Origin of the sequence: Micromonospora sp. WMMD708, assembly GCF_049315245.1 — a bacterium.
Lineage (GTDB): Bacteria > Actinomycetota > Actinomycetes > Mycobacteriales > Micromonosporaceae > Micromonospora > Micromonospora wenchangensis.
Map to the genome: position 1 here is coordinate 4,502,570 of NZ_CP186060.1, position 115,343 is coordinate 4,617,912.

56 protein-coding genes and 3 pseudogenes (2 of these 59 running past the window's edge) are annotated in these 115,343 nt (G+C 73.9%); 24 read left to right on the forward strand and 35 right to left on the reverse strand.

Annotated elements, in window-relative coordinates; translation table 11 throughout:
• Window positions 1–619 carry the 5' portion of a thioesterase II family protein gene (locus ACN260_RS20005; RefSeq protein WP_422752541.1) on the reverse strand. 158 nt of this gene lie to the left of the window's left edge, so 619 of the gene's 777 nt are visible here — the first part of the coding sequence; its start codon is at window positions 617–619; its stop codon lies off the left edge, out of view.
• A 276-nt stretch (window positions 620–895) separates the two neighbouring features.
• Window positions 896–2,635 carry an MFS transporter gene (locus ACN260_RS20010; RefSeq protein ID WP_422752542.1) on the reverse strand — a complete coding sequence of 580 codons (1,740 nt, stop codon included), beginning with the start codon at window positions 2,633–2,635 and terminating at the stop codon, window positions 896–898.
• A gap of 82 nt (window positions 2,636–2,717) precedes the next feature.
• Between ACN260_RS20010 and ACN260_RS20015 the strand changes: the two genes are divergently transcribed.
• On the forward strand, window positions 2,718–3,326 hold the full coding sequence (locus ACN260_RS20015) for a TetR/AcrR family transcriptional regulator (protein WP_422752543.1): 609 nt from the start codon (window positions 2,718–2,720) through the stop codon (window positions 3,324–3,326).
• 122 nt (window positions 3,327–3,448) lie between these two features.
• On the opposite strand, the gene ACN260_RS20020 is transcribed toward ACN260_RS20015, so the two are convergent.
• From ACN260_RS20020 to ACN260_RS20040, 5 genes and pseudogenes are all read right to left on the reverse strand, one after another.
• A complete protein-coding gene (locus ACN260_RS20020; RefSeq protein WP_204928161.1) occupies window positions 3,449–3,715 on the reverse strand; it encodes a PqqD family protein in 267 nt (88 codons plus the stop codon).
• 217 nt (window positions 3,716–3,932) lie between these two features.
• Window positions 3,933–5,738, reverse strand: a complete 1,806-nt coding sequence (locus ACN260_RS20025; protein WP_422756768.1) for a type I polyketide synthase — start codon at window positions 5,736–5,738, stop codon at window positions 3,933–3,935.
• Window positions 5,721–25,160, reverse strand: a pseudogene (locus ACN260_RS20030) (SDR family NAD(P)-dependent oxidoreductase); the annotation flags it as partial. The pseudogene ACN260_RS20030 and the gene ACN260_RS20025, both read right to left, overlap by 18 nt.
• A 135-nt stretch (window positions 25,161–25,295) precedes the next feature.
• On the reverse strand, window positions 25,296–25,532 hold the full coding sequence (locus ACN260_RS20035) for a ferredoxin (protein ID WP_088642118.1): 237 nt from the start codon (window positions 25,530–25,532) through the stop codon (window positions 25,296–25,298).
• Window positions 25,529–26,716, reverse strand: a complete 1,188-nt coding sequence (locus tag ACN260_RS20040; RefSeq protein WP_204928163.1) for a cytochrome P450 — start codon at window positions 26,714–26,716, stop codon at window positions 25,529–25,531. The genes ACN260_RS20035 and ACN260_RS20040 overlap by 4 nt, the downstream gene beginning before the upstream one ends.
• A 357-nt stretch (window positions 26,717–27,073) precedes the next feature.
• Here ACN260_RS20040 and ACN260_RS20045 point away from each other — a divergent pair, with 357 nt between their 5' ends.
• From ACN260_RS20045 to ACN260_RS20060, 4 genes are all read left to right on the forward strand, one after another.
• Window positions 27,074–28,420 carry a KamA family radical SAM protein gene (locus tag ACN260_RS20045; RefSeq protein WP_422752544.1) on the forward strand — a complete coding sequence of 449 codons (1,347 nt, stop codon included), beginning with the start codon at window positions 27,074–27,076 and terminating at the stop codon, window positions 28,418–28,420.
• Between the two features lie 28 nt (window positions 28,421–28,448).
• Window positions 28,449–29,705: a pyridoxal phosphate-dependent aminotransferase gene (locus ACN260_RS20050; RefSeq protein WP_422752545.1), complete on the forward strand. Its 1,257-nt coding sequence runs from the start codon at window positions 28,449–28,451 to the stop codon at window positions 29,703–29,705.
• A gap of 64 nt (window positions 29,706–29,769) precedes the next feature.
• Window positions 29,770–30,699, forward strand: coding sequence for an ACP S-malonyltransferase (locus ACN260_RS20055; RefSeq protein WP_422752546.1), 930 nt, complete (start codon window positions 29,770–29,772; stop codon window positions 30,697–30,699).
• A 25-nt stretch (window positions 30,700–30,724) separates the two neighbouring features.
• Window positions 30,725–32,269: an AMP-binding protein gene (locus ACN260_RS20060; RefSeq protein WP_422752547.1), complete on the forward strand. Its 1,545-nt coding sequence runs from the start codon at window positions 30,725–30,727 to the stop codon at window positions 32,267–32,269.
• Window positions 32,270–32,398: 129 nt separating this feature from the next.
• Here ACN260_RS20060 and ACN260_RS20065 read toward each other — a convergent pair whose 3' ends face one another.
• Window positions 32,399–33,994 (reverse strand): D-alanine--poly(phosphoribitol) ligase, encoded by a 1,596-nt coding sequence (locus tag ACN260_RS20065; protein ID WP_422752548.1) that lies wholly within the window; start codon window positions 33,992–33,994, stop codon window positions 32,399–32,401.
• Between the two features lie 159 nt (window positions 33,995–34,153).
• Here ACN260_RS20065 and ACN260_RS20070 point away from each other — a divergent pair, with 159 nt between their 5' ends.
• Window positions 34,154–34,408, forward strand: coding sequence for a phosphopantetheine-binding protein (locus ACN260_RS20070; RefSeq protein WP_422752549.1), 255 nt, complete (start codon window positions 34,154–34,156; stop codon window positions 34,406–34,408).
• Window positions 34,409–34,477: 69 nt separating this feature from the next.
• Here ACN260_RS20070 and ACN260_RS20075 read toward each other — a convergent pair whose 3' ends face one another.
• On the reverse strand, window positions 34,478–35,344 hold the full coding sequence (locus ACN260_RS20075) for an aldo/keto reductase family oxidoreductase (RefSeq protein WP_422752550.1): 867 nt from the start codon (window positions 35,342–35,344) through the stop codon (window positions 34,478–34,480).
• 123 nt (window positions 35,345–35,467) lie between these two features.
• Here ACN260_RS20075 and ACN260_RS20080 point away from each other — a divergent pair, with 123 nt between their 5' ends.
• Entirely contained in the window at window positions 35,468–35,932 is a 465-nt protein-coding gene (locus tag ACN260_RS20080) for a winged helix-turn-helix transcriptional regulator (protein ID WP_281899278.1), read from the forward strand.
• Between the two features lie 25 nt (window positions 35,933–35,957).
• Here ACN260_RS20080 and ACN260_RS20085 read toward each other — a convergent pair whose 3' ends face one another.
• From ACN260_RS20085 to ACN260_RS20105, 5 genes and pseudogenes are all read right to left on the reverse strand, one after another.
• Entirely contained in the window at window positions 35,958–36,863 is a 906-nt protein-coding gene (locus ACN260_RS20085) for a proline iminopeptidase-family hydrolase (RefSeq protein WP_422756769.1), read from the reverse strand.
• Window positions 36,864–36,874: 11 nt separating this feature from the next.
• Window positions 36,875–52,891: an SDR family NAD(P)-dependent oxidoreductase gene (locus tag ACN260_RS20090; RefSeq protein ID WP_422752551.1), complete on the reverse strand. Its 16,017-nt coding sequence runs from the start codon at window positions 52,889–52,891 to the stop codon at window positions 36,875–36,877.
• A 59-nt stretch (window positions 52,892–52,950) separates the two neighbouring features.
• Window positions 52,951–57,714: a type I polyketide synthase gene (locus ACN260_RS20095; protein WP_422756770.1), complete on the reverse strand. Its 4,764-nt coding sequence runs from the start codon at window positions 57,712–57,714 to the stop codon at window positions 52,951–52,953.
• A gap of 37 nt (window positions 57,715–57,751) precedes the next feature.
• On the reverse strand, window positions 57,752–66,784 hold the full coding sequence (locus ACN260_RS20100) for a type I polyketide synthase (RefSeq protein ID WP_422752552.1): 9,033 nt from the start codon (window positions 66,782–66,784) through the stop codon (window positions 57,752–57,754).
• A gap of 48 nt (window positions 66,785–66,832) precedes the next feature.
• Window positions 66,833–72,259 (reverse strand): annotated as a pseudogene (locus ACN260_RS20105) (SDR family NAD(P)-dependent oxidoreductase); the annotation flags it as partial.
• Window positions 72,260–72,942: 683 nt separating this feature from the next.
• On the opposite strand from ACN260_RS20105, the pseudogene ACN260_RS20110 reads away from it, so the two are divergent.
• Window positions 72,943–73,652 (forward strand): annotated as a pseudogene (locus ACN260_RS20110) (DUF5753 domain-containing protein).
• The gene (locus ACN260_RS20115) at window positions 73,643–73,825 is read left to right on the forward strand and encodes a DUF397 domain-containing protein (RefSeq protein WP_422752553.1); all 183 of its coding nucleotides are present in this window, start codon (window positions 73,643–73,645) and stop codon (window positions 73,823–73,825) included. Before ACN260_RS20110 ends, ACN260_RS20115 begins: the two are co-directional and overlap by 10 nt.
• A 133-nt stretch (window positions 73,826–73,958) precedes the next feature.
• On the opposite strand, the gene ACN260_RS20120 is transcribed toward ACN260_RS20115, so the two are convergent.
• From ACN260_RS20120 to ACN260_RS20145, 6 genes are all read right to left on the reverse strand, one after another.
• Complete coding sequence (locus tag ACN260_RS20120) at window positions 73,959–75,224, reverse strand: family 16 glycosylhydrolase (RefSeq protein WP_422752554.1); 1,266 nt, start codon at window positions 75,222–75,224, stop codon at window positions 73,959–73,961.
• 280 nt (window positions 75,225–75,504) lie between these two features.
• Entirely contained in the window at window positions 75,505–75,723 is a 219-nt protein-coding gene (locus ACN260_RS20125) for a hypothetical protein (protein ID WP_088642133.1), read from the reverse strand.
• Window positions 75,724–75,798: 75 nt separating this feature from the next.
• Window positions 75,799–76,893, reverse strand: coding sequence for an NYN domain-containing protein (locus ACN260_RS20130; protein ID WP_422752555.1), 1,095 nt, complete (start codon window positions 76,891–76,893; stop codon window positions 75,799–75,801).
• A gap of 218 nt (window positions 76,894–77,111) precedes the next feature.
• A complete protein-coding gene (locus ACN260_RS20135; protein WP_422752556.1) occupies window positions 77,112–77,657 on the reverse strand; it encodes an SRPBCC family protein in 546 nt (181 codons plus the stop codon).
• 96 nt (window positions 77,658–77,753) lie between these two features.
• On the reverse strand, window positions 77,754–78,767 hold the full coding sequence (locus ACN260_RS20140; protein WP_422752557.1) for a cupin-like domain-containing protein: 1,014 nt from the start codon (window positions 78,765–78,767) through the stop codon (window positions 77,754–77,756).
• Window positions 78,764–78,961: a hypothetical protein gene (locus ACN260_RS20145; RefSeq protein ID WP_422752558.1), complete on the reverse strand. Its 198-nt coding sequence runs from the start codon at window positions 78,959–78,961 to the stop codon at window positions 78,764–78,766. The genes ACN260_RS20140 and ACN260_RS20145 overlap by 4 nt, the downstream gene beginning before the upstream one ends.
• A gap of 116 nt (window positions 78,962–79,077) precedes the next feature.
• On the opposite strand from ACN260_RS20145, the gene ACN260_RS20150 reads away from it, so the two are divergent.
• Both ACN260_RS20150 and ACN260_RS20155 read left to right on the forward strand, forming a co-directional pair.
• Window positions 79,078–79,767, forward strand: a complete 690-nt coding sequence (locus ACN260_RS20150) for a YoaK family protein (protein WP_422752559.1) — start codon at window positions 79,078–79,080, stop codon at window positions 79,765–79,767.
• A gap of 204 nt (window positions 79,768–79,971) precedes the next feature.
• Window positions 79,972–85,437 (forward strand): carboxyl transferase domain-containing protein, encoded by a 5,466-nt coding sequence (locus ACN260_RS20155; RefSeq protein ID WP_422752560.1) that lies wholly within the window; start codon window positions 79,972–79,974, stop codon window positions 85,435–85,437.
• A 65-nt stretch (window positions 85,438–85,502) separates the two neighbouring features.
• Here the strand turns inward: ACN260_RS20155 and ACN260_RS20160 are convergent, their stop codons facing one another.
• The 4 genes from ACN260_RS20160 to ACN260_RS20175 all read right to left on the reverse strand — a co-directional run bounded on the left by ACN260_RS20160 (window position 85,503) and on the right by ACN260_RS20175 (window position 90,349).
• Window positions 85,503–87,116 carry a class I adenylate-forming enzyme family protein gene (locus tag ACN260_RS20160; RefSeq protein ID WP_422756771.1) on the reverse strand — a complete coding sequence of 538 codons (1,614 nt, stop codon included), beginning with the start codon at window positions 87,114–87,116 and terminating at the stop codon, window positions 85,503–85,505.
• 188 nt (window positions 87,117–87,304) lie between these two features.
• Window positions 87,305–88,069, reverse strand: a complete 765-nt coding sequence (locus ACN260_RS20165) for an ABC transporter permease (protein WP_422752561.1) — start codon at window positions 88,067–88,069, stop codon at window positions 87,305–87,307.
• Window positions 88,070–88,094: 25 nt separating this feature from the next.
• On the reverse strand, window positions 88,095–89,075 hold the full coding sequence (locus ACN260_RS20170) for an ATP-binding cassette domain-containing protein (RefSeq protein ID WP_422752562.1): 981 nt from the start codon (window positions 89,073–89,075) through the stop codon (window positions 88,095–88,097).
• A gap of 92 nt (window positions 89,076–89,167) precedes the next feature.
• Window positions 89,168–90,349, reverse strand: a complete 1,182-nt coding sequence (locus ACN260_RS20175) for a glycosyltransferase (RefSeq protein ID WP_422752563.1) — start codon at window positions 90,347–90,349, stop codon at window positions 89,168–89,170.
• Window positions 90,350–90,517: 168 nt separating this feature from the next.
• Between ACN260_RS20175 and ACN260_RS20180 the strand changes: the two genes are divergently transcribed.
• The 4 genes from ACN260_RS20180 to ACN260_RS20195 all read left to right on the forward strand — a co-directional run bounded on the left by ACN260_RS20180 (window position 90,518) and on the right by ACN260_RS20195 (window position 94,389).
• Window positions 90,518–91,462, forward strand: coding sequence for a 3-oxoacyl-[acyl-carrier-protein] synthase III C-terminal domain-containing protein (locus ACN260_RS20180; protein ID WP_422752564.1), 945 nt, complete (start codon window positions 90,518–90,520; stop codon window positions 91,460–91,462).
• A gap of 89 nt (window positions 91,463–91,551) precedes the next feature.
• Window positions 91,552–92,493, forward strand: coding sequence for a 2-hydroxy-acid oxidase (locus tag ACN260_RS20185; RefSeq protein WP_422752565.1), 942 nt, complete (start codon window positions 91,552–91,554; stop codon window positions 92,491–92,493).
• Between the two features lie 28 nt (window positions 92,494–92,521).
• A complete protein-coding gene (locus ACN260_RS20190; protein WP_422752566.1) occupies window positions 92,522–93,742 on the forward strand; it encodes an AAA family ATPase in 1,221 nt (406 codons plus the stop codon).
• A 26-nt stretch (window positions 93,743–93,768) separates the two neighbouring features.
• Complete coding sequence (locus ACN260_RS20195; protein WP_422752567.1) at window positions 93,769–94,389, forward strand: hypothetical protein; 621 nt, start codon at window positions 93,769–93,771, stop codon at window positions 94,387–94,389.
• Between the two features lie 37 nt (window positions 94,390–94,426).
• Here the strand turns inward: ACN260_RS20195 and ACN260_RS20200 are convergent, their stop codons facing one another.
• The 6 genes from ACN260_RS20200 to ACN260_RS20225 all read right to left on the reverse strand — a co-directional run bounded on the left by ACN260_RS20200 (window position 94,427) and on the right by ACN260_RS20225 (window position 101,730).
• Window positions 94,427–95,446, reverse strand: coding sequence for a histidinol-phosphate transaminase (locus ACN260_RS20200; RefSeq protein ID WP_422752568.1), 1,020 nt, complete (start codon window positions 95,444–95,446; stop codon window positions 94,427–94,429).
• Window positions 95,447–95,452: 6 nt separating this feature from the next.
• Window positions 95,453–96,727, reverse strand: a complete 1,275-nt coding sequence (locus ACN260_RS20205) for an FAD-dependent oxidoreductase (protein WP_422752569.1) — start codon at window positions 96,725–96,727, stop codon at window positions 95,453–95,455.
• A complete protein-coding gene (locus tag ACN260_RS20210; RefSeq protein ID WP_422752570.1) occupies window positions 96,724–98,424 on the reverse strand; it encodes a prenyltransferase/squalene oxidase repeat-containing protein in 1,701 nt (566 codons plus the stop codon). The genes ACN260_RS20205 and ACN260_RS20210 overlap by 4 nt, the downstream gene beginning before the upstream one ends.
• Window positions 98,421–99,458 carry a UbiA family prenyltransferase gene (locus ACN260_RS20215; RefSeq protein WP_422752571.1) on the reverse strand — a complete coding sequence of 346 codons (1,038 nt, stop codon included), beginning with the start codon at window positions 99,456–99,458 and terminating at the stop codon, window positions 98,421–98,423. The genes ACN260_RS20210 and ACN260_RS20215 overlap by 4 nt, the downstream gene beginning before the upstream one ends.
• Window positions 99,455–100,474 carry a polyprenyl synthetase family protein gene (locus ACN260_RS20220; RefSeq protein WP_422752572.1) on the reverse strand — a complete coding sequence of 340 codons (1,020 nt, stop codon included), beginning with the start codon at window positions 100,472–100,474 and terminating at the stop codon, window positions 99,455–99,457. Before ACN260_RS20220 ends, ACN260_RS20215 begins: the two co-directional genes overlap by 4 nt.
• A 230-nt stretch (window positions 100,475–100,704) precedes the next feature.
• The gene (locus ACN260_RS20225) at window positions 100,705–101,730 is read right to left on the reverse strand and encodes a methyltransferase (protein ID WP_422752573.1); all 1,026 of its coding nucleotides are present in this window, start codon (window positions 101,728–101,730) and stop codon (window positions 100,705–100,707) included.
• A gap of 167 nt (window positions 101,731–101,897) precedes the next feature.
• On the opposite strand from ACN260_RS20225, the gene ACN260_RS20230 reads away from it, so the two are divergent.
• Window positions 101,898–102,761 carry a TauD/TfdA dioxygenase family protein gene (locus ACN260_RS20230; RefSeq protein ID WP_422752574.1) on the forward strand — a complete coding sequence of 288 codons (864 nt, stop codon included), beginning with the start codon at window positions 101,898–101,900 and terminating at the stop codon, window positions 102,759–102,761.
• A gap of 37 nt (window positions 102,762–102,798) precedes the next feature.
• Here the strand turns inward: ACN260_RS20230 and ACN260_RS20235 are convergent, their stop codons facing one another.
• On the reverse strand, window positions 102,799–103,971 hold the full coding sequence (locus tag ACN260_RS20235; protein ID WP_422752575.1) for a cytochrome P450: 1,173 nt from the start codon (window positions 103,969–103,971) through the stop codon (window positions 102,799–102,801).
• Window positions 103,972–104,158: 187 nt separating this feature from the next.
• Here ACN260_RS20235 and ACN260_RS20240 point away from each other — a divergent pair, with 187 nt between their 5' ends.
• Window positions 104,159–105,346: a nucleotide disphospho-sugar-binding domain-containing protein gene (locus tag ACN260_RS20240; RefSeq protein ID WP_422752576.1), complete on the forward strand. Its 1,188-nt coding sequence runs from the start codon at window positions 104,159–104,161 to the stop codon at window positions 105,344–105,346.
• 30 nt (window positions 105,347–105,376) lie between these two features.
• The gene (locus tag ACN260_RS20245) at window positions 105,377–106,582 is read left to right on the forward strand and encodes a cytochrome P450 (RefSeq protein ID WP_422752577.1); all 1,206 of its coding nucleotides are present in this window, start codon (window positions 105,377–105,379) and stop codon (window positions 106,580–106,582) included.
• A gap of 76 nt (window positions 106,583–106,658) precedes the next feature.
• Here the strand turns inward: ACN260_RS20245 and ACN260_RS20250 are convergent, their stop codons facing one another.
• Complete coding sequence (locus ACN260_RS20250) at window positions 106,659–108,056, reverse strand: condensation domain-containing protein (RefSeq protein WP_422752578.1); 1,398 nt, start codon at window positions 108,054–108,056, stop codon at window positions 106,659–106,661.
• A gap of 91 nt (window positions 108,057–108,147) precedes the next feature.
• On the opposite strand from ACN260_RS20250, the gene ACN260_RS20255 reads away from it, so the two are divergent.
• The 3 genes from ACN260_RS20255 to ACN260_RS20265 all read left to right on the forward strand — a co-directional run bounded on the left by ACN260_RS20255 (window position 108,148) and on the right by ACN260_RS20265 (window position 110,569).
• A complete protein-coding gene (locus ACN260_RS20255; RefSeq protein WP_422752579.1) occupies window positions 108,148–108,858 on the forward strand; it encodes a 4'-phosphopantetheinyl transferase family protein in 711 nt (236 codons plus the stop codon).
• Between the two features lie 71 nt (window positions 108,859–108,929).
• Window positions 108,930–109,211 (forward strand): phosphopantetheine-binding protein, encoded by a 282-nt coding sequence (locus ACN260_RS20260; protein WP_302741767.1) that lies wholly within the window; start codon window positions 108,930–108,932, stop codon window positions 109,209–109,211.
• Between the two features lie 44 nt (window positions 109,212–109,255).
• Window positions 109,256–110,569: a glycosyltransferase family 2 protein gene (locus ACN260_RS20265; protein ID WP_422752580.1), complete on the forward strand. Its 1,314-nt coding sequence runs from the start codon at window positions 109,256–109,258 to the stop codon at window positions 110,567–110,569.
• A gap of 34 nt (window positions 110,570–110,603) precedes the next feature.
• On the opposite strand, the gene ACN260_RS20270 is transcribed toward ACN260_RS20265, so the two are convergent.
• From ACN260_RS20270 to ACN260_RS20280, 3 genes are all read right to left on the reverse strand, one after another.
• On the reverse strand, window positions 110,604–111,839 hold the full coding sequence (locus ACN260_RS20270; RefSeq protein WP_422752581.1) for a beta-ketoacyl-[acyl-carrier-protein] synthase family protein: 1,236 nt from the start codon (window positions 111,837–111,839) through the stop codon (window positions 110,604–110,606).
• Window positions 111,840–111,912: 73 nt separating this feature from the next.
• Window positions 111,913–112,173, reverse strand: coding sequence for an acyl carrier protein (locus ACN260_RS20275; RefSeq protein WP_204928196.1), 261 nt, complete (start codon window positions 112,171–112,173; stop codon window positions 111,913–111,915).
• A 168-nt stretch (window positions 112,174–112,341) separates the two neighbouring features.
• Window positions 112,342–113,625: a cytochrome P450 gene (locus tag ACN260_RS20280; RefSeq protein WP_422752582.1), complete on the reverse strand. Its 1,284-nt coding sequence runs from the start codon at window positions 113,623–113,625 to the stop codon at window positions 112,342–112,344.
• Between the two features lie 165 nt (window positions 113,626–113,790).
• On the opposite strand from ACN260_RS20280, the gene ACN260_RS20285 reads away from it, so the two are divergent.
• From ACN260_RS20285 to ACN260_RS20295, 3 genes are all read left to right on the forward strand, one after another.
• On the forward strand, window positions 113,791–114,336 hold the full coding sequence (locus ACN260_RS20285; RefSeq protein WP_422752583.1) for an RNA polymerase sigma factor: 546 nt from the start codon (window positions 113,791–113,793) through the stop codon (window positions 114,334–114,336).
• Window positions 114,333–115,094, forward strand: coding sequence for a hypothetical protein (locus tag ACN260_RS20290; RefSeq protein WP_422752584.1), 762 nt, complete (start codon window positions 114,333–114,335; stop codon window positions 115,092–115,094). The genes ACN260_RS20285 and ACN260_RS20290 overlap by 4 nt, the downstream gene beginning before the upstream one ends.
• A gap of 211 nt (window positions 115,095–115,305) precedes the next feature.
• Window positions 115,306–115,343: the beginning of an iron chaperone gene (locus ACN260_RS20295; protein WP_422756772.1), read on the forward strand. Its footprint extends 352 nt past the window's final position; only the first 38 of its 390 coding nucleotides appear in the window; the start codon lies at window positions 115,306–115,308; its stop codon lies beyond the right edge, outside the window.

Here is a 115,343-nt window from a genome sequence, read left to right on the forward strand (position 1 = left end):
CCGTGGTCATCGGGTCCGCATCCCCGGTCAGCACGGTGATCGGGGCGTCCAGGCGCTGGTCCGGGTCGGTCCGGTAGGTCTCCACCGCCTTGTAGTCGCCGCGTACCGCGGGCAGGATCATCGGCAGCAGCTCGGGGTCACCCAGCACCCTCGGGTCCGAACCGCTGAGCCGGGCCAACTCCCGCAGCACCCCGGCGTCGTCGCGGGTGTGCACGTAACGCTCGTCGCGGACCCTCGACGGCGCCCGGCGACCGGAGGCGAACAGGCGCACCGGCGGCTGACCCGTCCGCGTCTGCAACCGCAGCCCCACCTCGTAGGCGAGCACGGCACCCATGCTGTGTCCGAAGAGCGCCACCGGCCGGTCCAGCCACGGCCGCAGCGCCTCGAACACGCCGTCGGCCAGGTCGGCGACGGAATCCAGCACCGGCTCGTGGCGGCGGTCCTGCCGACCCGGGTACTGGATCGCCAGCACCTCCACCGTGGGCGAGAGGGCCCGGGAGACCGGGAACAGGTAGCTGGCCGAGCCACCGGCGTGTGGCAGCGCCACCAGCCGGATCGCGCTGGCCGGAGACGGATGGAACCGCCGTACCCAGAGGTCGTTCTCGAGCGTTGCCGTCATCACTGGTCCCCTACCGGATCGGCGCTGCGGGTGCGCCCCGCAGCAGGACGTTCTCCAGCGGGCCGCCCCCGTGCCGATGCCCCGGCCGGCCCGCCGGATGCGGAGTCGAGCCGGTGCCCTCGGGTGGCTCCGGTGCCCGCTGTCGATGCGAGCGTAGGAACGCGCGAAACGCCGGAACAACCCCTAAGCAGCGCGCCTGCCCCCTAGCCCGGCGTCGCCACGGACGACGGTGGCGTTCCCGCCCACCGCGGGAACGCCACCGTCGGGACCGTACGGTCAGGCCACCGGATGTGCCGGCCGGGCCGGCGGGGCGGTCGGCTCAGGCCCGATCCGGACCACCGGCGACCCGGTGTCGAGGTGTCCGCCCGTCGCGGCCTGCGCCGCGTGGGTCCCCGGGTCGCCGCCCGCGCCCGTCCCGTCCGGGTCGGCTGCGGCGTCCGGGTCGACCGGCGGGGCGTCGTCGGCACCGGCGGGTCCACCGGTCGGGCCCTGCCCGGGCACCGAGGCCCCCACGTTACGCAGCAGCACGGCGGCCAGCACCGCCGTCACCACCAGGATGCCGGCCGCGGCGACCGCGGCGGCCCGCAGCTCGTCGGCGAAGGCGGCCCGGGCCAGCGTGACCAGCGTGTCCGCCGCGGTGGCGGAGAGCGTACGGCTCTCCTCGACCGCGCCGCCCAGGGTCTCCCGGGCGGTCGCCCAGGAGTCGGCCGGGACGCCGTCGGGTGCCCCACCGGAGAGCTGCCGCCGGTAGACGTACGTGCCGATGCTGCCGAGGATCGCCACCCCGAGCGCCGCGCCGAACTGGCTACCGGTCTCGGAGAGCCCGGCAGCCGCGCCGGCCCGCTCCGGCGGCGCGGTGGAGACGATCAGCTCGGCGCTGAGCGTCAGCACCATCGCGATCCCACCCGTCATCAACGCCTGGCCCACCACCACCAGGGCCAGCCCCGAATCGTCGCCGACCTGGGCGAGCACCAGGCAGCCGGCGGCACCCACCAGCAGGCCCCCGGCGGCGACGTAGGCCCGCCGGAAGCGCTGCGCCAGCATCGGCGCGAGCACCGCCGCGCCGACGCCCGCCGCGCCGGCGGCCGGCAGCGACCACAGGCCCGCGGTGAACGGCCGCAGCCCGAGCACCAACTGGAGGTACTGGCTGATGAAGAACATGAACCCGACCAGCGCGAAGTTGGCGAGCACGTTCATCACCACGGCCGCGCTGAACGCGGGGGCGCGGAACAGCCGGACGTCGATCACCGGATCGGCGAGCCGCCGCTGGCGCAGGACGAACACGGCCAGGAACAGCAACCCGGCGAGCACACCGGCCACCGGCGGCCAGGTCATGCCGTCCTCGGCGAACTGCTTGATGCCCCAGATCATCGGCAGCACGGCAACGAACGCCAGCACCGTGCTGAGCAGGTCGAGCCGGCCGGCGGCGGGGTTACGGAACTCGGGCAGCAGCAACGGGGCCAGGATCAGCAGGAGCAGCATGATCGGCACGTTGATCTCGAAGACGGTGCCCCAGGAGAAGTACTGCAACAGCGCCCCGCCGGCCACCAGGCCGATGACGCCACCGGCGGAGAAGCCGGCCGCCCACATGCCGATCGCGGCCCGGCGCTCGTTCTCGTCGTGGAACATGTTGCGGATCAACGACATGGTCGACGGCATGAGCGTCGCACCGGCGGCGCCCATCACCGCCCGGGTCCCGATCAGCATGCCGGGACTGGTGGAGAGGGCCGTGGCCACGGATGCGGCACCGAACACCGCCGCGCCGATCATCAGCAGCCGGCGGCGCCCGATCCGGTCCCCCAGGGTCCCCATCGGAATCAGCAGGCCGGCCAGCACGAAGGCGTAGACGTCCGTGATCCAGAGGAGCTGACTGCTGGTCGGCTCAAGGTCCGCCGTGATGAACGGCAGAGCGTACGACAGCACGGTCATGTCCATGCTGATGATCAGTGTCACCATGACGAGTACCGCGAGGCCGATCCACTCGCGACGGCCGGCCTTTGCCTGCGCTGTAGCCATGGCCGAAAGCTACCACCGGATTTAGACGCTCGTATACATCCGGTGGATGAATTAGGGGGTGGTTCCGAGTAGGGTGACGCCCGTGGGTCATCGGGAACGCCTGCTGGCAGGGGCCAGGGTCTGCCTCTACGAGCGCGGCTACACACGCACCACCGCCCGCGACATCGTCGCCGCGTCGGACACGAATCTGGCGTCGATCGGGTACCACTTCGGTTCCAAGGAGGCGCTGCTGACCGCCGCCCTGGTGCAGGCGTTCGAGGAGTGGGGCGTCGAGATCGACCGGGTGCTGCGCGACGGCACCCAGCCCGACCTGATGGACCGGCTGGAGACCATGTGGACCGGCCTGGTGGAGTCGTTCGGCACGCACCGGCCGCTCTGGGTCGCCGGGATCGAGGCGTTCGCGCTGGCCGAGCACCTGCCGGTGCTGCGGGAACAGCTCGCCGAGACGTACACCCGGGCCCGCCCGGCGCTGGCCACCTTCGTGATCCGCGACGGCGGTGAGAACGTCCCCGAGCAGACCCGTAAGGCCGTCGGCTCGTTCCTGCTGGCCCTGATGACCGGCCTGACGGTGCAGCGGCTGCTCGATCCCGAGGCCGCCCCCTCCGGCAGGGAACTGGCCGAGGCGCTGCGGGTGATCGTCGGCGCGGTCAACGAGTCCGGCGACCCCGGTCGCCCGTCGGCCGACGCCTGACCGCCCCCCGCCGGGTCGCGTCCCGGCCGACCCGACAGGGGTACGACCCGCCGCGGCCCGCGCACAGGGGGGCGGGATAGGGGTCGGGGGCACACCACCGCCGGCCGGCCCCACCGGGCCGGTCACTCAACCCGGACCAGACCGGCGCGGAGCATGTCCTCCAGCCAGACGTCGAAGTCGCGCCGGGTGACCGCCGGATCGGCCGACCACTGCCGGGCCAGCACACCGGCCGCCCGCTCCAACGAGCCGCCCTGCTGCTGCAGGGCGATCCACATCGCGGCGGCGGTCGCCCCGAACCGGTATCGCAGCCCGCTCCGTTCGGAGATCAGCTCAAGCTGCCCGTTCCGGGTGACCTTGGCGACGATGCCCTGTTCGAGTCGCACCCGCATCCTCCCTGCCTCTCCCCGTGTCCACCCTGGTGGCGCCGTGCGGCGAACCGTGACGTCCACCAGGCCCGGTCACTACCGTATGAGGTCGGACGGTGACACGGTACGGCCATGGACCCACGTCGAAGGTGGACAAAAGCCCACCCGTACGCGGGAGGAAGCCCGAGGTCCGCCGATCACCCGTGAGGGTCGACGGACCTCGGGCCGCCCCGGAGGAGGGTCAGTCCGAGGACTCCAACTCGTCGTCGAGGATGTCGAACAACTCGTCCGCGGTGACCGACGTCAGGTCCCGGGCGTCCGAGGTCACCTCGGCCGCCCCGTACGCCGCGTTCCACCGGGACATCAGCGCCTGGAGCCGGACGGTGATCCGGCCCCGCTCCGCCTCGTCCGGCACGGTGCCGTCCAGCAGCGTCTCCCACCGGGCCAGCTCCGCCTCCAGCGACGGTGCGGTCGCCTGGTCGCCGGTCAGCTCGGAGCGGACGAACCGGGCCACCGCCGCCGGGCTGGGGTGGTCGTAGATGAGCGTCGCCGGCAACCGCAGCCCGGTCGCCGCACCGAGGCTGTTGCGGAACTCCACGGCCGCGAGGGAGTCGAAGCCCAGTTCCAGGAAGCCCTTGTCGACGTCCAGCAGGTGCGGGCGGTCGTGCCCCAGCACCTCGGCCGCGCGGGCCCGGACCAGCTCGGTCACGGTCCGGTCGGCGTCGTCCGGCGACAGCCCCGCCAGCCGGTCGGCCAGCGGCTTCTCCCCGGCCACCTGGCCGGCCGCACCGGCCGCCGCCCGCCGGGCGGGCGCCCGGACCAGGCCGCGCCACAGCGGCGGCACCCCGTCGGCCCGGGACCGGATCGCGGCCAGGTCCAGCCGGACCGGCAGGGCCACCGCCGGCACCGGCCCGAGGGTCGCGTCGAACAGCGCCAACGCGTCGGGCGTGGACAGCGCGCCCACCCCGGAACGGGCCATCCGGCGCAGGTCCGCCGCACCGAGGTGACCGGTCATCCCGCTGCCCGCCTCGGCCCACAGGCCCCACGCCAGCGCAGTGCCGGCGAGACCGTGCGCCCGCCGGTGCTGGGCGAGGGCGTCGAGGTAGGCGTTCGCCGCGGTGTAGCTGGCCTGGCCGGCGCCACCCAGGGTGGCCGCCGCCGAGGAGAACAGCACGAACCAGCGCAGCGGCCGGTGCAGGGTGAGTTCGTGCAGGTGCCGGGCGGCCTCAGCCTTCGGGCCGAGCACCGCCGCCGCCCGCTGCGGGGTCAACGTCGGCAGCAGGCCGTCGTCGACCACCCCGGCCGCGTGGACCACCCCGGTCAGCGGGTGCCCGGCGGGCACCCCGTCGAGCAGGGCAGCCACCGCCGCCCGGTCGGCCAGGTCGCAGGAGGCCACTGTCACCTCCGCGCCGGCCGCCGTCAGGCGGGCGGTCAGCTCGTCCACCCCCGGGGCCGCCGGGCCGCGCCGGCTGGCCAGCAGCAGCCGCCGTACGCCGTGCCGGGTCACCAGGTGCTCGGCGAGCAGCCGGCCCAGGCCACCGGTGCCGCCGGTGACCAGCACCGTGCCCGTCGGGTCGACGCCGGCCGGCAGTTCACCGTCGGGCACCGGCAGCGCCGCCAGCCGGGGCGCGAGCAGGTCACCCCGACGGACCGCCAGTTGCGGTTCGCCGCCGACGGCCAGGGCCGCCCGCACCGCCGCCGGGTCCGGCCCGTCGACGTCGACCAGGACCAGCCGGCCCGGGTTCTCCTCCTGCGCGGCCCGGACCAGCCCCCATACGGTGGCGTCCACCGGCCGGGGCACGTCCTCGCCGTCGGTGGTGGCGACCGCCCGGGTCGTCACCAGCGCCAGCCGGGCACCGGCGAACCGGTCGTCGGCGAGCCACTGCTGCACCAGGGACAGCGCCCCGGTGGCCACCGCCGAGGGCGAGTCCGACGGGGAACGCCAGGCCACCACGACGGTGTCGGGCGTGCCGTCCACCGCCGCTAGCGCCGCCAGGTCGGCGTACCGGGGCACCCCGAGGCCGAGGTCGTCGTCGCCGAGGACCACGGTCGTGCCGTCGCCGGTGCCCTGCGGCGTCTGCACCGAGGCCCAGGTGACCTGGTACAGCGACGAGCGGTGTGCGGCCCGTGCCCCGCCCAACCGGTCGGCGGCCAGCGGCCGGACCACCAGCGAGGCCACCGAGGCGACCGGCGCGCCGGTGGTGTCGGCCAGGTCGAACGCCACCTCCTGCGGGCCGGTCGGGCGCAGCCGCACCCGCAGCGCCGTCGCGCCGGTGGCGTGCAGGGTGACCCCACGCCAGGCGAACGGCAACCGGAGCCGGTCGTCGTCCGGTTCGTCCCCGGTCAGGTCGAGGGTGTGCAGCACCGCGTCGAACAGCGCCGGATGCAGGCCGAACCGGCCGGCCGTGGACGTCGCCTCGTCGGGGAGCGCCACCTCGGCGTACACCTCGTCGCCGTTGCGCCAGGCGGCCCGCAGGCCCTGGAACAGCGGGCCGTAGTGGTAGCCGGCGTCGGCCAGCCGGTCGTAGCGGCCGGCCAGGTCGACCGGGGTGGACCCGGCCGGCGGCCAGGCGTCGGCGGCCGAACCGGCCGGCGCGGTCGACGCCGTCGGGGCCAGCACGCCGGTGGCGTGCCGGGTCCACCCGTCGACGCCGTCCTCAGGCCGGGAGTGCACGGTGACCGGGCAGCGTCCCGTCGCGTCGGGCGCTGCGACCACCACCTGGAGGTCGACACCGCCCCGGGGCGGGACGACCAGCGGGGCCTCCAGCGTCAACTCCTCCACCTGGGCGCAGCCGACCTGGTCACCGGCGCGGACGGCCAGCTCGACGAACGCCGTGCCGGGCAGCAGCACCGTCCCGGCGAGTTCGTGTTCGGCGAGCCACGGGTGGGTCCGCAGTGACAACCGGCCGGTCAGCACGGTGCCGTCGGCTCCGGCCAGCCCGACGACCGCGCCGAGCAGCGGGTGGGCGGCCGGCCGCTGACCCAGCGCCGGCACGTCACCGCCGCCCGCCGGGGCGTCCAGCCAGAGCCGACGCCGCTGGAACGGGTACGTCGGCAGGTCGGTGACCCGGGCGCCGGTGGGCGCGAACCAGGCCCGCCAGTCCACCGGGACACCCCGGGTGTGCAGGGTGGCGAGGGCGGTCAGCAGGGTCGCCGCCTCGTCCCGGCCGCCGCGCAGCACCGGCACCAGGGTGACGCCGTCGGTGTCGGTGACGCACTCCCGGCCCATCGCGGTGAGCACCGCGTCCGGGCCGACCTCCAGGAACGTGGTGACGCCGGCCGCCTCCAGGGTGGCGATCCCGTCGCTGAACCGGACCGCCTCCCGCACGTGCCGCACCCAGTAGCCGGGGGTGGTGATCTCGTCGGGGTCGGCGAGCCGGCCGGTCAGGTTGGACACCACCGGCACCCGCGGCGGTGCGAAGGTCAACCCGGCGGCGACCTGGTGGAACTCGGCCAGCATCGGCTCCATGTGCGGGGAGTGGAACGCGTGGCTCACCCGCAGCCGCTTGGTGCGGCGTCCCCGGGCCCGCCAGTCGTCGGCGAGCGCGCCGACCGCGTCGTGGTCACCGGAGATCACCACGGACCGGGGGCCGTTGACGGCCGCGACACCCAGCTCGGTCTCCCGGCCGGCCAACTCCCGGCGTACCTCCTCCTCGGACGCCTCGACGGCGACCATCGCGCCGTCCTCCCGCATCGCCTGCATCAGCCGCCCACGCGCGGTGACCAGGGTCGCGGCGTCGGGCAGCGACAGCACCCCGGCGACGTGCGCGGCGCTGATCTCGCCGATGGAGTGCCCGGCGACCAGGTCGGGCCGGACACCCCACGATTCGAGCAGCCGGTACAGCGCCACCTCGATGGCGAACAGCGCGCTCTGGCTGTAGACCGTCTGGTCGAGCAACGCGGCGTCGGCGACGTCCGGTTCGGTGTAGAGCACCTCCCGCAGCGGCCGGTCGAGCTGCGCGTCCAGGTGGGCGCACACCTCGGCGAACGCCGCCGCGAAGGCCGGGTACGCCGCCGCCAGCTCGCGGCCCATGCCGAGGCGCTGTGCGCCCTGGCCGGTGAAGAGCATGGCGAGCTTGCCGGCCGACGGCGTGCCCTGCACCCACTCGGCGGGGTCGGTGCCCCCGGCGGCGGCGCGCAGGGCGCGGACCGCGTCGTCCCCGGCCGGGGCGACCACCACGGCCCGACGTTCCAGCACCGCCCGGGTGGTGGCCAGCGAGTACGCCACGTCCAGGGTGGCCCCGGTGTCGGCGACCAATCCGGCCTGGGCGCGCAGCGCCTCCGCCGAGCGGGCGGAGAGCAGCCAGGGCAGCACCGGCGGGGTGTGCGGGGCGTCCCCGTCGGCCGGCGTCGCCTCGACCGCCGGCGCCTGCTCGATGATGACGTGGGCGTTGGTGCCGCTGATGCCGAACGAGGAGACACCGGCGCGGCGGGGCCGGTCGAGCGCCGGCCACTGCTGCTCCTCGGTGAGCAGCCGGACCGCCCCGGCCGACCAGTCCACCTGCGGCGACGGCTGGTCGGCGTGCAGGGTGCGGGGCAGCAGCCCGTTGCGCATCGCCAGCACCATCTTGATCACGCCGGCGACGCCGGCCGCGCCCTGGGTGTGGCCGATGTTCGACTTGATCGAGCCGAGCCAGAGCGGCCGGTCCTGCGGCCGGTCCTGACCGTAGGTGGCGAGGACCGCCTGTGCCTCGATCGGGTCGCCGAGGGTGGTGCCGGTGCCGTGCGCCTCGACCAGGTCGACCTCGTCGGGGCGGACGTCGGCGGCGGCCAGGGCCTGCCGGATGACCCGCTGCTGGGCGGGACCGTTGGGGGCGGTGAGCCCGTTGGACGCGCCGTCCTGGTTGATCGCCGAACCCCGCACCACCGCCAGGACGTGGTGGCCGTGGCGTTCGGCGTCGGACAGCCGCTCCAGCAGCAGCATGCCCGCACCCTCGGACATGCCGGTGCCGTCGGCGTCGGCGGAGAAGGACTTGCACCGGCCGTCCGCAGCCAGCCCCCGCTGGAGGCTGAAGTCCAGGAACGTGTCCGGTTTGGACATCACGGTGACCCCGCCGGCCAGCGCCAACGAGCACTCGCCGGAGCGCAGTGCCTGCACCGCCAGGTGGATCGCCACCAGCGACGACGAGCAGGCGGTGTCGACGCTGACCGCCGGCCCCTCCAGGCCCAGGGTGTAGGAGATCCGCCCGGACGCGACGCTCGCCATGCTGCCGTTGCCCAGGTAGCCCGCCAACTCCTCGGGCACCTCGGACAGCCGGCTGCCGTAGTCGTGGTACATGACGCCGGTGAACACCCCGGTCGGGCTGCCCTTGAGCGAGGTCGGGTCGATCCCGGCCCGCTCCAGCACCTCCCACGACGTTTCCAGCAGCAGCCGCTGCTGCGGGTCCATCGCGACCGCCTCACGCGGGCCGATGCCGAAGAAGTCCGGGTCGAAGTCGGCCGCGTCGTAGAGGAAACCACCCTCCAGCGAGTACGTCCGGCCGGGCTTGCCGGGCTCCGGGTCGTAGAGGTGGTCGAGGTCCCAGCCCCGGTCGGTGGGGAACGGCGAGATGGCGTCCGCGCCGTCGACCAGGAGTTGCCACAGGTCCTCGGGGGTGCGGACCCCGCCGGGGAAGCGGCAGCTCATCGCGACGATGGCGACGGGTTCGTCGACCACCGGCCGGACCACCGTGGTCGGCTGCGCCTGCGCCGGTCCGCCGAGGATCGTGCCGTGCAGGTACCCGGCGAGCGCGGTCGGGTTCGGGTAGTCGAAGACCAGGGTCGCCGGCAGCCGCAGCCCGGTGGCGGTGTTGAGCCGGTTGCGCAGCTCGACGGCGGCCAGCGAGTCGAAGCCGAGTTCCTTGAACGCCCGCGCCGGCTCGACGGCGGTGCCGCTGTCGTGGCCGAGGACGGCCGCGACGTTGGCCCGGACCAGGTCGAGTAGCACCCGGTGCTGGTCGTCCGCGTCGAGGGTGACGAGCTGCCGGTGCAGGCCGGAGCCGGTGGCCGGGGTGGCGGGACCACCCGCCGCCCGCCGGGCCGGGAGCCGGACCAGGCCCCGGAACAGGGCCGGGAGCTGCTGGCCCTGGGCGCGCAGCGCGGCGGTGTCCAGCCGGACCGGCACCAGCAACGCCTCGTCGCCGGCCACCGCCGCATCGAGCAGGGCCAGCCCCCGGTCGGAGTCCAGCGGCAGGACGCCGGAGCGGGCCATCCGGGCCACGTCGGCCTCGCCGAGGTGCGCGGTCATCCCGCTGCGCTGCTCCCAGAAACCCCACGCCAGCGACGTGGCCGGCAGGCCCAGGGCCCGCCGGTGCGCGGCCAGGGCGTCGAGGAAGACGTTCGCGGCGGCGTAGTTGGCCTGTCCCGCCCCGTCGAGGACCCCGGCGGCGGAGGAGAACAGCACGAACGCCGACAGCTCACGGTCGCGGGTCAGCTCGTGCAGGTGCCAGGCCGGGTCGGCCTTGGCCCGCCACACGGTGTCGAGCTGTTCCGGGGTGAGGGCGGTCAGCAGGCCGTCGTCGAGGACCCCGGTGGTGTGCACGACGGCGGTCAACGCCGGGATGCCGTCCAGCAGGGTGGCGACCGCGTCCCGGTCGGCCAGGTCGGCGGCCACCACCTCGACGGTGGCCCCGAGGCCGGTCAGTTCGTCGCGCAACTCCACCGCGCCCGGCGCGGTCAGCCCACGCCGCGAGGTCAACACCAGGTCACGCACCCCGTGCACCGTCACCAGGTGCCGGGCGACGAGCGCGCCCAGCACACCGGTGCCGCCGGTGACCAGCACCGTGCCGTCGGCCCGCCACGGCTGCGCGGTGGTGGTCGCGCGGGCCAGGCGCGGCACCCGCACCTGACCGTCCCGCAGCGACAGCTCCGGCTCACCGGTGCCCACCGCCGCCAGGATCTCCTCCACCGGGGTCTCCGGGTCGGCGTCCACCAGCACGAACTGGCCGGGGTTCTCCGCCTGCGCGGCCCGGACCAGGCCCCAGATCGGGGCGTGGGCCAGGTCGGTGCCGCCGTCGACGGCACCGTTGGTGATCACCACCAGCCGGGCGGCGGCCTGGGTCGGGTCGGCCAGCCAGGACTGGAGCAGGGCGAGGGTCTCCCCCACCGCGGTCCGGGCGGCGGTGGCCGGGTCGAGGTCGACGGCGGGCGGGGTGAGCGGGGCGAGCACGACGTCGGGGACGCCGAGGCCGAGGCCCTCCAGGTAGCCCCACGATTCGGCGGCGGTGCCGGTGGGCACGGTCACCCAGTCGACGCGGTACAGGTCCCCGTCGGTCGGGGCGGCGGCGGTGAGCTGGACCGGGCGGGACACCAGCGCGCCGACCACGGCGACCGGTTCGCCGTCCGGGTCGGCCAGGTGCAGGGTGGCGGACTCCGGCCCGCTGGCGGTGACCTTCACCCGCAGGGCGGTCGCGCCCGTGGCGTGCAGCGTCACGTCCGTCCAGGCGAACGGCAGCAACGGCGGACGACCCACCGGCACCGGCTCACCGATCCCCACCACCTGCAACGCCGCATCCAACAACGCCGGATGCACCCCGAACCGCGACGCCTCCCCATGCGCCTCCTCCGGAAGCGCAACCTCAGCAAACACCACCTCACCAACCCGCCAGGCAGCCTGCACCCCCTGGAACACCGGACCGTACTCGTACCCCTGCACCACCAACTCGTCATACAACCCCGCCGTCGGCACCGGCACCGCACCCGACGGCGGCCATTCCCGCAGGTCGAAGCCGGGGTCGGTGACGTCGGCGGAGAGCACGCCGGTGGCGTGCCGGACCCAGCTGCCGGTGTGTTCCGGCCGGGAGTGCACGGTGACCGTGCGGCGGCCGGTGTCGTCGGCGGCGGCGAGCAGCAACTGCACCTGTACGGCACCCTGCTCGGGCAGGATCAGCGGGGCGTGCAGGGTCAGCTCGTCGAGGTGACCGAGGCCGACGTCGTCCCCGGCGTGCAGGACGAGTTCGACGAAACCGGTGCCGGGCAGCAGGACGGTGCCGTTGACGGCGTGGTCGGCCAGCCACGGGTGGGTGTCCAGCGAGATCCGGCCGGTGAACAGCACCTCACCGGATTCGGCCATGGTGACGGCGGCCCCCCACAGCGGGTGCCCGGCGGAGCCGAGACCGGCGGAGGTGAGGTCGGCGCTGCCACCGGTGGCGTTCAGCCAGTAGCGGCGGCGCTGGAACGGGTACGTCGGCAGCGGCACCTCGCCCCGGGGGCGGGACGGCAGCACCGGCGACCAGTCGACGGTGACGCCCCGGGTGAACGCCTCACCGAGCGAGGTGAGCCAGCGGTGCAGCCCGCCCTCGCCCCGGCGCAGCGACCCGACGGCGGCCACCTCGACCCCCGCGTCGGCGGCGGTCTCCTCGATACCCATGGTCAGCACCGGGTGCGCGCTGCACTCCAGGAACACCCGCATCCCGGCGTCGAGCAGGGCGCGGGTGGTCTCCTCGAAGCGGACGGTCTGCCGCAGGTTGGTGTACCAGTAGCCGGCGTCCAGGCCGGTGGTGTCGAGCACCCGGCCGGTGACGGTCGAGTAGAACGGGACCGTGGCGGCGCGCGGGCTGACCTCGGCGAGGTCGGCCCGCAGCCGCTGCTCGATCAGCTCCACCTGCGCCGAGTGCGACGCGTAGTCCACGTTCACCCGCTTCGCCCGCAGGCCCTCGGCGGAAAGCGTCGCGACCAGGTCGTCGACGGCGTCCGGGTCACCGGAGACGACGACCGAGGAGGTGCCGTTGACGGTGGCGATCGAGATGCGGTCGGCGTAGCCGGTCAGCCGTTCGGCCGCCGCCCGCTCGGGCAGGCCGATGGAGGCCATCGCACCCCGACCCGCCAACACCTCCGCAATCGCCAAACTCCGCAACGCCACCACCAACGCCCCATCCCGCAACGACAAACCACCCGCCACCACCGCCGCCGCAATCTCACCCTGCGAATGCCCAATCACCGCATCCGGCACCACCCCGAACGACCGCCACAACCCCGCCAACGACACCATCACCGCCCACAACACCGGCTGCACCACATCAACCCGCTCCAACGACGGAGCACCCTCCACACCCCGCAAAACCTCCACCAACCGCCAATCCACAAACTCCGACAACGCCACCCCACACTCACTGACCCGCTCCGCAAACACCGGAGACGAATCCAACAACTCCACCGCCATCCCCACCCACTGCGAACCCTGCCCCGGGAACACGAAGACCGTGCCGCCCTGGAGCACGCCGGGGGCGGTGCCGTCGGTGGCGAACGCCCGCGCCCCGGCGACGAAGTCGTTCCGGTCGCCGACGATGACCGTGCGCCGGTCGAGCAGCGCCCGCCCGGTCGCCAGCGCGTACGCGAGGTCACCGGCCTTGACGGACCCGTCGCCCGCGACGTCGGCCACCCGGGCGGCCTGCTCCCGCAGGGCCTGGTCGGTACGGGCCGACAGCACCCAGGGCAGCAGCTCCGGCTCGGGGGCGTCGACCGGCGGCTCCTCGGCCGGGGGCGCCTGTTCGAGGATGACGTGGGCGTTGGTGCCGCTGATGCCGAACGACGACACGCCCGCCCGGCGGGGCCGGTCCAGCGCCGGCCACTGCTGCTCCTCGGTGAGCAGCCGGACCGCCCCGGCCGACCAGTCCACCTGCGGGGTGGGCTCGTCCACGTGCAGGGTGCGGGGCAGGACCCCGTGCCGCATCGCCAGCACCATCTTGATCACACCGGCGACGCCGGCCGCACCCTGGGTGTGGCCGATGTTCGACTTCACCGAGCCGAGCCACAGCGGCCGGTCCCCGGGGCGTTCCTGGCCGTACGTGGCCAGCAGCGCCTGGGCCTCGATCGGGTCGCCGAGGGTGGTGCCGGTGCCGTGCGCCTCGACGGCGTCCACCTCGGTCGCCGGGATGCCACCGGCCGCCGCGAGCGCCTGCCGGATCACCCGCTGCTGCGAGGGACCGTTCGGCGCGGTGAGCCCGTTGGACGCGCCGTCCTGGTTGATCGCCGAACCCCGCACCACCGCCAGGACGTGGTGGCCGTTGCGCTCGGCGTCGGACAGCCGCTCCAGCAGCAGCATGCCGACGCCCTCGGACATCGCCGTGCCGTCCGCGCCGGCCGCGAAGGACTTGCACCGGTGGTCGGCGGCCAGGCCCCGCTGGAGGCTGAACTCGATGAACGTGTCCGGGGTGGACATCACGGTGACACCGCCGGCCAGGGCGAGCGAGCACTCGCCGGAGCGCAGTGCCTGCACCGCCAGGTGGATCGCCACCAGCGACGACGAGCAGGCGGTGTCGACGCTGACCGCCGGCCCCTCCAGGCCCAGGGTGTAGGCGATCCGCCCCGACGCGACGCTTGCCATGCTGCCGTTGCCCAGGTAACCGGCGAGTTCCTCGGGCACCTCGGGCAGCCGGCTGGCGTAGTCGTGGTACATCACACCGGCGAAGACGCCGGTGAGGCTGCCGCGCAGCGAGTTCGGGTCGATGCCGGCCCGCTCCAGGGCCTCCCACGAGGTTTCCAGCAGCAGCCGCTGCTGCGGGTCCATGGCGACCGCCTCACGCGGGCTGATCCCGAAGAAGTCCGGGTCGAAGTCGGCCGCGTCGTAGAGGAAACCACCCTCCATGGCGTACGTCTTGCCGGTCCGGCCGGGCTCCGGATCGTACATGCCGGCCAGGTCCCAGCCCCGGTCGGTGGGGAACGGGGTGATCGCGTCGGTGCCGTCGGCGAGCAGCCGCCACAGGTCCTCGGGGGTGCGGACCCCGCCGGGGAAGCGGCAGCTCATCGCGACGATGGCGACGGGTTCGTCGTCGGCGACGGGGGTGGCCACGGTCGGGGCCTGCGGGGTGGCCGCGCCGAGGATCCTGGTGTGCAGGTAGTCGGCGAGCGCGGTCGGATTGGGGTAGTCGAATACCAGGGTCGCCGGCAGCCGCAGCCCGGTGGCGGTGTTGAGCTTGTTGCGCAGCTCCACGGCGGCCAGCGAGTCGAAGCCGAGTTCCCGGAACGCCCGGGACGGCTCGACGGTGGCCGGGCTCTCGTGGCCGAGCACCCCGGCGACGTTGGCCCGGACCAGGTCGAGCAGCAGCCGCCGCTGGTCGGCGTCGGCGAGGCCGAGCAGTTGCCGGTGCAGTGCCGAGCCGACGAGCGGCGTCGCGGTCGCACCGGCGGCCCGTCGGGCCGGGAGCCGGACCAGGCCCCGGAACAGGGCCGGGAGCTGCTGGCCCTGGGCGCGCAGCGCGGCGGTGTCCAGCCGGACCGGCACCAGCAGCGCCTCGTCGGTCGCGACCGCCGCATCCAGCAGGGCGAGGCCCTGGTCGGTGCCGATGCCGAGCACACCGGAGCGGGCCATCCGGGCCACGTCGGCCTCGCCGAGGTGCGCGGTCATCCCACTGCGCTGCTCCCAGAAACCCCACGCCAGCGACGTGGCCGGCAGGCCCAGGGCCCGCCGGTGCGCGGCCAGGGCGTCGACGAAGACGTTCGCGGCGGCGTAGTTGCCCTGCCCGGAGCCGTCGACCACGCCGGCGGCCGAGGAGAACAGCACGAACGCCGACAGGTCACGGTCGCGGGTCAGCTCGTGCAGGTGCCAGGCCGGGGTGGCCTTGGCCCGCCACACGGTGTCGAGCTGCGCGTCGGTGAACGCGGCGACGGTGCCGTCGTCCAGCGCGCCGGTGGTGTGCACGACGGCGGTCAACGCCGGGATGCCGTCCAGCACCGCCGCGACCGCATCCCGGTCGGCCAGGTCAGCCGCCACCACCTCCACGGAGGCACCCAACGCCGTCAACTCGTCGCGCAACTGCTCCGCACCCGGCGCGGTCAGGCCACGCCGCGAGGTCAGCACCAGGTCCCGCACCCCGTGCACCGCCACCAGGTGCCGGGCCACCAACCCGCCCAGCACACCGGTGCCGCCGGTGACCAGCACCGCACCGTCGGCACGCCACACCGGGTCCCCGGCGGCGGCGCGGGCCAGGCGCGGCACCCGCACCTGACCGTCCCGCAGCGACAGCTCCGGCTCACCGGTGCCCACCGCCGCCAGGATCTCCTCCACCGGAGTCTCCGGATCGGCGTCCACCAGCACGAACTGACCCGGGTTCTCCACCTGGGCGGCCCGGACCAGGCCCCACACCGGGGCGTGCACCAGGTCGGTCACCTGGTCGGCCGCACCGCTGGTGAGCACCACGAGCCGGGACTCGGCCAACCGGGGGTCGGCCAGCCAGCGTTGCAGCAGCGCGAGCGCCGTACCCACCGCGGCCCGCGCGGCGACCTCGACGTCGGCGACCTGCCCGTCGTCGGTGAGCCGGGCGAGGACCAGCTCCGGCACGTCGTCGGCGAGGTCAGCCAGGTGCGCCCAGGAGGGCGTCGGGGTGGCGGGCACCGCGACGGGGGTCCAGTCGACCCGGTAGAGGTTGCCCTCGGTGGTGGCGGTGGCGAGCTGCACCGGCCGGGACACCAGGGAGCCGATCTCGGCGACCGGCGCACCGGTCGGGTCGGCCAGGTGCAGGGTGACCGCCTCCGGGCCGGTCGGGGTGACCCGCACCCGCAGGGCGGTCGCGCCCGTGGCGTGCAGCGTCACGTCCGTCCAGGCGAACGGCAGCAACGGCGGACGACCCACCGGCACCGGCTCACCGATCCCCACCACCTGCAACGCCGCATCCAACAACGCCGGATGCACCCCGAACCGCGACGCCTCCCCATGCGCCTCCTCCGGAAGCGCAACCTCAGCAAACACCACCTCACCAACCCGCCAGGCAGCCTGCACCCCCTGGAACACCGGACCGTACTCGTACCCCTGCACCACCAACTCGTCATACAACCCCGCCGTCGCCACCGGCACCGCACCCGACGGCGGCCATTCCCGCAGGTCGAAGCCGGCGGCGGCCCGGGTGTCGGTGAGCACGGCGGTGGCGTGCCGGGTCCACGGCAGGTCCGCCTCGGCGTGCTCGGCCCGGGAGTGGACGCTGACGGTCCGCCGGGTCGACTCGTCGGCGGCGGTCATCAGCAGCTGCACCTGCACGGCCGCGCGCTCGGCGAGCAGCAGCGGGGCGTGCAGGGTCAGCTCCTCCAGGTGGCCGAGGCCGACGTGGTCACCGGCGTGCAGCACCATCTCGACGAAGGCCGCACCGGGCAGCAGGACGGTGCCGTTGACGGCGTGGTCGGCCAGCCACGGGTGGGTGTCCAGCGAGATCCGGGCGGTGAACAGCACCTCACCGGACTCGGCCATCGCCACCGACGCGCCCCACAGCGGGTGGCCGGCCGCGCCGAGGCCCACCGACGCCACGTCGGTGGTGCCGCTGGTCGCGTCGATCCAGTACCGGCGACGCTGGAACGGGTACGTCGGCAGCGGTACCTCACCGCGCGGGCGCGCCGGCAACGCCGACGACCAGTCCACCGGCACCCCACGGACGAACGCCTCGCCCAGCGAGGTGAGCCAGCGACGCAGCCCGCCCTCGCCCCGGCGCAGCGACCCGACGGCGGCCACCTCGACCCCCGCGTCGGCGGCGGTCTCCTCGATACCCATGGTCAGCACCGGGTGCGCGCTGCACTCCAGGAACACCCGCATCCCCGCCCGGAGCAGCACCCGGGTGGTCTCCTCGAAGCGGACGGTCTGCCGCAGGTTCGTGTACCAGTAGCCGGCGTCCAGCCCGGCGGTGTCCAGCACCCCGGCGGTCACCGTGGAGTAGAACGGCACGGTCGACGACCGGGGCGACACCTCGGCGAGGTCGGCGCGCAGCCGCTGCTCGATCAGCTCCACCTGGGCCGAGTGCGACGCGTAGTCCACGTTCACCCGCTTGGCCCGCACCTCCTCGGCGCTGAGGGTGGCGACGAGGTCGTCGACGGCGTCCGGGTCACCGGACACCACCACCGACGACACCCCGTTGACCGTGGCGATGGACACCCGGCCGTCGTAGGCGTCGAGGCGCTCGCGGACCCGCTCGGCGGGCAGGCCGATGGAGGCCATCGCACCCCGACCCGCCAACACCTCCGCAATCGCCAAACTCCGCAACGCCACCACCAACGCCCCATCCCGCAACGACAAACCACCCGCCACCACCGCCGCCGCAATCTCACCCTGCGAATGCCCGATCACCGCATCCGGCACCACCCCGAACGACCGCCACAACCCCGCCAACGACACCATCACCGCCCACAACACCGGCTGCACCACATCAACCCGCTCCAACGACGGAGCACCCTCCACACCCCGCAAAACCTCCACCAACCGCCAATCCACAAACTCCGACAACGCCACCCCACACTCACTGACCCGCTCCGCAAACACCGGAGACGAATCCAACAACTCCACCGCCATCCCCACCCACTGCGAACCCTGCCCCGGGAACACGAACACCACCCCGGAGCCACCCTGCAACGGCGTCGGTACCGCGGCCCCGGCGACCAGGGCGTCCGCGCCGGTCAGGAAGTCGGTGACATCACCGACGACGACGGCCCGCCGGTCCAGCGCAGCCCGCCCCTTCGCCAGGGTGTACGCGAGGTCACCCGGGTCGGTGGTGGCGGCGGACACGGCGGCCCGCAGCTGGGCGGCCTGGGCGCGCAGCGCCTCCTCGGTCCTGGCCGACAGCACCCACGGCAGCACGGCCGGCGGCGCGACGATCTCGCCCTCCAGCTCGACCGGCGGGGCCTCCTCCACGATCACGTGGGCGTTGGTGCCGCTGATCCCGAACGACGACACGCCCGCCCGGCGCGGCCGGTCCAACGCCGGCCACGGCTGCGCCTCGGTGAGCAGCCGCACCTCGCCGGCCGACCAGTCGATCTGCGGGGACGGCTCGTCGGCGTGCAGGGTGCGCGGCAGCAGCCCGTTGCGCATCGCCAGCACCATCTTGATCACACCGGCGACACCTGCCGCACCCTGGGTGTGCCCGATGTTGGACTTGATCGAGCCGAGCCAGAGCGGACGCTCACCCGGCCGGCCCTGCCCGTACGTGGCCAGCAGCGCCTGCGCCTCGATCGGGTCGCCGAGGGCGGTGCCGGTGCCGTGCGCCTCGACGGCGTCCACCTCGGTCGCCGGGATGCCACCGGCGGAGGCCAACGCCTGCCGGATCACCCGCTGCTGCGAGGGACCGTTCGGCGCGGTGAGCCCGTTGGACGCGCCGTCCTGGTTGGTGGCCGAGCCCCGGATCACCGCGAGCACCTGGTGGCCGTTGGCCCGCGCGTCGGACAGCCGCTCCAGCAGCAGCATGCCGGCGCCCTCACCCCAGCCGGTGCCGTCGGCCCCGGCGGCGAACGACTTGGACCGGCCGTCCTTGGCCAGGCCCCGCTGGCGGCTGAAGTCGATGAACGTGTCCGGGGTGGACATCACGGTGACGCCACCGGCCAGGGCCAGCGAGCACTCCCCGGCCCGCAGCGCCTGCACGGCCAGGTGGATCGCCACCAGCGACGACGAGCACGCGGTGTCGATCGACACGGCCGGCCCCTCCAGGCCGAGGGTGTAGGCGACCCGCCCGGAGACGATGCTGGCCAGGCTGCCGTTGCCCAGGTAGCCGGCCAGCTCGTCGGGCACCTGGTGCAGACGCAGCGCGTAGTCGTGGTACATGACGCCGGCGAAGACACCGGTCGGGCTGCCCTTGAGCGAGGTCGGGTCGATCCCGGCCCGCTCCAGCACCTCCCACGACGTCTCCAGCAGCAGCCGCTGCTGCGGGTCCATCGCGACCGCCTCACGCGGGCTGATCCCGAAGAAGTCCGCGTCGAAGTCGGCCGCGTCGTAGAGGAAACCACCCTCCATCGAGTACGTCTTGCCGGGCTTGCCGGGCTCCGGGTCGTACATGCCGGCCAGGTCCCAGCCCCGGTCGGTGGGGAACGGGGAGACCGCGTCGACGCCGCCCTCCAGCAGCTCCCACAGCTGCTCCGGGGTGCTCACCCCGCCGGGGAAGCGGCAGCTCATCGACACGATGGCGATCGGCTCCTGGGTGAACGAGGCCGACGCCAGCTCCGGCACCGCCACGTCCACGTCGGTGCCGAGCACGGTGGAGACCACGAACTCGGCGAGCGCCACCGGCGTCGGGTAGTCGAAAACCAGGGTCGCCGGCAGCCGCAGCCCGGTGGCGGCGTTGAGCCGGTTACGCAGCTCCACCGCGGCCAGCGAGTCGAAGCCCAGCTCGTTGAAGGCACGGCGGGGCTCGATCGCCTCCGCGCCGTCGTGGCCGAGCACGGCGGCCACGTGCGCGCGGACCAGGTCGAGGGTGACCCGGTCCCGTTCGGCCGGGGTGAGGCCGGCGAACTGCCGGGCCAGCCCCTGGGCGGCGTCCGCCGGGCCGGCGGCCTGCGCGGACCGGCGGGCCGGCAGCGGCACCAGGCCGCGCAGCAGCGCCGGCACCCCGTCGGGCCGGTTGCGCAGCGCGGTCAGGTCGACCCGGATCGGAGCGAGCACCGGCTCGTCGACGCCGAGCGCCGCGTCGAGCAGGGCCAGGTTCTCGGCCGGGCTGAGGCCGGGCATGCCGGAACGCTCGATGCGCTGCAACGCGGCGGCGTCCAACTGGCCGCCCATGCCGCTGTCACCGGTCCACAGGCCCCAGGTCAACGCCACGGCGGGCCGGCCGGCGGTCCGGCGGGTGGCCGCCAGCGCGTTCAGGGTGGCGTTCGCGGCGGCGTAGTTGCCCTGCCCGGCGCAGTCGAGCAGGCTCGCCAGGGAGGAGAAGAGCACGAAGGCGGTCAGGTCGGCGTCGCGGGTCAACCGGTCGAGGTTGACCGCGCCGTCCAGCTTGGCCTTCAGCACCGCGTCGAGCCGCTGCGGGGTGAGCGAGCCGATCGTCCCGTCGTCGACGATGCCGGCGGCGTGCACCACCGCCCGCAACGGCCGGTCGGCCGGGACGGCGGCGAGCAGCGCGGCCAGGGCGTCGGCGTCGGCCGCGTCGCAGGCGGCCACCTCGACGGTCGCGCCGGCCGCTTCCAGCTCCGCGCGCAGCTGCGCCACGCCGGCCGCCGCCGGGCCACGACGGCTGGTCAACAGCAGGTGGCGTACGCCGTGCCGGCCGGCCAGGTGCCGGGCGACGTGTGCGCCGAGCCCACCGGTGCCGCCGGTGACCAGCACCGTGCCGTCGGTCGGCCAACCGGCGTCGTCGCTGCCGTCGGGGGAGGTGGCGACCCGGGCCAGCCGGGGCACACTGATCTCCCCGTCCCGTACCCGAAGCTCCGGTTCGCCGGTGGCCAGGGCGGCGGCCAGCAGCGACGTCGGGGCGTCGGCGAGCCGGACGGTGACGAACCGGTCCGGGTTTTCCGTCTGCGCGGCGCGCAGCAGACCCCAGACCGCCTCGGTGGCGAGGTCGTCGGCGCGGCTGACGAAGACCAGCCGGGTGCTCGCCAGCCGCGCGTCGGCCAGCCACTGCTGGAGCAGCGTCAACGCGTCGGCGGTGGCGGCCCGGACGTCACCGCTGCCGACCCCGACGAACGCCCACTCGGGGGCGGTGGCACCGGCGTCGATCGCGGCACCCAGCGCGGCCGGGTCGGCGTGCCGGGTGGCCGAGCCGATCCGCTCGTCGCCGAGCACCACCCAGCGGGGGGTGCCCGCCGGGGCGGGCCGGTGCCCGAGCTTCGTCCACTCCAGCCGGAACAGCCGCTCATGGTAGCCGCCCCGGGCGGCGGTGAGCTGGGCGGTGGAGACCGGCCGGGAGACGAACGAGCGCACCGTGGCCACCGGTGCGCCGGTGGCGTCGGCGAGGGTCACCGACACGCTGTCCCCGGCGGCCGGGGCGATCCGCACCCGCACCTCGGCAGCACCGGCGGCGTGCAGGGTGACGTCGTTCCAGGCGAACGGGATGCGCACCTCGTCGTCGGTGGGCTCGCCCCGGCGGGCCGCGTCGATGGCGTGCAGGGCGGCGTCCAGCACCGCCGGGTGCAGGCCGAAGCGGGCCGCCTCGGCCCGGCTGTCGGCGGGGAGCGCGACCTCGGCGTACACCTCCTGGCCGCGTCGCCAGACGGCCTTGAGGCCCTGGAAGACCGGGCCGTAGCCGTAGCCCTGGTCGGCCAGTTCGGTGTAGATGCCGGCCAGGTCGACCGGCCGGGCGTCGCGCGGCGGCCACTGGGTGAGCGGCTGACCGGCGTCGGCGGCCTCCGGGGTGAGGAAGCCGCTGACGTGCCGGGTCCAGAGCTGGTCGTCCGGGTCGGACCCGTCGGGCCGCGAGTAGACGGCCACCGGGCAGCGGCCGGCCGGGTCGGCGGCGCCGACGACCACCTGGAGGGCGACGCCGCGCTCGTCGAGCGCCAGCGGCGCCTCCAGGGTCAGTTCCTCGACGGTGGGGCAGCCGACCTGGTCGCCGGCCCGCACGGCCAGCTCGACGAAGGCGGTGCCGGGCAGCAGCGCCACCCCGGAGATGGTGTGGTCGGCCAGCCACGGGTGGCTGCGCAGCGACACCCGACCGGTGAGCACCACGCCGTCGCCGCCGGCCAGGCCGACGACCGCGCCGACCAGCGGGTGCCCGGCGGCGAGCTGACCGAAGCCGGTCGCGTCGGCGCTGCCACCGCCGGATTCCATCCAGAACCGGCGCCGCTGGAACGGGTACGTGGGCAGCGCGACCCGACGGGCTCCACGGGCGGCGAAGAACGCCGTCCAGTCCACCGGCACCCCCCGCACGTGGGCGCGGGCGACGGCGGCCACGACGTCGGTCTCCTCGTCGTGGTCGGCGCGCAGCAGGGGGGCGAAGACCGCGTCGGCGTCGTCGTCGAGGCAGGCCGGACCCATCGCGGAGAGCACACCGGCCGGACCGAGTTCGAGGAAGGTGGTGATCCCCTCGTCGGCCATGGCCCGGACGGCGTCGGCGAACCGGACGCTGTCGCGCACGTGCCGCACCCAGTATTCGGGGTCGCACAGTTCACCGGAGAGCACCGGTCGGCCGGTGACCGTGGACACGACCGGGATGGTCGGCGGACGGTAGGTCAGCACGTGCGCCAGCCGGCCGAACTCGGCGAGCATCGGCGTCATCAGCGGCGAGTGGAAGGCGTGGCTGACCTTCAGCCGCTTCGTCTTGTGCCCGGCGGCGGCGAGGGCGGCGACCACCTCCAGCACGGCGTCCTCGTCGCCGGAGACCACCACCGAGGTCGGGCCGTTGACCGCCGCGATGCCCACCTGCGCCTCGCGCCCGGCCAGCAGCGGACGGACCTGCTCCTCGGTGGCCTGCACCGAGATCATCGCGCCCTCGGCGGGGAGCTGCTGCATGAGCCGGCCCCGGGCGGCGACCAGCAGGGCGGCGTCCTCCAGGGAGAGCACCCCGGCGACGTGGGCGGCGGCGAGCTCGCCGATCGAGTGCCCGGCGAGCAGGTCCGGCCGGACCCCCCACGACTCCAGCAGCCGGAACTGGGCGACCTCCACCGCGAACAGCGCGCACTGGGTGTAGGCGGTCTGGTCGAGCAGGGCCGCCTCGGCGGTGCCGGGCGCGGCGAACAGCACGTCGGCCAGCGGCACGTCCAGTTGCAGGTCGAGCCAGCCGCAGGCGTCGTCGAACGCGGCGGCGTAGACCGGGTAGCTGCGGTGCAACTGCCGGCCGGCGTCCAGCCGCTGGCTGCCCTGCCCGGTGAACAGGAAGCCGAGCCCGCCACCGGTGACCTGCCCCAGATGCACGCCGGGCACGTCCCCACCGGCGGCGAGGGCGGCCAGGTCCCCGACCGCCGCAGCCCGGTCCCGGGCCACCAGCACCGCCCGGTGCTCCAGCGCGGTCCGGGTGGTGGCCAGCGAGTACGCGACGTCGAGCAGTTCCGGGGCGTCCCCGTCGGTGCCCACGACGGCGAGCAACGCGGCGGCCTGGTCGCGCAGCGCCGCCCCGCTGCGGGCGGAGAGCACCACCGGCAGCACCTCGCTGGGCAGCTGCGGCACGGCGGGCGCGGCCTCGTCGTCGACGGCCGGCGGCTCCTCGACGATGACGTGCGCGTTGGTGCCGCTGACCCCGAACGAGGAGACCCCGGCCCGGCGCGGGTGGCCCGCGTCGTCCCACGGGCGGGCCTCGGTGAGCAGGGCGACGGTGCCGGCGGACCAGTCGACGTTGGGGGTGGGCGCGTCGACGTGCAGGGTCTGCGGCAGCACCCGGTGCCGCATCGCCATCAGCACCTTGATCACACCGGCGACGCCGGCGGCGGCCTGCGAGTGGCCGATGTTGGACTTCAGCGATCCGAGCCACAGCGGCCGGTCGGCGGGGCGTTCCCGGCCGTAGGTGGCGATGATCGCCTGCGCCTCGATGGGGTCGCCGAGCCGGGTGCCGGTGCCGTGCGCCTCGACCAGGTCGACGTCGGCGGGGGACAGACCGGCCGCGGCCAGCGCAGACATGATCACCCGCTGCTGGGACGGCCCGTTCGGGGCGGTCAACCCGTTGGACGCGCCGTCCTGGTTGATCGCCGAGCCGCGGATCACCCCGAGCACCCGGTGGCCGTTGCGGCGGGCGTCGGAGAGCCGCTCCAGCACCAGGATGCCGACCCCCTCGGCCCAGCCGGTGCCGTCGGCCGCCGCCGCGAACGGCTTGCACAGCCCGTCCGGGGCGAGACCCCGCTGCCGGCTGAACGCGGTGAACGCGCCCGGGTGCACCATCACCGCGACGCCACCGGCCAACGCGGTGGTGCACTCGCCACGCTGTACCGCCTGGCAGGCCAGGTGCAGGGCGACAAGCGAACCCGAGCAGGCGGTGTCCACGGTCAGCGTCGGGCCCTCGAAACCGAAGGTGTAGGCGAGCCGGCCGGACACCACGCTCGGCGCGTTGCCGGTGAGCAGGTAGCCGTCCAGGCCCTCCGGGGCCTCGTGCAGCCGAGGGCCGTACTCCTGCGGTTCGGCGCCGATGAAGACACCGGTCTGGCTGCCGCGCAGCGACGCCGAGTCGATGCCGGCGTCCTCCAGCGCCTCCCAGGCGGTCTCCAGCACCAGTCGCTGCTGCGGGTCCATCGTCATCGCCTCGCGCGGGCTGATGCCGAAGAAGTCCGCGTCGAACTCGGCCGCGCCCTCCAGGAAACCACCCTGGCGCACGTAGGTCTTGCCCGGCTTGCCCGGGTCCGGGTCGTAGAGCCCGTCGGTGTCCCAGCCCCGGTCGGTCGGGAAGTCGCTGATCACGTGCCGGCCCTCGGCGACCAGCCGCCACAGGTCGTCGGCGGAGGTGCTGTGCCCCGGGTAGCGGCAGCCGATGCCGACCACGGCGATCGGCTCGTCGTCGGCTGCGGGCCGGCGCAGCGGCGCGGCGACCGGCGCGGGCGCGGCGTCCCCACCGAGCAGGGTCCGCAGCAGCCGCCCGACCGCCTGCGGCGTCGGGTGGTCGAAGACCAGGGTGACCGGCAGGTCCAGGCCGGTCGCGGCGGTGAGCCGGCGGTGCAGCTCGACCGCGGCGAGCGAGTCGAAGCCCAGGTCGCGGAAGGGCCGGCCGGGCTCGACGGCGTCCGGGCCGTCCGGCAGTACGGTCCGCAGCACGTCGCGGGCCTGCTCCCGGACCAGCGCGGTCAGCGCCCGGTCCTGCTCGTCGGCCGTGCGGCCCTCCAGCCGCCGCCGCAGTGCCGACAGGGCGTCGGGCTCGGCACCGGTGGGGTTCACGGACTCGCTCATGGCACGCTCCACTAGGTCTCCGGGTTCGACGCCCGGCTCGGTGTGTCGGCTTTCGGCGCCCGATCACGGCAAGGCCGCCGCGACCGGTAGGGGGGACCGGTCGCGGCGGCCTCGCGGCGACCGGTGGGTTCACCGGTCGGGGCGGTGTTACTCCTCGGGCGCGAGCAGCGCGCCGGAGGCGGCGTCGCGGACCGTGATCGCGGACATCGGGCACATGTCGGCGGCGTCGATGACCGCCTCGTCGGGTGCCGTCTCCGGGGCCAGGGCGGACGCCTTGCCGGCCCGGATCTCGATCTGGCGGGGCGCCGCTCCGGCGCAGACCCCGGTACCGATGCAGGCGTCCCGGTCGACGGTCACCGTCCACCGGGTGTCCACAGCGGTCACCAGGCCACCAGCAGCTTGTTCGGGCCCCGGACCAGCAGGCCGGACTTCCACGACACGCCCGCGTCGCCGTCGGCCAGGCTCAGCTCGGGGAACCGGTCCAGGATGGTGTGCAGGGCGACCTGCAGCTCCATCCGGGCCAGCTGCGCGCCGAGGCAGTGGTGCGGGCCGTGGCCGAACGCGACGTGCGGGTTCTGCTCGCGGGTGAAGTCGAAGGTCTCCGGGTTGTCGAAGATCTCCGGGTCCCGGTTGGCCCCGGGCAGCGAGACCAGCACCGGCTCACCGGCGCGCACGGTGATCCCGCTCAGCTCCACGTCCTCCACCGCGTACCGGGGGAACATGGCGGCCGGGTTCAGCGGGATCATCCGCAGCAGTTCCTCCACGGCCGCCGGCACCAGGCTCCGGTCGGCGCGCAGCTGCGCCATCAGCTCCGGGTGGGTGAGCAGCGCGTAGACGAAGTTGGGGATGTGCGTGGAGACCGTCTCGACGCCGGTGAGCAGCAGCCCGACCCCGGCGATGGACAGCAGTTCCTGCTCGGTCAGCCGGTCACCCTCGTCGCGGGCCTTGACCAGCGCGCCGAGCAGGTCGTCGGTGGGCTGCTCGCGGCGCTGGGCGACCAGCTTGCCCATGTAGCCGAAGAGCTGCTCGGCGTAGACCATCAGCTGCTCGCTGGTGCTGGTCAGCCCCTCGGTCCAGATCCGGAACTGGGCCCGGTCCTCGAACGGCACCCCGAGCAGCTCGCAGATGACGGTGATCGGGTACGGCAGGGCGAACAGCTCGACCAGGTCACCCGGGGAGCCCTTGGCGATCATCTCGTCGACGTACTCGTTGGCGATCCGCTGGGCGCCCTCGCGCATCTCGTTGACCCGGCGGGCGGTCAGCGCCTTGCCGGCGAGCTTGCGCAGCCGGGTGTGGTCCGGCGGGTCGAGCCCGATGATGCCCTCGTAGGTCATCTCCTCGCGGGTGCGGGGCTGGTCCTTGCCCTGCGCCGCGGCCCGGCTGAACCGCGGGTCGGTCAGCACGGTCTTGACGTCCTCGTACCGGGTGGCCAGCCAGGACACCTCGCCGTACGGCAGTTGCACCCGGGCCAGCGGCTCGGTGCTGCGCAGCAGCCCGTAGACGGGGTCGATGTCGATCCCGGGCGCCTCGCTGAACGGATATTTACGGATCTCCTGATCGATCGTCACGGAGCACTCCCTCGGGTCGCACCGGGCGCACGTGATCCGGCGCTGGTGTCGATGTCTGCACGACCGCTCGGTGCGGTACGGCGTATCCGGGCGACACGCCGGGCGCCGGCCGGACCAGGCGAGGGATACGTAATCAGGAAAGGAAATCCACCTACACCCCCGCGACGCCCCTAGCCTCCCCCTACCGCCTGCGCTAAGGGGCGGCTCTGGGGTTCCGCTAGGGGTCCGGGCGGACGGGCCGCCACTAGCGTGTGGGCGAGGCAACGCGCTGTTGACCGTCGAGCGATTCTCGCGGGCGCGCACCGGTGATTGAGTCACGCCACGTCGGTGGGCGCAACCCCCCATGGAGGATGGTTGATGTCCCTGCTCGTTTCCACGACCGCCGATCCGGGGCGGTTCCACTCCTTCGGGCCGCACCACATCGATGAGCTGGGCGGCCGGTACGGATTGTCGGCCGACAATCTGCACGCGATCCGCACCATTTCCCAGGTGCTGCCCTTCCGGGTCAACGAGTACGTCCTGTCGCACCTGATCGACTGGGACCGCATCCCGGACGACCCGATCTTCCGGCTGGTCTTCCCGCAGCGCGGGATGCTCGCCGCCGACGACGAGCGGATCGTCGGCGACCTGCTGCGCGCCGGTGACCGCAAGGGGCTGCGCGGTGAGGTGGCCCGGATCAGGGCGGGGCTCAACCCGCACCCGTCCGGGCAGCAGCAGCACAACGTGCCCAGCCTGGACGGTCAGGAACTGCCGGGCATGCAGCACAAGTACCGGGAGACGGTGCTGTACTTCCCGCAGCAGGGGCAGACCTGCCACGCGTACTGCACCTACTGCTTCCGGTGGGCGCAGTTCGTCGGCGACGCCGACCTGCGGTTCGCCGCGCCCGGCCCGGAGCAGTTGGTGGCCTACCTGCACCGGCACCCGGCGGTGACCGACGTGCTGGTCACCGGCGGCGACCCGATGATCATGTCGACGGAGCGGCTGCGCAGCCACGTGGAGCCGCTGCTGACGGTGGACACGGTGCGCACCGTCCGGTTCGGCACCAAGGCGGTCGCCTACTGGCCCTACCGGTTCGTCTCCGACACCGACGCCGACGACCTGCTGCGGCTGTTCGAGCAGGTGGTCGCGTCGGGGCGCAGCGTCGCGGTGATGGCGCACTTCAGCCACCCCCGGGAGCTGGCCACCGAGGTCGCCACCCGGGCCATCGCCCGGATCCGGTCGACCGGGGCGGTGGTCTACTGCCAGGCGCCGCTGATCCGCTACGTCAACGACGACGCCCGCGCCTGGAGCGAGATGTGGCGGGCGGAGCTGGCCGTCGGCGCGGTGCCCTACTACATGTTCGTCGAGCGGGACACCGGCCCCCGGGACTACTTCCAGGTGCCGCTGACCCGGGCCGCGGACATCTTCCGCACCGCGTACCAGGATCTGCCCGGCCTGGCCCGGACGGTGCGCGGACCGGTCATGTCGGCCACCCCCGGCAAGGTCCTGGTCGACGGTGTCGAGCGGACCCCGGACGGCGACTTCTTCCAGCTCCGGCTGATCCAGGCCCGTGACCGGCGGCTGGTCGGCCGGCCGTTCCGGGCCCGCTGGTCGGCCGACGCGGCCTGGCTCAGCGACCTGGAACTCGACCCGAGCGCCCCGGCGGACATCCTCGCCGCGGTCAGCCCCAGCGCGGCCCGCCCCGGCGCGGCCGTCACCGCCTGAACACCCACCGACCCGAAGGGAGCTGGCGATGGCCGGCCGGAAGATCTCGCCCAACCTCGCGCTCGACCAGATGGTCGCGCAGCGCATCGCCGCGGGCGAGTCCATCGTGCACCTGGGCTTCGGCGAGTCCCGCCTGCCGGTGTTCCCGCCGCTGCTGCGGGCGCTGACCGAGGGCGGCGACCGCAACGCCTACGGGCCGGTGGTCGGCGACCCCGCCACCCGGGACGCGGTGGCCGGGTACTTCTCCCGCCGCCGGCTGCCCACCGAGGCCGACCAGGTGGTCATCGCACCGGGCAGCAAGCCCCTGCTGATGGCCCTGCAACTGGTGGTCGGCGGGGACACCCTGCTCGCCGCGCCGAGCTGGGTCACCTACGCCCCGCAGGCCCGGCTCGCCGGCCGGACCGCGCTGGGGGTGCCGGTCCCCGAGTCGTGCGGCGGGGTGCCCGACCCGGCGGCGCTGCGGGAGACGGTCCGCGCCGCCCGGGTGCTCGGCCACGACCCGCGCATCCTGGTGCTCACCTCGCCGGACAACCCGACCGGCACGCACGCCCCGGACGACCTGGTCCGCGAGCTGTGCGCGATCGCCGAGGAGGAGGACCTGCTGATCGTCTCGGACGAGATCTACCGGGACATCCTGCACACCCCGGGCACCGACCTGCTCTCCCCCGCCGAGGTCGCACCCCGGCGGACCGTGGTGCTCACCGGGCTCAGCAAGAACCTGGCGCTCGGCGGCTGGCGGATCGGCGCGGCCCGGTTCCCGGCCGGCGGCTGGGGTGAGCGCATCCGCGCCGACGTCGCCTCGGTGGCCAGCGAGATCTGGTCCACCCTGGCCGGGCCGATGCAGTCGGTCGCCCGGTACGCCTTCTCCGAGCCGCCGGAGATCCGCGAGCGGCTCACCGAGGACGCCGCGCTGCACGGCGCGGTGGCCGGCGCGGTGCACCGGATCATGGTGGACGCGGGCGCCACCTGCCGGCCGCCGACCGGCGCGTTCTACGTCTACCCGGACTTCGAGCCGCTGCGCGGGCCGCTGGCCGAGCAGGGCATCACCGACGGCGCGGCGTTGCAGCGCTACCTGCTGGAGGAGCTGGGCGTGGCGGTGCTCTCCGGCCACCACTTCGGCGACCGGCCCGAGGCGCTGTGCTTCCGCGCCGCCACCAGCATGCTCTACGGCGAAACCCGGGATCAGCAGCGGCAGACCCAGACCGCCGCCGACCCGCTGACGGTGCCGCACGTCGCCGATGCGTTGGTCCGCATCGAGCAGGCCCTGGCCAAGCTCCCCCGGTGACCCGCCCCGACTCCCCCGCCGACCGCGCCGGTGCCGGTCTGCCCCGACGACAAGGACGCCCCAGATGACCAGCGCGATCGTCTTTCCCGGGATGGGTCCGTGCGACTTCGCCGACGTCGCGAAGTTCATGCTCATCGACCGGGACGCCCGTGAGCTGCTCGCCACCGCCAGCGACGCCCTCGACTACGACCTGTTCGCCCGCTACCGCGACAGCGACAGCGACTACTCCGAGTACGCCCAGGTGGCCTTCCTGGTCAACTGCGTGGCGCTGGCCCGGTGGGCGGAACGGACCATGGACCTGCGGCCGGACCTGATCGCCGGGCCCAGCTTCGGTGGCAAGGCCGCCGCCGTGTTCAGCGGCGCGCTGGACTTCGCCGAGGCGGTACGGATGACGGCACGGCTGTCCCGGATCGAGACGGAGTACTTCACCGCCGAGCAGCGGGGCGTGGTGACGATGTCGTTCGTCCGGACCCCGGCCGAGCGGCTGCGGGAGATCCTGGCCGAGCTGGACGAGGCCGGCGAGTGGTACGAGATCTCCTGCTACGTGGACACCGACTTCTGGATGGTGACCCTGCACGAGGGGCGTACCGACTGGCTGGCGCAGCGGCTGCGGGCCGGCGGCGGGCTGCCGCTGTACGTGATGGACCCGCCGCTGCACGCCGCCGCGTTCGGGCCGCTGCGCGACCGCGTGGAGGCGGAGCTGTTCGGGTCGCTGCGCTTCACCGACCCGCAGATCCCGGTCGTCGCCGACCAGGACGGCACGGTACGCACCACCGCCGACGGTGTCCGGGCGATGCTGCTCGACGGGATCGTCACCCCGGTGCGCTGGCCGGAGGTGGTCGCCACGTTCCAGCGGTCCGGGGTGCAGACGGTGCACGTCTGCGGGCCGGACCGGTTGTGGGGCCGGGTCGGCGCCACCGTCCGCAACTTCCGGACCACCATCGTGGACCCGCGACGGGCGATGCGGCCGATCCGTCGCGCCGTGGCCGCCTGAGCGCCGGTAGAGCACGGAGGACGAGATGACCCAGCACACCGACTACGCCCTGCACGGCCGGTTCCTCCAGGGGCTGGCTGCGGCACCCCGGGCCACCGCCCTGCACCTGCCGTCCGGGCCGGTCAGCTACGAGGAGCTGCACGCCACCGCGCTGCGCTGGGCGGGGGCGTTGGCCGCCGGGCCGGACGGCCCGCCCCGGGTGGTCGGCATCCTGGCCGGCAAGACCCTGGAGTCGTACGCGGGACTGCTGGCCACCCTGTACGTCGGCGCGACCGCCGTACCGCTGCACCCGGAGTTTCCGGCGGCCCGGACGGCGGGGATGCTCACCGCGTGCGGGGTCTCCACCCTGCTGCTCGACGAGGCCGGGCTGGCGGTCCGGGCGGAGCTGGGCGACGCGGTGGCCGGGGTGCCGGTGTTCGCGCCGGTGGTGGACCCGCGCGGCAGCGGCACCGGGCTGCGGCTGCCGGTGGTCGGGGCGACGCCGCTGGCCGCGCCCCGCCCCGCCGGCCCGGACGACCTGGCGTACGTGCTGTTCACCTCCGGGTCGACGGGGCGGCCCAAGGGGGTGCCGATCACCCACGGGAACCTGCGGCACTACTTCTCGGTGTTGGACGACCGGTACGACTTCGGCCCGGACGACCGGTTCTCCCAGTCGTTCGACCTGAACTTCGACTGCGCGATGTTCGACCTGTTCTGCGCCTGGGGTGCGGGGGCGAGCGTGCACCCGGTGCCGCCGGCGGCGTACCGGGACGTGCCGGGGTTCGTGGCCGAGCGGGGCCTGACCGTGTGGTTCTCCACCCCGAGTGCGATCACCCTGGTCCGGCGGACCGGCCGGCTGGCTGCGGCGGCGATGCCGTCGCTGCGGTGGAGTTTCTTCGCCGGGGAGGCGCTGCACGCGGCCGACGCGGTGGACTGGCAGGCTTCGGCCCCCGCATCGACGCTGGAGAACATCTACGGCCCGACCGAGCTGACCGTGACGATCACCGGGCACCGCTGGTCGCCGCAGACCTCGCCGGGGTTGTGCGTCAACGGTCTGGTCCCGATCGGGACGCTGCACGACGGGCACGACGGGGTGCTGCTCGACGCCGACGGCGCGGCCAGCGAGGTGGAGGGGGAACTCTGCATCACCGGCCCGCAGCTGACCCCCGGCTATCTCGACCCGGCCGACGACGAGGGCCGGTTCCTGCTGCGCGACGGTCGGCGCTGGTACCGCACCGGGGACCGGGTCCGGCGGCTGGACAACAAGGAGCTGATCTATCTGGGTCGGCTCGACTCGCAGGTGCAGGTGCACGGCTGGCGGGTGGAGCTGGCCGAGATCGAGCACGCCCTGCGGGGCTGCCCCGGCATCGAGGACGCGGTGACCGTGGCCCGCTCCGGCGCGGGCGGCACCGAACTGGTGGTCTTCTACACCGGTGCGCCGACGGCCCCGGCGGAACTGTCCCGGCAGTTGCGGCAGATCCTGCCCAAGGGGATGCTGCCGCGGTCGTACCGGCACGTGCCGGAGTTCCCGTTGAACTCCAACCGCAAGGTCGACCGCGCCCGGCTGGCCCGCGAGGCCGCCGGGAACTGACCCTGTCGATCCCCGGCCCGGAGCGCTCCGGGCCGGGGATCGTGCCGTCCACCCCCGGGTGCCGGCAGGAGAAAACCCCTGGCCGGTCCCCCTCCTGAAGGGACCGGCCAGGGGCCGTCAGGGGCCGGGTCAGCGCTGCGCGGGCTGTCCGGCGCGCTCGGCGAGGGCCCGCCGGTCGATCTTGCCGTTGGCGTTGACCGGCAGCTCGTCGATCACCCGGACCTGCTGGGGCACCATGTAGTCGGGCAGCGCCTCCAGGCAGAACGCGCCCAGCTCCATCTCCTCCACGCCGGTGACGCCCTCGTCGAGCACCACGAACGCGGCCAGCACCGGGTCCCTGCCCTCCTGGGGCAGCATCAGCGCGGCGGCCCCGGCGATGCCCGGGAACTCTCGGACCCGGCGCTCCACCTCGCCCAGCTCGACCCGGTTGCCACGTACCTTGACCAGCAGGTCGGCCCGGCCGGTGAAGTACAGCTCCCCGCCCTCGCCCCGGTAGGCCAGGTCGCCGGTGCGGAAGACGAGCTGCCCGGTGGCCGGGTTGAGCGGGTCGGGGACCAGCGCGGCGGCGGTGGCCTCCGGGTCGTTCCAGTAGCCGTTGAACAGGGCGGCGCTGCGCAGGTGGATCTGTCCGACGACGCCCGGGGAGTCGACCGGCCGGCCGTCCTCGTCGATCAGCAGCATCTCCGCGCCCGGGTGGGCGTGGCCGATGGAGATCCGGTCGACGTCGTCGGGCAGCGGGTTGGGCACGTCGGTGAAGGACGCGGCGATGGACTCGCTGCTGCCGAAGCAGTTGACCACCCGGGCGTGCGGCAGGGCGCGTTGCAGCTCGCGCATCTCGGGCAGGGGGAAGTTCTCGCCGGAGTAGAGCACCCCGCGGATCTGCCCGCCGAGCGCGGCCAGTCCGGCGAACTCGTGCCGCAGCACCCCCCGCCAGATCGACGGCACGCCGTTGACCTGGGTGGCGCCGCTGTCGGCGAGGAACTGCACGAAGCGGCGCGGCCAGCGCAGCAGCGACCGGGGCACCGGCACCACGGCCGCGCCGCTGCCCAGCGCCAGGCCGATGTCGAGCAGCGAGAAGTCGAACTGCAACGGCGAGGTGGTGGCGACCCGGTCCTCGGCGGAGACGATGCCGTGCCGCAGCATCCCCCGGAAGAAGGCGAGCACGCCCCGGTGGCTCATCACCACGCCCTTGGGCCGGCCGGTGGTGCCCGACGTGAAGATCATGTAGGCCGGGTCGGTGGGTACCAGTTCCCGGCGGTGCCGGGTGCGCGGCGCGGGCGCCCGCTCGACCTGGATGCCGTCCGGGCCGAACCGGGCGGTGCCCAGCGGCGCGGGCACACCCTCGCGGCGGCCGTCGACGGGTTGCAGGTGCAGCGCGGCGGCGGTGCTCTCGGCGATCAGCGCGAGCCGCTGGGCCGGGGTCTCCGGGCTGACCGGGATGAAGGTCAGGCCCAGCGACGAGCAGGCCAGGAAGACCGCGATGGCGGTCGGGGAGGTGTCCGACTCCAGGATCACCCGGTCGCCGATGTCGAGGCCGAGTTCGTCGAGGGCGGCGGCGTAGCCGTCGACCCGCTGGGCGAGCTGACGGTACGAGATGGAGCCGACCTCGCCGCCGACGACCTGGATGACGGCCGGCTTGTCGGGCGTCAGCCGGGCGCCCGCCAACAGGAACTCGTGCAGCGTCTCCACGGAGGCGTGCGTGCGCGCGAAGTTCTCTCGACTCATGGCCGGAGCGTATCGGCGGCCCCGCCGGCCCCCACCCGCATCGACCCCCCTAACGACCCCTTACCCGGGCCGGGCGGCGGCCGGGGAATTTGTCGGGTCGTCAGTGCCCGTGGGGCGTTGTTAGCGTCTTCTCACCCTGCACCGGAAGGAATCGCGGACATGTGGGATCAACGGTTCGAGGCCATCCTGCGCCAGCACCTGCCCTTCCTCGACCCCGAGGAGACGCTGCTGGCCGGCACCAGCCTGCGCGACTCCGGCCTGGACTCCCTCGCCATGGTCGAACTGCTGGCCACCCTGGAGAGCGAGTACGACGTGCGCTTCGTCGACGAGGCGATGTCGATGGAGACGTTCGCCACCCCGCAGACGTTGTGGAGCGTGCTGACCGACATGCGTGGCGTGCCCGCTGCCGTGTGAGCGGCACCGTTTCGCAGAGGTGCCCGTGACCGGACGTCCGGTCACGGGCACCTCTGCGCATTCCCCCGGTCAGCGTCCGATCGCGTCCAGCGCGGCAAGGTCGTCGGCGGTGAGCGTCAACCCCGCTCCGGCGACGTTCTCCCGCAGGTGCGCCACCGACGAGGTGCCGGGGATGAGCAGGATGTTGGGTGAGCGCTGCAACAGCCAGGCCAGGGCGACGGCCATCGGGGTGGCGTCCCGGCGGGCGGCCACGGCCGACAGCGCGGCGGACTGCAACGGGCTGAACCCGCCCAGCGGGAAGTACGGCACGTAGGCCACCCCCTGCCCGGCGAGCCGGTCGATCAGCGCGTCGTCGTGGCGGTGCGCCAGGTTGTAGAGGTTCTGCACGCACACGATCGGGGCGATCGACTGCGCCTCGGTGACCTGCTCCGGCGTCACGTTGCTCAATCCCAGGTGCCGGATCAGTCCCTTGCGCTGGAGTGCGACGAGCGCCTCGAGCGGCTCGGCGAGGGAGCCGGCCCGGGGCCCGGTGGCGTCACCGAGCCGGAGGTTGACCAGGTCCAGCGCCTCGACGCCGAGGTTCTCCAGGTTCTCCTCGACGGCCCGGCGTAGTTGCTCCGGCTCCCGCGCCGTGGGCCAGCCGCCCTGCGGGTCCCGGGTCGCGCCGACCTTGGTCACCAGGTGCAGTTCCTCGGGGTACGGGTGCAGGGCCTCGCGGATCAGCCGGTTGGTAACGTGCGGCCCGTAGGCGTCGCTGGTGTCGATGTGCGTGATGCCGAGGGCGACGACCTCCCGCAGGACGGCCAGCGCGGCGTCCGGGTCGGCGGGCGGTCCCATCACCCCGGGTCCGGCGAGTTGCATGGCACCGTAGCCGAACCGGGTGACGGTGAGGTCGCCCAGCGTCCAGGTGCCGCCGGGCAGAGTACGGGTGAGCATGCGGGTTACCTCGGCCTTTCTCGGTGAACGGGCTGGTACCGGACCACTATCGGTGAGGTAGGTTTCTGTTGGGAAGTAGGCACCTGGAAGTGCGTAGCGCACCGACCTAGGGGGGGAACGGCGATGACCACGAGGACGGCGGCCGAGCGCCGCGCGGAGACGGCGGTGGCGTACGACGCGTTCGTGGCGCAGTGTCCCAGTCGCGAACTGCTCGCCCGGATCTCCGACAAGTGGGTCGCGCTGGTGCTGGCCGCGCTGCGTACCGACGGCTCGCACCCCTTCGGCGCGGACTGCGCCGGCACCCCCCGGCCGATGCGCTACTCGGAGCTGTCCCGCCTGCTCGCCGGGGTCAGCCAGAAGATGCTCACCCAGACGCTGCGCACCCTGGAACGCGACGGCCTGGTGACCCGTACGGCGACGGCGACCGTGCCGGTCACGGTCACCTACGAGCTGACCGACCTCGGGTTCTCCCTGCACGAGACGATGCGTGCCCTCAAGAGCTGGGCCGAAACGCACCTGGACGACGTGCACGCCCACCGGGCGGCCTACGACGCCCGCCACCCCGCCCCGGCGGCCCGCCCCGCCTGAGCGGGCCGTCCGGGCGGTCGGGGTCTCAGAGCTTGTCGAGGAACTGGGTGAGGATCTCGGTGAACCGCTCCGGGGTCTCCAGGTGGGGCAGGTGGCTGGCCCCCTCGATGATCTCCCAGCGGGCCCCGGGGACGAGATCGTGGAAGGGGCGGACGGCGGCCGGGGTGACCTCGTCGTACTCGCCGCTGATCACCAGGGTCGGGGTGTCGATCTGCGGGAGCCGGTCGAGCAGCGAGAAGTCGCGCAGCGTGCCGGTGACGTGGAACTCGCTCGGCCCGTTCATCGCGTGGTAGACGGTCGGATCGCCGTTGATCTCCATGAAGGTGGCCATCAGCTCCGGCGGCAACGGCTTACGCCGGCACACGTGCCGCTGGTAGAAGACCATCATCGCGGCCGTGTACGCCGGGCTGCCGGTGGTGCCGGCCGCCTCGTGCCGGCGCAGCGTCGCATCCACGCCGGGCGGCAGCGCGGCCCGCAGCACGTCCAGCTCCGGCAGCCACAACGGGTACGACGCGGGCGCGTTGGCGATCACCAGGCCGCGCAGCCCGGCCGGCCGGTCGGCCGCGTGGGCCGCCGCCAGCACCCCGCCCCAGGACTGCCCGAACAGCACGTACTCCTCGGCGATGCCGAGGCGGCGCAGCAGGTTGTCGAGTTCGGCGAGGAACAACTCGACGGTCCAGAAGTCGGCGCCCCGGCCCCGCAGGTGGGTGGAGCCGCCGTTGCCGAGCTGGTCGTAGTGCACCACCGGCCAGCCGGACCGGCTCAACCCGGCCAGGTTGAGCAGGTAGTCGTGGGTGCTGCCGGGCCCCCCGTGCAGCACCACCAGCGGCGGCCTGCCGTCGTGCAGCTCGCCCGTCACCCGGTACCAGGTCCGGTGGTCACCGAACTCGACGGTGCCCTTCGCGGTCGGTGCCAGTGTCATGTCGTCCACTCCCGGTGTCGTCACTGCGCGATCCAGTCCCGTACCACCCCGGCGGTCGCGGCGACCTGCCCCTCCATCATGGTGAAGTGGTCGCCGGGCACCTCCCGGAGCGTGTGCGGGGTCTCCCAGGTGGCCCGCCACCCGTCGTCGTCCCCGCCGGCCACGATGGACTCCTGCGGCCGGACGAAGAGCACCGGCGTGTCGATCGCCTCCACCGGGCAGCTCTGCAACAGCCGCACGTAGCGGCCCATCGCCGACAGCCGGGCGCTGCTGAACTCGCCGAAGGTGGCCTCCCGGTCCAGCAGCGAGTCGAGCATGTGGGTGAAGAACGTCGCCGTGGTGCTGCCGGTGGTGAGGTAGGTGTCCAGCAGCACCACCCCGGCCGGGCCGTGCCCCTGCCGCTCCAGCTCACCGGCGGTGGCGTGGGCGAACAGCCCACCGGAGGAGTATCCGACGATCACGTACGGCCCCTGCACGGCGATCGGGCGGACCATCTCGGCGAAGACCCGTACCGCCGCGTCGGCGGAGGCGGGCAGGCTCTCGTCCCGGCCGAAACCGGGCACCGGCAGGGTCCACACGTCCCGGGTGCCGCCGAACTCGGCGGTGAACCGGGCGTACTGCTGGTCACCGCCGAGCGCCATCGGCGACGGGAAGCAGATGATCGCCGGCCCCTGGTCGCCCCGGGCGAGCCGGCGCGGGGCGGGGATCTGCGGCAGGTCGGCCGGCCCGTCGAAGGTGGGCCGGATGTCGGCCACCGCGTACAGCAGGGACAGGCCCTGCTGCACCCGACCGCTCTTGACGGCGGTGCGGAACAACGCGCTCATCGTGTCGGCGGCGGCGTCGGGCGTGCCGGCCCGCTCCTCGGCCGGTGGCGCGGCCAACTCGGTGCGCAGCAGCGCGGCCAGTTCGTCGACGCTGCCGTGGTCGAAGACCACCCCGGTGGCCAGCCGCAGGCCGGCCGCCTCGTTGAGCGCCGTACGCAGCTCCATCGCGGTGAGCGAGTCGAAGCCCAGCTCGACGAAGCGCAGCGCCGGGTCGAGGTCGTCGGCACCGCCGTGACCGAGCACGGCCGCGGCGCGCGAGCGCACCAGGTCGGCCAGCAGCGCCTGCTGGCCGTCGGCGTCCAGCCCGCCGAGGGTACGCCGCAGCGCCGCCGGGTCGGGCCGGTTCGTTCCCGACGCGGCCCGCCGGGTCGGGGTGACCAGGGCCCGCAGGATCGCCGGCACCTCGCCGCCCGCCGGGGTGCCCAGGTCCGCCTTGACCGGGACGAGCACCGCCTCGGTCCGGGCCAGCGCCGCGTCCAGCAGGGCCAGCCCCTCGGTGGTGGACATCGGCAGCACCCCGCCCCGCGACATCCGGGCCCGGTCGGTGCCACCGAGGTCGTCGGCCATCCCGCCGCCGGCCCACGGCCCCCACGCCAGGGACTGGGCGGGCAGCCCGGCGGCCCGCCGCGCGCCCGCCAGCGCGTCGAGGAAGGCGTTCGCCGCCGCGTAGTTGCCCTGCCCCGGGCCACCGAGCACACCGGCCGCCGAGGAGAACAGCACGAACGCGGTGAGGTCCGCGTCGCGGGTCAACTCGTGCAGATGGGTGGCGGCGTCGACCTTGGGGCGCAGCACCGCGTCGAGGCGGTCGCGGGTCAGCGACGGGATGATCCCGTCGTCGAGCACCCCGGCGGCGTGCACCACCCCGGTCAGCGGGTGTTCGGCGGGCACCCCGTCGAGCAGCGTGGCGACCGCGTCCCGGTCGGCCAGGTCGCAGGCGGCCACGGTGACCTCCGCTCCCCGGGCGGTGAGGTCGTCGCGCAGCGCGGCCATCCCGTCGGCGTCCGGCCCGCGCCGGCTGGCCAGCAGCAGGTGCCGCACCCCGTACGTGTCGACCAGGTGCCGGGCGACGAGCCCGCCGAGGGTGCCGGTGGCCCCGGTGAGCAGGACGGTCCCGCCCTCGGTGAAGGCGCTGCCGGGGGTGCCGTCGGGTGCGGCGGCGGGCACCAGCCGGGCGGCGTGGGCAATGCCCTCGCGGACCACGAGTTGCGGTTCACCGCCGGCCAGCACCGCCGGTAGCGCCTGGGCCGACCCGTCGTGGTCGTCGAGGTCGACCAGGACGATCCGGCCCGGGTTCTCCGACTGGGCGGAGCGGACCAGCCCCCAGGCCGCCCCGGCGGCCGGTTCGGTGACCCGGGTGCCCTGCGCGCCGTGGGTGAGCACGAGCAGCCGGGACGACGCCAGCCGCTCGTCGGCGAGCCAGTCCTGGAGCAGGGTGAGCAGTTGCCCGGTCGTGTGCCGGGCACCGGCGGCGAGGTCCCGCGGGTCGGGCTGGACGCTGGCGACCAGCACCACGTCCGGCGCGGCCCCGCCCGCGTCCAGGGCGGCGGTGAGGGCGTCCAGGTCGGGGTGGGTCTCGGCGAGCAGGCCGACGGTGTCGAGCGCGGCGGCCACCTTGAACTCGTCGACGCCGACCAGCGCCCACCGGCCGGTGGCGGGGGTGGCGGGCAGCGGCACCGGGGTCCAGTCGACCCGGTAGAGGTGTTCCTGCCGACCGGTGCGGGCGGCGGTGAGCTGACCCGCGTCGATCTCCCGCAGCACCAGCGAGTCGACCCGGGCGACGGGTGCGCCGTCCTGGTCGGTGAGGGTGAGGGCGACCTCGTCGGGGCCGGCGGGGGTGACGGTGACCCGCAGCGCGGCAGCACCGGTGGCGTGGACGGTGACCCCGGTCCAGGAGAACGGGACGCCGGGCCGGCCCTCGCCCCGGCTCAGCCCGACGGCGTGCAGGGCCGCGTCGAACAGGGCGGGGTGCAGGTGGAACCGGTCGGCGTCGAGCACGTCGGCGGGGAGCGCCACCTCGGCGTACACCTCGTCGCCGTGCCGCCAGGCGGTCCGCAGGCCCTGGAAGACCGGGCCGTAGACCAGTCCGGCGTCGGCCATCCGTTCGTAGATCCCGTCGACGTCGACGGGGGTGGCGGCGGCCGGCGGCCAGGCGGTCGCCGGGTCGGCCGACGGCTCGGCCGGGGCCGGGGTGAGCAGGCCGGTGGCGTGCCGGGTCCACGGCGCGTCCCGGTGCCGGGAGTAGACGGTGACCGGCCGGCCGCCGTCCTCACCGGGCGCACCGACGGCCACCTGCACCTGGACGCCGTCGTCGTCGGGGACGACCAGCGGCGCCTGGAGGGTGAGTTCGGCCAGCCGGCCGCAGCCGACCTGGTCCCCGGCCCGGACGGCGAGTTCGACGAGTCCGGTGCCGGGCAGCACGATCGTGTCGCCCAGCGCGTGCTCGGCCAGCCACGGGTGGGTACGCCGGGACAGCAGCCCGGTGGCGATCAGCCCGTCGGTGTCGGGCAGGGTGGTGACGGCCGACAGCAGCGGGTGCCCGGCGTCGAGCAGCCCGGCGGCGGTGACGTCCCGGTCCGCGCCGGTGTCCTGCATCCAGTAGTGCTGGTGCTGGAAGGCGTAGGTGGGCAGGTCGACGGTCCGACCGCCAGGGTTGACGGCCGCCCAGTCGAGGTCGACGCCACTGATCCACGCCTGCGCCATCCCGCTCGCGTACGCCTCGACCTGCTCACGCTTGCGCCGCTGCAACGCGATGGCGGTGGCGTCCTCCACGCAGTCGGCCACCATCGCGGTGAGCACACTGTCCGGCCCGATCTCCACGAACCGCGTCACCCCCCGCGCGGCGAGAGCGGCGACCGCGTCGGCGAACCGCACCGTGCCCCGCACCTGACCCTGCCAGTACCCGACGCTACCCAACTCGTCATCGGTGGCGAGATCACCGGTAGCGGTCGACACCAACGGAATGTCCGCCGGGTTGGCGGTCACGCTGTCGACGACCTGCCCGTATTCGGCAAGCATCGGGTCCATCAGGTGCGAGTGGAACGCGTGCGACACCCGAAGCCTGCGCGTCTTCACCTCAAGACGAGCTTCCAGCGCCGCGATCTGCTCCTCCGTACCGGAAACGACCACCGCACGGGGACCGTTCACCGCCGCCACGTCGACACCGCCCAGGTCCAGCTCATCCAGGGGCGCGGCGATCGCCAACATCGCCCCACCCGCCGGAAGAGCCTGCATCAACCCACCCCGGGCCGCCACCACCCGACACGCGTCCTCCAACGACCACACCCCGGCCACGTGCGCCGCAGCCAACTCACCGATCGAATGACCCGCCACAAAGTCCGGCTTCAACCCCCAGGACTCCGCCAGACGGAACAACGCCACCTCGACCGCGAACAGGGCCGGCTGCGTCCACCCCGTCTGATCCAACACACCATCCGGGTCGGTGAACATCACCTCCCGCAGATCACCATCCAACAACGACCCGAACGCCACACACACCTCATCCAGGGCCTGCGCGAACACCGGGAACGCCGCCGCCAGGTCACGACCCATCCCGACCCGCTGCGCACCCTGACCCGTGAACACCACCGCCGTACGACCGGTGGTGACCCGGCCCGACAGGCCGGCACCCGAGGTCAGCGCCTCCAGGGAGGAGGCCAACTCGGCGGCCGTACCACCGACGGCCACCGCCCGGTGGTCCAGCGCCGCCCGACCAACCGCCAACGAATACCCGACGTCGACCGCCCGTTCGTCGGTGAGGAAGTCCCGCAGCCGGGTGGCCTGCGCGGTGAGGCCGGTGGTGGAGCGGCTGGCCAGCGGCCAGAGCACCACGGCCGGCGTCGGGGTCGGCTCGGGGGCAACGACGGGCTGCGGGTACTCCTCGACGATGACGTGGGCGTTGGTGCCGCTGATGCCGAACGACGACACCGCCGCCCGACGGGGGCGGCCGTCGACCGGCCACTCGACGGCCTCGGTGGCCAGCCGTACGTCACCGGCGGACCAGTCCACGTGCGGGCTCGGCGCGTCCACGTGCAACGTGCGGGGAACCACCCCGTGCCGCATCGCCAACACCATCTTCATCACACCCGCCACACCGGCAGCGGCCTGCGTGTGACCCAGATTCGACTTCACCGAACCCAACCACAACGGACGCTCCCGATCCCGCCCGTACGTCGCCAGAATCGCCTGCGCCTCGATCGGATCACCCAACGTCGTACCCGTACCGTGCGCCTCCACCACATCCACCTCAGCCGCCGACACCCCCGCATTCGCCAGGGCCTGCCGGATCACCCGCTGCTGAGAGGGACCGTTCGGAGCGGTCAACCCGTTCGACGCACCGTCCTGGTTCACCGCCGAACCCCGGACGAGACCGAGGATCGTGTGCCCGTTCCGACGGGCGTCGGAGAGGCGTTCGAGCACCAGCACGCCGACACCCTCGGACCAGCCCGTCCCGTCGGCCGCCGCCGCGAACGGCTTGCACCGACCATCCGGCGCCAACCCCCGCTGCCGCGAAAACTCCACGAACGTCTCAGGCGTCGCCATCACCGTCACCCCACCGGCCAACGCCAGATCACACTCACCCGACCGCAATGCCTGACCCGCCAGATGCATCGCCACCAACGACGACGAACACGCCGTGTCCACGGTGACGGCGGGACCTTCGAGGCCGAGGGTGTACGCGATCCGCCCGGAGACGACGCTGCCGGCGCTGTGCCCGGTCACGTAGTCGTGGTACATCAGGCCGGCGAAGACGCCGGTGGCGGAGCCGCGTACCGAGGAGGGGTCGATGCCGGCCCGCTCGAACGCCTCCCAGGAGACCTCCAGCAGTTGCCGCTGCTGCGGGTCCATCAGCACGGCCTCACGCGGTGAGATGCCGAAGAAGGCCGGGTCGAAGCCGGCTGCGCCGGGCAGGAACCCACCCTGGTCGGCGTAGCTGGTGTCGGGGCGGGTGCTGGTCGGGTCGTAGAGCCGGGCCAGGTCCCAGCCCCGGTCCGTGGGGAAACCGTCGATGGCGTCGACGCCGTCGGCGACGAGCCGCCACAGGTCCTCCGGGGAGGACACCCCGCCGGGGTAGCGGCAGGCCATCCCGACGATCGCCACCGGCTCGTCACCGAACGCGGTGGTGGCGCTGCGCCCCTCCTGCGGTACGTCGAGCGCGCCGCTCAGCTCGCCGTACAGGAAACCGGCGAGGGCCACCGGCGTCGGGTAGTCGAAGATCAGGGTGGCCGGCAGCCGCAGGCCGGCCGCCGTGGAGAGCGCGTTGCGCAGCTCGACGGCGGTGAGCGAGTCGAAGCCGAGGCTCTGGAAGGTGCGGTCCGCCTCGACCGCGTCCGGGCCGGCGAGACCGAGCACGGCGGCGACGTGGGTGTGCACCAGGTGCCGGACGGCACCGGCCCGCTCCTGCTCCGGCAGGCCGGCCAGCCAGTCGCCGCCCGCCCGGTCGACGGCGCTGGCGGCGGTGGCCGTGCGCCGGGTCGGCCCGGTCAGGGCGCGGAACACCGGGGGCAGCCGGTCGCCGAGGGTACGCAGCGTCGGCACGTCGAGCCGGGCCGGGACGAGGGTGGCCGGTGCACCGGCGACGGCGGTGTCGAGCAGGGCCAGCCCGTCGGCGGTGGCCAGCGGCAGCACCCCGCCCCGCGACATCCGCTCCCGGTCGGCGTCGCCGAGCCGGTCGGTCATCGCCGAGCCCCCGCCCCACAGGCCCCACGCCAACGACACGGCCGGCAACCCGGCGGCGCGACGGGTGGCGGCGAGCGCGTCGAGGTAGGCGTTCGCCGCCGCGTAGTTGCCCTGCCCCGGCGCGCCCAGCACCCCGGACAGCGACGAGAAGAGCACGAACGCCGACAGGTCCCGACCCCGGGTCAGCTCGTCGAGCAGCCACGCCGCGTCCACCTTGGGCCGCAGCACCGCCGAGACCCGCTCCGGGGTCAGCGACGACACCACGCCGTCGTCGAGCACGCCGGCGGTGTGCACCACGGCCGACAGGTCCGGCACGTCGGCCAGGACGGTGGCCAGCTGGTCCCGGTCGGCCACGTCGCAGGCGACCAGGTCGACCCGCGCGCCGGCCGCGGTCAACTCGGCGACGAGGTCGTCGGCGCCGGCGGCGGCCGTGCCGCTGCGGGAGAGCAGCAGCAGCCTCGGCACGGCGTGCGCCGTCACCAGGTGCCGGGCCACAGCCGTGCCGAGGGCACCGGTCGCGCCGGTGACCAGCACCGTGCCGCTGCCGTAGAGCGGGGCGTCCGAGGGGGTGGCCGGGAGCGTCCGGCGGACGATCCGGGGCACCCGGACGACGCCGTCGCGGATCGACACCTGCGGGTCGCCGGCCGCCAGGGCCGCCGGCAGGACGTCGTCGGGCCGGTCGGTGTCGGCATCGACGAGCAGGATGCGGTCGGGGTTCTCCGCCTGCGCGGAGCGCAGCAGCCCCCAGACCGCCGCGCCGGCCAGGTCGGTCACGTCGTCGCCGACCGCGCGGCGGGTGAGCACGACCAGCGGCGCGGGGTCGTCCCCGGCCAGCCAGCGCTGGGTGACCGCCAGCACCCGGTGCAGTTCGGCGTGCACGTCGCCGGTGCCGCCGGCCCGCAGCACCACCGCGTCGACAGGGCCGCCGTCGGTCGGGCCGGTCGCGGTGCCGTCGACGGTGTCGGGGTGCCAGGTCCAGGTGGTGGCGGTCGGGGCGACGGTGACCGGCTGCCAGTCCAGGCCGAAGATCGCGTCGGCGACGCCGGTGCCGGCGGTGACCTGCACCGGGCGGAGCACCAGCGACCGTACGGTGGCCACGGGCGCGCCGACCGCGTCGGCGACCGCGATCCGGACCCCGCTGCCGGCGGGGGTGAGCCGGACCCGCAGGCTGGTCGCGCCGGTGGCGTGCAGCGTCACCCCCGACCAGGCGAACGGCAGGCCCTGCGGGGTGTCGCCGTCGGCGCGGGTGAGGACGTGCAGGCCGGCGTCGAACAGGGCCGGGTGCAGGCCGTAGCCGTCGGTCTCCGTACCGTCGGGGAGGTCGACCTCGGCGAAGAGTTCGTCACCGGCCCGCCAGGCGCGGCGCAGGCCCTGGAAGACGGGGCCGTAGTCGAGGCCGCCGGTGGCGAGGTCGTCGTAGAGACCGGCCAGCGGCAGCGGCTCGGCGTCGGCGGGGGGCCACGCGGTGAGCGCGACGCCGGGGGTGTCCCCGGCGGTGAGCACGCCGGTGGCGTGCCGGGTCCACGGGACGTCGTCGCGTTCCCGGGAGTGCACCAGGACGGCCCGGCGGCCGGTCGGGTCGGGCGGCTCCACGGCGACCTGCACCTCGACGCTGCCGGCGGCGGGGACGACGAGCGGCGCGTGCAGGGTCAACTCGTCGAGCAGGCCGACGCCGACCTGGTCGCCGGCGTGGATGGCGAGTTCGACGAGGCCGGTGCCGGGGAACACGACGGTCCCGCCGACGGCGTGGTCGGCGAGCCACGGGTGGGTGTGCAGCGACCACCTGCCGGTGAAGACGACGCCGTCGGTGTTGGCCAGCGGCACGGTCGCGTCGAGCAGCGGGTGGGTGGCGGCGAGCAGCCCGGCGCCGACGAGGGCCGGGTCGTAGAGCCAGTAGTGCTGGCGTTGGAAGGCGTAGGTGGGCAGGTCGACCTGCCGGGCGCCGGGGTGGATGGCGGCCCAGTCGAGGTCGACGCCGGTGGTCCACGCCTGCGCCATCCCGGTGGTGTACGCGGTGACCTGCTCCCGGTCCCGGCGCTGCAACGCGATGGTCACCGCGTCGCCGACGCTGTCGGCGACCATGGCGGTGAGGACGCTGTCCGGCCCGATCTCGACGAACCGGGTCACCCCCCGCGCGGCGAGGGCGGCGACGGCGTCGGCGAACCGCACCGTGCCCCGCACCTGACCCTGCCAGTATCCGACCGAACCCAACTCGTCGTCGGTGGCGAGGCCGCCGGTCGCGGTGGACACCAGCGGGATGCCCGCCGGGTTGGCGGTGACCCCTTCGACGACCTGCCCGTACCCGGCGAGCATCGGGTCCATCAGGTGCGAGTGGAACGCGTGCGACACCCGCAACCGACGGGTCTTCACCTCGAGGGAGGCTTCCAGCGCCGCGATCTGCTCCTCGGTCCCCGACACCACCACCGCACGGGGACCGTTCACCGCCGCCACGTCGATGTCGCCCAGGTCCAACTCGGCCAACGGGGCGGCGATCGCCAGCATCGCCCCACCCGCCGGAAGGGCCTGCATCAAGCCGCCACGGGCCGCCACCACGCGGCACGCGTCCTCCAGGGACCACACCCCGGCGACGTGGGCGGCGGCCAGCTCACCGATGGAGTGCCCGGCCACGAAGTCAGGCTTCAACCCCCACGACTCGGCCAGGCGGAACAGGGCCACCTCGACCGCGAACAACGCCGGCTGCGTCCACCCCGTCTGGTCCAGGACACCGTCCGGGTCGGCGAACATCACCTCCCGCAGATCACCGTCCAGCAGGGGCGCGAACGTGGCACACACCTCGTCCAACGCCTGCGCGAACACCGGGAAGGCTTCCGCGAGGTCACGACCCATACCGACCCGCTGCGCACCCTGACCGGTGAACACCACCGCCGTACGACCGGTGGTCAGGTGGCCGTGCACACCCTGGCCGGCGGCGAGGGCGCGGAGGCCGGGGACGCCGTCCCCGACGGCCACTCCCCGGTGTTCCAGGGCCGCCCGGCCGGTGCCGAGGGTCAGCGCCACGTCGGCGGGGTTCAGGTCGGCGTCGGCGAGGAAGTCGGCGAGGCGGGCGGCCTGGGCGGCGAGGCCGCTGGCCGACCGGCCGGAGACCGGCCACAGCGCCACCGGCGTCGGGGCCGGCGGGGCGGGCGGCGCGGTCTCGGGGGCCTGCTCCAGGATCAGGTGGGCGTTGGTGCCGCTGATGCCGAACGACGACACCGCCGCCCGACGCGGCCGGTCCAGCGCCGGCCACCGCACCTCGTCGGTGGCGAGCCGCACCTCACCGGAAGACCAGTCCACGTGCGGGCTCGGCGCGTCCACGTGCAACGTGCGGGGAACCACCCCGTGCCGCATCGCCAACACCATCTTCATCACACCCGCCACACCGGCAGCGGCCTGCGTGTGACCCAGATTCGACTTCACCGAACCCAACCACAACGGACGCTCCCGATCCCGCCCGTACGTCGCCAGAATCGCCTGCGCCTCGATCGGATCACCCAACGTCGTACCCGTACCGTGCGCCTCCACCACATCCACCTCAGCCGCCGACACCCCCGCATTCGCCAGGGCCTGCCGGATCACCCGCTGCTGAGAGGGACCGTTCGGAGCGGTCAACCCGTTCGACGCACCGTCCTGGTTCACCGCCGAACCCCGGACGAGACCGAGGATCGTGTGCCCGTTCCGACGGGCGTCGGAGAGGCGTTCGAGCACCAGCACGCCGACACCCTCGGACCAGCCCGTCCCGTCGGCCGCCGCCGCGAACGGCTTGCACCGACCATCCGGCGCCAACCCCCGCTGCCGCGAAAACTCCACGAACGTCTCAGGCGTCGCCATCACCGTCACCCCACCGGCCAACGCCAGATCACACTCACCCGACCGCAATGCCTGACCCGCCAGATGCATCGCCACCAACGACGACGAACACGCCGTGTCGACCGACACCGCCGGCCCCTCCAGCCCGAGCGTGTACGCCACCCGACCGGTGACGACGCTGCCGGCGCTGTGCCCGGAGACGTAGTCGTGGTACATCACCCCGGCGAACACACCGGTGGACGAGCCGCGCAGGGTGCCCGGGTCGATGCCGGCCCGCTCGAACGCCTCCCACGACACCTCCAGCAGCAGCCGCTGCTGCGGGTCCATGATCACCGCTTCGCGGGGGGAGATGCCGAAGAAGACCGGGTCGAACTCGGCGGCGTCGGTGAGGAAGCCACCCCGGTCCACGTACGTGGTGTCGGGGCGGGTGCTGGTCGGGTCGTAGAGCCGTGCGAGGTCCCAGCCCCGGTCCGTCGGGAAACCGTCGATGGCGTCCGCGCCGTCGGCGATCAGCCGCCACAGGTCCTCGGGCGAGGTGACGCCGCCGGGGTAGCGGCAGGCCATCCCGACGATCGCCAACGGCTCGTCCTCGGCGACGGCCGTGGCGACCTTCCGGACGGCGTCGACGCCGTCCGGGCCGGCGATCTCGCTGAGCAGGTGCCGGGCCAGGTCACGCGGCGACGGGTAGTCGAAGATCAGGGTGGCGGGCAGCCGCAGACCGGTGGCGGCGGACAGCCCGTTGCGCAGCTCGACGGCGGTGAGCGAGTCGAAGCCCAGCTCCTGGAACGCCCGGCCGGCGTCGATGCGTTCGGCGGAGGCGTGCCCGAGCACCGCCGCCACCTGGCTGAGGACCAGGGCGGTCGCGGCGCGTTCGCGTTCCTCGGTGGACAGCGCGGCGAGGTCCGCCGCCCACCCGGTGGCGACGCCTGCGGCGGCACGGGCGGCCGTCCGCCGGGCCGGGCGGACCAGGCCGTGGAACGGCAACGGCAGGTCCTCGCCGAGGGTACGCAGGGCGGCCAGGTCGAGCCGGGCCGGTACCGCGGTCGGGTACGGGTTGGCCACGGCGGCGTCGAGCAGGGCCAGCCCGTCGGCGGTGGCCAGCGGCAGCACCCCGCCCCGCGACATCCGCTCCCGGTCGGCGTCGCCGAGCCGGTCGGTCATCGCCGAACCCTCACCCCACAGCCCCCACGCCAACGACACCGCCGGCAACCCGGCGGCCCGACGCGACACCGCCAACGCGTCGAGGAACGCGTTCGCCGCCGCGTAGTTGCCCTGCCCCGGCGCGCCCAGCACCCCGGACAGCGACGAGAACAGCACGAACGCCGACAGGTCCCGACCCCGGGTCAGCTCGTCGAGCAGCCACGCCGCGTCCACCTTGGGCCGCAGCACCGCCGACAGCCGGGCGGCGGACAGCGACGACACCACGCCGTCGTCGAGCACACCGGCGGTGTGCACCACCGCCGACAGGTCGGTGCGGGCATCGAGGAGGGCCGTCACCTGCGCGCGGTCGGCCACGTCGGCGGCGACCAGCTCGGCCTGCGCACCGGCGGCGGTCAGCTCGGCGACCAGGCCGTCGGCGCCCTGCGCGGCGGGGCCCCGGCGGGACACCAGCAGCAGCCGGGTGACCCCGTGCGCCGTCACCAGATGCCGGGCCACCGCCGCGCCGAGGGCACCGGTCGCGCCGGTGACCAGCACCGTGCCGCTGCCGTACAGCGGGGTGTCCGGGGTGGCCGGTTCGACGACCTGGCGGGTGAGCCGGGGCACCGAGACCACGCCGTCGCGGACCCGTACCTGCGGCTCGCCGGTGGCCAGGGCCAGCGCGAGCGTCGTGGACACGTCGGCGTCCGGGTCGGTGTCGACCAGCAGCAGCCGGTCGGGGTTCTCGGCCTGCGCCGAGCGGAGCAGACCCCAGACGGCCGCCCCGGCCAGGTCGGTCCCGTCGCCGCCGACGGCACGCCGGGTGAGCACCACGAGCCGGTGGGTGTCGGGGCCGGCCAGCCACTCCTGTACCAGGCCGAGGACCCGGTTCACCTCGTCGTGCACCGCTTCCGGGCCGGTGACGTCCCCGGCGCTGCCGGCGGTCAGCACCAGCAGGTCCACCTCGGGGGTGGCCGGTGCGGTGCCGGTGGCCGGGTGGTGGGCCCAGGCCGGGACGACCGTGCCGGTGGGGGTGCCGATCTCCGGCCAGGTCAGGTCGAACAGCGCGTCGGCGACCCCGCCGGGGCGGGTCACCTGGACGGGGCGCAGCACCAGCGAGTCGACGGTGGCGACGGGTGCGCCGACCGCGTCGGCGACCGCCACCCGTACCCCGGAGCCGACCGGGGTGAGCCGGACCCGGACGCCGGCCGCGCCGGTGGCGTGCAGGGTGAGGCCGGTCCAGGCGAACGGCAGCCCGCGGAAGGTGTCCCCGTCGGCGAGGCCGAGGGCGTGCAGGCCGGCGTCGAGCACGGCGGGGTGCAGGCCGAACCCGTCGGCGTCCACCCCCTCCGGCAGGGTGACCTCGGCAAAGAACTCGTCGCCACGCCGCCAGACCCGGCGCAGGCCCCGGAACACCGGGCCGTAGACGAGGCCACCGGTCGCCAGGTGGTGGTAGAGGTCGTCGGTGGGCACCGGTTCGGCGTCGGCCGGCGGCCACTGCGTGAGGGCGGTCCCGGTGGTACGCGGCCCGGGGGCGAGCACCCCGCTGGCGTGCCGGGTCCACGGGGCGTCGGCGTCGGCGCTGCGGGCGTACACCTGGAGGGTGCGGGTGTGGTCGGTGCCGGCGGGGCCGACGACGACCTGGAGCTGGACGCCTCCGTGTTCGGGCAGGACCAGCGGGGCTTCGATGGTCAACTCGTCGACGGTCTCGACGCCGACCTGTGCCCCGGCGTGCAGGGCGAGGTCGACGTAGCCGGTGCCGGGGAAGACCACCGCGCCGTCGACGGCGTGGTCGGCGAGCCACGGGTGCCGGTCGAGGGAGAGCCGGCCGGTGAGGACGGCCCCGTCGGCGTTGGCGAGGGTGACGGCCGCGCCGAGCAGCGGGTGGTCGGCGGAGTCCAGGCCCATGGCGGTGGCGTCACCGGGGTCGGCCGTGGCGTCCAGCCAGAACCGCTGGTGCTGGAAGGCGTAGGTGGGCAGGTCGACGGTCCGACCGCCAGGGTTGACGGCCGCCCAGTCGAGGTCGACGCCACTGATCCACGCCTGCGCCATCCCGCTCGCGTACGCCTCGACCTGCTCACGCTTGCGCCGCTGCAACGCGATGGCGGTGGCGTCCTCCACGCAGTCGGCCACCATCGCGGTGAGCACACTGTCCGGCCCGATCTCCACGAACCGGGTCACCCCACGAGCCGCCAGCACAGCCACCGCGTCGGCGAACCGCACCGTGCCCCGCACCTGACCCTGCCAGTACCCGACGCTACCCAACTCGTCGTCGCCGGCCAGGTCACCGGTCGCGGTCGACACCAACGGAATGCCCGCCGGGTTCGCGGTCACGCTGTCGACGACCTGCCCGTATTCGGCCAGCATCGGGTCCATCAGGTGCGAGTGGAACGCGTGCGACACCCGAAGCCTGCGCGTCTTCACCTCAAGACGAGCTTCCAGCGCCGCGATCTGCTCCTCGGTGCCGGAAACGACCACCGCACGGGGACCGTTCACCGCCGCCACGTCGACACCGCCCAGGTCCAGCTCATCCAGGGGCGCGGCGATCGCCAACATCGCCCCACCCGCCGGAAGAGCCTGCATCAACCCACCCCGGGCCGCCACCACCCGACACGCGTCCTCCAACGACCACACCCCGGCCACGTGCGCCGCAGCCAACTCACCGATCGAATGACCCGCCACAAAGTCCGGCTTGAGACCCCACGACTCCGCCAGACGGAACAGGGCCACCTCGACCGCGAACAACGCCGGCTGCGTCCACCCCGTCTGATCCAACACACCATCCGGGTCGGTGAACATCACCTCCCGCAGATCACCATCCAACAACGACCCGAACGCCACACACACCTCATCCAGGGCCTGCGCGAACACCGGGAACGCCGCCGCCAGCTCACGACCCATCCCCACCCGCTGCGCACCCTGACCCGTGAACACCACCGCCGTACGACCGGTGGTGACCCGGCCCGACAGGCCGCCGCCGGCGGCCAGGGTCTCCAGACCGGCCACATCGTCACCGAGCACCACACCCCGGTACGCGCCGGCGGCCCGGGTGGTGCCCAGCGAGAACCCGACGTCGACCGGACGCTCGTCGGTGAGGAACTCCCGCAGCCGCTCGGCCTGCCCGGCCAGCGCCGCCGCCGACCGGCCGGACAGCGGCCAGAGCACCACCGGCGGCTCGGTCGTCCCGTCCGGCTCGACAGCTTCCACCGGTGGGGCCTGCTCCAGGATCACGTGCCCGTTGGTGCCGCTCACCCCGAACGACGACACCCCACCCCGGCGCGGCTGGCCGTGGTCGGGCCACTGCCGCGCCTCGGTCAGCAGCTGCACCGTGCCGGCGGACCAGTCGACGTGGGTGGACGGCTCCCCCACGTGCAGGCTCTTGGGCAGCACGCCGTGCCGCAGCGCCATCACCATCTTGATCACACCGCTGACGGCGGCGGCGGCCTGGGCGTGGCCGATGTTCGACTTGACCGAGCCGAGCCAGAGCGGCCGGTCCGCCGGCCGTTCGTGCCCGTACGTGGCGATCAGCGCCTCCGCCTCGATCGGGTCGCCGAGGGTGGTGCCGGTGCCGTGCGCCTCGATCAGGTCGACGTCGGTGGAGGTGAGCCCGGCGTTGGCGAGCGCCTGGAGGATGACCCGCTGCTGGGCCACCCCGTTGGGGGCGGTGAGCCCGTTGGACGCGCCGTCCTGGTTGATCGCGGAGCCCCGGATGACGGCGAGCACCCGGTGGCCGTTGCGCTGGGCGTCGGAGAGCCGTTCCAGCAGCAGCATGCCGACGCCCTCACCCCAGCCGGTGCCGTCGGCGTCGTCGGAGAAGGGCTTGCAGCGGCCGTCGGAGGCGAGGCCCCGCTGCCGGCTGAACGCGACGAACGCGCCGGGCGTCGACATGACGGTGACACCACCGGCCAGGGCCAGCCCGCACTCGCGTTGCCGCAGCGCGTGCGCGGCGAGGTGCAGCGCGACCAGCGACGACGAGCAGGCGGTGTTGACGGTGACGGCCGGCCCCTCCAACCCGAGGCTGTACGCGACCCGGCCGGAGATCACCGCCCCGGAGCTGCCGGTGCTCATGTACGCCTCGACCGGTTCGGGCAGCACGGTGAGCCGGTCCCAGTAGTCCTGGCCACCGCAGCCGACGAAGACACCGACCGGGCCGCCGCGCAACGTGTCGGGGTTGATGCCGGCCCGCTCGCACGCCTCCCAGCTCGTCTCCAGCACCAGCCGCTGCTGCGGGTCCATCGCCAGCGCCTCGCGGGGCGAGATGCCGAAGAACTCGGCGTCGAACTCGTCGGCGTCGTGGACGAACCCGCCCTGTTGGACGTAGCTGCTGCCGGCGGCGTCCGGGTCGGCGTCGTAGAGGGCGGCGGTGTCCCAGCCCCGGTCGGTGGGGAACTCGCCGATGGCGTCGACACCGTCGGCGACCAGCCGCCACAGGTCCTCGGGTGAGTTGACCCCACCCGGGTAGCGGCAGGCCATGCCGACGATCGCGATCGGGTCCTGCTCCTGTGACTCGACCTCGCGCAGCCGCTCCCGGGTGCGGTGCAGATCGGCGGTGACCCGCTTCAGGTACTCGAGGAGCTTCTCTTCGTTCGCCATCCGAACCTCACCAAACTCGTTGCCAGCGGGACACGTTGCTCCGGGAGCGCGGTGGCGGCTCAGGTCATGCCGAGTTCCTTGTCGATCAGGTCGAACACGTCGTCGGCGGAGGCCGTCTCCAGCCGGTCGACGAGGGTGGTGCCGGTGGTGGTGCTGAGCGTCTCGTTGAGCTTCGCCAGCAGCGACTGGAGCCGGGCGGTGACCCGGTTGCGTTCGATCTCCTCCGGCGTCAGGCCGGCCACGGTCACCTCCAGCCGGTCCAGCTCGGCGAGCAGGCCACCGGCGGTGTCACCGGTGTAGCCGAGTTCGGCCCGGAGCTGGTCGGCCAGGGCGGTCGGGTTGGGGTGGTCGAACACCAGGGTGGCCGAGAGCCGTACGCCGGTGGCGGCGCTGAGCCGGTTGCGCAGCTCGACGGCGGTCACCGAGTCCATGCCGAGTTCCTTGAACGCGCGCTGCGGCTCGACCAGGTCGGCGTCGCCGTAGCCGAGGACGGCGGCCACGTTGGTGCGAACGGTCTCCAGCAGCAGGGTGCGCTGCTCGGCCTCGGACAGCGCGCCGAGCCGGTCGGCGAGCGCCGACGACGATCCCGCCTCGGTGGCCTCGGTGGCCTCCGGTGCGGCGTCGGGCAGCTCGGCCAGCAGCGGCCGGGGCCGGGCCAGGGTGTAGATGGGGCCGAACCGGGCCCAGTCGATGTCGGCGACGACGAGGTGGCTCTCGTCGTGGTCGAGGGCCTGCCCGAGCGCGTCGACGGCGAGCCGGGGGTCCATCACGCCGACGCCGAGCCGGTCGAGGTGCGCCCCGACCTCGCCGCCGGCCATGCCACCGCCGCCGCCCCAGCTGCCCCAGGCGACCGAGGTGGCGGTCGCACCCCGGTTGCGCCGCCGGTGCGCCAACGCGTCGAGGTACGCGTTCGCCGTCGCGTACCCGGCCTGCCCGGCGCTGCCCCACACCGCAGCACCGGAGGAGAACACCACGAACGCGTCCAACGGCCGGTCGGCGGTCAACTCGTCGAGGTGGATCGCGCCGAGCACCTTCGCCCGGCACACGTCGGCGAAGTCGTCGAGGGCGGTCTGCCCCAACGGCACCTCGGGGTGCAGCACCCCGGCGGCGTGGAACACGGCGGTCAGCTCGTCACCGAGGTCGGCCAGCAGCGCGGCGACCGACTCCCGGTCGGCCACGTCGAGAGCGACGACCTCGACCTCCGGATGCCGGGCCATCAGGTCGGCCGCGCCGGGGGCGTCCGGGCCGCGCCGGCTCGCCAGCACCACCCGCTGCGCGCCGTTGCCGACCAGCCATTCGGTGACGTGCCCGCCGACCCCGCCGGTGCCGCCGGTGACCAGGACGGTGCCGGCGGGTCGCCAGCGCCGTTCGGGTGCCCCGGTCACCGGACGGCGGACCATCCGGCGGGCCAGCGTACCGGCCGCCCGCAGTGCCACCTGGTCCTCGCCGCCGCCGGTCAGCACGTCGGCCAGCCGGTCGACGGTCTGCGGCGTCCACTCGGCGGGCAGGTCGACCAGGCCGCCCCACCAGCCGGGATAGTCGAGGGAGAGCACCGTGCCCAGGCCCCACAGGGCACCCTGGGCCGGGTCGGCGACCGGCTCGAACCGGTCCACCCCGACCCCACCGGCGGTGACGCACCAGAGCCGGCCGGTGAAGTCGGACGCGGCCAGCGCGTGCACCAGCGACACGGTGGCGGTGACCCCGGCGGACAGGCCGACGCCCAGCGGGTCGGGACCGTCGTCCAGGGCGAGCAGGGACAGCACCCCGGCGGGGGCCTCCCGGCCGGCGTGGTCGGTGCCGGTGACGGTGACCACCTCGGCGCCCCGCGCGGTCAGGCCGTCGGCGAGCGTGCGTAGCCGCTCGTCGCCGGCCAGCGTCGCCGGGGCGACCACCCACCAGACGCCGCTGAGTCGCCCGCCGGTGGGCACCTCGGTCGGCCGCCACACCACCCGGTACCGCCAGCCGTCCACGGTGGCGACGTCGCGCTGCCGGGACCGCCACGACGTCAGGCCGGGCAGCACCTCCCCGACCAGTGCGGTGTCGACGCCGAGGCCGTCGGCGAGCAGGTCGACGTCGGCGCGTTCCACGGCGTCCCAGAACCCGGCGTCGGTGCCGCCGGAGGCCGGGGCGGCGACGGTCGGCGCGATCCAGTAACGCTCGTGCTGGAAGGCGTACGTGGGCAGGTCCGCCCGGCGGGTGCCGGGCAGGGCGGCGGCCCAGTCCACGTCGACGCCCCGCACGTACAGCTCGGCCAGGGAGGTGAGCAGCCGGTCGAGGCCGCCGTCGTCGCGACGCAGGGTGCCGGTGACCACCGTCGGGCGGTCCGCCGACTCCAGCGTCTCCTGCATCCCCATGCCGAGCACCGGGTGCGGGCTGACCTCCACGAAACCGGTCCAGCCCTGCCCGGCGAGAGAGCGGATCGCCGGGTCGAACCGGACCGTGTTGCGGAGGTTGTCGTACCAGTAGCGGGCGTCGAGGGTGGCGGTGTCCACCCAGTCGCCGGTGACGGTGGAGAGCATCCGGATCGTCCCGGTCTTCGGGTTGATCGGGGCCAGGTCCTCCAGCAGCCGGTGTTCCAGCAGCTCCACCTGCGCGGAGTGCGAGGCGTAGTCGACGGCGACCTGCTTGACCCGGACCCCCTCCCCGGTGAGCTCGGCGATGAGTTCGCGCAGCGCCTCCGGGGTGCCGGAGACCACCACCGAACCCGCGCCGTTGACCACGGCGAGGGAGATGTCGCCCGCCCACCTGGCGATCCGCTCCTGCGCCCGGTCGGCAGGCAGCCCGACCGAGACCATGCCGCCCCGGCCGGCCAGCTTCTCGCCGATGGCCCGGCTGCGCAGGGTCACCACCCGCGCCCCGTCGGCCAGGGAGAGCCCGCCGGCCACACAGGCCGCGGCGATCTCACCCTGCGAGTGGCCGACCACCGCGTCGGGTTCCACGCCGTAGCTGCGCCAGGTGGCGGCGAGGGAGACCATCATCGCCCACAGGGCGGGCTGGACGACGTCCACCCATTCCAGGGAGGGTGCGCCGGGCACCCCCCGGACCACGTCGAGCAGGTCCCAGTCGACGTACGCGCGCAGCTCGGCCGCGCAGCGGCCCATCTGCTCGGCGAAGACCGGTGAGGAGTCCAGCAGGGCGGCGGCCATGCCGACCCACTGGGCGCCCTGGCCGGGGAAGACGAAGACGACCCGACCGGCGGCGTCGGCGGTGCCGGTGACCGCGGTGGGGGCGGGCAGCCCGTCGACGACCGCGCCGAGCGCCGTACGCAGGTGCGGCAGGTCACCGCCGAGCACCACGGCCCGGTGGTCGAGCCGGGCGCGACCGGCCAGCGTCCGCCCCACGGCGGCCGGGTCGGCCGGTACGGCGTCCAGGTGCGACAGCAGCCGCCGCGCCTGGGCCCGCAGCGCGCGGTCGGTGTGCCCGGAGAGCACCCACGGCAGCACCGCCGGGGTGGCCGGCTGCTCGTCCTCCTCGGCCGGGGCCACCTCTTCGAGCACGACGTGGGCGTTGGTGCCGCTGATGCCGAAGGAGGAGACCGCGCAGCGGCGGGCCCGGCCGGTCTGCGGCCAGTCCACCGGCTCGGTGAGCAGCTTGACCGTGCCGGGCGACCAGTCGATCTCGCCGCTGGGCTCGTCGACGTGCAGGGTGCGGGGCAGCACCCCGTGCCGCATCGCCTGCACCATCTTGATCACGCCGCCGACACCGGCGGCGGCCTGCGAGTGGCCGATGTTGGACTTCAACGAACCGAGCCACAACGGCCGGTCGGCGGGCCGGTCCCGGCCGTACGTGGCGAACAGCGCCTGCGCCTCGATCGGGTCGCCGAGCCGGGTGCCGGTGCCGTGCGCCTCGACCGCGTCGATCTCCTGCGCGGCGAGCCGGGCGTTCGCCAGCGCGGCCCGGATGACGCGCCGCTGGGAGGGGCCGTTGGGGGCGGTGAGGCCGTTGGACGCGCCGTCCTGGTTGATCGCGGAGCCCCGGATGACGGCGAGCACCGGGTGCCCGTTGCGGCGGGCGTCGGAGAGTCGTTCCAGCACCAGCGATCCGGCGCCCTCGGCCCAGCCGGTGCCGTCGGCGGCGGCGGCGAACGACTTGCACCGGCCGTCGAAGGACAGCGCCCGCTGCCGGGAGAACTCGACGAACGCGTCGGGGGTGCCGATCACGGTGACCCCACCGGCGACGGCCAGCGACGACTCCCCGGAGCGCAGCGACTGGCAGGCCCAGTGCAGGGCGACCAGCGACGACGAGCAGCCGGTGTCGACGGTGACCGCCGGCCCCTCCAACCCGAGGGTGTACGACAGCCGGCCGGACACGATGCTGCCGGCGCCCCAGCTGTTCGGGTAGTCGTGGTAGACGACGCCGGTGAACACGGCGGTGGGGCTGCCCTTGAGCGACAGCGGGTCGATGCCGGCCCGCTCCAACGCCTCCCAGGACGTCTCCAGGAACAGCCGCTGCTGCGGGTCCATCTCGGCGGCCTCGCGGGGCGAGATGCCGAAGAAGGTCGGGTCGAAGGCGGGGGCGTCGTAGAGGAAGCCGCCGTCGCGGGTGTAGCTGGTGCCGGGGTGGTCCGGGTCCGGGTCGTAGAGCCGGTCGAGGTCCCAGCCCCGGTCGGTGGGCATGCCGGAGATCGCGTCGGTGCCGGCCGCGACGAGGTCCCACAGGGCCTCGGGCGAGTCGACGCCGCCGGGGTAGCGGCAGCCCATGCCGACGATGGCGATCGGTTCGGCGGCGCGCTCCTCGATGTCGCGGAGCCGCTCGCTGGTCTCGTGCAGGTCGGCCGTGACCCGCCGCAGGTAGTCACGAAGCTTCTGTTCGTTGGACATCAGGAACCCATTCCCGGACGGCGCCGACGGAGCGGACGGATCATGAGGTGCCGAACTTGCTGTCGATGAAGTCGAAGAGGTCGTCGTCGGAGGCGGTGTCGAGATCCTCGGTGACGCTGGCGACCTCGGCCGGGCGTTGACCGGCGGTCCACGCGGCGAGCATGGTGCGCAGCCGCTCCCCCACCCCGGCGCGGGTGCTCTCGTCGAGCGCGGCGACCGCGTCGGCGTCCAGGGTGGACAGCGCCGCCTGGAGCCGGTCGAGGTCGTCGAGCAGGGTGACGCCCCCGGCGTCGGCGGGCACCAGCTCGGTGAGCAGTTGCTGGGCCAGCTCGGTCGGGGTCGGGTGGTCGAAGACCAGCGTGGCGGGCAGCCGCAGCGCGGTCTCGGTGGTGAGCCGGTTGCGCAGCTCGACGGCGGTCAGCGAGTCGAAGCCGGCCTCCTTGAACGCCCGCTCCGGGTCGACGTCCGCGCCGGAGGCGTACCCGAGGACGGCGGCGACCTGGTCGCGGACCAGCGCCAGGACGGTGTCCAGGCGGTCCGGTGACGGCATCGCGGCCAGCCGGCCGGCGAGGTCGGCGGTCACCGCGACCGGGGCGGCCGGCTCGGCCTCGGGTTGGGCGTCGGGCAGCGCCGCCAGCAGCGGCCGGGGCCGGGCCAGGGTGTAGATGGGGGTGAACCGGGTCCAGTCGATGTCGGCGACGACGAGGTGACTCTCGTCGTGGTCGAGGGCCTCCCGCAGCGCCCGGACGGCGAGCCGGGGTTCCATCGGCGGGGTGCCCTGCCGGCGCAGGTGCGCGGTGGCCTCCCCGTCTGCCATCCCGCCGCCGGCCCAGCTGCCCCAGGCGACCGAGGTGGCGACCGCGCCCCGGCTGCGCCGCCGGTGCGCCAACGCGTCCAGGTACGCGTTCGCCGTCGCGTACCCGGCCTGCCCGGCACTGCCCCACACCGCAGCACCGGAGGAGAACACCACGAACGCGTCCAACGGCCGGTCGGCGAGCAGTTCGTCGAGGTGCACCGCGCCGAGCACCTTCGCCCGGCACACGTCGGTGAACTCGGCCACGGTGGTCTCCGGCAGCGACTTCTCCTGGTGCAGCACCCCGGCGGCGTGGAACACGGCGGTCAGCTCGTCACCGAGGTCGGCCAGCAGCGCGGCGACCGACTCCCGGTCCGCCACGTCACACGCCACCACCTCGACACCCGGATGCCGGGCCGTCAGCTCCGCCGCCCCCGGGGCCGCCGCACCCCGCCGGCTCGCCAGCACCACCCGCCGCGCGCCCTGACCGACAAGCCATTCGGTCAGGTGCCCGCCGATGCCACCGGTGCCGCCGGTGACCAGCACCGTGCCGGTGGGTGTGTAGCGACGCTCGGGGTTGCCGGCGGCCGGCCAGCGGACCAGCCGCCGGGCCAGCACCCCGGTGGTACGGACGGCCACCTGGTCCTCCGTACCGGCGGCGAGGACGTCGGTGAGCCGCGCGACGTGTTCGTCGGTCCAGTCGGTGGGCAGGTCGGCCAGGCCACCCCAGGAGTGCGGGTACTCCAGGGAGAGCACGGTGCCGAGGCCCCACAGCGCGCCCTGCGCGGGGTGCGGCAGTTCCTCGAACCGGTCGACGGCGACCCCACCCGCGGTGAGGCACCACACCCGGCCGGCGAAGTCGGTGGCGGTGAGCGCCTGGATCAGCAGGACGGTGTCGGTGACGCCGACGGAGAGCCCGGCGTCGGTGGGGTCGGGGGTGTCGTCGAGGGCGAGCAGGGACAGCACCCCGGCGGGGGTGTCCCCGGCGGGCAGGTCGGTGCCGGTGACGGTGACGACGTCGGCGCCCCGGGCGGCCAGTCCGGCGGCGAGGGCGGACACCCGGGCGTCGCCGGTCGACGCGGGCGGTACGACGAGCCACCAGGTGCCGGTGAGTTCGCCGCCGTCGGACAGTTCGGTGGAGCGCCACACCACCCGGTAGCGCCAGTCGTCCACGGTGGCGGCGTCCCGTTGCCGGGCCCGCCAGGCGGCGAGGCCGGGCAGTACCTCGGTGACGACGCCCGGGGCGACGCCGAGTCCGTCGGCGAGCACCTCGGTGTCGCCCCGGTCGACGGCGTCCCAGAACCCGCCGTCGGCCTCGCCGGTGCCGGTGCCGGTGCCGGTGATGGTCTCGGGCTCGATCCAGTACCGCTGGTGCTGGAAGGCGTAGGTGGGCAGTTCCACCTGCCGGCCGTCGGGGTTGACGGCGGTCCAGTCGAGGTCGACGCCGGTGGTCCACGCCTGCGCCATCCCGGTGGCGTACGCCTCGACCTGTTCCCGGTCCCGGCGCTGCAACGCGACCGCCGCAGCGTCGTCCACGCAGTCGGCCACCATCGCGGTGAGCACACTGTCCGGCCCGATCTCCACGAACCGGGTCACCCCACGAGCCGCCAGCGCGGCGACCGCGTCGGCGAACCGCACCGTGCCCCGCACCTGACCCTGCCAGTATTCGACCGAACCGAGTTGACCGTCGCCGGCCAGGTCACCGGTCGCGGTCGACACCAACGGAATGCCCGCCGGAGCGGCCGTGACGTCCCCCAGCACCCGCCCGTATTCGGCCAGCATCGGGTCCATCAGGTGCGAGTGGAACGCGTGCGACACCCGAAGCCTGCGCGTCTTCACCTCAAGACGAGCTTCCAGCGCCGCGATCTGCTCCTCCGTACCGGAAACGACCACCGCACGGGGACCGTTGACCGCCGCCACGTCGACACCGCCCAGGTCCAGCTCATCCAGGGGCGCGGCGATCGCCAACATCGCCCCACCCGCCGGAAGAGCCTGCATCAACCCACCCCGGGCCGCCACCACCCGACACGCGTCCTCCAGGGACCAGACACCCGCGACGTGCGCGGCGGCCAACTCACCGATCGAATGACCCGCAACGAAATCCGGCTTCAACCCCCAGGACTCCGCCAGACGGAACAACGCCACCTCGACCGCGAACAGGGCCGGCTGCGTCCACCCCGTCTGATCGAGGACACCATCCGGGTCGGTGAACATCACCTCCCGCAGATCACCATCCAGCAGCGGGCCGAACGCGGCACACACCTCATCCAGGGCCTGCGCGAACACCGGGAACGCCGCCGCCAGCTCACGACCCATCCCCACCCGCTGCGCACCCTGACCCGTGAACACCACCGCCGTACGACCACCGGTCACCCGACCCGACAGGCCGGCACCCGAGGTCAGCACCTCCAGGGAGGAGGCCAACTCGGCGGCCGTACCACCGACGGCCACCGCCCGGTGGTCCAGGGCCGCCCGACCGACGGCCAACGAGTACCCGACGTCGACCGGCCGTTCGTCGGTGAGGAAGTCCCGCAGCCGGGTGGCCTGCGCGGCCAGCGCACCGGCCGACCGGGCGGACAGCGGCCAGAGCGCCACCGGCGGCTCGGGGGTCGCGGTCGGCGCGGCGGGCTCGACCGGCGGGGCCTCCTCCACGATGACGTGGGCGTTGGTGCCGCTGATGCCGAACGACGACACCCCCGCCCGGCGCGGACGCTCCCCGGTCGGCCAGTCGACCGGCTCGGTGAGCAGCCGGACGTCGCCGGCAGCCCAGTCGACCTGCCGGGACGGGGTCCCGGCGTGCAGCGTGCGCGGCAGGGTGCCGTGCCGCATCGCCATCACCATCTTGATCACCCCGGCCATGCCGGCGGCGGCCTGGGCGTGGCCCATGTTGGACTTGATCGAGCCGAGCCACAGGGGGCGGTCCCGGTCCCGGCCGTAGGTGGCGAGCAGCGCCTGCGCCTCGATCGGGTCACCCAGGGTGGTGCCGGTGCCGTGCGCCTCGACGGCGTCGACCGCGTCGGGGGTGATCCGGGCGTTGGCCAGCGCCGCCCGGATCACCCGCTGCTGGGCCGGCCCGTTCGGCGCGGTCAGCCCGTTCGACGCGCCGTCCTGGTTGACGGCCGAACCCCGGATCAGCCCGTAGACGCGGTGCCCGTTGCGCTGGGCGTCGGAGAGCCGTTCCAGCAGCAGCACGCCGACGCCCTCGGCCCAGCCGGTGCCGTCGGCGTCGTCGGAGAACGACTTGCACCGGCCGTCCGGGGCGAGCCCCCGCTGCCGGCTGAACGCCACGAACGGGGTCGGGTTCGACATCACCAGCACCCCACCGGCGATGGCGGTGGTGCACTCCCCGGCCCGCAGCGCCTGGCTGGCGAGGTGCAGCGCGACAAGCGACGAGGAACACGCCGTGTCGACGGTCATCGACGGCCCCTCGAACCCGAACGCGTACGACACCCGGCCGGAGATCACCGACGCGGAACTGCCGGTGCTCAGGTACGCCTCCGACTCGGCGGGGGCGAGGCCGAGCAGGTCGCCGTAGTCCTGGGCGCCGGAGCCGACGAACACCCCGACGGGGCTGCCGCGCAGCGCCTCCGGGTCCATCCCGGCCCGCTCGCACGCCTCCCAGGTGACCTCCAGCATCAGCCGCTGCTGCGGGTCCATGGCGATCGCCTCGCGGGGCGAGATGCCGAAGAACTCGGCGTCGAAAGCTCCCGCCTCGTAGACGAAGCCGCCGGAGCGGACGTAGCTGGTGCCCGGCTGGTCCGGGTCGGCGTCGAAGAGGGCGTCGGAGTCCCAGCCCCGGTCGACGGGGAACGCGCTGATCGCGTCGGTGCCGCTGTCGACCAGCCGCCACAGGTCCTCCGGGGACCGGACGCCGCCGGGGTAGCGGCAGCTCATCCCGATGATGGCGATCGGCTCGTCGGGGTCGGACCCGCCGACGCCGGACGTGACGGCGGTCGGGGCGGCGGTGCCGACGAGTTCGTCGTACAGGTGGCGGGCCAGCACGGCGGGGGTCGGGTGGTCGTAGACCATGGTCGCCGGCAGCCGCAGCCCGACGGCCGTGCCGAGGGCGTTGCGCAGTTCCACGGCGGTCAGCGAGTCGAACCCGAGTTCCCGGAACGGCCGCTGGACGTCCACGGTGGTGGCCGCGTCGTACCCGAGGACGGCGGCGACCTGGGCGCGGACGGTGTCCAGCAGGTACGGCAGCCGCTCGGCGTCGGGCAGCCCGGCCAGTACGGAGGTGTCGGTGGGCGCGGCCGGGGCGGCGGCCGTCGGGCCCTGTTGGGCCTCGGGGAGCGCGGCGAGCAGCGGCCGGGGCCGGGCCAGGGTGTAGATCGGGGTGAACCGGGCCCAGTCGATGTCGGTGACCACGAGGTGGCTCTCGTCGTGGTCGAGGACCTGCTGCAACGCGCCGAGGGCGAGGCGCGGCTCCATCGGCGGGGTGCCCTGCCGCAGGAGCTGTTCGGTGGCCTGCTCGTCGACCATGCCACCGCCGCCCCAGGTGCCCCAGGCCACCGAGGTGGCGGTCAGGCCCCGGCGACGGCGCTGGTGGGCGAGTGCGTCGAGCCAGGCGTTGCCGGTGCCGTAGGCGGCCTGCCCGGCGCTGCCCCAGACGGCCGCGCCGGAGGCGAACAGCACGAACGCGTCGAGCGGCCGGTCGGCGAGCAGCGCGTCGAGGTGGGTCGCGCCGAGCACCTTGGCCCGGCACACGGCGGCGAAGTCGTCGAGGTCGGTTTCACCGAGCGGGGCCGGGTCGTAGAGCACCCCGGCGGCGTGGAAGACGGCGGTCAGGTCGTCGCCGATCCCGTCGAGCAGCGCGGCGACCGCGTCCCGGTCGGCCACGTCGCAGGCGACGACCTCGACGCCGGGCAGGCGGACGGCCAGGTCGGCGGCCCCGGGGGCGGCGGGGCCGCGCCGGCTGGCCAGCACCACCCGCTCGGCGCCCCGGTCGAGGAGCCATTCGGTGAGGTGCGCGCCGATGCCACCGGTGCCGCCGGTGACGAGCACCGTGCCGGTGGGGGTGTAGCGCCGGTCGGGGCTGCCGGCGACGGGCCAGCGCACCATCCGCCGGGCCAGCACCCCGGCGGTGCGCAGGGCCACCTGGTCCTCGCGACCGTCGGCGAGCACGTCGACGAGCCGGTCGAGGGTGTCGGGCGTCCAGTCGGCGGGCAGGTCGACCAGGCCACCCCACCAGCCGGGGTAGTCGAGGGAGAGCACGGTGCCGAGCCCCCAGAGCCCGGCCTGTGCGGCGTGCGGCAGGTCCTCGTACCGGTCGACGGCGACGCCGCCGGTGGTCAGGCACCAGAGCCGGCCGGTGACGTCGGCGGCGGCGAGGGCGTGCACCAGTCGTACGGTGCCGGTGACCCCGGCGGACAGCCCGGCGTCGTACGGGTCCGGGGTGTCGTCGAGGCCGAGCAGCGAGACAACCCCGGTGGGGGTGCCCCGGTCGGCGAGCGGGTCGGTGCCGGTGAGCCGGGTGACGGTGGCACCCCGGGCGGCGAGCGCGTCGGCCACGGCGGTGACCCGGGGGTCGTCGGTGAGAGTGTCCGGGGTGACGAGCCACCAGTCGCCGGTGAGTTCCATCCCGGTGGTCAGGTCGGCGGCCCGCCAGACCACCCGGTAGCGCCAGTCGTCGGTGGCGGTGGCCGGGGCGGCGGTGGGGGCGGCCAGCCAGTACCGCTGGCGGGCGAAGGCGTAGCTGGGCAGCTCGACCTGCCGGGCCCCCGGGTGTACGGCGGTCCAGTCGAGGTCGACGCCGGTGGTCCACGCCTGCGCCATCCCGGTGGCGTACGCGGCGACCTGTTCCCGGTCCCGGCGCTGCAACGCGACCGCCGCAGCGTCGTCCACGCAGTCGGCCACCATCGCGGTGAGCACACTGTCCGGCCCGATCTCCACGAACCGGGTCACCCCCCGCGCGGCGAGAGCGGCGACCGCGTCGGCGAACCGCACCGTGCCCCGCACCTGACCCTGCCAGTATTCGACCGAACCGAGTTGACCGTCGCCGGCCAGGTCACCGGTCGCGGTCGACACCAACGAAATGTCCGCCGGGTTGGCGGTCACGCTGTCGACGACCTGCCCGTATTCGGCCAGCATCGGGTCCATCAGGTGCGAGTGGAACGCGTGCGACACCCGCAACCGACGCGTCTTCACCTCCAGCGACGCTTCCAGGGCGGCGATCTGCTCCTCGGTGCCGGAAACGACCACCGCACGGGGACCGTTCACCGCCGCCACGTCGACATCACCCAGGTCCAGCTCATCCAGGGGCGCGGCGATCGCCAACATCGCCCCACCCGCCGGAAGAGCCTGCATCAACCCACCCCGGGCCGCCACCACCCGACACGCGTCCTCCAGGGACCAGACACCCGCGACATGCGCGGCGGCCAACTCACCGATCGAGTGACCCGCCACGAAGTCCGGCTTCAACCCCCACGACTCGGCGAGGCGGAACAGGGCCACCTCGACCGCGAACAGGGCCGGCTGCGTCCACCCGGTCTGATCGAGGACACCATCGGGGTCGGTGAACATCACCTCCCGCAAGTCACCGTCGAGCAGCGGCCCGAACGCCGCACACACCTCGTCCAACGCAGCCGCGAACACCGGGAACGCCTCGGCCAGGTCACGACCCATGCCGACCCGCTGCGCACCCTGACCGGTGAACAACACTGCCGTACGACCCGTGGTGATCCGACCCGACACACCGGTGCCGGCGGCCAGGGCGTCGAGCCCGGCGGACAGCTCGGCGGCCGTACCGCCCACCGCCACCCCCCGGAACTCCAACCCGGCCCGACCGACGCCGAGTGAGAACCCGACGTCCACCGGACGCTCGTCGGAGTCGGCGGCGAAGCCGGCGATCCGGGCGGCCTGGCGGGCCATTCCCTCGGGGGAACGCCCCGACACCGGCCAGAGGACCACCGGCGGGGTCGGCCCCGGCGTGCCGGCCTCGACGGACGGGGCCTGCTCGACGATGAGGTGCACGTTGGTGCCGCTGATCCCGAACGACGACACGCCCGCCCGCCGGGGCCGGTCCAGCGCCGGCCAGTCGACCGGTTCCGTGAGCAGCCGGACGTCCCCGGCGGCCCAGTCGACCTGCCGCGACGGCGTCTCGGCGTGCAGCGTGCGCGGCAGGGTGCCGTGCCGCATCGCCATCACCATCTTGATCACACCGGCGACCCCGGCGGCGGCCTGGGCGTGCCCGATGTTGGACTTGATCGAGCCGAGGAAGAGCGGCGTCTCCCGGTCCCGGCCGTACGTGGCGAGCACGGCCTGCGCCTCGATCGGGTCACCGAGGGTGGTGCCGGTGCCGTGCGCCTCGACCACGTCCACGTCGGCGACGGAGAGCCGGGCGTTGGCCAGCGCCGCCCGGATCACCCGCTGCTGGGCCGGCCCGTTCGGCGCGGTCAGCCCGTTCGACGCGCCGTCCTGGTTGACGGCCGAACCCCGGATCAGCCCGTAGATCCGGTGCCCGTTGCGCTGCGCGTCGGAGAGCCGCTCCAGCACCAGCACCCCGACACCCTCGGACCAGGCCGCGCCGTCCGCGCCGTCGCCGAAGGACCGGCACCGGCCGTCCGGGGACAGTGCGCGCTGCCTGCTGAACTCGACGAACAGCTGCGGGGTGGCCATCACGGCGACCCCGCCGGCCAGGGCCAGCCCGCACTCCTCCTTACGCAGCGACTGGCAGGCCAGGTGCATAGCCACCGACGACGACGAGCAGGCGGTGTCGACGGTGATCGCCGGCCCCTCCAGGCCCAGGTTGTAGGCGACCCGGCCGGAGACGAGGCTGCCGGAGGTGGTGCTGTCGACGTAGTCGTGGTGCATCACGCCGACGAACACGCCGGTTGCGGTGCCCTTGAGGGCGACCGGGTCGATGCCGCCGTGCTCGAACGCCTCCCAGGACGCCTCCAGCAGCAGCCGCTGCTGCGGGTCCGTCTCCACCGCCTCGCGGGGGCTCATCCCGAAGAACCCGGGGTCGAAGTCGGCGGCGTCGTAGAGGAAACCACCGTGCCGGGTGTAGCTCTTGCCGGGCTTGCCGGGTTCCGGGTCGTAGACGCCGTCGACGTCCCAGCCCCGGTCGGTGGGGAAGCCGGAGATGGCGTCGGTGCCGTCGGCGACGAGCCGCCACAGGTCCTCCGGCGACCGGACCCCACCGGGGTAGCGGCAGCCCATGCCGACGATCGCGATCGGCTCCTGGTCCCGGCCCTCCACCTCACGCAGCCGCCGGTTGGCCTGTTGCAGTTCGGCGGTGGCGCGCTTGAGGAAGGTCCGGAGCTTGTCGTCGTTCGCCATCGTTCACACCAATCTTTCCCGCGCCGGAAGGTTCGTCGGAGGCTGCCGTCAGGAGAGGCCGAGTTCGTTCTCCAGCACGTCGAACAGTTCCTCGTCGGTGGCGGACTCGTAGTCGTGCGGGGTGTCGTCGTCGGGGCGGCCGGTGCGGTCCTGCCAGCCGCGCAGCACCGCCTCGAGCCGGGCGGTGAGCCGGGCGTGTTCCGCGCCGGGCACCTCGGTCAGGGCCTTCTCCAGCCGGTCGAGGTCGGCGAGCACCGCACCTGCCGGGTCGGCGTCGGGCACCACCAGGTCGGCCTTGAGGGCGCGGGCCAGGGCGGTGGGTTCGGGGTGGTCGAAGACGAGCGTCGCGGGCAGCCGCAGCCCGGTGACGGTGCTGAGCACGTTGCGGAACTCGACGGCGGCGAGGGAGTCGAAGCCGAGGTCCTTGAACGCGCGGCCGGGTTCCACCGACGCCGGGCCGGGGAAGCCCAGCACGGCGGCGGCGTGCGTGCGGACCAGGTCGAGCAGCAGGGTGTCCCGGTCGGCGTCGGAGAGGCCGGCGAGACGCTGGGCCAGCGGCGGGCCGTCGGCCGCCGCACCCGCACCGGCGGCGGTCGGCCGGGCGGGGGTACGCACCAGGCCGCGCAGCACGGCGGGCAACGCGTCGGTGCGTCGCCGCAAGGCGTCCAGGTCGAGCCGCACCGGTACGGCGGTGGGCCGCCCGGCGGCGACGGCCGCGTCGAACAACGCCAGCCCCTCGTCGGTACCCATCGCGGGCATCCCGAGCCGGCGCATCCGGTGCAGGTCGGCGTCGTCGAGGTGACCGCCCATGCCGGTGCCGGTGGCCCACAGGCCGTAGGCCAGCGACGTGGCGGGCAGTCCGTCGGCGCGGCGGCGTTGGGCGAGGGCGTCGAGGAAGAGGTTCGCGGCCGCGTAGTTGCCCTGCCCGGCCCCGGCCACCCAGCCCGCCGACGAGGAGAACAGCACGAAGGCGGTCAGGTCGTGGTCGCGGGTGAGGTCGTGCAGATGCCAGGCGGCGTCCACCTTGGGCCGCAGCACCCGGTGCAGTTGCTCGGGGGTGAGGGCGTCGACCAGCGCGTTCTCGGCGGTGCCGGCGGCGTGCACCACCGCGCCGATCCGGTGGTCGGCGAGCAGGGCGGCGACCGCGTCCCGGTCGGCGACGTCGCAGGCGGCGACCGTCACGTCCGCACCGGCGGCGGTGAGGTCCGCGACCAGGTCGGCCGCGCCGGGCGTGGCCGCGCCGCTGCGCCCGGTCAACAGCAGCCGGCGTACGCCGTGCCGGGTGACCAGGTGCCGGGCGACGAGGCTACCCAGCCCGCCGAGCCCGCCGGTGATCAGGACGGTGCGGTCGGTGGCCCAGCAGCCACCGTCGATGGGCGCGTCGACGGCCACCCGGGTCAGCCGGGGTACCAGCAGCCCGCCGTCGCGGACGGCCACCTCGGGTTCGCCGGTGGCGAGTGCCGCCGCCAGGTGGTCGGTGCCGCTGTCGTCGGTGTCGACCAGGACGAACCGGCCCGGGTGTTCGGCCTCGGCCGCCCGGACCAGCCCCCACAGGGCCGCCGCGGCGGGGTCGACCGGGGTGTCGCCGGCCCCGACGGCGTCCCGGGTGAGCAGGACGAGCGTGCTGTGGGCGTACGCCGGGTGGGTGAGCCAGCGGCGCAGCAGCCCCAGCAGGCGTTCGGTGGCCTGGTGCACGGCGGCCGGCGGGGTGCCGGGCGGGTCGAGGGTGACCACGACGGTGTCGGGGGCGGGTTCGGGCAGTTCCGCGTCGACGTCGAGCGCGGTCCAGGTGCCGGTGGCGGCGGCCGGGGTGGGGACGGGCTGCCAGGCCACCTCGTACAGGTGACGGTGCCGGTTGCCGGCGGCGCCGAGCGCGTCGGCGGCGACCGGCCGGGCCACCACCTGGTCGATCGTGGCGACCGGGTTGCCGTGCCCGTCGGCGACGGTGACGGCCAGCTTGTCGCCGGTGGCCGGGGAGATCCGGATGCGCAGGGTGGCGGCGTGCGCGGCGTGCAGGGTGACCCCACGCCAGGAGAACGGCAGCGGGGTGTCGCCCGCGCCCTCGTCGACCAGGTTGGCGTGCAGGGCGGCGTCGAGCAGCGCCGGGTGCAGCAGGAACCGGGACGCGTCGGCGGCGGCCACCTCGGGCAGCGCCGCTTCGGCCCACACCTCGGCGGCGTCGCCGTCGCCGCGCCGCCACACCGCGCGCAGCCCCTGGAACACCGGCCCGTAGCCGTAGCCGTGGTCGCGCAGCCGGTCGTAGAGGCCGTCGAGGTCGACGGCTTCGGCACCGGCGGGCGGCCACTCGGTGAGGTCGGCGGCGGCCGGGTCGGCCCCGGCCTGCCGGACCAGGACCCCTTCGGCGTGCCGGGTCCAGTCGGTGTCGTCGGCCGCGTCGTCGGCCCGGGTCCAGATCCCGAGGGTACGCGCGCCGCTGTCGTCGGCGGCGTCGACGGTGACCCGCAGGGCCAGGCCACCGTCGGCGGGCAGCACCAGCGGGGCGTTGATGGTCAGCTCGTCGAGGACCGGGCAGCCGACCTGGTCACCGGCGCGCAGGGCGAGTTCGACGAGCCCGGTGCCGGGGACGAGGACGGTGTCGAACACGGCGTGGTCGGCGAGCCACGGCTGGGTGCTGCGGGCGAGCCGGCCGGTGAGCACCACGCCACCGGTGTCGGGCAGGTCGACGACCGCGCCGAGCATCGGGTGGTCGGCGGGGGTCTGGCCGAGACCGGTGGTGTCGCCGCCGCCGGGCGGCACGTCGAGCCAGTACCGCTGGTGCTGGAAGGCGTAGGTGGGCAGGTCGACCTGCCGGCCTCCCGGGTTCACCGCTGCCCAGTCCAGGGCGATCCCGGCGGCCCACGCCCGGGCCATGCCGACCGCGTACGCCTGCACCTGGCCGTCGTCGTGCGTGCTCCCGTCGTGCGCACCGGGCTGCTCGCGCCTGCGGCGTTGCAGCGCGATGGCGGTGGCGTCGTCCACGCAGTCGGCGACCATCGCGGTGAGCACACTGTCCGGCCCGATCTCCACGAACCGGGTCACCCCACGAGCCGCCAGCGCGGCGACCGCGTCGGCGAACCGCACCGTGCCCCGCACCTGACCCTGCCAGTACCCGACGCTACCCAACTCGTCGTCGCCGGCCAGGTCACCGGTCGCGGTCGACACCAACGAAATGTCCGCCGGGTTGGCGGTCACGCTGTCGACGACCTGCCCGTATTCGGCCAGCATCGGGTCCATCAGGTGCGAGTGGAACGCGTGCGACACCCGAAGCCTGCGCGTCTTCACCTCCAGCGACGCTTCCAGCGCCGCGATCCGCTCCTCCGTACCGGAAACGACCACCCCGCGGGGACCGTTGACGGCCGCCACGTCGACATCACCGAGGTCCAGCTCATCGAGGGGGGCGGCAATGGCCAGCATCGCCCCGCCCGCCGGAAGGGCCTGCATCAGACCGCCCCGGGCCGCAACGACCCGACAGGCGTCCTCCAGCGACCACACACCCGCGACGTGCGCAGCGGCCAACTCACCGATCGAGTGCCCGGCGACGAAATCGGGCTTGAGACCCCACGACTCCGCAAGGCGGAACAACGCCACCTCGACCGCGAACAACGCCGGCTGCGTCCACCCCGTCTGGTCGAGGACACCATCCGGGTCGGCGAACATCACCTCCCGCAGATCACCGTCCAGCAGCGGGCCGAACGCCGCACACACCTCGTCCAGGGCCTGCGCGAACACCGGGAATGCCGCCGCCAGCTCACGACCCATACCGACCCGCTGCGCACCCTGACCGGTGAACACCACCGCCGTACGACCCGTGGTGATCCGACCCGACACACCGGTGCCGGCGGCCAGGGCGTCGAGCCCGGCGGACAGCTCGGCGGCCGTACCGCCCACCGCCACCCCCCGGAACTCCAACCCGGCCCGACCCACGCCCAGCGAGAACCCGACGTCCACCGGACGCTCGTCGGTGAGGAAACCGCGCAGCCGGGCGGCCTGCCCGGCCAGTGCCGCCGCCGACCGGGCAGACAGCGGCCAGAGCAGCACCGGCGGCTCGGTGGCCGGCGTCGGTGCGGCGGTGTCGTCCGGGTCGGCGGCCTCGACCGTCGGGGCCTGTTCCAGCACCACGTGGGCGTTGGTGCCGCTGAGCCCGAACGACGACACGGCTGCCCGTCGGGGACGCCCGGTGGCCGGCCAGTCGACCGGCTCGGTGAGCAGCCGGACGTCGCCGGCCGTCCAGTCGACGTGCGGGGTGGGCCGGTCGACGTGCAGGGTGCGGGGCAGTACGCCGTGCCGCATCGCCAACACCATCTTGATCACCCCGGCGACGCCGGCGGCGGCCTGGGTGTGCCCCAGGTTCGACTTCACCGAGCCGAGCCAGAGCGGCTGTTCCCGGTCCCGCCCGTACGTGGCGAGCAGTGCCTGCGCCTCGATCGGGTCGCCGAGCCGGGTGCCGGTGCCGTGCGCCTCGACGGCGTCGACCTGGTCGGCGGTGAGCCGGGCGTTGGCGAGGGCGTCGGCGATGACCCGCCGCTGCGAGGGACCGTTGGGGGCGGTGAGGCCGCTGCTCGCGCCGTCCTGGTTGACCGCGGTGCCCCGGACGACGGCCAGCACCCGGTGCCCGTGCCGCTGGGCGTCGGAGAGCCGCTCGACCAGCAGCATCCCGACACCCTCGGCCCAGCCGGTGCCGTCGGCGGCGGCGGCGAACGGCTTGCACCTGCCGTCGGCGGCCAGCCCACGCTGGCGGCTGAAGTCGACGAACGTCTCCGGGGTGGCCATCACGGTCACCCCACCGGCCAGCGCCAGGGTGCACTCCTCGCGGCGCAGCGACTGGATGGCCAGGTGCAGCGCGACAAGCGACGACGAGCAGGCGGTGTCGACGGTGAGGGCGGGGCCCTCCAGGCCCAGCACGTAGGCGACCCGGCCGGAGAGGATGCTGCCGGTGTTGCCGTTGCCGATGAAGCCCTCCAGTTCGGCGGGCACCTGCGGCAGTCGGCTGGAGTAGTCGTGGTACATCAGCCCGGCGAACACCCCGGTGCGGCTGCCACGGACCGACGTCGGGTCGATGCCTGCCGATTCGAACGCCTCCCAGGACGCCTCCAGCAGCAGCCGCTGCTGCGGGTCCATGGCGATCGCCTCGCGTGGGGAAATGCCGAAGAATTCGGGGTCGAATAGCGCGGCGTCGGAAAGGAAACCGCCGGTCTTCGCGTACGTCTTACCGGTCTTGGAATCGTCGGGGTCGTAGATTTCCTCGACGTTCCAGCCCCGGTCGTCGGGAAAGTCGCCGACCGCGTCGGTCCCGTCGACCAGCAGCTTCCACAGGGCGGCCGGACTGTCCACACCACCCGGGAAGCGGCAGCTCATACCGACGATCGCGATCGGGTCGTACTCGCGGCGCTCGGCCTGACGCAACTGCCGGCGGGCCTCACGCAGATCGGTGGTGGCCCGCTTCAGGTACCCGAGAAGCTTCTCCTCGTTCTCCATCTACGTCTCCCGCCACTAGCCCCAGCCGGGCAGACCCGGGCCAATATCGGCACACGGGTCGGCGCGGCGGCAATTGTCGAAACAGAGAGCTTCTTCAGGCATTCTTGGTTGTTCGCGATGACCCTACGGCGGCCCGGCGCAGCACTAACCCCCTACCGCCCCCAGAGCGCCCCCTAGCCCTCGACGCCGCTACCTCGACCGTGGCAGCCACTCTCCGGGTCACCCCGGCGGCGGCTGGGGTGTCCCGAAACCGTTCCGACCGCCCGCCAGCACGCCGGACACGGGGGCGAGGGCTCAACCTCGTGCTCTTGCCCAGGACAGGAAGCGCTCGGTCATCCGGGTCGGCGGATGATCCGGATGGAGTCGGGTGAGTTGGTTCGTTGCGCGGAACAGGGGGCCGTACCACCACGACATCGACCTCCTTCTCGACTGGAGAGGGCCGCTCCACTCAGGATGCGGAGCGGCCCCGGGCAGGACCCGCTACCGCCTTCCGGCCACCAGCGAGCCCGCCATGAATGACATTCTGTTGAGCAGGCCATTACTGTCGGAAGGCGAAGCGCACGGTCGTGTCGCAGCCTCGAAGCCGTTCGCTCGTGCGGCGATACCGAGTGATTCTCGCGTAAGAATTGTGGAGGATCGTGGAGGAACCGACCGCCGGTCTGATCCGGGCCCAGCTGCGCCGGATGCGCCTCGCCGCCGGACTCAACCAGGAGGAGTTCGGCAAGCAGGTGCATTCGACAGGCAGTTCCTCTCCCGGGCTGACGAGGTGCTCCACTCCGGCGGCCTCCTGGTCTCCCTGCCTCGGATAATGGAGAAGGAGGGCCAGCCCAGCTGGTTCCGGCCGTGGCTCGAAGCCGAGCGCGCCGCCCGGCAGCTTCGTTGCTTCCACCCTGGTCTCGTTCCCGCGTTGCTCCAGACGGAGAACTACGCCCGCGCGGTGATCCGCTGCGATGACCTGCTCACCGACGACGAGGTGGAGAGGAAGGTGGCAGCCCGGATGGACCGCCAGGCAGTTCTCCACCAGCCGGACCCACCCCAGCTCATCGCTGTCATCGACGAGGCCATACTGCACCGCACCGACGAGGGCTACCGGGGCCTGATGACCCGCCAGATCGACCACTTGGTGGTCATGACCGAACGCCCCCAGATCAGTGTGCACGTCATTCCGCGCCTGACCGGCTTCCATGTGGGCATGTCCGGGCCGTTCGCACTGGCCAGGGGCCTGGACGGCAGCTGGGTGGGCACCCTGGAAAGCCAACTCGCCGGCACGACGATCGACAGCGAGGGAGACCTGGCCAGCCTCTTGGCGAGGTGGGAGTCGGTCCGCAACGACGCCCTGCCCCGCCGCCAGTCGATGGGACTCCTGAAGGAGGCAGTGACGTCATGGACCTGAGCAGCGCCCAGTGGCGCAAGGCAAGCCGCAGCGGAAACACCGACTGCGTCGAGGTAGCCGCCAACATGCCCGGTCTGGTTGCCGTCCGCGACAGCAAGGACCTCGCAGGGCCGGTCCTGACCTTCGACCCGCAGAACTGGAAGTCTTTCGTGGAACACGCCGCACGGCACTGACCCGGGACGCGGCGGATGGCCCCCCAGCGTGCGCTGGGGGCCATCCGTCATCTCAGGCCGTGCCCGCTATCGCGTGGACGACTCCACACGGCACAGGTACCCGCCGCAGTGGGCCGTCCGCGATAGCCGCCGGTCAGAAGCGGGACCACTTCTGGCTGGCGACGCCGAGGCAGTCCCACAGGTGCAGTTTGCCGCCGTTGTTGGGGTTCTGGTCACGGACGTCGACGCACCTGTTGGCGCTGAGGTTGACCAGGTCCCCGGCGCCGTTGAGGGTGAACCGCTGGGCCGGGTTGCCGTTGCAGGTGACCAGGTTGACCTCGGTGCCGTTGGCGGTACCGGCCCAGGCCGGGTCCATGCACTTGCCCATTGCGCGGACGGTGCCGTCGGTGGCGAAGGTCCACGCCTGGGCGGCGGTGGTGTTGCAGTCCCAGATCTGGAGTTTCGCGCCGTCGACCGGGTTGGCGCTGGGGATGTCGATGCACCGGCCGCTCTGCGTGCCGCGCAGCCGGGTGGTGCCGGGCTGCGGGTTGCCGCCGCCGGGGACGTAGCTGGAGACCCGGACGTAGTCCACGAGCATCTGCTGGGGGAACTGGGTGGAGCCGTCGGGGTAGCCGGGCCAGTTCCCGCCCACCGCCACGTTGAGGATCATGAAGAACGGGTGGTCGTAGACCCAGCGGTTGCCGCCGAGCCGGGACGGGTCGACGCGGTGGTATTCGACGCCGTCGAGGTACCAGACGATCAGGTTCGGCTCCCAGTCCACCCGGTAGGTGTGGAAGGTGTCGGCCAGCGGCTGGCCGATGGTGCGGCTGCCGGTGATGCCACCTCCGCCGGAGTAGCCGGGGCCGTGCACGGTGCCGTAGACGGTGTTCGGTTCCCGGCCGATGTTCTCCATGATGTCGATCTCACCGGCGGCGGGCCAGCCGGCGCTGCCCATGTCGTTGCCGAGCATCCAGAACGCCGGCCAGATGCCCTGACCCCGGGGGATCTTGATCCGGGCCTCGAACCGGCCGTACGCCTGGGTGAAGGTGGCGGCGGTGAGCAGCCGCGCCGAGGTGTACTCGCACCGGCCGTAGTGGCACTGGTAGTTGGCCGGGTTCTCCCTGCGGGCGGTGATGACCAGGTTGCCCTGTCCGTCGTGGACGGCGTTGCTGGTGCTGTTGGTGTAGTACTGCCGTTCGTTGTTGCCCCAGCCGCCGCCGCCGATGTCGAAGCGCCATCGGTTCTGGTCGACGGGGGTGCCGGCGGCGGCGTTGAACTCGTCCTGCCAGGTGATGCCGCCGATGGCGGCCGAGGCGGGCTCGGCCTGGGCGGGCAGGACGAGGGCGGCGGCGAGGGTGACGAGGGCGACCGCCGCGCGGGCGAGGGATCGGGGCCGGGGGACGGCTCGGGCTCCGGGCACGGGAGGCTCCTTGGGGCGACATCGGGGGCGGGGAGCACGCCGGGGAGAGCGCTCTCCTCGAAGGATGTCGATACCAGGCTCTTCTGTCAAGAATGTTGCCAGTTAGCTCGCCCCGTTCAGGACCCCGCCGACCAGCCGGTGAGAAAGAAACTACGCTGAGTGATCGGCGTTGTTGCGCGCCAGCAGGCTCGGAGGTCTCCCGCGGGGCGCCCGGCCGGGACCGGCCGGAGGGCGGGGCGGGCGGGACGCGGTGCGGACCGCCCGCCGGCGCCCGGACCGATCAGCGGTGCAGCCCGCGCCAGGAAGGATTGCTGCCGCGCCAGGCGTCGGCCAGGATTACCGCCGCCGCCCGGCTCGGGCACTGCTGCACGCGGGAGCGACCCGACGCCCCGCCGATCTGCGCCTGGACCTCCCAGGCCTCCCCGTCGGTACGGATGTAGACGTCCCGCCGCCCGCGTGGGCTCGGGTCACCGTTCCACCAGTGCTCCTCGACCATCATTCACCGACCGTATAGCAACTCGGCCGTGGAACGTGAGTCACGAATTCGTCGAGGCCCGCCGCCGACCCCGCCCGGTCACCCCTGCCGGGGCGTGAGCAGGTAGTCGTCGGCCTCCGCGCTCCAGGCCAACGTGACCTCACCGGCAGTGGCGGCGGCCTTACCGAACTGGAGGAAACTGCGGTAGCCGAGCTTCTTCTCGCTGAATTCCGGGCGGGCCCGGCGGAGCTGGTTCTTGAGTCCGGAGAGCGCCACCGGGCCACCGGCGGCGGCCAGCTCCGCCACCACCGTACGCAGCAGCGCGAAGGCCACCTCCTGGTCGCCGTGCTCGGGCAGGGACACCTCCGGGTCGCCCTTGGCCGGCCCCTCGGCCAGCTCGACGACGTTGTGCCCGGCGAGGTGGCGCAGCAGCTCGCCGAAGGTGCGGAACCCGTAGTCGGACTCGCTGAACGTGGGGTCCTTGCGCAGCAGGGTGCGCTTGAGCCGGGAGGCGGTCACCTCCCCCTCCGAGCTGCCCTGCAGGCCGGCGACGGTCTGGGCGACCAGCACCGCGAGCGCCTCGGCGTCGCGTACCGGCTCCTCGGCGGCCGGCTGGCGCTCCGGTTCGGGCTGCTCCGGCGCCGGTTCCACCGCCTCCGGCTGCTGCGGTTCCGCCGGCTTGGCCGGGCGACCGCGCCGGCCCCGTACGGGCGGCAGGTCGACACCCTCCAGCCGGTCGTAGTAGAGGAACTCGTCGCAGGCGGGCGGGAGCAGCGCCGAGGTCGACTTCTCCACCCCGACCCCGATCACCCGCTTGTTGAGTTCGCGCAGCTTGTGCACCAGCGGGGTGAAGTCGCTGTCCCCGGTGCAGATGACGAAGGTGGAGATGTAGCCGCGCTCGAAGGCCAACTCCACCGCGTCGACGGCCATCTTGATGTCGGCGGCGTTCTTGCGGGAGGCCCCCATCCGCTGCGGGATCTCGATCAGCTCGACGTGTGAGCGGGTGAGCATCCGGCGGTCCTCGTCGAAGTACGACCAGTCCGCGTACGCCCGGCGGACCACCACCCGTCCCCGCTCGGCGAGAGCGTCGGCGATCGGACGGAAGTCGAACGCCCGCCCACCGTGGTGTTCCCGGGCCCCCAGGGCAAGGTTCTCGTAGTCGAGAAAGAGCGCGATTCGATCCTCGTGATCCACCGCAACACCCTAATCCCACACCCCTGCCCCACCATCCCGCCACGTCGCAGCCATCGCCGACCACTCCGCCGCAGCCCTCCGGTGATCAAGCCGCAGGCCCTCCGGTGATCAAGCCGCAGCCCCCGGTGATCAAGAGGAAAGGGTCAGCCGGCGGGCGGTTCCTGACGTCTTTCTCTTGATCACCGGGGGCGGGCGGGAGGCGGGAGACTGGGGGTGGATCAGGAGGTGCGGTTCTCGGCCAGGGCCTTGATGCCGTCGAGCACCGACTCGATGTGCGAGCGGAGCTGACCGAGCCTCGACTCGACGATCTGCTCCTCGTGCTCGGGGGCCTGGTCGATCACGAGGCTGAGCCCGGAACGGCCCGGACCGACCCGGACCGTCTGCCGCAGCCGGGTACCGGCCCCCTCCGGTTCCAGCTCGAACCGCCAGGTGGCCGCCGGCGACGACACGTCGGCCCGGCCGGCACCGTCCGGGCCGGCGAACATGCCGTCCACGTCCGTGACGACCCACCCGAAGACCCGTTCCTGGTCCAGTTCGGTGACGTAGGAGGCGGTGCGCCACTCCCCGATGCGCGGATGGCTGTTGTACCCGAGGAAACTGGCCCCCTTGGCCAGTTCCTCGGCACCCTCGAACCACTCGACCCGCTGCAACTCGGGGCTCAGCCGGGCCGGCAGGTGAATGTCGGTCACCAGTTCCCAGACCCGGGACGGAATTGCCTCGACGTAGACCTCGTAGGTCACGCCCGGCCCATCGGCATAACGCAAAGTCGCCACCTTCGCTCAGATCCGGCGTGCCGGATCACCCCACAATGTGATCGACGATAATGCATGTCGACAAGGGACCGTAGGGCTGCCCGGTCCTCACCGGTGCGGTCCGGCCGCGGGCGGCGTGGCCATCTTGTGGTTCTGCCCCGGGACGGCGAAGTGATGGAAGCTGACCGTCGCGCTGACCTCCAACGCCTGCACCCAGTGCCACCAGCCGACCGGCACGAACAGCAGCTGACCCGGCTCCAGCACGACGTCGAGCACCGTGGCCTCGGCGTAGCGGGGGTGCCGGGTGAGGTCCGGGTCCGCCGCGTCGACCGCGCTGAACGTGCCGCCGCGCGGATAGACCAGGTGCCGCTCGTACGACGGCACCAGCCGGACGTGCTTGCGGCCGAGCACCTGACCGAGCAGCACCGAGCTGTTGTCCACGTGCAGCGGGGTCACCGTGCCGGCCGGTCCGAGCAGCAGGTGACCGAGCCCGGACGGGTCCACGATCCCCCGTGGGGCACGGATGTCGGCGACGAGCGGGCGCAGCGCGCCGGACCAGTTCTCGTTGCGCGGCACCATGTAGTAGTCGTTGGTGCGCCGGCCCGAGGCGAGCAGCGCCAGGTAGTCGCGGAACGGCATGCTGGTGCGGTGCCTGTCGTACTGCCAGGCGTGGTCGGGGTTGGCCTCCCGGCCGGTCATCACCTCGACCACGGCGTCACCGCAGGCCGCCGCCAGACCGTCCAACGTCCAGCCGAGGGCGGGCCAGTCGGCCATCAGGCCGTCCAGCACGACCGGCCGGTTGCCGAAGTAGTAGCGGGAGAAGAACTCCCCGGGGTCGAGGTCCGCGCGCCGCTCCAGCGTCCGCCCGCCGTCGCTGTCGCGTAGCGTCCGGTACGTGTCGAGGACCGACTCCAACCAGTCGTAGCGCAGGGCGAGCCGCCGGCACACCGCGAAGTACGGATGGTCGGCCAGGTCCCGCAGCTCGGCGTCGACGGCGTCGGGGTCGGCGGACCCGGCGACGGCGACGGCCCGCGCCTGCGCCACCGACGCGCCCATGGCCAGGTTCTCGACCAGCCACTCCCGCCAGGCCGGGTCGAGCCGGGACGGGACGACGGTGGTCATGCCCCGGCCGCCGGCACGAGGGTGAGCCGGGGCGGGCGGACCGCCTCCTGGCAGGTCGGGTACGAGTTCTTCACGTGCTCGGGGAAGTGCTCGGCGGCCGGCGGCGGGGTGAGCCGCAGCTCCCGGGCGTACTCCTGGCAGTTGACGTAGGAGCCCTTGACGTGGGCGGGGAAGTGGTCCGGCAGCTCGGTCATGGGGCCAGTCAACGGGCCCCGGCGTCCCGGCCACCAGGGGTCGGTGTCCCGGCCACCCGGGACGTTCCCGCAGGTCATGGGTAGACTGCCGGCCGGAAACGATCATCGGAAGGGTCATGACGAAGAGCTACGAGGTGCCGCTGCTGGTGCTGACCGCGGCGACCGGCGCGGTCGACGGCGTCAGCTATCTCGCCCTGGACCGGGTCTTCACCGGCAACATGACGGGCAACGTGCTCTTCATCGGGTTCGGCCTGGCCGGGGTGTCCGGCCTGCCGGTGCTCAACAACCTGGTGGCGTTGCTGACGTTCATGCTCGGCGCGGTGCTCGCCGCCCGACTGACCCGGGGCGCGCCCGGGCCGGCGGCGTTGCCCGCCGCCGGCCTGGCCATCCTGGTCGGCGGCAGCGTGCTCTCGCTCGCCCTGGCCGGTTTCTGGCTCGCCACCGGCCCACCGGCGCACGGGGTGATGCTGGCCGTCACCGGCCTGCTCGCCCTGGTGCTCGGCGCGCAGGCCGCGGCGGTCAGGCACATCGGCATCCGGGACCTCTCGACGGTGGTGGTGACCATGACCATGGTGAACCTCTCCGCCGACAGCCGGGCCGCCGGCGGTCCGGGCACGGCCTGGCTCCGCCGGTTCGGGGCGATCACCACGATGGGCCTGGGCGCGTTCGTCTCCGCGGTGCTGACGTTGCGGGTGAACGGGGCGGTGGCCCTGGTCGTGGCCGGCGCGCTGTTGACCCTCGGCACGACGCTGGTCGCGGTGGTCCGCCGCCGGGAGGTCGCTGCGGCGGCGTCGGCGCACGGCTGACCCCGGCGACCTGCGGCGGGTGCCGCAGAGCCTCCGGCACGGGCGGGGAAGACCAAAAACTTTTGTGGGGTTCCTACAACGGTCACCGCTCAGGGTTCGGTGATTACGACATGGCGCTACCGGCCGGCACGCGGAAGGGTGATCGCTGTCGGGGGTCGATGCCTTGCGGCGCGTACTCGTGGATCTACCGGAGGAGTCGGTCGGGTGTTCAGCCGTGTCGCCATCGTCAACCGGGGTGAGGCCGCGATGCGCCTCATTCACGCGGTCCGAGAGCTGGCCGCGCAGACCGACACTCCCATCGAGACGGTGGCCCTCTATACCGATGTCGACCGCACCGCGACCTTCGTCCGCGAGGCCGACATCGCCTACGATCTGGGGCCGGCGTCCGCCCGGCCGTACCTCGACCTGAAGAAGCTCGAACAGGCCCTGGTCGAGACCGGGGCCGACGCGGCGTGGGTCGGCTGGGGCTTCGTCGCCGAGGACCCGGCCTTCGCCGAGCTGTGCGAGAAGATCGGCATCACCTTCGTCGGGCCGAGCCCCGACGCGATGCGCAAGCTCGGTGACAAGATCGGCGCGAAGCTGATCGCCGAGGAGGTCGGCGTGCCGGTCGCGCCGTGGAGCCGGGGCGCGGTGGAGACCCTGGAGGCCGCGATCGCCGCCGCCGCCGAGATCGGCTACCCGCTGATGCTCAAGGCGACCGCCGGTGGTGGCGGGCGGGGCATCCGCGTGGTCACCAGCGACGCCGAGCTGACCGACGCCTACCAACGCACCAGCCAGGAGGCGGCCCGCGCCTTCGGCAGCGGGATCGTGTTCCTGGAGCGCCTGGTCACCGGTGCCCGGCACGTCGAGGTGCAGGTGATCGCGGACGGTCAGGGCACCGCCTGGGCGCTCGGCGTACGGGACTGCTCGGTGCAGCGGCGCAACCAGAAGGTCATCGAGGAGTCGGCCTCGCCGGTCCTCGGCCCGGAGCAGACGGCCGAACTCAAGTCCTCGGCCGAGCGGCTGGCCGTCGCGGTCGGCTACCGGGGTGCCGCCACCGTCGAGTTCCTCTACCACCCGGGTGACCGGCTGTTCGCCTTCCTGGAGGTCAACACCCGGCTCCAGGTGGAGCACCCGATCACCGAGCTGACCACCGGGTTCGACCTGGTCAAGGCGCAGTTGCACGTCGCGGCGGGCGGCCGGCTCGACGGGGTGCCGCCGGTGGAGCGCGGGCACGCCATCGAGGCCCGGCTCAACGCCGAGGACCCGGACCGCGACTTCGCCCCCGCCCCGGGCCGGATCGCCCGGCTGGACCTGCCCGCGGGTCCCGGCATCCGGGTCGACACCGGGGTCAGCGAGGGCGACACCATCCCGGCCGACTTCGACTCGATGATCGCGAAGATCATCGCGTACGGGCGGGACCGGGACGAGGCGCTCGGCCGGCTGCGCCGGGCGATGGCCGAGACCACGTTGATCATCGAGGGTGGCGCGACGAACAAGAGCTTCGTGCTCGACCTGCTCGACCAGCCCGAGGTGATCGACGCCAGCGCCGACACCGGCTGGATCGACCGGGTACGCGCCGAGGGCCGGCTCGTGTCGCACCGGCACTCCGCCGTCGCGCTCGCCGCCGCCGCGATCGAGGCGTACGAGGAGCAGGAGCGGGCCGAGCAGCAGCGGCTGCTGTCGACGGCGTTCGGCGGGCGGCCCCAGGTACAGCACGCCAGCGGCCGGCCACTGGACCTCAAGCTGCGCGGCGTCGGCTACCGGATGCGGGTGGCCCGGGTCGGCGCGCACCGGTTCCGGGTCGGCATCGAGGTCGGCGGCGACGTGCACACCGCCGACGTCGAGCTGGACCGGTTCGACAGGCACACCGGGCAGATCGCCGTCAACGGCGCCCGGTACCGGCTGCTCACCGGCACCCACGGCGCGATCCACCTGGTCGAGGTGGACGGCGTGACCCACCGGGTCGGCCGCGACGAGGGCGGTGTGGTCCGCTCGCCGATGCCGGCGCTGGTCGTCGCCACCCCGGTGGAGGTGGGCGCCGAGGTCGAGGCGGGCGCACCGGTGCTGGTGCTGGAGGCGATGAAGATGGAGACGGTGCTGCGGGCACCGTTCCGGGCCCGGCTCAAGGAGTGCGGCGTCTCCGTCGGCAGCCAGGTGGAGGCCGGCGCGGCGCTGCTGCGGCTGGAGCCGCTCGGCGACGACGCCGACGACGCCCCGGGTGCCGAGGCCGCAGCGCCGGTGGCCCTGGACCTGCCCACCGCACCCGACCAGGCCCCGGCGGTCGAGCGGACCCGACGCGGCCAGGAGGACCTCCGTGGGCTGCTGCTGGGCTTCGACGTGGACCCGCACGACGACGGCCGGGTGCTCGACGAGTACCTCGCCGCGCGGCGGGCCGCCATCGACGACGGCCACCGCCCGCTGGCCGAGGAGATCGACCTCGTCGACGTCTTCGCCGACCTCGCCGAACTCAGCCGCAACCGGCTGACCGGGGAGGACGTCAGCGGCGACAACCACGTCCCCAGCGCCCGCGAGCACTTCCACACCTACCTGCAGAGCCTCGACGTCGAGCGGGCCGGTCTGCCGGCGGCCTTCCAGGCCAAGCTGGCCAAGGCGCTCGGCCACTACGGCGTCACCGAGCTGGACCGCTCCCCCGCCCTCGAGGCCGCCGTGTTCCGGATCTTCCTGGCCCAGCAGCGGGCGTCCGCCGACGCCACGGTCATCGCCACGCTGCTGCGCTCCTGGCTGCGCGAGCCGCCGCCGGACGCGGTGCTGCGCGAGCCCGCCGGTCTCGCGCTGGAGCGGCTGGTGGCGGCGACGCAGGTCCGGTTCCCGGTCGTCGCCGACCTGGCCCGCGGGGTGGTGTTCGCCTGGTTCGCCCAGCCGCTGCTGCTGCGCAACCGCGCCCGGCTGTACGCCTCCGTCCGCCGGCACCTGCGTCACCTGGACGCGCACCCGGATTCGGCGGACCGCGCCGAGCGGGTCGCGGAGATGGTCCGCAGCACCGAGCCCCTGGTGCGGGTGCTCGGCCAGCGGCTCGTGCGGGACCACCTCGACAACGCGGTGATGCTGGAGGTGCTGACCCGGCGGTACTACGGCAACAAGGGCCTGGCCGACGTGCGGACCCGGCGGGTGGCGGACTGCACGTTCGTGGTCGCCGAGCGGGCCGACTCCAGCCTGCTCTCCGCCGCCGTCCGGTTCGACGCGCTGGGCGACGCGCTGCGCGGGCTCGCCGAGCTGGCCGCTGACGGCTCCGCCGTCGACGCCGACATCTACCTCGGCTGGGAGAACCAGCCGGAGGACTTCGACGCGATGGCCGCCGCGCTGCTTGAGGTCGTCAACGCGCACCCGCTGCCGGCCCAGGTCCGCCGGCTCACCACCACCGTCGCCGGGCGCGGCGGCGCGGTGATGCACCACCACTTCACGTTCCGCCCGTCGAGCACGGGGATGAGCGAGGAGCGGCTGATCCGGGGCCTGCACCCGTACATCGCACAGCGGATGCAGTTGGAGCGGCTGCGCAAGTTCGACCTGACCCGGCTGCCGTCGTCGGACGAGGAGGTCTACCTCTTCCAGGCCGTCGCGCGGGAGAACCCGTCCGACGAGCGGCTCGTCGCGTTCGCCCAGGTACGCGACCTGACCGCGCTGCGGGAGCACGACGGGCGGCTGGTCGCCCTGCCCACGGCCGAGGACATCGTCGCCACCTGCCTGGACTCGATCCGTCGGGCGCAGACCCGTCGCCCGGCCAAGACCCGCTTCAACACCAACCGGATCGTCATCTACGTCTGGCCGCCGAGCGACCTCACCCGCGAGGAGATGGAGATGATCGCTGGGCGGGTCCGCCCGACGACCGTCGGCGCGGGGCTGGAGGAGATCCTGTTCATCGCGCGGCAGCGCGACCGCCGGACCGGCGAGCTCAACAAGATCGCGGTGCGGATCGCGTTCGACGCCACCGGCGGGGCCGAGCTGACCATGGGTGAGCCGCCGGTCGACCCGGTCGAGCCGCTCGACGACTACCGGCTGAAGGTGCTGCGGGCCAGCAGCCGCAACACGGTCTACCCGTACGAGCTGACCGGGCTGCTCGGCCAGTTCGTCGAGCACGACCTCGACGACGACCACGCGCTGGTGCCGGTGGACCGGCCCCGGGGACGCAACACGGCGGCGATCGTCGCGGGCGTGGTCACCACGCCGACCCCGAGGCACCCGCAGGGCGTCACCCGGGTGGTGCTGCTGGGCGACCCGACCAAGTCGCTGGGCGCGCTCTCCGAGGCCGAGTGCCGTCGGGTGATCGCCGCCCTGGACCTCGCCGAGCGGATGCGGGTGCCGCTGGAGTGGTACGCCCTGTCGGCCGGCGCGCGGATCTCGATGACGTCGGGCACCGAGAACATGGACTGGGTGGCGGCGGCGCTCAAGCGGATCGTCGAGTTCACCCAGGACGGCGGCGAGATCAACATCGTGGTCGCGGGGATCAACGTGGGCGCCCAGCCGTACTGGAACGCCGAGGCGACGATGCTCATGCACACCCGGGGCATCCTGGTGATGACCCCGGAGGCCGCGATGGTGCTCACCGGCAAGCAGTCGCTCGACTTCTCCGGTGGGGTGTCCGCCGAGGACAACTTCGGCATCGGCGGCTACGACCGGGTGATGGGCCCCAACGGGCAGGCGCAGTACTGGGCGCCGAACCTGACGGCGGCTCGGGACGTGCTGATGTCGTACTACGACCACACGTACGTCGCGCCCGGGGAGAGCGAGCCGCGCCGGGCGACCACCGTCGACCCGGTGGACCGGGACGTCACCACCTTCCCGCACACCGTGGCGGGCAGCGACTTCACCACCGTCGGCGAGATCTTCTCCGCCACCGCCAACCCGGACCGCAAGAAGCCGTTCGACATCCGTACGGTGATGCGGGCGCTGTCCGACCAGGACCACCCGGTGCTGGAGCGGTGGGCGGGCATGGCCGACGCGGAGACCGCGGTGGTGCAGGACGTCCACCTCGGTGGCATTCCGGTCTGCCTGCTCGGCATCGAGTCGCGGTCGGTGCCCCGGCGTGGCTTCCCGCCCACCGACGGCCCGGACACCTACACCGCGGGCACCCTGTTCCCCCGCTCGTCCAAGAAGGCCGCGCGGGCGATCAACGCGGCCAGCGGCAACCGGCCGCTGGTGGTGCTGGCCAACCTGTCGGGCTTCGACGGCTCACCCGAGTCGATGCGCAAGCTGCAACTGGAGTACGGGGCCGAGATCGGCCGGGCGATCGTCAACTTCCGGGGACCGATCGTGTTCTGCGTGATCTCCCGGTACCACGGTGGGGCGTTCGTGGTCTTCTCCAAGGCGCTGAACCCGAACATGACGGTGCTGGCGCTGGAGGGCTCGTTCGCCTCGGTGCTCGGCGGCGCCCCGGCGGCGGCGGTGGTGTTCTCCGGCGAAGTCAACGCCCGTACGGCGGCCGACCTGCGGGTCCGCGACCTGGAGGCGCGGGTCGCGGCGGCCACCGGCACCGAGCGGGCCGCGCTCACCGCCGAACTCGACGAGACCCGCGCGGCGGTCCGTGCGGAGAAGCTCGGCGAGGTGGCGGCGGAGTTCGACCGGGTGCACAACATCGGGCGGGCGGTGGAGGTCGGCTCGGTCGACGCGGTGATCCGGGCCGCCGAGCTGCGCCCCCGCATCATCGAGGCGATCGAGTCCCGGCTGGGCTGACACCCGCCGGTAGCGCCCCGCGCCCCGGCCGCCGTGAGCGGTCGGGGCGCGGGGCGCTTCACCGGTCAGCCGGTGGTGGCCGCCCCGGCGTCGGCCAGCAGCCGCTGGCGCATCAGGAACTTGCGGACCTTGCCCGTCGGCCCCATCACCACGCCGTCGGCAGGCACCGTGACCACCCGCCGCAGCGTCGCCGCGACCACCGGCCCGAGGGCGGCCCGGACCTGGTCGGAGCGGTCGAGTTCCGGGTCGGCGTCCTCGGCGAGCACGAGCAGCACCTCGGTGACGGTCTGCTCGTCGGCCTCCCGGGCCGCGATGACCGTGCAGTCCCGTACGTCGGGGCAGTGTTTCAGGATGCGTTCCTCGGACAGCGCCGTGTAGAGCCAGTTGCCGTCACCCAGGTCGACCGCGTCGCTGGCCCGGTCGACGTGGTGGTAGTTGCCGTCCGGGTCGCGGTACATCAGGTCACCGGTGAGGTAGTAGCCGCCCAGCCGGGTGCGGAACGTGTTGACCGAGTCGTTCCAGTACCCGAGGGCCAGGGTCGGCGACTTGAGCCCGACGTGCCCCACCTGCCCCTCGGGGACCTCCTCGCCGGTGGCCACGTCGAGCAGGGCGATCTGCGCGAACGGGTACGGCTTGCCGACGCAGCGGTCGTAGTTGTCGCTGCCGAGGCGGTGGCTGATCCGGAACGCGCCGTGGCCCATCTCGGTGGAGCCGAGCATGTCGACGAACTTGGACCCGGGCACGTCCACCATGCCCTGCCGGGTGTACGCCGGGTGGCTGCCCACGGCGACCAGCCGCCGCACGTGCGACTCGTGGGCGCAGTCCCCGGTGTTGAACCAGTTGCGCACGGAACCCAGGTCACGGGTGGTCAGGTCGTGGCGGGCCAGCTCGGACCAGGTCACCGCGAAACCGAAGACGCCGGTCGGCCGCCAGCGTTCGATGGCGTCGAGGATCGTCTCGGCGCTGCTGGCGAACGGGCCGCCCTGCGCCGACAGGTAGAGCAGTTGGTAGCTGTTGCACAGCGCCTGGTTGACCGTGATGATGCCGGCGGCGTGCGCGGCCGGCAGCACGGACAGCTCGCGTACCTCGCCGTACGGACGGGACTCGGTGAGCCGGACGGCCCGGATGGCGGCGAACAGCCCGTGGTGCGAGTGGACGATCGCGGCCGGCACCCGGGTGGTGCCCGACGAGTGGGTGATCGCGACCGGGTCCTCGGGGTGGTGACGGTAGTGCGGTGGGGCCTGGTCGGGGTCGCCGGTGCCGGTCTCCGCGGCGTCGCCGAGGATCGGCGTCCCGAGGTCGTGCTCGCGCAGCGCGGCGTGATCGGCGTCGACGACGACGCCGACACCGCGCAGCCGCCTGATGAACTCGGCTGCCAGCTCGATCGGCATGTTGCCGTTCATCAGGGCCGGGATCGCGCCGAGCCGGTTGAGGGCGAAGAAGTTGAGGAACACGTCGGGCGCGGACGTCACATAGACCGCGACCGGGTCACGCCAGCCGATGCCCCGCTGCCGGAACCAGTCGGCGCGGGCGGCGACCCGCTCGGTGAGGGTGGCCAGCGACAGCGGCGTCCAGGCGGGGATGCCGTCCACGTCGACGTCGAAGGTCACCCGGGGCAGGTCCGGGTCGGCGCCGTGCTCGGCGAGCCGGAGCAGCACATTGCCGGCCCCCAGCTCCATGTCGGCCGCGAGCGTCGCCCGGAAGTTGTCGGCACCCAACGAGTTGTCTCCTCACCTGGCACGCTCACGGTCACCGCACCACGGCGCAGCGGCCGATCTGGGACACGCTCAGGCTAGAGCGCCGACCACCGGCAGACAATGGCCAACATCAATCCTGGTCACACCGGCCCGGTCGACTGCGGTCCGGCTCAGGAGACCTCGCGGTTGAACAGGTGCGACGACCAGACCAGGCTGATCGCGGCCAGCACGATCATGATGAGGGCACCCTGCCAGACCACGGGCTCGGTGAGCTGCCCGTTGAACAACGCCCGCATGCCGTTGGTCGCCCACGAGAACGGGTTCCAGACCGCGACCTGCTGGATCCACAGTGGTGCGAGCACCAGCGGGATGAGCACCCCGGCGAGCAGCGAGATCGGCTGGCCGACGGTGTTGACCAGCACGCCGAGGCTGTTCTCGTTGCGCACCAGCAGCGCGATGTCGTACGAGATCGAGGTGCTCAGCAGCACCATCACCGACAGCAGCGCGTACGAGATGAGCAGGTTGCCCAGGTGCACCCGCAACCCGAACGGCAACGCCACGATCGTGATGATCACCGCCTGCACCACGTTCAGGCAGACGTGCATCAGCGCCCGGCCCAGCAGCAGGCCGGTACGGCTCACCGGGGTCACCCGGCACCTGTCGATGATGCCGGCGCGCAGGGCGCTGAGCAGCCCGTACCCGGCGAACAGGCCACCGAACAGGCCCATCGCCACGAACAGGCCGGGCACGTAGATGCGGTAGGCGTCGGCGTACGAGGAGGCGCCCCGGTCGACCATCACCACCTTGAGGAAGGGGGCGAACAGGATGAGGTAGGTGACCGGCTGGGCCAGGCTGAACGCCACCATCACCGGGTTGCGCACCATCAGGCCGACCTCCTGCCCGAAGATCAGCCAGGTGTCGCGGACCAGTTTCACTGCGGCTCCTCTCGTACCGGCCGGGTCATTCCTCCAGGGAGCGGCCGGTCTTGGCCAGGAAGACGTCGTCGAGGCTGGGCCGGCGGGCCTCGATCGCCCCGGGCTCGATCCCCCGCGCCAGCAGGGTGCGCATGATCTGCGGGATCGCCGTCGCGGCACTGTCCACGTAGAGCCGCAGGGTGCCGTCGACCGCCTCCGACGAGTGCACGTACGGCTGCTCGGTCAGTAGTTTCGTGGCGATCGGCAGGTCGGCGTCGGCCGGGCCGTCGGTCACGTCGGCGCGGGTCAGGTCGATCGCGACCACGTCACCGGAGATCTCCCGCTTGAGATCCGACGGGGTGCCCTCGGCGACGATCCGACCACCGTCGATGATGGACAGCCGGTCGCACAGGGTGTCGGCCTCGTCGAGGTAGTGGGTGGTGAGGAAGACCGTCATGCCCTCCGCGCGCAGCCGCCGGACCTCCTGCCACATCCGCACCCGGCTCGGCGGGTCCAGCCCGGCGGTCGGTTCGTCGAGGAAGATGACCTGCGGGGAGTGGATCACGCCGAGCGCCACGTCGAGCCGCCGACGCTGCCCCCCGGAGTACGTCCTGATCCGCCGGTCGGCGAAGTCGTCGAGCTGGAACGCGCCGATCGCCGCCTCGGCCCGGCGCTGCGCCTCGGCCTTGCCGAAGCCGTACAGCCGGGCCTGGAGCACCAGGTCCCGGCGGGCCGTCGAGTCGTCGTAGGTGCCGCTGGCCTGGGCCACGAAACCGATCTGCCGACGCACCTGGGCCGGGGCCCGCAGCAGGTCGACACCCGCGATCGTCGCCCGCCCCCCGTCCGGGCGGATCAGCGTGGCCAGCATCCGCATGGTGGTGGACTTGCCCGCGCCGTTGGGACCGAGGAACCCGACGATCTCGCCGCGCTGCACGGCGAAGTCCACCCCGCGTACCGCCTCGACGGTGCCGGCGTTGCGGCCCCGGCCGACCCGGTAGGACTTGCGCAGGTCGGTGGCCTCGATCATCGAGCCTCCTCGGACGGCGACGACGCCGGGCCACGGGGTGTCGACCCACGGGTGTCGACGGTGGACGGCGACACCCCTGCGGGTGCGTCAGGTCAGGCTAGTGTGGCCGTACCCGAAGGACAATGGTCGATGGGCCGGGCGGCCAGGGCGGCGAGGTGCCGGGCGGCGGCTGCTGCGCCACCGGCGGCGGCGAACGACTCGGCCACCCGGCGGGCCCCCTCCCGGTAGGCCGGATCGTCGAGGACGGCGGTGAGCGCGGCGGTGAGGTCCGCCGGAGTCGCCGAGGCGAACGCGACCTCGATGCCGGCGCCCGCGTCGGTCACCTGGCGGGCCACCGTCGGATGGTCGTGCCGGATCGGCGCGACGACCACCGGTACGCCGTGCGCCAACGCCTCGGTGACGGTGCCCAGCCCGCCGTGCGACACCACCGCGTCCAGCCGGGGCATCAGCTCCAGCACCGGCACCCGGGGGGCGGCCAGCACGTGTGCGGGCGGGTCGGGCAGCACGTCGGGCGAGGCGGTGACCACCACCTGCACCCGGTCGGCCAGGGCCGCCGTGGCCGCCATCATCCGCCGGTAGAAGTCCCGGGCCAGGTGCTCGGCCATCGTCCCGACGGTGACCAGCAGGTGCCGGCGGGAAGGGTCCCAGGCTGCCCGGTCGAAGGCCGGCGCGTCGGGGCGGTGGCCCAGGGCCGGGCCGGTCAGCACGCACCGCGCCGGCAGCGGCGTCGCGCCGGTCAGCGCCGTGCTGGTCAGCCCGATCACCAGGTACGGCGAGAAGCGCAGGTCGATCGCGTCGTCGACGGGCAGGTCGGTCATCGCCCAGACCCTGGCCAGTTGCGCGCGAACGTAGTCGGTGAACCCGGGCAGGTCCGGCGGGGTCAGTTCCAGCGCGCCCACGCAGAACGTCGCCCACGGCACCCCGTGCCGGTGCGCAGCCAACGCGCCGGCCAGCGCGTACTGGTCGACGACGACGACGTCCGGCCGGTGGTCGGCCACCGCCCGGTCGACGGCGTCCCGGATGAACCGGTTGACCGGCAGCACGTGCCCCTCCCAGAGGCTGCGTACCGACGCCATGCCCGACTCGTCGCCGTTGCGGAAGTACCGCTTGCCGGTCGGGTAGAGCGTCGCGTCGGGGCCGATCAGCGGGCGCAGGTCGGTGCGGGGACCGCACCACGCCACCTCGTGCCCGGCCGCCCGGAGCGCCTGGCCGATGGCGAGCGGGGCGTTCAGGTGCGAGGCCACCGGCAGGACGACGAACAGGAAGCGGGCCACGTCGATATTCTGGCACGCGTTGACAGCGACGGACGCCGCTGATGGGATTCCTGCCGTGGCGGTCGACGAGCAACGTTCCCGGGTACGACCATCCACTGTGCCGTACAGCGGTGGGGCGGGTTCCGGCCCGGTCACCGGCCGTCCCCGGTCGACCCCGGCACCGGCGGTATGACGGCGCTCGACGCGGTCGCGGTCCACCTGCCGCCGCACCGCGTCCCGATCGAGAGCCTGGCCGGCCCGCTGGAGCTGACCGAGATGCAGGTCCGGCTGTTCCGCCGGTTCCACGGCCTCGACCAGGTACGCCGTGATCCCGACCGGTCCCTGGCCGACCTGCTCCGACAGGCCGCCACCGCGCTCACCGCCCTGCGCGGTCAGGAACACCGGGTCCGGTTCGTGCTGTACGGGCGGGCGTTCCCCGTCGTCGTGCCGTACCCGGTCAACCCGTTGCACGACGTCTGCCGCGCGCTGGGGCTCCGCCACACGGTCGCCTTCACCCTGACCCAGCAGTCCTGTGCCAGCGCGCTGCTCGCCATCGAGATGGCCGGCCGGCTGCTGGCTGCCGAGCCGGGGCCGCACCCGCCGGGCGGGGGGCCGTTGGCGCTGGTGCTCACCGCCGAGAAGGCGTTCACCCGCGACGCCCAGTTCATCCCGGAGACCTCGGTGTTCAGCGAGGGGGCGTCGGCGTGCCTGGTCAGCCTCGACGGTCCCCGCGACCGGCTGCTCGGCTACGCGTGCCGGCAGCGGGGCGAGTTCGACGTCGCCGGTGGCGCGTCCGGCGCGCAGTTCCAGCGCGAGTACCGGCCGGCGCTGGCCGACGTGATCGGCCGGGCCCTCGCGGTGGCCGGGGTGACCCTCGACGACATCCGGCTGATCCTGCCGCACAACGTCAACGTGGTGACCTGGCAACGGTTGAGCCGGCTGATCGGGTTCCCCCGCGACCGGGTGCTGCTGGACAACGTCCGGGAGACCGGCCACGTGTTCTGCGCGGACGCGTTCACCAACTACCTGACCGCCCGCGACCGCGGCCTGCTGAGCCCGGGTGACCGGTACCTGGTCGCGGCGGTCGGGGCCGGCGAGGGCGCGACCTTCGCCGCGATGGTCTTCGCCCACTGACACCGCGATGGTCTTCGCCCACTGACACCGCGCCGGTCTGCGCCCACCGGGACCGCGCGCCGGCCGGACACCGAGGAAGGAGCACCGCGATGGCGGCCCCGTCGACCGAGCTGCACCTGATCCGGGCCGCCCGGCGGGTCTTCACCGGGCCGGCCACGCTGCTGGACGATCCGGACCAGCGGGCCCGCTCCGCCCGCTACCTGGCCGACCTGGCCATCCCGTACGGGCTGGAACTGCCGGACGGCCCGGGGCAGGAGGCGCTGGGCAGGTCCCACGCGGAGATGGCCGAGGCGTTGATCGGGGCGCTCGTGCCGCCGCACGAACCGGTCGACCTGCTTGTGCTGGCGTTCGCCCGGCACGACGTGCTGCCCGGCCGGGCCACCGCCACCTACCTGAGCCACCTCTGCCCGGGGACACCGCTCTCCTTCGCCGTCTGCGACCAGGGACCGGCGGCGGTCGTCAGCGGTCTCCGGCTCGCCCACGCGTATGCCTCGTCCGGCGGCGGCACGACGGCCCTGGTGATCGCCGTCGACCAGGCCGTGCTGCCGTACCACACGCCGACGCCCGCCCCGGCCCGGCAGCAGGCCGTCGCGATGCTCTTCCGCACCGCCCCGGCGGGCGGGGCGGTGCCCGAGCACACCGGCGACGTGGTGCACGCCCCGGCCCGCACGACGGTGCTCCGCCAGCATCCGGACGTGGCGGCCGGCGACGTCGCCGCGCTGGCCGGGTCCGAACTGGCCACGCTGTCGGCGGGCCGGCCCGACGCCCGGCTGGTGCTCGGTGTCGGCCTCGCGGCGGCCTGGCCGACGCACCCGACCGACGGGGTGACCGTCGCCCCGCCGGGACAACCGGTCACCGGACCGTGGTGGACCCTGCTCGACGTCCTCACCGCCGACCCGGACCGCTCCGGGCCGGTGCTGACCGCCGACTACGACCCCGACCTGCGCTACCTCTGCCTGACCGGCTGGGAGACCACCACCACCCGCCCGGTTGGCGACGCGGACATCGCCCGGGCCGCGCCGACCGCCTAGACGGAGATCCACCGGGTACGCTGCGGGCGTGGCTGTCCGGCGTCCCCCCTACCTACTCCGGCTGAAGGTGACCAACTTCCGGAGCCTCCGCGACGTCGAGGTGCGTCTGGGGGCGCTGAACGTGCTCGTCGGCCCCAACGGCGCAGGCAAGTCGAACTTCCTCGATGTCATCGCGTTCCTGGGCGACGCCACCCGGGCCGACCTGGCGCCGGCGCTCGACCGCCGCGCGGGATTCGATCGGGTGGCCTTCCGGGACGCGCGGGGGGCGCGGCAGACGATCAGCATCGAGGTAGAGGCCGCAGTCACCAGAAACAGTTCCTTGAAAACGACCGACACTTACACGCTGGAGTTCTCCGCCGACAAGCTCAAGTCGGGTCGCAGCGAGAGGGAGCGGTACTACCTACGGCGAGCCGAGAGCTTCGCGTTCAAGCGGACGGCCGGTCCGGGCCGGCGCATCACGGTCAAGGGTGGCCTGATCACCTTCCACAAGCCGGAGGGCGGCGAGGACACCGCCAGCCTGCGGGAAGGTTCGCTCGGCCTGTCCACCCTGCCCAAGCTCAGCCCCGAGGACGGCGGCGAGCAGGTCGAGGCCCTGGCTGACATGTTCGCCAGCTTCCGCGTCTTCGATGTCGACGTCGCCGCCGCGCGGCAACCATCACAGGAACGTGCGAGTGAGCGTCTACACGATGACGCGAGCAACCTCGCCGCCTTCCTCGCCTTCCTCGCCGACCGGCACCCCGATCGGTTCGACGCGCTGCAACGCGACGCCCGTGCGTTCATTCCCGGTCTCGAACGTCTTCAGTTCACCGCCATCGGCGGTGCCGGTGAAGGAACGGTCCTCACCCTGGTGGAGCAAGGCCTGTCCGGGGCGACCACGCTGCAGGAGGCCTCCTACGGGTCCATCCGCGCCCTCGCGCTGCTCTCGCTGCTCTACGACCCGTCGCCGCCACGACTGACCTGCATCGAGGAGATAGACCACGGGTTGCACCCGCACATCCTCGACCGCCTGGTAGAGCTGTTGCGCGAGGCGTCCGGACGCACGCAGTTCCTGATCGCCACCCACTCCCCCCCGCTGGTCAACCGGCTGACGCCGGACGAACTCATCGTGTGTGAGCGGGGCGCGGACGCCGCGTCGAAGATCCCCGCGATCGCTCCCGAAGCTGTCAAGGCCATGGAGCAGGAACTACACGGCGAGCTCGGGTTGGGTGAGCTGTGGTTCTCCGGCGCTCTCGGGGGCTGCCCGGAATGATCGCGAGACGAGGTGAGAACCGCTCGGTGGTGGTGATCCTCGGCGAAGACGACAACGACCGCAGGACGATTCAGATCCTGGTGGCCGCATTGCGCCCGGACATCCCCCGCGGAGCCCTCAGGCCGCTCCGCAAACCGATGTCGCTGGTCCGCAACGTGCCCCCGCAGCGGCTGCCGAGCCAGTCGACGAAGACCGCCGCCCTGCTGCGGGCCGTCGACGTGCGGACCCCGATCCGCGCGGTCCTCATGCACGAGGATGCCGACGAGGTGGAGCCGGCACACGAGAAGCTGATCGCGAAGATCGAGGACAGCCACCGGTCGCTGCGCTGGCCGGTACTCGCGATCGTGCCCGCGTGGGAGATCGAGACCTGGTGGTTCCTGTTCCCCGACGCGGTCCACGCCGTCCGTCCCACGTGGCGTCGACCGGACCAGTTCGCCGGACGGGACGTCGGCAGGATCCGCAACGCGAAGGAAGAGCTCAAGAAGGCGGTCACACCGCCGGGCGCACGACCGTCGTTCCAGACCTACACGGAGGCCGACAGCATCGCCATCGCCGAGCGAATCGTGGCACTCGGCCAGCTGACGCCTCCCTGGTTCGCCCGCAGCGCCAGTTGGGAGACGTTTCTCGACAAGGTCAAGCAGCTGTAGAAAGCGTCTTCCCGAAGCCCACGCTCCGACCTCGCGGTCACGTGGGCCAGGTGTTCTGGACAAAGGCGCACAGCCGCTCGTTCGCCTCGTCGGTGCCGACGGTGATCCGGACCCCCGCGCCGGGCAGGGCCATCACCAGGATGCCGGCGTCGCGGGCCCGCTCGGCGAACGGCACCGCCCGCTCCCCCAGCGGCAGCCAGACGAAGTTGGCCTCGCTGGGGGCCACGGTGAGGCCGATGCCGCGCAGCGCGTCGATCAGCCGGGCCCGCGCGGACGCCAGGTCGGCGCAGCGCCGGGTCAGCTCCGGGGTGACCGCCTCGTCGAGGCTCGCCACCGCCGCCGCCTGGGCCAGGCTGTTCGGGAAGAACACCGCGCCCACCATGCCGGCCAGCGGTGTCACCCGGGGTGGCACCACCGCGTAGCCGACGCGCAGCGCAGCCAGCCCGTACGCCTTGGAGAAGGTACGCAGGACGCAGACGTTGTCGTGGGCGCGGAACAGGTCCATCCCGTCGGGCACCTGCGGGTCGGTGACGAACTCCCGGTACGCCTCGTCGATGATCACCGGCACGTCGGCCGGGATCCGGTCCAGGAACGCCTCGATCTCGTCGCGGTGCAGGACCGCGCCGGTCGGGTTGTTCGGGTTGCACAGCAGCACTGCTCGGGTCTGGTCGGTCACGGCGGCGGCCATCGCCGGCAGATCGTGGCGGTAGCCGTCCATCGGCACCGGTACGCCCCGGGCCCCGACGTTGCCGATGATCAGCGGGTAGCCCTCGAAGGACAGCGCCGGGTGCACCACCTCCGGGCGCGGCCCGAGCGCCTGGACGAGGTGCTGGCACAGCCCGGCCGAACCGGGCCCGACGAGGATCGACTCCGGCCCCACGCCCAACCGGGCGGCCAGCGCGCCGCGCAGCGCAGCGGCGGTCCGGTCCGGGTACCGCTGGAGGGCGGCGGCCCCGTCCTCGACGATCCGCCGGATGCTCGGCAGCGGCGGGTACGGCGTCTCGTTCATCGACAGGTCGGCCGGCGGCTGGGTGCCGACGGGGGTGGCAGTGGTCATCGTCGCTCACTTCGTTGCGGGGCCGGCGGGAACAGGTGGCTGGGCGTGCCGGTCGGTGAGCAGCCCGAGCTGGTACATCCGGTCGACCAGGGACAGCGGTCGGACGTTCGTGCCGGACAGGTTGCCGGCGGTGAGCCCGAGCAGCCGGGGGTTGGCCGCGGTGCGCCGCATCATCCGCGCCCCGAGCAGCCGGGGTAGCCCCGACACGCTGGTGATCATGCGGGCGGCGTTGTGGCTGACCGTGGCGACGTGGTCGAGCCGGGGCCGGCGGGCGGCGTCGTAGTCGCGCAGCGCCCGGTCCACGGTCGCGTCGTCCAGGTGGCCCCCACCGGCGGCGAGGCCGGCGGCGAGGGTCTCGGCGTCGGCGAGGGAGCTGTTCACGCCCTGCGCCGCCATCGGGTGCACCGCGTGGGCGGCCTCCCCGAGCAGGGCGAGCCCGGGCACGGTCAACCGGGCCGCCCGTAGCCGGTAGACGGCGAGGAGCTGCCGCCGGTGCAGGTTCGCCCGCAGCGCCGCACCCAGCGGCCGGACGGCCGGCACCCCGGCGAGCAGCCGGTCGCACCAGTCGGCCAGGTCGGCGGTGCTGCGGCCGCGGAACTCGTCCGGGGTCACCTGGACGTAGACCCGGCACCGCCCGCCGGGCAGCGGGTAGACCAGGCACAGGCCCCGCCCGGTGCGGTAGGCCGACACCTCGTCGGCCACCTGGACCCCGGGCACGTCGAAGGCGACCAGGCCGTGGGGGTACTCCCGCCGCTCGACGTCGATGCCGACGGCCTTACGCAGCGGCGAGGACATCCCGTCGGCGGCGACCACCAGCGCCGCCCGGATCTCCTGGTCGCCGTCGCCGCCGGTGACCCGGACCCCGGTGACCCGGCCGTCGGCGGCGCGCAGCGGGCCGGTGACCCGTTGCCCCCAGCGGATCTCGACGCTGGCGGGCAGCCCGTCGGCGAGCACGGCACGCAGGTCGCCGTAGTCGGCGCAGAGGATCTGCCGGTAGCCGCCGGGCAGGGTGCCGTAGTCGAGGGCGAGCAGCGGACGGCCCTGCGGGTCGCGGATGGCCAGCCGGTCGACCGGGCACGCGCCGGTGGCCCGCAGGGCGTCGAGCACACCCCAACCGTCCAGGATGCGTACCGTCTCGGGTTGCAGGATCTCGCCCTTGGCGATCGACGCGGGGGTGCGTTGCCGGTCGAGCACCAGCACCCGCAGCCCCCGCGCGCCGAGCGCGCGGGCGGCGGCCAGGCCGCCGGCCCCGGCACCGACCACGACGACGTCGGCGTTCATCGGGCGACCGCGCCGGGTGTGACGTCCGCCTGCCCGGCGACGGTACGCCGGTACTCGCCGAGCGCCCGCAGCGCGACCGCCTGGGTGATCACCGCGTTGGGGTAGCGCAGGTGGTGGCGGATGTAGTTGCAGACCCGGGTGGCCGGCCAGCCGCCGTCGGGCCCGGCGGCGGCGAGCAGCCAGGAGACCCCCCGGTCGACCGCGTCGGCGGCCTCCGGGTCACCGCTTGCCAGCAGCCCCTGCACGGCCCAGCCGGTCTCCTCGACCGACCCGGCGGTGCCGTCGCCCGGCCCCCACGACCCGTCGGGCAGTTGGGTGTCGCGCAGCCAGCGCACCGCCCGCCGGACCACGTCGTGCCGGGCGTGCCCGACCCGGGACAACGCGGCCACCACCACCGCCGTGCCGGAGGTGTGGTCGCGGTACCACAGGTTCTCGTAGCTGCCGTCGGGGCGCGCGGCGGTCAGCAGCCAGGCCGCCCCGGCGGCGATCGCCGGGTGCTCGTCGGGGTGCCCGGCGTCGTGCAGGGCGTGCACGGCCTGGCTGGTGATCGCGGGGCAGGGGCCGTCGTTGGCGAGCTTGGTGTCGCGTACCCACAGGCTCCACGAGCCCCGGCTGTCCTGCCGGCCGACGAGCCAGTCCACGCCGCCGCGCAGCACCGGGTCGGTGTCGGCGTCGGGGTAGCCGGCGAGCGCCGACAGGATCTCGGCGGACTCCAGCGTCACCGGCCAACCGCCCACGTTGGAGTAGCTCCACCCGCCCGGTGGCACGTCCAGCACCGTGAACGCGGTCGGCTTCCGGGTGGCGTGGAAGAACTCGCGGGTGGGGCGCAGCCGGGGGTCGGCGGCGTACCCGGCGGCGATCAGCCCGGTCACCGCGTACCCGGAGCGGGTCAGGTCGAGGTTGGCCACCGCGTCCCAGGCGCCGTCGGGACGCACCGCGCGGCGCAGCCAGCCCACCACGGCGGTGGCGATGTCGGGGGCCTCGCCGGAACGGGCCAGGCCGAGCAGGACCAGGGCGGCGGGCCACGGGTCCTCGCTCAACGCGCCGGTGCGGCCCTCGTGGTCGTAGATCGCGCGCAGCAGCCGCAGCGCCGCCGGACGGGCCCGACGCAGGGTGGCCCGGCGCAGCCGGCCGGTGGGCAGCAGGTCGGCCTGCATCAGGGCCAGCCCGATGAACGGTGCGGTACGGAACGACAGGCGCTGGCGGCGGACCCGGTCGAACAGGACGATCTCCAGCGGCAGCCGGCGCAGCGGGCCCGCCTCGGCGGTCAGCCCGGCCATCGTGAGCAGTTGCCGGCAGAGCAGCGAGATGGCCGGGTCGGTGACCGTGTCGACGCCGCCCATCGCGGCCAGCCGGGCCCGCCCGGCGGCGATCGCCTCGGCGCTGTCGGCCGGCGCGGTCAGGGCCAGCGCGGCGACCGCGACGGCGGTGGCGACGACCTCGCTGTCGGCCCCCACCACACCGCCCCAGCCGCCGTCGTCGTGCTGCTGCCGGCGCAGCCATCCGGTGCCGGCGTCGACGAGGTCGGCGCTGCCCACCGGGTCGGCGGCGTGCAGGGCGGCCACCGTGCCGGCGGTGCCCAGCACCGAGGCCGGCGGGTCGTCGCCGAAGACCCCGTCGGGGCGCTGCCGGCGGAACAGCGCCTCCGCGCCGCGGGTGATGACCCGGTCGAGGGCCTCGGTGGATACAGCGGTCATGACACGTCCTCCATGGCGGCTCGACGGGGGGTGGCCAGCGCCAGCGCGGGTCGTCCGGTGCCGAGTTCGTGCCCGGCGCGCATCATCCGCTGCGCCCACCAGGTCAGGGCGACCATCGGCAGCGCCAGCAGCAGTTGCAGGCCGACCCCGAGCCCCAGTCCGACCAGGGCCGAGGCCAGCACGACCCGCTCGACCACCAGGACGGCGTGCGCCCGCAACGCCACCAGCACGGGCATGTCGGCGCGGTGCGCGACGAGCGGGGCCAGGGCGGCGACTCCCAGCGCCACCACGACGGCCAGCGTCGCCAGGTAGCCGGCCCGTCGGTTTGGGTCGGCCAGCAGCCCGGCGACCAGCGCGGCGGTGACGGTGCCGGCGTAGAGGGCCAGCACCGTACGCACCGCGAACGGCGCGCCCCGGCGTACCGGCAGGGTGCGGTAGCCGCCGGCCCGGTCACCGTCCATGTCGCGCAGCGCACCGACCAGGTTGGACATCGTGTCGTGGGCCCAGAACGCGAGCATCGCGGCGAGCAGCACCGGCACCGCCGACGGCTGCTGCGGGGACAGTCCGACGGTCAGCGTGCCGTAGAGCAGCGCGATCGCGCCGAGCGCGCCCCGGACCAGGTTGCCGGCGATACCGCGCGCCTTGCACCAGCGGCTGTAGGCGACGATGCCGAACGCGGCGAGCACGGCCGCCGAGGTGGTGCCCCAGCCACCGAGCACCGCCAGCAGGGCGAGGACGGCGAAGCAGGCGCAGCCGCACCACAGCGCCGTACGGGCGGCCAGCCGGCCGGACGGGATCGGCCGGTGCGGCTTGCTGCCGGCGTCGAGGTCACGGTCGAAGTAGTCGCCGAGGTAGTGGCCGCCGAGCCAGCCGGCGGTCGGGGCGGCCCAGGCCGACAGCAGCAGCCACGGGTGGTGCGGCCCGTCGGCCAGGGCCGCACCGGCGAGACCGACCAGCCCGACGTACCACAGGGTGTACGGCCGCCACGTCTCGACGTGGGCCCGCAGCGCCCGTACCGTGCCGGCGGCGCTCACGCCGTCTCGCTCGTCATCCAGTGCGCGATGCCGGCGAGCACGGTGGCGCTGGGGGACGGGGCGAGCCCGGCCAGCTCGGCCAGTGCCCGCTCGGCGTGCTCGATCATCTGCCCGCGGGCGCTGCTTACCGCGTCGACCTCGGCGAGCAGGCCGGCGACCCATTCGACGTCTCCGGGGCCGGCCCCGCGCCGGTGCAGCACCGCCATCAGTTCCACCCGGCCGGCGTCGGTGGCGGCGTCGTAGGCGAGCAGCAGTGGCAGGGTGGGCCGGCCGTTGTTGAGGTCGCTGGTGGCCGGCTTGCCGGTCTGTTCCGGGGTGGCCACGTAGGACAGCAGGTCGTCGCGGATCTGGAAGGCGACGCCGAGGTGCTCGCCGTAGCGGGCCAGCGCGGCGGCGACCTGCGGTTCGGCCCCGCCGAGCAGCGCGCCGACGTGACACACGGCGCGGAACAGGGCGCCGGTCTTGAGCCGGATCATCTCGGCGTAGCTGCGGGCACCCTCGTCGAGGTCGCCGACGAGCTGCGTTTCGAGCATCTGCCCCCGGCACAGGTCCCGGCCGGCCTCGGCCAGGGCCGCGACGGCGGCGGCGACGTGCCCGGCCGGCGCGGTCGCCCCGGACTCCACAATGGACTGAAAAGCCGTGAAGATGAGGTGGTCACCCACCACGATGGCGTTGGGGATGCCGAAGGCGACCGGCACCGCCGGGCGACCCCGGCGCAGCGTGTCGGCGTCGATGATGTCGTCGTGCACGAGCGTCGCGACGTGCAGGTACTCCATCCCCAGCGCGGCCGGCAGGACGTCGGCCGGCGAACCGCCCACCGCCTCGGCGGCGTGCAGCGTCATCATCGGACGGAGCAGTTTGCCCGCCGGCAGCAGGGCGTAGCGGGCGATGCCGACCAACGGGTCGGTCGACTCCGGCCACCGGCGTCCGAGTTCCGCGTGCAGCAGCCGCCCCGATTCACTGCGGGCAAGGTCGTCGATGAAGGGCGGATATCGCGTGAAACCAGTAACCGTCATAGCGTGTCGACCCTTTCGCAAAGGCTCGGCCCAGCCGGCACGCGAGACGTTACCTGCCGGTCCGTCCATGAACAACCTTCGGAAAACTGCGCAGGCTATGGAGAAACACGAATGTCACGAACCTATTCACCGGCAAATCGGTCGATGCCAGAGAAATCCGCTGAACTGCTTACCGTGCGTCACACGGCACCGCGAAAACAGGTACGAACGTCGGATCAGCCGTCGGCGGATCAGGCGTCCACAACGAACTCCAACAACGTCAGTCCCCCGGTGCCGCGATAGGTCCCGACCGGCTTCAGACCCGCCGCCGCCGCCAGCGCCACGTGCTCGGCCACGCCCCGCTCGCGGCCACCCACCAGCACCAGCATCTGCAGGTCGTACGGCGAGCGGTGCGGCACGTACGGGTCGGTCGGCAGCACCTCCACCACCAGCACCCGACCGGTGCGCCCGGCCGCCTCGGCGCACCGGCGCAGGATCGCCGTGGCGTGCCTGTCGCTCCAGTCGGTCAACGCCCGGGACACCACGTACACGTCGGCCCCGGCCGGCAGCTCGGCGAAGAAGTCCCCGACCACGGCGTCGACCCGGTCGGTCAGCCCGTGCGCGGCGAACGTCGCCGTCGCCGTCGCCACCGGCTCGGCGCGGTCGACCAGGGTGCCCCGCAGGTGCGGGTGGGTCGTCAGCAGCTCCCGCAGCAGCCCGCCGGCACCCCCGGCGACGTCGGTCACGTGACCCACCCGCCGCCAGGGATAGAGCGCCGCCACCTGCGGCGCGGTGAACCGCTGCTGGCTGAGCATCAGCGCGTCGAAATAGGCCCGGTAGGCCGGGTGCGCGTCGAGGTCGGCCCAGAAGTCCCGCCCGTGCACCGCCCGGTAGCCCGGTCCGCCGGTGCGCACCGCGTGCGGCAGCCCGGTGTAGGCGAGGTCCATCCGCGCCCCGAGGCCGTCGAGGTCGAGGTAGCCGCCGTGGCCGCCGCCGTCGCGCTCGCAGAGCAGCTCGCCGACGTCGGTCAACGCGAACACGTCAGGCTCGGTCTCCACGAACACGCCCCGGTGGACCAGGTAGCGCAGCAGCCGGCCGAGCGCGTCCGGGTCGGCGTCGCAGGCGGCGGCCAGCTTGTCCAGGCCGGTCACCCCGGCCGCGATCCGCTCCGGCACCCGCAGGGTGACCGCCGTGCGTACGGCGAACGGGGTGGCCAGGTCGGTCAGCCGGCCGAGGCGGGCCGCCGCATCGTCATCGGTCGAGGTCTCGATCGTCACCGGGACAGCCCCCCGTCGCGCCGCGCGTCCACGATGGCCGTGGCCTCCGCCGGCCCGAATGCTCCCAGGCACGGCGCGACGGCGTCAATATCAACGGTGGAGATCCCATTCACCGGCGTGGAACAATGCGCCGACGGGCCCGGGCGCCCAGACCGGAGGAAGCACCGATGACCACGTCCCTCGTGCCGCAGGTGCGGCTCGTCGCGGGTGCCCTGGGCGCCGAGGTCCACGGCATCGACCTGAACACCCTGACCGACGAGGGGTTCGCCCACCTGCACCGGCTGCTGCTCGCGCACCAGGTGGTCTTCGTCGCCGGGCAGACCGGGCTGACGCCGCAGGCACACATCGCCCTCGGCCGGCGCTTCGGCGAGGTTGAGCTGCACCCGTACCTGCCCCGGTTGGCGGGGCACCCGGAGATCGTCCTGATCGACTCCGAGGACGGTGGCAAGGTGGACGTCTGGCACACCGACATGACCTTCCACCAGAGCCCGCCGATCGCCTCGATCCTGCACCTGGTGCAGCTGCCCGAGACCGGCGGCGACACCATGTGGACCAACCAGTGCAGGGTGTACGAGGCGCTCTCCGCGCCGCTGCGGGACCTGCTCGACGGGTTGACCGCCATCCACGTCATCCGGATCGGCACCGAGTTCACCAGCCGGGCCGAACACCCGGTGGTCCGGGTGCACCCCGAGACCGGTCGCCGCTCGCTGTACGTCAACCGGCTGTTCACCTCGCACATCCCGCAGTTGAGCCGCAACGAGAGCGACGCGCTGCTGGAGTACCTGTTCGCCTTCTCCGAGGGTCCCCAGTTCACCTGCCGGTACCGCTGGCGGGTGGGTGACGTCGCGATCTGGGACAACCGGGTCACCCAGCACTACGCGATCAACGACTACACGGGCGTACGGCGCGGGCAGCGGATCACCGTGCTCGGTGACCACCCGACCGGCGACGCGCCCCGGTGGGGGCACTACGTCGCCGCACCCGGCCAGCGCTACTGGCCGGACCGGGTCAACGCGGTGGAGAGCTACTGACGCGGGCGGCTGCTACCGGCCGGTGACCGGGGCGTGCTCACCAGGTGACCGGGAACGACGCGATGCCGCCGTTCATCCGGTCGTGCCGCCAGGGGATCTCGTCGAGCGGCACCGCGGGGGCCAACCCCGGCAACCGCCGCAGCAGCTCGCCGATGGACAGCTCCACCTGCATCCGGCCCAGCGCCGTGCCCAGGCAGAAGTGCGGCCCGAAACCGAACGTGAGGTGCGGTGCGGCCGGCACCCGGTCGATGTCGAACACGTTGGGGTCGGGGAAGACGCGCGGGTCGCGGTTCCCGGCCCACGGGATCGCCATCACGCAGTCCCCGGCGCGCATCGCCACCCCGCCCAGGGTGAGGTCCTCGCGGACCACCTGGACCCGGAACATGCTGCTCACCGACGTGTACCGGAGGATCTCGTCGGTGGCCGAGGAGAGCTTGCCCGGGTCGGCCCGCAGTTTGGCCAACTGCTCGGGGTGCTGGAACAGCGCGCGCAGCCCGGCACTCGTCGAGTTGATCTCCAGGCCGCCGAGCAGCACCCCCATCGCCAGCTCGACCAGCTCCGCGTCGTCGAGTTCGTGTGCGTCGCGGCCCAGCACCCAGGCCGAGAGCAGGTCGTCGCCGGGATTCGCCCGCTTGCCCGCCAACTGCCCGGCCAGGTACGCCCGCAGCTCCGCCTGCGCGGCGGCGGCGTCAGCGGAGCCGTACGCGGTGACCGAGTTCAGGCCCTCGATCCAGCCGTAGAACCGGGGCCGGTCGGCCACCGGCACCCCCAGCACGTCGCAGACCACGTGGACCGGCAGCGGCGCCACCAGCGCGGCGACCAGGTCGGCGGGGCGGGGCCCGGCCAGCAGGTCGTCGATCAGCGCGTCGACCAGCCGGCGTACCCGGGGGCGGAAGGTGTCGATCCGGCGGGCGGTGAAGGCGCGGCTGGCCACCCGGCGGACGACCGCGTGCGCCGGACCGTCCATGTTCAACTCGCGGGGGCCGCCACCGTCGGGGGCCCCGGTCGCGCCGAGCGGCAGCCGGGAGAACCGGGGATCGGCCAGCACCGTGCAGCAGTCCTGGTAGCCGAGCACCAGCCAGGCGGGCCGGCCGTCGGGCAGCCGCACCCGGCTGACCGGCTCGGACACCACCATGTCCAGCAGTTCGGCGGGCAGGTCACCGGTGAACGGCGCGAAGGGGTAGTCCCGCAGCTCCGAGACGACGGTCATGGCGAGCTACCCACCTGTCGGTCGGCGGTCCACATCGGGCACCGGTAAGACTCGGCCATCGGTGCGGCCGGCGTCAATATCCATTGGTCGCCCCGACGATCTTCCGGGTGCGGACACCCATCGCCTAGCATCGGTGCACCAGGACTGCCGGGTGGTGCGCGCGGATGGGTCGGACTTGACTGCGGCTTTGCGGATTCTGCTGTCGACGTGGGGCTGGCGGTCGCATTTCTACGGCCTGGTGCCGCTCGGCTGGGCCCTGCAGGCCGCCGGCCACGAGGTGCGGGTGGCCAGCCATCCGGCGCTGGTGCCGGCCATCACCGCGGCCGGGCTGGCGGCGGTGCCGCTGGGCACGGACGTCGACTTCGCCACCGCGTTCGCGGGCCGGATCGGCGCGGTGGGCGCCCTGGACCGGGCCACCGACGACACCCCGGACGACACGGTCGAACCGGCGATCACCGCCGACGGCGGCGTGGTCCGGTTCGCCGACGCCCTTCTCGACGACCTGGTCGGGTTCGGCCGCTCCTGGCGACCGGACCTGATGGTCTGGGAGCCGTTCAACCTGGCCGCCGCGGTGGCCGCCGCCGTGCTGGACGTGCCCGGGGTGCGGCACCTGTGGGGACCGGACTCCTCGGTGACCCTCCGGCTCGACCCGGAGCCGGTGCTCGGCCCGCTGGCCGGCCGGTTCGGGCTGGCAGCCGCCGACGTGGACCTCGCCGGGGTGCTGACCCTCGACCCGGTGCCGCCCCCGATGCAGGTGCCGGCGACCGGCCCGACCCGCCCGGTCCGGTACGTGCCGTACAACGGCCCGGCCGTGCTGCCGACCTGGCTGCACCACCCGGCGGACCGGCCCCGGGTCTGCGTCACGGCCGGCACCATGATGGCCGGCGCCGGGCTGGACGACCGGCTGGACCTCCCCCGGGTGGTGCGGGCGGTGGCCGGGCTGGACGTGGAGGTCGTCGTGCTGGTCGAGCCGGCCCAGCAGGCGGCGCTGCGCCCGCTGCCGGGCAACGTGCGGCTGGTCGACAGCCCGCTGGCCCTGCGGCTGGTGCTGCCGACCTGCGCCGCGCTGGTGCAGCAGGGCGGCGCGGGGACCACGATGACGGCGCTCGGCCTCGGGGTGCCGCAGCTCGTCCTGCCGCAGGTCAGCGACCAGCACTTCAACGCCGAGCGGCTGGCCGTCACCGGGGCCGGCACCTGGCTGCCGGACGCGCGAACCGCCGACGACGACACGCTCCGCGCGCTGGTCGGCGGGCTGATCGCCGACGGCCCGTGGCGTGCCGCCGCCGCGCTGATGCGCGACCGGGTCCACGCGATGCCCACCCCCGCCGAGGTGGTGCCGGCGCTGGTGGACCTCGCCGCGGGCACCCGGAGCTGATCCACCGTCAGACCACCCTAGGAGTCGCAGATGACGCAAGAGCCCATCCCGTACCCGCTCGCTCCGGCTCCCACGATCTACCACCCGTCACCGGACTACACCCGGCTGCGGGAGACCTGCCCGGTGGCACCCATCGCGCTGCCCGACGGCGGGAAGGCCTACCTCGCCACCCGGCACGCGGACGTCCGCCGGGTCTTCACCGACCAGCGGTTCAGCCGGGCCGCCGCGGCCGGACCGGACCGGCCGACCCGGGAGCTGGGTTCGCTGGCCGAGGACTCGCTGATCGGGATGGACCCGCCCCGGCACACCACGATGCGCCGGGCGGTGTCGCACGCGTTCACCGTCCGCCGGGTGGAGGCGCTGCGCCCGACGGTGGCCGCCCTCGTCGACCGGATGATCGACGACCTGGTGGCGGCGGGCCCACCGGCCGACCTGATCCCCCACCTGTCCGCGCCGCTGCCGATCTACGTGATCAGCAAGCTGTTCGGCATCGCCGAACAGGACCAGGACCGGGTACGCGAGTGGTCCGACGCGCTCGTCGGCGACTGGGACGCCGACCCGGCGGCCCCGCAGGCCGCCCTCGACGCGTTCGGCGAGATGATCGTCGAACGTCGCCGCGAGCCGGGCGACGACCTGATGAGCGCCCTGATCAAGGCTTGGGACGAACACGACGACCTCACCGAACGGGAACTCGTCTCGGTGACCGCCGGCATCTTCGTCGGCGGCCACGAGACCACCACCAACCAGCTCAACCTGTTCCTGCTCGTGCTCGCCCGGCATCCCGAGCAGCTCGCCGGGCTGCGCGGGGACGATCCGGTCGCGGTGGCCCGCGCGGTGGAGGAGCTGTCCCGGTTCATCCAGCTCGGCGACAACGGGGTGCTGCTGCCCCGGGTCACCACCGAGGAGGTGGAACTGGGCGGGGTGTGCCTGCCGGCGGGCACCCCGGTGCTGCCGGCGATCGCCTCGGCCAACCGGGACGCGTCGGTGTTCGCCGGGGCGGACACCCTCGACCTGACCCGGACCGACAATCCGCACCTGGCGTTCGGGGCCGGCCCGCACCACTGCCTCGGCGCGGCGCTGGCCCGGATGGAGTTGCAGGAGGCCCTCGGTGCGCTGCTGCGCCGGCTGCCCGGCCTGCGGCTGGCCGTGCCCGAGGAGGAGCTGCGGTTCAAGCCCGGCCTGGTGGTGCGCAGCCTGGAGGCGCTACCGGTGACCTGGGACCGGGTCGAGCGGTGACCCTCCCCCGGGCCGTGGACCGGTGACCGTCGCGCCGGCGGTCACCGGTTCGCCCGGCGGGCGGTGACCGGCGCGGTCAGCCGGTGATCCGGGTCGGTGCCGTCGGGTCGAACGCCGCCTCGACGGCCACCTCCTCCACCCCGCGCAGCAGCGCCTCGGCCCGGGCCTCGGTGAAGCAGCCCAGGTCGAAGATCACCTGGAGGAAGATCGTGTCCGGCTGGTCCTCCACGGTGATGAACGCCTGCTCGGGCAGGTGGTCGAGGGTTCCGTCCCAGACCAGGAACGTCTCGCCCGCCCGGCGGCGGATCTGCTCCGGGGTCACCTCGGCGGCGCGGGCCGCGTCCTCCGCCGCCTGCCGGGTCACCACCCGCCGGTCGTTGATCCGCAGGGTCACCCGGGCCGGGTAGCCGCGTTCCGCGTCGAGCCGGGCGGCGGCCTCGGCGAGCTGCACCGGGTCGTAGTAGGCGTACATGCCGGCGGCGACGGAGGCGCGGCGGGCCCGGGTCACCACCTCGTCCACGGTGGTGTCGGTGGCGTCCACGGTGAGCACCCCGTTCTGGCTCAGCGGGGCGATCGCCTCGGCGAACCCCGGCCGGAACCGGTTGCCGACGATGAGTTTGGCGGTCAACGGGCTGACCCCGGTGGCCCGGCCCACCGCCACGGCGATCACCGCGAGCAGCACCCGGGAGGTGTCCGTCCGGGTACGGCGGGCGATGGCCTGCACCGCCAGGTAGGCCGCCGGTGAACTGAACCGGCCGTGCCAGAACCGCCGGCCGTGCCGCCCGGCCGGGTTGGTGACCTCGCCGAAGGTCGAGGGCGGCAGGTCGCGCAGGTGCGCCTCCCAGTGGCGGACCGCCCGGTCGCTGACCCGACGCAGCGGCGGGGTGCGCTCCCGCCGGCCGAGGTCGAGCAGCTGCACCGTACGCGGGTCGGGCGCGCGCCGGGCCGTCAGGTCGACCAGCCCGAGGTCGGCCATCACCAGGGCGGTCGCGGTGCCGTCGACGACCAGGTGGTCGAGGGTCAGCACCCGGTGCACCAGCGCGCCCCGGTGCCGGATCACCGCCATCCGCACCGACCAGTCCCGGTAGAGGTCGTAGGGGGCCAGCAGCCGGGCGTGGCCCAGCTCGTAGGCGAACTTCGCCACGTCCGCCGGGTCGGCGTCGTCGGGGACGTCCAGCACGTCCAGGGCGATCTCCCCGTCGGCGGCGACCACCTGGCAGGGCTCGCCGTGCTCGTCGGTGCCCAACCGCATCCGCAGCGCCGGGTGCCGGCTCATCAGGTCACCGAGCTGCGCCGCGACCTGCTCCACGGTGACCCCGGCCGGCACCGGGTGGGCGCCGCTGACGTTGTGCGTCCACCCGGTCTCCCGCATGTCCTGCATGATCGCCAGTTGACCCCAGGTCAGCGGCGCGGTCCCGGCCCCCGGGCCGGCGAACGGGACGAGCACCTGCGCCTCGGCGGTCTGCGCGAACATCGGTCAATCAGAGCAACGGAGATCGGCACGTGTCAACGCCGCAGATCGTGCCGCCGGCCGGGGCAGTGACGACGGGGCTAGGGTACGGCCCATGCGGGACACCGTCCGGATCTGGATCCTGCCGGCCCGACCCGGCCCGGCCGAGCTGGCCCGGTACGACGCGGTGCTCACCGCCGACGAACGCGCCCGGGCGGCGGCGCTCGGCCCGGCCGCCGCCCGGGACCGGTTCACCGTGGCGCACGGGGCGCTGCGCCTGCTGGTGGGCGCGGCCCTGGGCGTCGCCCCCGGACGGCTCGCCTGGCGGCGGGGCCGGTACGGCAAGCCGACGTTGACCGAGCCCCGGGGCGGGCCGCAGACCAGCCTGTCGTACTCCGACGACCTGGTCGCGGTGGCGGTGGCGGTGGGTGGTTGGCGGCCGGTGGGGGTCGACATCCAGCACGTGACGCCGGACCGGGACCCGACGGCGCTGGCCGCCCGGTTCTTCGCCGCCGGGGAGGCCCGGCACGTCGGCTCGGGGTCGGACGTCGCCGGCCGGGCCGACCGGTTCGCCCGGCTGTGGGCCCGTAAGGAGGCGGTGGTCAAGGCGGCCGGGGAGCGACTCTGGCCGCACCTGGCGCTGCCGGTGCACCGGGGGGACGTGGTGGCGTGCGGCGACCCGCCGGGCGTACACCGGGTCACCGACGTCGCGACCCCGGCCGCTTACCGGGTCGCGGTGGCCCTGACCGGCGACGCGCCCTACGACACGGCGTCGTTCCACGGCCTCGACGACCCGTCCGGACCGGTTCCGCGACCGGCCGGCTGAAGATCGCGACACCCGTTGACACCCGACGATCACGTTTGCTCTGATGGCTCCATGTTGGAGCGTGCGGTCCAGTGACAGAGCCCGACACGACCACCGCGCCGCAGCTGCGCGCGCAGGTCGTCGACACGATGGTCGCGCTGCTGACCCGGATGCTCCGACCGGAGGCCCCGGTCACCGTCGGCACGCAGCTCATGGACGAGCTGGGCCTCAGCTCCTCCCTCGCGCTGGAGCTGCTGCTCGAGATCGAGGACGAGCTGGAGATCCAGATCGACGTCGAGGATCTCGACGAGGACCGGATGACCACCGTCGGCGACCTGGCCGACTACATCACCCGGCACTGCACCCCCCGCTGACGGCCCGCGACGGGGGCCCGGCCGGTATCTTCCGAAGGAGTCCCATGGACCGGCCCCGCCTGAGCGTGGTGATCCCCGCCCACAACAACGCCGTCGCGCTCGACACGACCGTCGCGTCGCTGACCCGGCAGACCCTCCCGGCGCAGGAGTTCGAGGTCATCGTCGGCGACGACGGCTCGGCCGTCCCGCTGACCCCGGTCGTCGAACGCTACGCCGACCGGCTGCGGATCGCCTGTGTGCGTAGCGAAACCAACCGGGGCCGCAGCGCCAACCGCAACGCCGCGGCGGCCCGTGCCGAGGCCGACATCCTGCTGTTCCTGGACGCCGACACGGTCGCCCACCCCACCCTGCTCGCCCGGCACCGCGACCACCACGCCGCACGTGGCGGCCGGCCCGGGGTCCTGCTCGGCCAGCGCTACGACCTCGACTGGGCCGGTGCGGACGCGCTGCGCCGGGGCGAACCCATCGGCCCGGAGCTGCTGGACGCCGAACGCGGCGACCCACGGCTGGAGGACATCGCCCACCCGCAACGCCTCCGCGACTTCCCCAGCGCGCCCTGGGTGCTGGGCCTGACCCACAACGCCTCGGTCGACCGGGAGTCGTTCCTGCGGGTGGCCGGCTTCGACGAGGCGATGGTCAAGTGGGGGTTCGAGGACCTGGAGTTCTTCTACCGGATCTTCCACCTGCACGGGGGAAGGCCCGACGTGTTCGAGCTGGACGTCGAGGCGACGTCGTACCACCTGCCGCACTTCCGCAAGACGTCCAACGGGCTCGCCTCGATGGACAACATGAAGTACCTGCTGCGCAAGCACCTGCGCTACGACGTCGAGGTGCTGTACGCGATCAACACGTTCGGCCGGCACCTGGGCCGCATCCGGCTCTACGGCCAGGCCATCGAGGCGTACCGGCGGGCGGGGCTGGGGCGGCCGGAGGCGCTGCCCGACACGTTGCGCAAGGAACTGGCCACCCGCACCGCGCTGGTGATCGGCAACGGGGTGTCCACCCTGGAGCTGGGCCCCGACTCGCAGACGTTCGACCACGACGCGCCCGCCGGGCCGACCAACGCGCACCTGCTCGGCACGGTGCTCCAGCAGTTCAAGGCCGGCGCGCTCGACGTGATCGTCAACGTCGACCTGTGGCGGTTCCTGCTGCCCGAGGACCTGCCGGCGTTCCTGACCCGGGGGCTGCTCAAGGCCGACCGGATCGAGCTGGTCTGCACCCACGCCCCGGTCGACCAGCGGGCGATGCTGCCGGTGCCGCTCGTGGCCGACCTCGACTACGTGACCGACATGCTGGACCGGCACTTCGCCGTCACCGTCGCCCGGCACGACGGGGCGTCGCTGCTCACCGTCCGCTGACGCGGCAGCCGGAATCTTCCCGGGACGCGGCGGGTCACGCCCCGGGCGGGCCGAACAGCAGGCTGACGTTGTGGCCGCCGAAGCCGAACGAGTTGGACATCACCGTGGTCACCGCGGCCTCACGCGGCTGCTTGCGGATGTGGTCGAGATCGTCACCCGGGTCGGGGTCGTCGAGGTTGTGGGTCGGCGGGAGCAGGCCGCGACGCAGCGCCTCGACGCCGATCGCCGCCTCGATCACCCCGGAGACGCCGAGCACGTGCCCGGTGACCCCCTTGGTGGAGCTGACCGGCGGGCCCGCCGCGCCGAAGACGTCCCGCAGGGCGGCCACCTCGGCCGCGTCACCGGCCCTGGTGCTGGTGCCGTGGGCGTTGAGGTAGCCGACGTCGTCGGGGCCCAGCCCGGCGTCGCGCAGCGCCGTGCGCATGCAGTGCGCCGCACCGGACCCGTCGGGGCGGGGGGTGGTCGGGTGGTAGGCGTCGTTGTTCGCGCCCCACCCGAGCAGGTCGGCGTACCGCCGGGCGCCGCGCGCCACCGCGTGCGCGGTGCGTTCCAGCACGAACACCCCGGCCCCCTCGCCGAGGACGAGGCCGTTGCGCCGCCTGTCGAACGGGCGGCTCGCCTGCGTCGGGTCCGACCAGCCGTGGGCGAGCGCGCGGGCGTTGCCGAACGCGTCGGCGAAGGTCGGGAAGAGCGGCGCCTCGCTGGACCCGCAGAGCACCAGGTCGGCCTCGTCGGCGCGCAGGATGCGCAGCGCCTCCCCGATCGACTGGGCCCCGGACGCGCAGGCGGTGCCGATCGACGAGGTGTAGCCCCGGATGCCGTGCCGGATGGCGATCCGGGCCGCGCCCATGTTGGGCAGGGTGCCGGGCAGCATGTACGGGCTGACCCCGAACCGGCCCCGCTCGGCCCGCGCGAGGACCTGGCTCGCCAGGGTGGACAGGCCACCGACGCCGGAGACGATCACGGCCACCCGGTACGGGTCGACGTCCCGGCCCACCTCGACCCCGGCGTCGGCCAACGCGTCACCGGCCGCCCGCAGCGCCATCACGACCGCGCGGTCGGCCACCCGGGACTCGGGGCCGGGCAGCACGCTGGCCGGGTCGATGTCCGGGCTGAACGCGGCGACGTCGACGACGCCGTGCACCGGGTGCCCCTCGGGGGGCCGGGTCAGGCCGGACCGGCCCGCGCAGACCGCGTCGAACACCTCGGCGGCGGTGCTGCCGACCGGGCTGACCAGCCCGATCCCGGTCACCGTCACGCCGGCGCGCATGCGCGTACCCCCTGCCGGACCCTGGTGACGCCCCGCTGCACAGACCGCCTCCGGGGCGGCGCGACGGGCACGGTCAGTGTGCCGAGGCGGGCTCGACGCGGGCGGCCACCGTGCGGCAGAACTCGCCGACGGTCATCATCGCCAGCGCCTCGGCCTCGTCGTCGTCGAAGGTCACCCCGAACCGGTCCTCCACCCGCACGGCCAACTCCGCCAGGCCGAGCGAGTCGACGTCGAGACCGGCCGGACCGAACACCGTGTCGTCGTCGGCGCCCTCGATGTCGTACTTCATCTCGGTCAGCGCGGCGAAGAGGAACGCGCGGATCTCGTCGGTCATGGTCGTGGTTTCCTTTCCGGAGGTCGGCGTCGGCGGACCCGGCCGCCGGTGGGACGCGGGAGGCGTGGCAGTGGCCGGGGACGCGGCCGGGACCAGGTGCGACGTCGGCGTCACCGTCGCCGCGCTGGTCGCCGGAGCAGCCGCTCCGTTTTGATCGACCTTACTCAATCAAGCCCGTTGCGCAAGGTCCACCCGGGCGGTGCCGGCCGGCCGATCGGCCGCCGGCTCGACGACCCGCACCGCGAGGTGGTCGTACCCCCGCAGCATGAGCTGCCGTGGCTCGCCGGGGGTCGCGGCGAGCGCCAGCGCCGGGAACCGGTCGAGCAGCCGGGGCAGCCCGATCCGCCCCTCCGTACGGCCGAGCGCCGCACCGACGCAGTAGTGCGGCCCGGCGCTGAACGCCAGGTGCCGGTTGTCCGCCCGGGACGGGTCGAACGAGTCCGGATCGGGGAACCGGCGCGGGTCCCGGTTGGCCGCACCGGTCAGCACCAGCGCCGTCCGTCCACGGGGGACGGCCACCCCGGCGACCTCGGTGTCCTCGGCGGCGTAGCGCACCGCGAAGTGCACCGGCGGCTCGTACCGCAGGATCTCCTCCACGTACGCCGGGGCGAGGGACGGGTCGGCGCGCAACGCGGCCAGCGCGGCGGGCCGGGCCAGGAGCAGGGTCAGCCCGCTGCCGAACAGGTTGGCGGTGGTCCGGAACCCGGCGTTGTACGTGACGATCAGGTTGGCCAGCAGTTCGGCCTCGGAGAGCTGGTCGGGGCGGTCGGCACGCAGGCTGGCCAGCGCCGAGACGAGGTCGTCGCGGGGTTCGGACCGACGGGCGGCGAGCAGCGTGGTGAAGTACCCGGTCAGCTCCTCGGCGGCCCGGTTGGCGGCCCGGATCTCCCGGAACGAGCGCGGGCCGATCTCCAGCACCGCGTCGAACGCCCGCACCCGGGACGGGAACCAGGCCCGGTCGGCGGGCGGCACCCCGAGCAGTTCGCCGACGACGGCGCTGGGCAGCGGCAGGGCGAACGCCGCCATGAAGTCCACCGGACGGCCGTCCGCACCCGCCTCGGCGAGCCCGTCGAGCAGGTCGTCGGTGATCCGCGCGATCGCCGGTTCCAGGGCGGCGACCCGGCGGGCGGTCAGCGCCTGGCCGAACAGGTGACGCACCCGCGCGTGGTCCTCGGCCGGGGCGTTGAACATGCTGGACTGGAGGGTCCGCAGCACCGCGTGGTCGCGCCAGCGGACGCCGGCACGGTCCAGGTACCGCGCGTCGAGCACCCGGAACACCGGGTCACGCAGCACCCGCTGGGCCGCCTCGTAACCGTGGACGACCACGGCGTGCGGTGCGCTCGGGGCGAGGGCGACCGCCTCCCCCAGCTCGTGCAGCCGGGCGTAGTACGGGTAGGGGTCGCGTCGTACCTCGTCGCCGAGCAGTTCGTCGAGGGATACCGGGAAACCCATGGCGCTCCTCGTCGGGGGTGCACGGGCGGAGGATGCCGTGACCTTAGACGCATCGACGGCGGCCTGTCCACGGCCGGTCTCCTGCCGGTCCGGTGCCGATCCGGGTGTGACAGTGGGGGTGCCGCCGGACAGGTAGGGGGTGCAACGACCGACCGAAAGGCGCACATGAGCAGTGCTGATGACGGCGTACGGGAGCAACGCTTCCGCTCCCTGCACGCCGCGACGTACCCGGACCTGCTGCGGTTCGTGCAGCGGCGGGTCCCGCCCAGCGAGGCGGAGGACGTCGTCTCGACGGTCTTCCTCACCGCCTGGCGACGATTCGACGACCTTCCCGCCGACGCCCGTCCGTGGCTGTTCGCGGTGGCCCGCCGCACGATGGCGAACCACACCCGGAGCTGGTTACGCCGACAGGCCCTGGACGTCCGGATGGTGGCGGCGGACGGGCCGGCGTACGGGGACGACATGGTCGACGCCGCCGCCCGGATCGACCTCGACCGGGCCTGGCGCAGCCTGCGACCGGCCGACCGGGAGGTGCTGGCGCTGGTGGCGTTCGACGGGCTGACCGCCGCACAGGCGGCCACCGTGCTGGGCTGCCGCCGTTCGACGTTCGCCATGCGGTTGGGCCGGGCCCGGGAACGCCTCCGGGCCGCGCTGGAACCGCCCGCCACCCGCCCGCACTCCCTCACCGTCTTCAAGGAGCAGCAGTCATGACGGATCTTCAACGCCTCTCCGTGTTGGACCCGGCACGCGGGGTGCAGCCGACCCCGGCCGACTGGGCACGGGCCACCTCGGTCGTCGACCGGATCGTCGCCGACCGGGAAGCCGTCCGTCCCGGGCCGGCACGCCGCCCGGTGACCAGACGTTGGGTGGTCGGCCTGGTCGCCGCCGGGGCGGTCGCGGTGGTGGGCGCGGTCACGGTGCCCGCGCTGCTACCGGGGCCGATGGACCGGGCCTTCGCCGCCTGGACCCCGGTGCCCGGCGCACTCACCGGCGAGCAGGTCATGCCGCAGGCCCGCCGGTGCGCCGGGAGCGGGGTGGGCAGCGAGCCGGCGGCACCGGTCGGCCCCTCCGACGTGCTCCTGGCCGAGCGGCGGGGGGTGGCCACCCTGCTGATCCAGCGGCGCGGCGCGGGCGTGATCGAGTGCATGAGCGTGGACGACGGCCAACCGACCGCGATGACGTTGGCGGACGGCCCCCTGCCGCCTCCCGCCGCCGGCACGGTCAACCTCGAGACGCGCAGTTCGGTCGGCTCCGGCCGCGACCAGTACTCCAACGCCGTGGGTCTGGTCGGCCCGTCGGTCACCGGCGTCGACCTGGTCCTCGCCGACGGCAGGACCATCCGGACCAGCACCGGGGGCGGATGGTGGGCGGCGTGGTGGCCGGGGCCGGAGGGCGGCGAGATCGGCAGCATCACGGTGGTCGTGCACCGCGCCGACGGCTCCACCACCCACCGGATCGAGGACCTGTGACCGGCGGCCCCGCCGGGTGCGACCGGTCAGGAATCGAGAAGCCGTCGCACCCGGCGGGGTCATAGCCTTTACCCCAGGTGGCCGGCAGGGTGCCGCGCCCCGTTCGACCAGCAAGGGAGCCCGCGTGGCCACGAAGAAAGCGACCACCGCGTCCGACGGCGACACCACCGGGGAGGCCGGCGACGGGTTCACCGCCGAGGAGCGCGCCGCCATGCGGGAACGCGCCGCCGAGTTGCGGGCCGAGGGGCG

Coding starts and splice junctions, on each gene's coding strand:
- ACN260_RS20010 (WP_422752542.1), bottom strand. CDS start 2,635: ATGGCTACAGCGCAGGCAAAGGCCGGCCGTCGCGAGTGGATCGGCCTC.
- ACN260_RS20020 (WP_204928161.1), bottom strand. CDS start 3,715: ATGCGGGTGCGACTCGAACAGGGCATCGTCGCCAAGGTCACCCGGAAC.
- ACN260_RS20045 (WP_422752544.1), top strand. CDS start 27,074: ATGTCCCTGCTCGTTTCCACGACCGCCGATCCGGGGCGGTTCCACTCC.
- ACN260_RS20050 (WP_422752545.1), top strand. CDS start 28,449: ATGGCCGGCCGGAAGATCTCGCCCAACCTCGCGCTCGACCAGATGGTC.
- ACN260_RS20055 (WP_422752546.1), top strand. CDS start 29,770: ATGACCAGCGCGATCGTCTTTCCCGGGATGGGTCCGTGCGACTTCGCC.
- ACN260_RS20060 (WP_422752547.1), top strand. CDS start 30,725: ATGACCCAGCACACCGACTACGCCCTGCACGGCCGGTTCCTCCAGGGG.
- ACN260_RS20065 (WP_422752548.1), bottom strand. CDS start 33,994: ATGAGTCGAGAGAACTTCGCGCGCACGCACGCCTCCGTGGAGACGCTG.
- ACN260_RS20070 (WP_422752549.1), top strand. CDS start 34,154: ATGTGGGATCAACGGTTCGAGGCCATCCTGCGCCAGCACCTGCCCTTC.
- ACN260_RS20075 (WP_422752550.1), bottom strand. CDS start 35,344: ATGCTCACCCGTACTCTGCCCGGCGGCACCTGGACGCTGGGCGACCTC.
- ACN260_RS20080 (WP_281899278.1), top strand. CDS start 35,468: ATGACCACGAGGACGGCGGCCGAGCGCCGCGCGGAGACGGCGGTGGCG.
- ACN260_RS20090 (WP_422752551.1), bottom strand. CDS start 52,891: ATGGCGAACGAAGAGAAGCTCCTCGAGTACCTGAAGCGGGTCACCGCC.
- ACN260_RS20100 (WP_422752552.1), bottom strand. CDS start 66,784: ATGGCGAACGACGACAAGCTCCGGACCTTCCTCAAGCGCGCCACCGCC.
- ACN260_RS20115 (WP_422752553.1), top strand. CDS start 73,643: ATGGACCTGAGCAGCGCCCAGTGGCGCAAGGCAAGCCGCAGCGGAAAC.
- ACN260_RS20125 (WP_088642133.1), bottom strand. CDS start 75,723: ATGATGGTCGAGGAGCACTGGTGGAACGGTGACCCGAGCCCACGCGGG.
- ACN260_RS20140 (WP_422752557.1), bottom strand. CDS start 78,767: ATGACCACCGTCGTCCCGTCCCGGCTCGACCCGGCCTGGCGGGAGTGG.
- ACN260_RS20145 (WP_422752558.1), bottom strand. CDS start 78,961: ATGACCGAGCTGCCGGACCACTTCCCCGCCCACGTCAAGGGCTCCTAC.
- ACN260_RS20150 (WP_422752559.1), top strand. CDS start 79,078: ATGACGAAGAGCTACGAGGTGCCGCTGCTGGTGCTGACCGCGGCGACC.
- ACN260_RS20160 (WP_422756771.1), bottom strand. CDS start 87,116: ATGGAGCTGGGGGCCGGCAATGTGCTGCTCCGGCTCGCCGAGCACGGC.
- ACN260_RS20170 (WP_422752562.1), bottom strand. CDS start 89,075: ATGATCGAGGCCACCGACCTGCGCAAGTCCTACCGGGTCGGCCGGGGC.
- ACN260_RS20180 (WP_422752564.1), top strand. CDS start 90,518: ATGACGGCGCTCGACGCGGTCGCGGTCCACCTGCCGCCGCACCGCGTC.
- ACN260_RS20185 (WP_422752565.1), top strand. CDS start 91,552: ATGGCGGCCCCGTCGACCGAGCTGCACCTGATCCGGGCCGCCCGGCGG.
- ACN260_RS20200 (WP_422752568.1), bottom strand. CDS start 95,446: ATGACCACTGCCACCCCCGTCGGCACCCAGCCGCCGGCCGACCTGTCG.
- ACN260_RS20205 (WP_422752569.1), bottom strand. CDS start 96,727: ATGAACGCCGACGTCGTCGTGGTCGGTGCCGGGGCCGGCGGCCTGGCC.
- ACN260_RS20210 (WP_422752570.1), bottom strand. CDS start 98,424: ATGACCGCTGTATCCACCGAGGCCCTCGACCGGGTCATCACCCGCGGC.
- ACN260_RS20220 (WP_422752572.1), bottom strand. CDS start 100,474: ATGACGGTTACTGGTTTCACGCGATATCCGCCCTTCATCGACGACCTT.
- ACN260_RS20230 (WP_422752574.1), top strand. CDS start 101,898: ATGACCACGTCCCTCGTGCCGCAGGTGCGGCTCGTCGCGGGTGCCCTG.
- ACN260_RS20235 (WP_422752575.1), bottom strand. CDS start 103,971: ATGACCGTCGTCTCGGAGCTGCGGGACTACCCCTTCGCGCCGTTCACC.
- ACN260_RS20245 (WP_422752577.1), top strand. CDS start 105,377: ATGACGCAAGAGCCCATCCCGTACCCGCTCGCTCCGGCTCCCACGATC.
- ACN260_RS20250 (WP_422752578.1), bottom strand. CDS start 108,056: ATGTTCGCGCAGACCGCCGAGGCGCAGGTGCTCGTCCCGTTCGCCGGC.
- ACN260_RS20255 (WP_422752579.1), top strand. CDS start 108,148: ATGCGGGACACCGTCCGGATCTGGATCCTGCCGGCCCGACCCGGCCCG.
- ACN260_RS20265 (WP_422752580.1), top strand. CDS start 109,256: ATGGACCGGCCCCGCCTGAGCGTGGTGATCCCCGCCCACAACAACGCC.
- ACN260_RS20270 (WP_422752581.1), bottom strand. CDS start 111,839: ATGCGCGCCGGCGTGACGGTGACCGGGATCGGGCTGGTCAGCCCGGTC.
- ACN260_RS20275 (WP_204928196.1), bottom strand. CDS start 112,173: ATGACCGACGAGATCCGCGCGTTCCTCTTCGCCGCGCTGACCGAGATG.
- ACN260_RS20280 (WP_422752582.1), bottom strand. CDS start 113,625: ATGGGTTTCCCGGTATCCCTCGACGAACTGCTCGGCGACGAGGTACGA.
- ACN260_RS20285 (WP_422752583.1), top strand. CDS start 113,791: ATGAGCAGTGCTGATGACGGCGTACGGGAGCAACGCTTCCGCTCCCTG.
- ACN260_RS20290 (WP_422752584.1), top strand. CDS start 114,333: ATGACGGATCTTCAACGCCTCTCCGTGTTGGACCCGGCACGCGGGGTG.